Annotated in this window: 107 protein-coding genes, 1 tRNA gene, 1 pseudogene and 1 riboswitch (1 of these 110 cut by a window edge); of the genes and pseudogenes, 46 read left to right on the top strand and 63 right to left on the bottom strand. The window is 64.6% G+C overall.

All coding sequences use genetic code 11. From position 1 onward, the window contains the following. The 3 genes from AC0L20_RS24555 to AC0L20_RS24545 form a co-directional block, all read right to left on the bottom strand. On the bottom strand, positions 1-423 hold the beginning of the coding sequence (locus tag AC0L20_RS24555) for a phosphoenolpyruvate carboxykinase (protein ID WP_473293132.1). The gene continues 1,194 nt to the left of window position 1, outside the view; the window shows 423 of its 1,617 coding nt (coding positions 1-423); the start codon lies at positions 421-423; the stop codon falls past the left edge of the window. Positions 424-720: 297 nt separating this feature from the next. Next, the gene (locus AC0L20_RS24550; RefSeq protein ID WP_473293128.1) at positions 721-3,330 is read right to left on the bottom strand and encodes a CHAT domain-containing protein; all 2,610 of its coding nucleotides are present in this window, start codon (positions 3,328-3,330) and stop codon (positions 721-723) included. A gap of 63 nt (positions 3,331-3,393) precedes the next feature. Then, positions 3,394-4,143, bottom strand: a complete 750-nt coding sequence (locus AC0L20_RS24545; protein WP_473293126.1) for a HugZ family pyridoxamine 5'-phosphate oxidase — start codon at positions 4,141-4,143, stop codon at positions 3,394-3,396. Positions 4,144-4,385: 242 nt separating this feature from the next. Here AC0L20_RS24545 and AC0L20_RS24540 point away from each other — a divergent pair, with 242 nt between their 5' ends. The 5 genes from AC0L20_RS24540 to AC0L20_RS24520 all read left to right on the top strand — a co-directional run bounded on the left by AC0L20_RS24540 (position 4,386) and on the right by AC0L20_RS24520 (position 8,394). Next, on the top strand, positions 4,386-5,087 hold the full coding sequence (locus AC0L20_RS24540) for a response regulator transcription factor (protein WP_007597749.1): 702 nt from the start codon (positions 4,386-4,388) through the stop codon (positions 5,085-5,087). 116 nt (positions 5,088-5,203) lie between these two features. Next, positions 5,204-7,009 (top strand): stimulus-sensing domain-containing protein, encoded by a 1,806-nt coding sequence (locus AC0L20_RS24535; protein WP_456767286.1) that lies wholly within the window; start codon positions 5,204-5,206, stop codon positions 7,007-7,009. After that, a complete protein-coding gene (locus tag AC0L20_RS24530) occupies positions 7,006-7,545 on the top strand; it encodes an HPr kinase/phosphorylase (RefSeq protein ID WP_473293123.1) in 540 nt (179 codons plus the stop codon). Before AC0L20_RS24535 ends, AC0L20_RS24530 begins: the two co-directional genes overlap by 4 nt. 133 nt (positions 7,546-7,678) lie before the next feature. Further along, positions 7,679-8,080 (top strand): PTS sugar transporter subunit IIA, encoded by a 402-nt coding sequence (locus AC0L20_RS24525; protein WP_007597752.1) that lies wholly within the window; start codon positions 7,679-7,681, stop codon positions 8,078-8,080. After that, a complete protein-coding gene (locus tag AC0L20_RS24520) occupies positions 8,077-8,394 on the top strand; it encodes an HPr family phosphocarrier protein (RefSeq protein WP_018460059.1) in 318 nt (105 codons plus the stop codon). Before AC0L20_RS24525 ends, AC0L20_RS24520 begins: the two co-directional genes overlap by 4 nt. Positions 8,395-8,409: 15 nt before the next feature. On the opposite strand, the gene AC0L20_RS24515 is transcribed toward AC0L20_RS24520, so the two are convergent. Next, complete coding sequence (locus AC0L20_RS24515) at positions 8,410-10,035, bottom strand: glycosyltransferase family 39 protein (protein ID WP_473293279.1); 1,626 nt, start codon at positions 10,033-10,035, stop codon at positions 8,410-8,412. A gap of 126 nt (positions 10,036-10,161) precedes the next feature. Between AC0L20_RS24515 and lepA the strand changes: the two genes are divergently transcribed. Both lepA and AC0L20_RS24505 read left to right on the top strand, forming a co-directional pair. Then, complete coding sequence (gene lepA, locus AC0L20_RS24510; protein ID WP_473293121.1) at positions 10,162-11,973, top strand: translation elongation factor 4; 1,812 nt, start codon at positions 10,162-10,164, stop codon at positions 11,971-11,973. 219 nt (positions 11,974-12,192) lie between these two features. Next, positions 12,193-12,486: a hypothetical protein gene (locus AC0L20_RS24505; protein WP_473293119.1), complete on the top strand. Its 294-nt coding sequence runs from the start codon at positions 12,193-12,195 to the stop codon at positions 12,484-12,486. Between the two features lie 129 nt (positions 12,487-12,615). Here the strand turns inward: AC0L20_RS24505 and AC0L20_RS24500 are convergent, their stop codons facing one another. Next, positions 12,616-13,389: an SDR family NAD(P)-dependent oxidoreductase gene (locus AC0L20_RS24500; RefSeq protein WP_473293117.1), complete on the bottom strand. Its 774-nt coding sequence runs from the start codon at positions 13,387-13,389 to the stop codon at positions 12,616-12,618. A gap of 166 nt (positions 13,390-13,555) precedes the next feature. Here AC0L20_RS24500 and AC0L20_RS24495 point away from each other — a divergent pair, with 166 nt between their 5' ends. After that, positions 13,556-13,894 carry a response regulator gene (locus AC0L20_RS24495; protein ID WP_473293114.1) on the top strand — a complete coding sequence of 113 codons (339 nt, stop codon included), beginning with the start codon at positions 13,556-13,558 and terminating at the stop codon, positions 13,892-13,894. Between the two features lie 20 nt (positions 13,895-13,914). Here the strand turns inward: AC0L20_RS24495 and AC0L20_RS24490 are convergent, their stop codons facing one another. Further along, positions 13,915-14,124 carry a hypothetical protein gene (locus AC0L20_RS24490; protein WP_027514367.1) on the bottom strand — a complete coding sequence of 70 codons (210 nt, stop codon included), beginning with the start codon at positions 14,122-14,124 and terminating at the stop codon, positions 13,915-13,917. Between the two features lie 14 nt (positions 14,125-14,138). Next, a complete protein-coding gene (locus AC0L20_RS24485) occupies positions 14,139-14,312 on the bottom strand; it encodes a hypothetical protein (RefSeq protein ID WP_007604975.1) in 174 nt (57 codons plus the stop codon). 123 nt (positions 14,313-14,435) lie between these two features. On the opposite strand from AC0L20_RS24485, the gene AC0L20_RS24480 reads away from it, so the two are divergent. Next, the gene (locus AC0L20_RS24480; RefSeq protein WP_473293110.1) at positions 14,436-14,897 is read left to right on the top strand and encodes a GNAT family N-acetyltransferase; all 462 of its coding nucleotides are present in this window, start codon (positions 14,436-14,438) and stop codon (positions 14,895-14,897) included. Positions 14,898-14,951: 54 nt separating this feature from the next. On the opposite strand, the gene AC0L20_RS24475 is transcribed toward AC0L20_RS24480, so the two are convergent. After that, complete coding sequence (locus AC0L20_RS24475) at positions 14,952-16,331, bottom strand: TAXI family TRAP transporter solute-binding subunit (protein WP_473293107.1); 1,380 nt, start codon at positions 16,329-16,331, stop codon at positions 14,952-14,954. 278 nt (positions 16,332-16,609) lie between these two features. Between AC0L20_RS24475 and AC0L20_RS24470 the strand changes: the two genes are divergently transcribed. From AC0L20_RS24470 to AC0L20_RS24460, 3 genes are all read left to right on the top strand, one after another. Further along, the gene (locus AC0L20_RS24470) at positions 16,610-18,235 is read left to right on the top strand and encodes an amidase family protein (protein ID WP_473293103.1); all 1,626 of its coding nucleotides are present in this window, start codon (positions 16,610-16,612) and stop codon (positions 18,233-18,235) included. 161 nt (positions 18,236-18,396) lie between these two features. Beyond that, the gene (locus AC0L20_RS24465; protein WP_473293098.1) at positions 18,397-19,551 is read left to right on the top strand and encodes an acyl-CoA dehydrogenase family protein; all 1,155 of its coding nucleotides are present in this window, start codon (positions 18,397-18,399) and stop codon (positions 19,549-19,551) included. Between the two features lie 207 nt (positions 19,552-19,758). Then, positions 19,759-20,502, top strand: coding sequence for a hypothetical protein (locus AC0L20_RS24460; RefSeq protein ID WP_473293096.1), 744 nt, complete (start codon positions 19,759-19,761; stop codon positions 20,500-20,502). 45 nt (positions 20,503-20,547) lie between these two features. Here the strand turns inward: AC0L20_RS24460 and AC0L20_RS24455 are convergent, their stop codons facing one another. Beyond that, a complete protein-coding gene (locus AC0L20_RS24455; protein ID WP_473293092.1) occupies positions 20,548-22,710 on the bottom strand; it encodes an EAL domain-containing protein in 2,163 nt (720 codons plus the stop codon). A gap of 468 nt (positions 22,711-23,178) precedes the next feature. On the opposite strand from AC0L20_RS24455, the gene mepA reads away from it, so the two are divergent. The 6 genes from mepA (at position 23,179) to modC (ending at position 27,353) form a co-directional block, all read left to right on the top strand. Continuing rightward, on the top strand, positions 23,179-24,123 hold the full coding sequence (gene mepA, locus AC0L20_RS24450) for a penicillin-insensitive murein endopeptidase (RefSeq protein WP_473265096.1): 945 nt from the start codon (positions 23,179-23,181) through the stop codon (positions 24,121-24,123). 178 nt (positions 24,124-24,301) lie between these two features. Then, positions 24,302-24,511 (top strand): TOBE domain-containing protein, encoded by a 210-nt coding sequence (locus tag AC0L20_RS24445; protein ID WP_254109980.1) that lies wholly within the window; start codon positions 24,302-24,304, stop codon positions 24,509-24,511. A gap of 1 nt (position 24,512) precedes the next feature. Beyond that, a complete protein-coding gene (locus tag AC0L20_RS24440; RefSeq protein WP_473293085.1) occupies positions 24,513-25,016 on the top strand; it encodes a hypothetical protein in 504 nt (167 codons plus the stop codon). 179 nt (positions 25,017-25,195) lie between these two features. After that, the gene (modA, locus tag AC0L20_RS24435) at positions 25,196-25,981 is read left to right on the top strand and encodes a molybdate ABC transporter substrate-binding protein (protein WP_473293080.1); all 786 of its coding nucleotides are present in this window, start codon (positions 25,196-25,198) and stop codon (positions 25,979-25,981) included. 11 nt (positions 25,982-25,992) lie between these two features. After that, entirely contained in the window at positions 25,993-26,688 is a 696-nt protein-coding gene (gene modB / locus AC0L20_RS24430; RefSeq protein ID WP_473293078.1) for a molybdate ABC transporter permease subunit, read from the top strand. 2 nt (positions 26,689-26,690) lie between these two features. Continuing rightward, positions 26,691-27,353, top strand: a complete 663-nt coding sequence (modC, locus tag AC0L20_RS24425; RefSeq protein WP_473293076.1) for a molybdenum ABC transporter ATP-binding protein — start codon at positions 26,691-26,693, stop codon at positions 27,351-27,353. A gap of 183 nt (positions 27,354-27,536) precedes the next feature. On the opposite strand, the gene AC0L20_RS24420 is transcribed toward modC, so the two are convergent. Further along, the gene (locus AC0L20_RS24420; RefSeq protein WP_473293074.1) at positions 27,537-29,330 is read right to left on the bottom strand and encodes a potassium/proton antiporter; all 1,794 of its coding nucleotides are present in this window, start codon (positions 29,328-29,330) and stop codon (positions 27,537-27,539) included. A gap of 211 nt (positions 29,331-29,541) precedes the next feature. Between AC0L20_RS24420 and AC0L20_RS24415 the strand changes: the two genes are divergently transcribed. Together AC0L20_RS24415 and map are read left to right on the top strand one after the other, a co-directional pair. Continuing rightward, on the top strand, positions 29,542-30,858 hold the full coding sequence (locus AC0L20_RS24415) for a mechanosensitive ion channel family protein (protein WP_473293277.1): 1,317 nt from the start codon (positions 29,542-29,544) through the stop codon (positions 30,856-30,858). 128 nt (positions 30,859-30,986) lie between these two features. Beyond that, the gene (gene map, locus AC0L20_RS24410; RefSeq protein ID WP_018460078.1) at positions 30,987-31,805 is read left to right on the top strand and encodes a type I methionyl aminopeptidase; all 819 of its coding nucleotides are present in this window, start codon (positions 30,987-30,989) and stop codon (positions 31,803-31,805) included. 13 nt (positions 31,806-31,818) lie between these two features. Here the strand turns inward: map and AC0L20_RS24405 are convergent, their stop codons facing one another. Further along, complete coding sequence (locus AC0L20_RS24405) at positions 31,819-32,415, bottom strand: bifunctional transcriptional activator/DNA repair enzyme AdaA (RefSeq protein ID WP_473293068.1); 597 nt, start codon at positions 32,413-32,415, stop codon at positions 31,819-31,821. Between the two features lie 131 nt (positions 32,416-32,546). Here AC0L20_RS24405 and AC0L20_RS24400 point away from each other — a divergent pair, with 131 nt between their 5' ends. After that, the gene (locus AC0L20_RS24400) at positions 32,547-33,488 is read left to right on the top strand and encodes a DMT family transporter (RefSeq protein ID WP_473293065.1); all 942 of its coding nucleotides are present in this window, start codon (positions 32,547-32,549) and stop codon (positions 33,486-33,488) included. A 92-nt stretch (positions 33,489-33,580) separates the two neighbouring features. After that, positions 33,581-34,294, top strand: coding sequence for a RadC family protein (gene radC / locus AC0L20_RS24395; protein WP_473293061.1), 714 nt, complete (start codon positions 33,581-33,583; stop codon positions 34,292-34,294). Positions 34,295-34,344: 50 nt separating this feature from the next. Here radC and AC0L20_RS24390 read toward each other — a convergent pair whose 3' ends face one another. The 3 genes from AC0L20_RS24390 to AC0L20_RS24380 all read right to left on the bottom strand — a co-directional run bounded on the left by AC0L20_RS24390 (position 34,345) and on the right by AC0L20_RS24380 (position 36,213). Next, on the bottom strand, positions 34,345-35,034 hold the full coding sequence (locus AC0L20_RS24390) for a TetR family transcriptional regulator C-terminal domain-containing protein (protein ID WP_473293056.1): 690 nt from the start codon (positions 35,032-35,034) through the stop codon (positions 34,345-34,347). Between the two features lie 232 nt (positions 35,035-35,266). Then, positions 35,267-35,782, bottom strand: a complete 516-nt coding sequence (locus tag AC0L20_RS24385; protein WP_473293052.1) for a DUF3237 domain-containing protein — start codon at positions 35,780-35,782, stop codon at positions 35,267-35,269. Positions 35,783-35,793: 11 nt separating this feature from the next. Then, positions 35,794-36,213 carry a nuclear transport factor 2 family protein gene (locus AC0L20_RS24380; protein ID WP_473293048.1) on the bottom strand — a complete coding sequence of 140 codons (420 nt, stop codon included), beginning with the start codon at positions 36,211-36,213 and terminating at the stop codon, positions 35,794-35,796. Positions 36,214-36,379: 166 nt separating this feature from the next. Between AC0L20_RS24380 and AC0L20_RS24375 the strand changes: the two genes are divergently transcribed. Then, positions 36,380-37,291: a DMT family transporter gene (locus AC0L20_RS24375; protein ID WP_473293043.1), complete on the top strand. Its 912-nt coding sequence runs from the start codon at positions 36,380-36,382 to the stop codon at positions 37,289-37,291. 32 nt (positions 37,292-37,323) lie between these two features. Here the strand turns inward: AC0L20_RS24375 and AC0L20_RS24370 are convergent, their stop codons facing one another. Continuing rightward, the gene (locus tag AC0L20_RS24370) at positions 37,324-37,644 is read right to left on the bottom strand and encodes a glycine zipper domain-containing protein (RefSeq protein ID WP_473293039.1); all 321 of its coding nucleotides are present in this window, start codon (positions 37,642-37,644) and stop codon (positions 37,324-37,326) included. Positions 37,645-37,805: 161 nt separating this feature from the next. Next, positions 37,806-38,180 (bottom strand): hypothetical protein, encoded by a 375-nt coding sequence (locus AC0L20_RS24365; RefSeq protein WP_204513176.1) that lies wholly within the window; start codon positions 38,178-38,180, stop codon positions 37,806-37,808. 252 nt (positions 38,181-38,432) lie between these two features. On the opposite strand from AC0L20_RS24365, the gene AC0L20_RS24360 reads away from it, so the two are divergent. After that, complete coding sequence (locus AC0L20_RS24360) at positions 38,433-39,821, top strand: peptidoglycan-binding protein (protein ID WP_473293034.1); 1,389 nt, start codon at positions 38,433-38,435, stop codon at positions 39,819-39,821. A 65-nt stretch (positions 39,822-39,886) separates the two neighbouring features. Here AC0L20_RS24360 and AC0L20_RS24355 read toward each other — a convergent pair whose 3' ends face one another. Genes AC0L20_RS24355 through AC0L20_RS24335 form a run of 5 tightly spaced genes read right to left on the bottom strand, consistent with a single transcriptional unit; the run spans position 39,887 to position 44,246 of the window. Beyond that, positions 39,887-40,579, bottom strand: a complete 693-nt coding sequence (locus AC0L20_RS24355) for an AprI/Inh family metalloprotease inhibitor (protein WP_473293032.1) — start codon at positions 40,577-40,579, stop codon at positions 39,887-39,889. Further along, positions 40,579-41,568, bottom strand: coding sequence for a 2-hydroxyacid dehydrogenase (locus tag AC0L20_RS24350; protein ID WP_473293029.1), 990 nt, complete (start codon positions 41,566-41,568; stop codon positions 40,579-40,581). Before AC0L20_RS24350 ends, AC0L20_RS24355 begins: the two co-directional genes overlap by 1 nt. After that, positions 41,568-42,386: an ABC transporter permease gene (locus tag AC0L20_RS24345; RefSeq protein WP_473293026.1), complete on the bottom strand. Its 819-nt coding sequence runs from the start codon at positions 42,384-42,386 to the stop codon at positions 41,568-41,570. The genes AC0L20_RS24350 and AC0L20_RS24345 overlap by 1 nt, the downstream gene beginning before the upstream one ends. Then, positions 42,383-43,213, bottom strand: a complete 831-nt coding sequence (locus tag AC0L20_RS24340; RefSeq protein ID WP_473293022.1) for an ABC transporter ATP-binding protein — start codon at positions 43,211-43,213, stop codon at positions 42,383-42,385. The genes AC0L20_RS24345 and AC0L20_RS24340 overlap by 4 nt, the downstream gene beginning before the upstream one ends. 10 nt (positions 43,214-43,223) lie before the next feature. Continuing rightward, positions 43,224-44,246, bottom strand: coding sequence for an ABC transporter substrate-binding protein (locus AC0L20_RS24335; protein ID WP_027565862.1), 1,023 nt, complete (start codon positions 44,244-44,246; stop codon positions 43,224-43,226). Between the two features lie 138 nt (positions 44,247-44,384). Here AC0L20_RS24335 and AC0L20_RS24330 point away from each other — a divergent pair, with 138 nt between their 5' ends. From AC0L20_RS24330 to AC0L20_RS24320, 3 genes are all read left to right on the top strand, one after another. Beyond that, the gene (locus AC0L20_RS24330; RefSeq protein WP_473293016.1) at positions 44,385-45,191 is read left to right on the top strand and encodes a creatininase family protein; all 807 of its coding nucleotides are present in this window, start codon (positions 44,385-44,387) and stop codon (positions 45,189-45,191) included. A gap of 139 nt (positions 45,192-45,330) precedes the next feature. After that, entirely contained in the window at positions 45,331-45,594 is a 264-nt protein-coding gene (locus tag AC0L20_RS24325; RefSeq protein ID WP_007597808.1) for a hypothetical protein, read from the top strand. Between the two features lie 394 nt (positions 45,595-45,988). Next, positions 45,989-47,971, top strand: coding sequence for a carbohydrate porin (locus tag AC0L20_RS24320; RefSeq protein WP_473293273.1), 1,983 nt, complete (start codon positions 45,989-45,991; stop codon positions 47,969-47,971). A 7-nt stretch (positions 47,972-47,978) separates the two neighbouring features. Here the strand turns inward: AC0L20_RS24320 and AC0L20_RS24315 are convergent, their stop codons facing one another. Continuing rightward, positions 47,979-48,710 (bottom strand): sulfite exporter TauE/SafE family protein, encoded by a 732-nt coding sequence (locus AC0L20_RS24315; RefSeq protein ID WP_473293012.1) that lies wholly within the window; start codon positions 48,708-48,710, stop codon positions 47,979-47,981. Positions 48,711-48,827: 117 nt separating this feature from the next. Further along, entirely contained in the window at positions 48,828-50,903 is a 2,076-nt protein-coding gene (locus AC0L20_RS24310; protein WP_473293008.1) for a methyl-accepting chemotaxis protein, read from the bottom strand. A 238-nt stretch (positions 50,904-51,141) separates the two neighbouring features. On the opposite strand from AC0L20_RS24310, the gene AC0L20_RS24305 reads away from it, so the two are divergent. Then, on the top strand, positions 51,142-52,437 hold the full coding sequence (locus AC0L20_RS24305) for a hemolysin family protein (RefSeq protein ID WP_473293005.1): 1,296 nt from the start codon (positions 51,142-51,144) through the stop codon (positions 52,435-52,437). A 94-nt stretch (positions 52,438-52,531) separates the two neighbouring features. On the opposite strand, the gene AC0L20_RS24300 is transcribed toward AC0L20_RS24305, so the two are convergent. The 3 genes from AC0L20_RS24300 to AC0L20_RS24290 all read right to left on the bottom strand — a co-directional run bounded on the left by AC0L20_RS24300 (position 52,532) and on the right by AC0L20_RS24290 (position 55,583). Further along, positions 52,532-52,774, bottom strand: coding sequence for a PilZ domain-containing protein (locus tag AC0L20_RS24300; RefSeq protein WP_007597823.1), 243 nt, complete (start codon positions 52,772-52,774; stop codon positions 52,532-52,534). A gap of 99 nt (positions 52,775-52,873) precedes the next feature. Further along, on the bottom strand, positions 52,874-54,586 hold the full coding sequence (locus AC0L20_RS24295; RefSeq protein WP_473293002.1) for an FMN-binding glutamate synthase family protein: 1,713 nt from the start codon (positions 54,584-54,586) through the stop codon (positions 52,874-52,876). Positions 54,587-54,809: 223 nt separating this feature from the next. Continuing rightward, complete coding sequence (locus AC0L20_RS24290) at positions 54,810-55,583, bottom strand: ferredoxin--NADP reductase (RefSeq protein ID WP_007597827.1); 774 nt, start codon at positions 55,581-55,583, stop codon at positions 54,810-54,812. Positions 55,584-55,983: 400 nt separating this feature from the next. Between AC0L20_RS24290 and AC0L20_RS24285 the strand changes: the two genes are divergently transcribed. After that, positions 55,984-56,784: an ATP-grasp domain-containing protein gene (locus tag AC0L20_RS24285; protein WP_473292998.1), complete on the top strand. Its 801-nt coding sequence runs from the start codon at positions 55,984-55,986 to the stop codon at positions 56,782-56,784. Between the two features lie 21 nt (positions 56,785-56,805). Here the strand turns inward: AC0L20_RS24285 and AC0L20_RS24280 are convergent, their stop codons facing one another. The 8 genes from AC0L20_RS24280 to AC0L20_RS24245 form a co-directional block, all read right to left on the bottom strand. After that, a complete protein-coding gene (locus tag AC0L20_RS24280) occupies positions 56,806-57,654 on the bottom strand; it encodes an amidohydrolase family protein (RefSeq protein WP_473292994.1) in 849 nt (282 codons plus the stop codon). A gap of 3 nt (positions 57,655-57,657) precedes the next feature. After that, a complete protein-coding gene (locus tag AC0L20_RS24275; protein WP_473292990.1) occupies positions 57,658-58,635 on the bottom strand; it encodes an aldo/keto reductase in 978 nt (325 codons plus the stop codon). Positions 58,636-58,738: 103 nt separating this feature from the next. Beyond that, positions 58,739-59,671, bottom strand: a complete 933-nt coding sequence (locus AC0L20_RS24270; protein ID WP_247426944.1) for a sugar-binding protein — start codon at positions 59,669-59,671, stop codon at positions 58,739-58,741. Between the two features lie 94 nt (positions 59,672-59,765). After that, positions 59,766-60,848, bottom strand: a complete 1,083-nt coding sequence (locus tag AC0L20_RS24265; protein WP_473292985.1) for an ABC transporter permease — start codon at positions 60,846-60,848, stop codon at positions 59,766-59,768. Further along, entirely contained in the window at positions 60,848-61,606 is a 759-nt protein-coding gene (locus AC0L20_RS24260; protein ID WP_473292983.1) for an ATP-binding cassette domain-containing protein, read from the bottom strand. Before AC0L20_RS24260 ends, AC0L20_RS24265 begins: the two co-directional genes overlap by 1 nt. Before the next feature lie 12 nt (positions 61,607-61,618). Continuing rightward, entirely contained in the window at positions 61,619-62,941 is a 1,323-nt protein-coding gene (gene xylA / locus AC0L20_RS24255) for a xylose isomerase (RefSeq protein WP_473292979.1), read from the bottom strand. Next, a complete protein-coding gene (gene xylB / locus AC0L20_RS24250) occupies positions 62,942-64,396 on the bottom strand; it encodes a xylulokinase (RefSeq protein ID WP_473292974.1) in 1,455 nt (484 codons plus the stop codon). An 82-nt stretch (positions 64,397-64,478) separates the two neighbouring features. Then, a complete protein-coding gene (locus AC0L20_RS24245; protein WP_473292970.1) occupies positions 64,479-65,537 on the bottom strand; it encodes a LacI family DNA-binding transcriptional regulator in 1,059 nt (352 codons plus the stop codon). Between the two features lie 112 nt (positions 65,538-65,649). On the opposite strand from AC0L20_RS24245, the gene AC0L20_RS24240 reads away from it, so the two are divergent. Next, positions 65,650-66,177 carry a DUF1003 domain-containing protein gene (locus tag AC0L20_RS24240; RefSeq protein ID WP_473255897.1) on the top strand — a complete coding sequence of 176 codons (528 nt, stop codon included), beginning with the start codon at positions 65,650-65,652 and terminating at the stop codon, positions 66,175-66,177. 1 nt (position 66,178) lies between these two features. On the opposite strand, the gene AC0L20_RS24235 is transcribed toward AC0L20_RS24240, so the two are convergent. From AC0L20_RS24235 to AC0L20_RS24220, 4 genes are all read right to left on the bottom strand, one after another. Further along, positions 66,179-66,646, bottom strand: a complete 468-nt coding sequence (locus tag AC0L20_RS24235; RefSeq protein WP_473292966.1) for a GNAT family N-acetyltransferase — start codon at positions 66,644-66,646, stop codon at positions 66,179-66,181. 10 nt (positions 66,647-66,656) lie between these two features. Then, positions 66,657-67,238, bottom strand: coding sequence for a helix-turn-helix domain-containing protein (locus tag AC0L20_RS24230; RefSeq protein ID WP_473292963.1), 582 nt, complete (start codon positions 67,236-67,238; stop codon positions 66,657-66,659). A gap of 190 nt (positions 67,239-67,428) precedes the next feature. Next, on the bottom strand, positions 67,429-68,544 hold the full coding sequence (locus tag AC0L20_RS24225; RefSeq protein ID WP_473292960.1) for a hypothetical protein: 1,116 nt from the start codon (positions 68,542-68,544) through the stop codon (positions 67,429-67,431). A gap of 144 nt (positions 68,545-68,688) precedes the next feature. Further along, a tRNA-Gly gene (locus tag AC0L20_RS24220) sits at positions 68,689-68,762 on the bottom strand. Between the two features lie 171 nt (positions 68,763-68,933). On the opposite strand from AC0L20_RS24220, the gene AC0L20_RS24215 reads away from it, so the two are divergent. The 5 genes from AC0L20_RS24215 (at position 68,934) to AC0L20_RS24195 (ending at position 71,926) form a co-directional block, all read left to right on the top strand. Continuing rightward, the gene (locus tag AC0L20_RS24215) at positions 68,934-69,512 is read left to right on the top strand and encodes a methylated-DNA--[protein]-cysteine S-methyltransferase (protein WP_473292956.1); all 579 of its coding nucleotides are present in this window, start codon (positions 68,934-68,936) and stop codon (positions 69,510-69,512) included. A gap of 9 nt (positions 69,513-69,521) precedes the next feature. Further along, positions 69,522-70,361, top strand: a complete 840-nt coding sequence (locus tag AC0L20_RS24210) for an AraC family transcriptional regulator (RefSeq protein WP_473292953.1) — start codon at positions 69,522-69,524, stop codon at positions 70,359-70,361. A 57-nt stretch (positions 70,362-70,418) separates the two neighbouring features. Beyond that, a complete protein-coding gene (locus AC0L20_RS24205; RefSeq protein ID WP_473292948.1) occupies positions 70,419-70,778 on the top strand; it encodes a VOC family protein in 360 nt (119 codons plus the stop codon). Between the two features lie 136 nt (positions 70,779-70,914). After that, positions 70,915-71,316, top strand: a complete 402-nt coding sequence (locus AC0L20_RS24200) for an SRPBCC family protein (RefSeq protein ID WP_473292944.1) — start codon at positions 70,915-70,917, stop codon at positions 71,314-71,316. Positions 71,317-71,416: 100 nt separating this feature from the next. Further along, positions 71,417-71,926, top strand: a complete 510-nt coding sequence (locus tag AC0L20_RS24195) for a hypothetical protein (protein WP_473292940.1) — start codon at positions 71,417-71,419, stop codon at positions 71,924-71,926. Here AC0L20_RS24195 and AC0L20_RS24190 read toward each other — a convergent pair. The 4 genes from AC0L20_RS24190 to AC0L20_RS24175 all read right to left on the bottom strand — a co-directional run bounded on the left by AC0L20_RS24190 (position 71,923) and on the right by AC0L20_RS24175 (position 76,380). Next, positions 71,923-73,368 (bottom strand): MATE family efflux transporter, encoded by a 1,446-nt coding sequence (locus AC0L20_RS24190; protein WP_473292937.1) that lies wholly within the window; start codon positions 73,366-73,368, stop codon positions 71,923-71,925. The two genes, AC0L20_RS24195 and AC0L20_RS24190, sit on opposite strands and share 4 nt — an antisense overlap. A 167-nt stretch (positions 73,369-73,535) precedes the next feature. Next, the gene (locus AC0L20_RS24185) at positions 73,536-74,588 is read right to left on the bottom strand and encodes a hypothetical protein (protein WP_473292931.1); all 1,053 of its coding nucleotides are present in this window, start codon (positions 74,586-74,588) and stop codon (positions 73,536-73,538) included. Between the two features lie 139 nt (positions 74,589-74,727). Next, positions 74,728-75,138, bottom strand: a complete 411-nt coding sequence (locus tag AC0L20_RS24180) for a PAS domain-containing protein (RefSeq protein WP_473292925.1) — start codon at positions 75,136-75,138, stop codon at positions 74,728-74,730. A gap of 105 nt (positions 75,139-75,243) precedes the next feature. Beyond that, a complete protein-coding gene (locus AC0L20_RS24175; protein WP_473292921.1) occupies positions 75,244-76,380 on the bottom strand; it encodes a 2'-deoxycytidine 5'-triphosphate deaminase in 1,137 nt (378 codons plus the stop codon). Positions 76,381-76,460: 80 nt separating this feature from the next. Next, positions 76,461-76,540: riboswitch (SAM riboswitch) on the top strand. A 70-nt stretch (positions 76,541-76,610) separates the two neighbouring features. Between AC0L20_RS24175 and AC0L20_RS24170 the strand changes: the two genes are divergently transcribed. Next, positions 76,611-77,807: an O-succinylhomoserine sulfhydrylase gene (locus AC0L20_RS24170; RefSeq protein ID WP_473292918.1), complete on the top strand. Its 1,197-nt coding sequence runs from the start codon at positions 76,611-76,613 to the stop codon at positions 77,805-77,807. Positions 77,808-77,930: 123 nt separating this feature from the next. On the opposite strand, the gene AC0L20_RS24165 is transcribed toward AC0L20_RS24170, so the two are convergent. The 3 genes from AC0L20_RS24165 to AC0L20_RS24155 are packed head-to-tail and all read right to left on the bottom strand — an operon-like array spanning position 77,931 to position 80,998. After that, entirely contained in the window at positions 77,931-78,923 is a 993-nt protein-coding gene (locus AC0L20_RS24165; protein ID WP_456767230.1) for an SGNH/GDSL hydrolase family protein, read from the bottom strand. A 12-nt stretch (positions 78,924-78,935) separates the two neighbouring features. Beyond that, on the bottom strand, positions 78,936-79,733 hold the full coding sequence (locus AC0L20_RS24160; protein ID WP_473292913.1) for an SGNH/GDSL hydrolase family protein: 798 nt from the start codon (positions 79,731-79,733) through the stop codon (positions 78,936-78,938). Next, a complete protein-coding gene (locus AC0L20_RS24155) occupies positions 79,733-80,998 on the bottom strand; it encodes an OpgC domain-containing protein (RefSeq protein WP_085349686.1) in 1,266 nt (421 codons plus the stop codon). Before AC0L20_RS24155 ends, AC0L20_RS24160 begins: the two co-directional genes overlap by 1 nt. 205 nt (positions 80,999-81,203) lie before the next feature. On the opposite strand from AC0L20_RS24155, the gene apaG reads away from it, so the two are divergent. Then, complete coding sequence (gene apaG / locus AC0L20_RS24150; RefSeq protein ID WP_027514422.1) at positions 81,204-81,596, top strand: Co2+/Mg2+ efflux protein ApaG; 393 nt, start codon at positions 81,204-81,206, stop codon at positions 81,594-81,596. A 49-nt stretch (positions 81,597-81,645) separates the two neighbouring features. On the opposite strand, the gene AC0L20_RS24145 is transcribed toward apaG, so the two are convergent. The 3 genes from AC0L20_RS24145 to AC0L20_RS24135 form a co-directional block, all read right to left on the bottom strand. After that, positions 81,646-82,653, bottom strand: a complete 1,008-nt coding sequence (locus AC0L20_RS24145) for an Hsp33 family molecular chaperone (RefSeq protein WP_473292910.1) — start codon at positions 82,651-82,653, stop codon at positions 81,646-81,648. A 221-nt stretch (positions 82,654-82,874) separates the two neighbouring features. Next, positions 82,875-83,810: an ornithine carbamoyltransferase gene (gene argF, locus AC0L20_RS24140; protein ID WP_473292908.1), complete on the bottom strand. Its 936-nt coding sequence runs from the start codon at positions 83,808-83,810 to the stop codon at positions 82,875-82,877. Next, the gene (locus AC0L20_RS24135) at positions 83,810-85,012 is read right to left on the bottom strand and encodes an acetylornithine transaminase (protein ID WP_473292906.1); all 1,203 of its coding nucleotides are present in this window, start codon (positions 85,010-85,012) and stop codon (positions 83,810-83,812) included. Before AC0L20_RS24135 ends, argF begins: the two co-directional genes overlap by 1 nt. 455 nt (positions 85,013-85,467) lie before the next feature. Between AC0L20_RS24135 and AC0L20_RS24130 the strand changes: the two genes are divergently transcribed. Further along, positions 85,468-85,980: a GcrA family cell cycle regulator gene (locus AC0L20_RS24130; protein ID WP_007597869.1), complete on the top strand. Its 513-nt coding sequence runs from the start codon at positions 85,468-85,470 to the stop codon at positions 85,978-85,980. Between the two features lie 209 nt (positions 85,981-86,189). Here AC0L20_RS24130 and phoB read toward each other — a convergent pair whose 3' ends face one another. From phoB to AC0L20_RS24080, 10 genes are all read right to left on the bottom strand, one after another. Continuing rightward, complete coding sequence (gene phoB, locus AC0L20_RS24125; RefSeq protein ID WP_007597871.1) at positions 86,190-86,897, bottom strand: phosphate regulon transcriptional regulator PhoB; 708 nt, start codon at positions 86,895-86,897, stop codon at positions 86,190-86,192. 22 nt (positions 86,898-86,919) lie between these two features. Next, entirely contained in the window at positions 86,920-87,636 is a 717-nt protein-coding gene (phoU, locus tag AC0L20_RS24120; protein ID WP_018456067.1) for a phosphate signaling complex protein PhoU, read from the bottom strand. Positions 87,637-87,646: 10 nt separating this feature from the next. After that, positions 87,647-88,468: a phosphate ABC transporter ATP-binding protein PstB gene (gene pstB / locus AC0L20_RS24115; RefSeq protein ID WP_456767225.1), complete on the bottom strand. Its 822-nt coding sequence runs from the start codon at positions 88,466-88,468 to the stop codon at positions 87,647-87,649. After that, positions 88,465-89,310: a phosphate ABC transporter permease PstA gene (gene pstA / locus AC0L20_RS24110; protein ID WP_106941291.1), complete on the bottom strand. Its 846-nt coding sequence runs from the start codon at positions 89,308-89,310 to the stop codon at positions 88,465-88,467. The genes pstB and pstA overlap by 4 nt, the downstream gene beginning before the upstream one ends. Before the next feature lie 4 nt (positions 89,311-89,314). Beyond that, positions 89,315-90,304 carry a phosphate ABC transporter permease subunit PstC gene (pstC, locus tag AC0L20_RS24105; RefSeq protein WP_007615692.1) on the bottom strand — a complete coding sequence of 330 codons (990 nt, stop codon included), beginning with the start codon at positions 90,302-90,304 and terminating at the stop codon, positions 89,315-89,317. Between the two features lie 99 nt (positions 90,305-90,403). Then, positions 90,404-91,417, bottom strand: coding sequence for a phosphate ABC transporter substrate-binding protein PstS (gene pstS, locus AC0L20_RS24100; protein ID WP_456767224.1), 1,014 nt, complete (start codon positions 91,415-91,417; stop codon positions 90,404-90,406). A gap of 143 nt (positions 91,418-91,560) precedes the next feature. Next, on the bottom strand, positions 91,561-92,859 hold the full coding sequence (locus AC0L20_RS24095) for an ATP-binding protein (RefSeq protein ID WP_473292903.1): 1,299 nt from the start codon (positions 92,857-92,859) through the stop codon (positions 91,561-91,563). Positions 92,860-92,892: 33 nt separating this feature from the next. Beyond that, entirely contained in the window at positions 92,893-93,948 is a 1,056-nt protein-coding gene (locus AC0L20_RS24090) for a putative bifunctional lysylphosphatidylglycerol flippase/synthetase (RefSeq protein ID WP_456767223.1), read from the bottom strand. A 451-nt stretch (positions 93,949-94,399) separates the two neighbouring features. After that, entirely contained in the window at positions 94,400-94,702 is a 303-nt protein-coding gene (locus tag AC0L20_RS24085; protein ID WP_473292900.1) for a hypothetical protein, read from the bottom strand. A 2-nt stretch (positions 94,703-94,704) separates the two neighbouring features. Further along, entirely contained in the window at positions 94,705-96,099 is a 1,395-nt protein-coding gene (locus tag AC0L20_RS24080; RefSeq protein WP_473292898.1) for an OmpA family protein, read from the bottom strand. Between the two features lie 163 nt (positions 96,100-96,262). Here AC0L20_RS24080 and AC0L20_RS24075 point away from each other — a divergent pair, with 163 nt between their 5' ends. Together AC0L20_RS24075 and AC0L20_RS24070 are read left to right on the top strand one after the other, a co-directional pair. Beyond that, positions 96,263-97,321 (top strand): polysaccharide deacetylase family protein, encoded by a 1,059-nt coding sequence (locus AC0L20_RS24075; RefSeq protein ID WP_473292896.1) that lies wholly within the window; start codon positions 96,263-96,265, stop codon positions 97,319-97,321. A 126-nt stretch (positions 97,322-97,447) separates the two neighbouring features. After that, positions 97,448-98,257 (top strand): SDR family oxidoreductase, encoded by an 810-nt coding sequence (locus AC0L20_RS24070; protein ID WP_473292894.1) that lies wholly within the window; start codon positions 97,448-97,450, stop codon positions 98,255-98,257. Positions 98,258-98,431: 174 nt separating this feature from the next. Here AC0L20_RS24070 and boxB read toward each other — a convergent pair whose 3' ends face one another. The 4 genes from boxB to AC0L20_RS24050 form a co-directional block, all read right to left on the bottom strand. Further along, the gene (boxB, locus tag AC0L20_RS24065; protein WP_473293270.1) at positions 98,432-99,868 is read right to left on the bottom strand and encodes a benzoyl-CoA 2,3-epoxidase subunit BoxB; all 1,437 of its coding nucleotides are present in this window, start codon (positions 99,866-99,868) and stop codon (positions 98,432-98,434) included. Positions 99,869-99,986: 118 nt separating this feature from the next. After that, a complete protein-coding gene (gene boxC / locus AC0L20_RS24060; RefSeq protein ID WP_473292891.1) occupies positions 99,987-101,675 on the bottom strand; it encodes a 2,3-epoxybenzoyl-CoA dihydrolase in 1,689 nt (562 codons plus the stop codon). A 73-nt stretch (positions 101,676-101,748) separates the two neighbouring features. Further along, a complete protein-coding gene (locus AC0L20_RS24055) occupies positions 101,749-102,570 on the bottom strand; it encodes an alpha/beta fold hydrolase (RefSeq protein ID WP_473292889.1) in 822 nt (273 codons plus the stop codon). A gap of 141 nt (positions 102,571-102,711) precedes the next feature. Continuing rightward, a complete protein-coding gene (locus AC0L20_RS24050; RefSeq protein WP_473292885.1) occupies positions 102,712-104,253 on the bottom strand; it encodes a benzoate-CoA ligase family protein in 1,542 nt (513 codons plus the stop codon). A 140-nt stretch (positions 104,254-104,393) separates the two neighbouring features. Here AC0L20_RS24050 and AC0L20_RS24045 point away from each other — a divergent pair. Continuing rightward, positions 104,394-105,314 (top strand): annotated as a pseudogene (locus AC0L20_RS24045) (helix-turn-helix transcriptional regulator); the annotation flags it as partial. Positions 105,315-105,326: 12 nt separating this feature from the next. Beyond that, entirely contained in the window at positions 105,327-105,722 is a 396-nt protein-coding gene (locus tag AC0L20_RS24040) for a group II truncated hemoglobin (RefSeq protein ID WP_473292882.1), read from the top strand. Positions 105,723-105,809: 87 nt separating this feature from the next. On the opposite strand, the gene AC0L20_RS24035 is transcribed toward AC0L20_RS24040, so the two are convergent. After that, a complete protein-coding gene (locus tag AC0L20_RS24035) occupies positions 105,810-106,595 on the bottom strand; it encodes an IclR family transcriptional regulator domain-containing protein (protein WP_473292880.1) in 786 nt (261 codons plus the stop codon). Positions 106,596-106,707: 112 nt separating this feature from the next. On the opposite strand from AC0L20_RS24035, the gene AC0L20_RS24030 reads away from it, so the two are divergent. The 4 genes from AC0L20_RS24030 to AC0L20_RS24015 all read left to right on the top strand — a co-directional run bounded on the left by AC0L20_RS24030 (position 106,708) and on the right by AC0L20_RS24015 (position 111,394). Then, positions 106,708-108,066: an aromatic ring-hydroxylating dioxygenase subunit alpha gene (locus AC0L20_RS24030; protein ID WP_473292875.1), complete on the top strand. Its 1,359-nt coding sequence runs from the start codon at positions 106,708-106,710 to the stop codon at positions 108,064-108,066. A gap of 149 nt (positions 108,067-108,215) precedes the next feature. Further along, positions 108,216-109,652 (top strand): glutamine synthetase family protein, encoded by a 1,437-nt coding sequence (locus AC0L20_RS24025; RefSeq protein WP_473292872.1) that lies wholly within the window; start codon positions 108,216-108,218, stop codon positions 109,650-109,652. Between the two features lie 65 nt (positions 109,653-109,717). Continuing rightward, positions 109,718-110,707 carry an FG-GAP repeat domain-containing protein gene (locus AC0L20_RS24020; protein ID WP_473292870.1) on the top strand — a complete coding sequence of 330 codons (990 nt, stop codon included), beginning with the start codon at positions 109,718-109,720 and terminating at the stop codon, positions 110,705-110,707. A gap of 321 nt (positions 110,708-111,028) precedes the next feature. Next, on the top strand, positions 111,029-111,394 hold the full coding sequence (locus AC0L20_RS24015; protein WP_473292868.1) for a hypothetical protein: 366 nt from the start codon (positions 111,029-111,031) through the stop codon (positions 111,392-111,394). Positions 111,395-111,508 lie beyond the last annotated feature (114 nt).

Raw genomic sequence — 111,508 nt, 5'->3', positions numbered from 1 at the left:
CAGCAGCGTGCGGATGAATAGCGAGTGCCACGCGAGCTCGGTGAAGACGCGGGTCTTGATGCGATATGCCGGATCGGCGCCGCCATAGAGGTCCTGCGCGAACAGCGACTTGCCTTCGGCGTGCTTGAGGAAGTCCTGGTAGAGCGTCTCGAACTGCTCTGCGGTGATCGACTGGTTGCCGGCCCACCACATCTTCTTGTCGGTGGTGGCGTCACGCACCGTGAATTTGTCCTTGGGGCTGCGGCCGGTGAACTCGCCGGTGTCGGCGCAGAGCGCGCCATCAGCCGACAGCACCGCCTCGCCGGCGGAGAGCGAGTATTGATAGAGTTGCGGCGCACCGAGGTTCCAGTGAACCTGCTTGAGATTCTTTAAGCCGAATTTGTCGGCGCCGAAGGCACCGTTGCGCACGCCCGTCTCTTGCACGAAAAATCCTCCTAGAACCCACTCAGCGCGATCATGCTTGGCGCCGCCGCGGTCACCGTGATTACAGGCCGTCCGGCCTCGGTTGGAACGACCTAATACTGATGAACGCTGGCGTTGCCAAGCTGATCCCTTAGGATTTGGTTTATTCAAGGACCGCGCCAAACGTCGCGCATGTCAGCTCTGAGCAGGCGCATCAAAAAATCAACAATGATCGCGCAACCAAATAGGCGTTTCGGCGTTTCCCGAGGTTATTGCGACGCACAACGCCGCAGTCTCGATGAAATTTCCAAGCCCACCCTATCTTACCGCGCCTTCGCCGATGAGCGCGAACGGCCCCCACATTGCAGGATAGGCGTTGCGCGGTGACGAGGTGTCGTCAACATAGGTTAACATTGCGCGGCGCAAGGCTTCGGCACGCCCTATTTTTGGTTCGTTTTTGAGCAGCTCGAAAGTCATCGTGGTCAGACGGGTGGCAGCTTCCGAATCCACGGCCCAGTGCGAGACCAGCAGCGCGCGCGCGCCGGCGTAGAAGAACGAGCGCGCCAGTCCGGACAGGGCCTCGGCGCCCGGCTTGTCACCCGCGATGGTGTTGCAGGCCGACAGCACAACCCAATCCGCATTGAGCTTGAGCTGAGCGACTTCACTCGCGGTGAGCAGACCGTCGTCGAGCTCCGTGGGCTGATCGGGAATGGAGAGTGCGAGCGAGGGCTCACCCAGTCCCTTGATGTCGCCGGCAACGAGGCCGTGGGTCGCAAAGTAGATGATGCCGTATTGAGCAAGCGCTGCACGCTTGAGTGTCGTCTCGCTGGCGTCGCGGCCCAGATGAATATCGGCCTCGGCAGCCCCGACATCCCTGGCCACCGCGTTCAACTCATCGGCGGTATCGGGCAGTTGCGGCAGCGCCTGCGCAAGCCGCGCGCGATCGACGCCGGCACCGCGCCAGAAATCACTATAGGCGATGGTCGCGATGCTGCGCGCGGCGACCTTACCGTTCGCGGCGCGCCGCTCGGCGGGCGCTTCCAGTGCAGGATTGAACACGGGATCGCCGAAGCCGGTCATCGGCTTCACGCTTTGATCCCGACGCGCGAAGGCGCGCAGCGATTTCAGACTGACCACCGACGGCAGCACCGAGACAGCCTGGCGCCGCAGCAGCCAGGCGGCGCCGCGGTAGCCATCGAGCGTGTCCGGGATCGCAGCCTGCGGCTTCTCGGTGACGAGCAGATGAAACGGCAATGCGGTCAGCGCAGCCGACGGCACCACCAGCAGGCTGCGCTTGTCCTTTGTCAACGCCTCGACCGGACCGAGCAGCGCGACATGGAGCTCGTTGGCGAGCGCGAGATCGAACAATCCGGATTTGCCGGAGGCATCTCGCGCTTTGCCGACGTCGAGTCCCTTGCGGAATGCCGTCACCTTCTGCGTCAGCGCATCCGCGCCGAGTGGAATCGCCTTCCAGTCGACGCCCTCGCGCGCGATCGCGACGACATAGCTCTGCCTGTCGACGACGGAGTAGAGCACCATCGCCTCGTCGGCCGACAGCAGCGACTGGATGTCCTTTGCCGTCAACGGCAGGGGATTCGAGAGCGACGCGTAGTCGGGAAACTCGACCGTGAGCGTCTTCTGCAAGCCCGTACGCTCGTTGGCAATCGCTGCAATCCGCGCGCGGCTGCGCTGCTCGGTCGCGAGATCGCGCTGCGCGGATTGCTTCGACACCGCGGTGACGATCGCCTTGTCGAGTGCCTCGGACTCAGCCGCGAGATCCTGGTCCCGGCGCACCAGCTCGGCGAGGCGGTCGCTGCCGGCGGCAAGCCGGACCGCGAGCTTGTTCACGGCGGACGCGGCGGAGGATTGCGTGCCGCGTTGGATCGCGGCGAGGGCCTCATCCAGCGCCTTGTCGCCGGGCAGCAGATCTTGCTGGCGCGCAGCGAACAAGACCGGCAACACGACGCGCAACTGGGCGCGATCGCCCCGAAGCGTCTTTTCCGCGAACGGCAATGCGTCCGCGGTGCGCCCGGCCACGTAGAGGAAATAAGCCAGATTGCTGGTCGAGGTCATGACGTCAGGATGATCAGGCCCAAGCGCGCGTTCGCGGATGAGCAGCGCGCGGCGATAGAGCGGCTCGGCGTCGCCGTAGCGCTGCTGGTGCTCGTAGAGGCCGGCGAGATTGTTCAGCGAGCGGGCAACGTCGGGATGATCCGGTCCCAGCACCTTCTGGCGGATCGCGAGCGAGCGCTTGATCGGCGCTTCCGCGTCGGCATCGCGGTTGAGATCGCGATAGACCTGGCCGAGATTGTTCAGGACCGTGGCCACCGCCGGATGCTCGGAGCCGCCAGCCTTCTGATAGATCGCGAGCGCCCGCTGAAACAACGGTTCGGCGTCGGCATAGTGCTGCTGCTTCACATAGAGCGTGGCGAGATTATTGAGCGACTGGCCGACATCGGGATGCTCGCGCGACAATCCCTTCTCGCGAACGGCGAGCGCGCGCCTGAATAGAGGTTCGGCCTCGGCAAAGCGGCTCTGCCGTTGGTAGAGCGCGGCGAGATTACTCAGTTCGGCTCCAAGCAGCGGGGTTTCGAGACCGAGCGACTTTTCCATCAGCATGATGGCGCGCTTGTAGAGCGGCTCCGCCAGATCGTCGTGGCCCTGACCGGCATGAACCTGGCCGAGGTTGTTCAGCGCGGCGGCGAGTTCGCGACCTGTGTCGCTCTTCTCCAGGTTCGCGACCATGCCTTGCGCCAAAGGCAGTGCTTCCGAATATCTGCCGGCGCTCATGAGGGTGTTGATTCGCGCGCTCTCCGCGGCGAGACCTTTTTGGGCAGGGCTTGTCTGGCCAAGGCTGGGCGCGACAAGCGATGCGGTGATCGCGAGCGTCAAACCTGCAACCAGCGTCAGTTTATTCCATTCTGCCATGACGCTCTCGCCGCCGCCTTCAGACCGATAACGAACTTGGGTCGCGGCGATGGGCAGCAGCGTTCAATCTGTTGCGCTCTCGTCCATCCTGGTGCGCGCTTCGCCGGCGAGGCGAACCAGCATCTTGCGCAGCGCGGTGCCATCAGTAACCCGCTCCGGGAAGTCCAGCCGGAAGGCGGTCTGGCCGTCCTGCATGTCCAAGCCCTCCGGATCGCAGCCGGTGCAGCGCCAGTCGCCCGCGGCAGCGCCCAGCAGTTTTGTTGCATAGAGGCTCATGGCCTCGCGGTGGTCGGCATTCATGTGCTCCACCGCCCCCTCCTCCGCCGCCAGCAAGTCCTCGGCCCCCGTGAGGTCCGTGAGGAATTGCTCCGGCTCGAGGTCGACGATCCGACCGAAGCCGGCGACCAGATGAGTTCCCGTGGGCCGAATCCGGAAGAAGGAGAAATCCTTAAAGGAAACAAAGGCCTCCGCTGAGGGATGGGCATTGAGATACCGTCGCCGGAGCAGGTCCTTGTCCGCGTCGGCCGGCTCAGCATGGCCGGACAGCATGATCCGGGCGCCTTCCAACGGATCGCCCGCCGCCCGCTCGTCCAGCATCAGGGACACCCGGCTGTCGGCCAGGATGTTCCTGGTGTGCACGGCCAATCCCGAGATCAGCAGGATCGGAGAGCCATCCGGATGGCTGGCCAGATTGACCAGGGAGCAATAGGGATCGCCGCTGCCGGTCATCAGTGTCGCCAGAGCCCCCTGCCGTGACCGCCGCAGCAGCGATTTGGCGAGCTTTCCGGGGTCGAAATCGGGGGTCGGTTGCATCGGCTTTCTCGGGTCAGGTGGTTGCATGGAGGGCCTTTTTTCGGGTAAACCGGGGCCCGGTTATGGGTCGAGATGCGGCGAATCTGCCGTGTTTCGTGGAACTTGGTCACACTTCAGCCTAGCTTGCATTGCTCGGTGACAAGGTTCGAATGCCAACATCGGCACCCATGTATGCGGCGCATCAGTGGATTGCTCGCCGTTTTCAAGCCACGACCCAAACGGAAAGCAGAAAGCAGAGGCTCATGCCCACAATCGCTTTGGTCGACGACGACCGCAACATTCTCACATCCGTCTCGATCGCGCTGGAGGCCGAAGGCTATCGCATCATGACCTACACCGACGGCGCCTCCGCGCTCGACGGTTTCCGCACCACCCAGCCCGATCTTGCCATCCTCGACATCAAGATGCCGCGCATGGACGGCATGGAGACGTTGCGCCGGCTGCGGCAGAAATCCGACCTGCCGGTGATCTTCCTGACCTCCAAGGACGAAGAGATCGACGAGCTGTTCGGCCTCAAGATGGGCGCCGACGACTTCATCCGCAAACCGTTCTCGCAGCGCCTGCTGGTCGAGCGCGTCAAGGCGGTGCTGCGCCGTTCGGCGCCGAAGGACCCGACCGTCACGCCGAAGGAGAACGACGCCAAGGCGCTCGACCGCGGCCTGCTGCGTATGGATCCTGAACGGCACACCTGCACCTGGAAGAACGAGCCGGTGACCCTGACCGTCACCGAATTCCTGATCCTGCAGGCGCTCGCGACCCGGCCCGGCGTGGTGAAGAGCCGCAACGCGCTGATGGACGCCGCCTATGACGACCAAGTCTATGTCGACGACCGCACCATCGACAGCCACATCAAGCGGCTGCGCAAGAAGTTCAAGGTGGTCGACAACGAGTTCGAGATGATCGAGACGCTCTACGGCGTCGGCTACCGCTTCAAGGAAGCCTGAGGCGCACGCGCCTCCACGAAAGACCGAGAGCATCGCCGGTTCTGATTCCATCGGCACCGGGATGGCTCTAGGATGCGGGGACCTTCGCACGAGCTGTCCTAACGCGGGCGTGAGCATTGCTTGACCGAACGCAGCCTGACGAGAACCAGAACGCCGAGGACCTCACCGCCCACGGCGCTCCGGATCAATTGGCCGAGGACAAGCCGGCCGTGCGGGGCTGGCGTCCGCTGAACTGGCTGAAGCGCGCCGGGCAATTCTTCTTCGCGCTGTCTTTCTCGAGCCTGACCCGCCGTATCGTCTCGCTCAACCTCGCCGGCCTCGTCGCGCTGGTCGCGAGCATCCTCTATCTCTCGCAATTCCGCGCTGGCCTGATCGACGCGCGCGCGCAGAGCCTGCTGGTGCAGGCGGAGATCATCGCCGGCGCCATCGCAGCCTCCGCGACGGTGCAGACCAACGCCATCACCATCGACCCCGACCGGTTGCTCGACCTCAAGCCGGGGGAGACCTATGGCGGCTCGGACGAGTATTCCCCGCTGGATTTTCCGATCAATCCGGAGCGCGTGGCGCCGGTGCTGCGCACGCTGATCTCGCCGACCAAGACGCGCGCCCGCATCTACGACCCGAACGGCAGCCTGCTGGTCGACAGCCGCAGCCTCGATACCGTGGTGCGCTTCCCCCTGCCGTCCGTCGCCGCCGAGAAGCCGGGCATGGTCGAACGCGGTATGGTCGCGGTCCGCACCTGGCTCAATCGCGGCGACCTGCCGCTCTATCGCGAGCTCGGACCCGAGAACGGCAATGGCTATGCGGAGGTCGGCGACGCGCTCCAGGGCCAGAAGCGCTCGATGGTGCGGGTCAATGCGCGCGGCGAGGTGATCGTCTCGGTCGCGGTCCCCGTGCTGCGCTCGCGCGCCATCCACGGCGCGCTGATGCTGTCGACGCAGGGCGACGACATCGACCAGATGGTTACCGCCGAACGCCTCGCCATCCTCAAGGTGGGCGGCGTCGCCGCCGCGGTCATGATCATGCTGTCGCTGCTGCTTGCCAGCACGATCGCAGGTCCGGTCCGCCGGCTCGCAGACAGCGCCGAGCTGATCCGCCGCCGCATCAGGACCCGGGTCGAGATTCCCGACTTCACCCGTCGTCGCGACGAGATCGGCCATCTCTCCGGTGCGCTGCGCGACATGACCAGTGCACTCTACAGCCGCATCGAAGCGATCGAGATGTTCGCCGCCGACGTCGCCCACGAATTGAAGAACCCGTTGACCTCTTTGCGCTCCGCGGTCGAAACGTTGCCGCTGGCGCGCAACGAGAACAGCCGCGCGCGGCTGCTCGAGGTGATCGAGCATGACGTCAAGCGGCTCGACCGGCTGATCTCCGACATCTCCGACGCCAGCCGCCTCGATGCCGAACTGCAGCGCCAGGATGCGATCCCGGTCGATCTGCGCCGCCTGCTGACGACGCTCGTCTCCGTTGCCAATGAAACCAAGCTCGGCCATGACGTCGCGGTCGAAATGCGTTTCGAGGGCCGCGGCCCGACCGACAATTTCGCCGTGACGGGCCACGATTCGCGGCTCGGACAGATCGTCTCCAACCTGCTCTCGAACGCACAGTCCTTCTCCGAGCCCGGCAACAAGGTGCGCCTCACCTGCCGCCGCGTGCGCGGCGAGATCGAGATCGTGGTCGACGACGACGGCCCCGGAATCCGCGACGACGCGCTGGAGCGCATCTTCGAGCGCTTCTACACCGACCGCCCTCATCAGGGCTTTGGTCAGAACTCCGGCCTCGGCCTGTCGATCTCCAAGCAGATCGTCGACGCGCATGGCGGACGCATCTGGGCGGAGAACCGTCCCGGCCCGGCGGACGAGGACGGAGCGCCTGTTGTTGTCGGCGCGCGCTTCGTGGTGAGGCTGCCGGCGCTATGAGCCAAGGCAGCTCGGACGAAGGCGGCCCCAGCATTCACGCCTCGGCGGTCAAGGTTGGAGATCTGGCGGTGCTGATCCGCGGGCCCTCGGGCTCCGGCAAGTCGCGCCTTGCCTTCGATTTGATCATGGCGGGGCGTAGCGGCGTGCTCGAAAGGGCCGTTCTGGTCGGTGATGACCGTGTCCATCTGGCGACACTCGGCTGCGAAATTGAGGTCCGCCCCGCCCCGGTCCTGGCCGGCCTGATCGAGATCCGGGGGCTCGGAATCCGCCGCTGCGACTTTGTGGAGCATGCGACCGTCGGCCTCGTGGTCGATCTGGACGCCGCGGATGCGGAGCGGCTGCCGCCGGCCGAATCCCTGAAAACAGTCATTTTAGGTGTCGAAATACCGCGAATCCCCATAGGCCGCGACTATTCGCCCCTCTCTCTGGTTGTTGCGGCCTTGACCACTACCAAGAGTTCATCTTCGGTTAACCCTTCAGGCGATTGTTTGAAGGGAAATGGTAACCATATGAACCCCACACTCGCGACCGAATAGACCGGCGCAGCTCCCCTTATCCATCCGTCTAGATTCAGGGAGATACGCAACATCCCCTCTTGCGCGGGGGCTCTGGATGGTCAAAGTGGCGCGTTCGTGCGGTGCACCAAAAGCGCCCGCGAGGAGTTTTCCGATGATTGGTCTAGTACTTGTGACCCACGGGCGCCTTGCCGACGAATTCAAGGCAGCGCTTGAACATGTCATGGGCCCACAAAAGCAAATCGAAGCAATCACGATCGGCGCCGAAGATGATTCCGATCTCTGTCGAAGCGACATCATCGAGGCGGTTAACCGCGTCGATTCCGGCGACGGGGTCGCGATCCTCACCGACATGTTCGGCGGCACGCCATCCAACCTGGCAATATCCTGCATGAGCCGGCCGAAAGTCGAGGTGCTCGCGGGGATCAACCTTCCCATGCTGGTGAAGCTCGCCAAGGTGCGCGAGGAGCGTCCGCTCCCGGACGCGATCGCGATGGCTCAGGAAGCCGGCCGCAAATACGTCACCATCGCCAGCCGCGTCCTCGCCGGCAAATGAGCGACGAGGCGCCGCAAGCCGGGACGGGCGTGCCCGCGGGCGCGATCTCCAAGGACCTCCTGATCATCAACAAGCGCGGCCTGCACGCGCGGGCCTCCGCCAAGTTCGTCCAGGCCGTCGAGCGCTTCAGCGCGCAGGTCTGGGTGACGCGCGGCGGCGAAACCGTCGGCGGCACCTCGATCATGGGCCTGATGATGCTCGCCGCCGGTCCCGGCACCACCATCACGGTCGCCGCGTCCGGCGACGATGCCGAAGCCGCGCTGGCGGCGATCACCGAACTCGTTGAAAGCAAATTCAACGAGGAAGGGATTTAGGCGGCTTCGCCTCGATCAATTCCCCGGCGGCGCGATGTAGATGTTCCAGCTCATCGACGGACCGGCCTTGCCGTGAGTGAAACGGCGCGTCGTCATCACGATGCGCTCGGCGTTCGGCGCAACCTCGGACACCCATTTCTCGAACGCCGGCAGGCGGCCGTCGGCCGGATCGAACACGCCGATGAAGCCGAATCTCTTGACGTCATCGGACGAAATCAATCCGGACCCCCAGGCTTCGAGCGGCGTGAACGCGGCCGGATGATCCGGGCTGTAGAACACCATCGGCTGGATCGACTCCATGGTGCCGGCGACGACCGCCCAGCGCGAGGCGAAGCGCGCGTGCCAGGCTTGCGTCAGCTCGCGCGCGAGATCCGAGCGCGCGCCGTAAGTCGCCGTGTTGCCGGCATTGGCCGCCATCTCGCGCGCGGCGATCCACGGCGAGGCAGCGAGCGTGGCGACGCTGAGCACGAGCCAGATCGCGACAATGTTGAACAGCGCAGCACTCTGCACCCGCAACGCGGGGATCGCGACCAGAGCGAGCGGCACCAGGAAGAACAGCGAGATGCCCCAATCGGTCTTCATGTAGATGCTGAAGGCGAGCGCGCCGAGCGCGGGGCCGACCGCGACGATGATCTGGATAATCCAGACGTTGCGCGCCTGCGAAAGGTTCACGCTCGCATTCGCGCCGCGCGCCCAGGCCCGCGTGACGATGCGCAACGGCGCACGCAACAGCAGCCTGAACCAAGGCGGCACCAGCGCCATCGCCAGCGCGGCCAGCGCCACCGGCAATGCCAGCAGCGCGACATTATGCAGGGCATAGCCGGCCACGAGCTGATGCACCTGGCCGCTGTCCTCGAGGCTGTAGGTGTCGCCGGCATAGGTCAGCGGCACGAAATGCGCGTCCGCCAGCCAGACGATGTGCGGAATCATCGCCACCACTAGCGTCGCGATCGCAACCCACGGCGCCGGCGACGCCAGGAATCTCATTCGCTCCGGATGGATCAGAGCGGCAAGCCCAATGGCGCCGATCATGGTCAGCACCCAGTATTTGGTCATCAGCGCCAGCGCGCCGGCAAGGCCGAGCAGGACTCCGGATTGCCAGCTCCGCTTCTCGAACGCATTGAGATAAGCGAGCACGAGGAGCGGCAAAGTGACGAGCTGGAGCAGGTCGGGATTGTACTTGAAACCCTTGAAATTGAAGATCGGGTAGAGCGCGACCATCACCACGACCAGAAACGCGCGCCGCGCATCCACGACGCGCAGCGCGATGAGCCAGCAGATCACCATACCGGTGCCGACGGTCGCCATCGCGAGCGCATAGGTCGCCCAGTCCGTCGGCGGGAACATCGTGAACCAGAGGCCGGCGACCCAACCCGACAGCGGCGGGTGCTTGCCATAACCCCAGAGGAATTTCTGCCCCCAGCCCCAGGCTTCCGCGACGTCCATGTGAACGTCCTGCGCGGCCTTGAGATTGATCAGGATGAAGGTCCAGAGCACCGCATGCAGGATCGCGAGCTGGATCACCAGCCAGAGGCGCGCCTCGGGGCGGGTCGCGCTGGCAACCAGCCAGGCCCGAAAGCGGGCATAGCTCACGCGGGTCTTCGCGCGGGCTCGGGCAGACGGGATCGAGGTCGTGGACATGGGCCTGGACATCAGGCGTTGCGTAGCGCGTTTCGGGCCTTCGTGGAATCAGCTTGGCGTGAACAAAGGCCCTGAAATTACAGCAATATGGTTGCCGCACGGGGGTGTGAGTGGTATCCCGCGCCCATGACGACCGTCCCCATTTCCAACATCCGCAATTTCTCCATCGTCGCCCATATCGACCATGGCAAATCGACGCTGGCCGACCGCCTGATCCAGATGACCGGCGGCCTCACCGACCGTGAAATGGCTGGCAAGGAGCAGGTGCTCGATTCCATGGATATCGAGCGCGAGCGCGGCATCACCATCAAGGCGCAGACGGTACGTCTCGCCTACCGCGCCAAGGACGGCAAGGATTACATCTTCAACCTGATGGACACGCCCGGCCATGTCGACTTCGCCTACGAAGTCTCGCGGTCGCTGGCGGCCTGCGAGGGTTCCCTGCTGGTGGTCGACGCCAGCCAGGGCGTCGAGGCACAGACGCTCGCCAACGTCTACCACGCGCTCGATGCGGGGCATGAGATCGTTCCGGTCCTGAACAAGGTCGACCTTCCCGCCGCAGAGCCGGAGAAGGTCAAGCAGCAGATCGAGGACGTCATCGGCATCGACGCCTCCGACTCCGTGATGATCTCGGCCAAGACCGGCCTCGGCGTGCCCGATGTGCTGGAAGCGATCGTCACCCGCCTGCCGCCGCCGAAGGGTGACCGCGAAGCGACGCTGAAGGCGTTGCTGGTCGATAGCTGGTACGACGTCTATCTCGGCGTCGTCGTGCTGATCCGCGTCGTCGACGGCGTCATGAAGAAGGGCAGCCGGGTCCGCATGATGGGCACGGGTGCTGCCTATGACATCGAGCGCGTCGGCTTCTTCACCCCGAAGATGACGCAGGTCGACGAGCTTGGCCCGGGCGAGATCGGCTTCATCACCGCCGCGATCAAGGAAGTGGCCGACACCCGCGTCGGCGACACCATCACCGACGACAAGAAGCCTGTCACCGAGATGCTGGCGGGCTTCAAGCCCGCCATTCCCGTGGTGTTCTGCGGCCTGTTCCCCGCCGACGCCGACGACTTCGAGACCTTGCGCGCGGCGATGGGCAAGCTGCGCCTCAACGATGCCAGCTTCTCCTACGAGATGGAGACCTCGGCCGCACTCGGCTTCGGCTTCCGCTGCGGCTTCCTCGGGCTGTTGCATCTGGAGATCATCCAGGAGCGTCTGTCGCGCGAATTCGATCTCAACCTGATCGCGACCGCGCCGAGCGTGATCTACAAGATGAGCCTGACCGACGGACAGGAAATCTCGATTCACAATCCCGTCGACATGCCTGATGTGGTCAAGATCGCGGAGATCCAGGAGCCCTGGATCGAGGCCACGATCCTCACGCCCGACGAATATCTCGGCAGCGTGCTCAAGCTGTGCCAGGACCGCCGCGGCGTGCAGAAGGAGCTGACCTATGTCGGCTCCCGCGCCATGGTGAAATACGATCTGCCGCTCAACGAGGTCGTGTTCGACTTCTACGACCGCCTCAAGTCGGTCTCCAAGGGCTACGCCTCGTTCGACTATCATCTCACCGACTACAAACCGGCCGATCTGGTGAAGATGCAGATTCTCGTCAACAACGAGCCGGTCGACGCGCTCTCGATGCTGGTGCATCGCACCCGCGCCGAAGGGCGCGGCCGCGCCATGGTCGAGAAGATGAAGGATTTGATCCCGCCGCACATGTTCCAGATCCCGATCCAGGCAGCGATCGGCGGCAAGGTGATCGCGCGCGAGACGGTGCGCGCGCTGCGCAAGGACGTCACCGCAAAGTGCTACGGCGGCGACATCACGCGTAAGCGCAAACTTCTGGAGAAGCAGAAGGAAGGCAAGAAGAAGATGCGGCAGTTCGGCAAGGTCGACATCCCGCAGGAAGCCTTCATCGCCGCGCTGAAGGTGGATAGCTGAGGCGAGCGCCTCGCCCGGCTTGAGCGAGACGACACAGGTCCGGTTCGGGACCTTTAGGGCCGGACAATAAAAAAACGCGAAAACAACCCCATGCACAGTAGCCGGCCCTTTGTCGGCATTGAGTTTTTTCAAACTTCCGATTTTACGAAACCTGTTTGACTCGTCGGGCAAAACAGGGGCATGATGGCATCATGGCAGCGGTGCGGTCGGCAGGCGGCGATGTCCCATCAGAGCAAACCAGTCACGCTCGTGCTCGTGGCCCGAATACCGGCAGTGGGTATCGCGGACTTTCGAGCCTACGAGGGCGCGGTTCTACCGCTATTGCCCGAGTTCAACGGACGTCTGGAGCGCCGGCTTCGAACTCCGGATGGCACCATCGAGATGCACATCGTCAGCTTCGCATCCGATGAGGACTTTCAAAACTATCGGAATGACCCTCGGCGGACGGGTCAAGCCTCGTTGCTGGAAAAATCAGCAGCCAAGCTGGAAGTGTTTCCGATGGCGGACGTCTGACGGACCTCACGCGAGGTCTTCGGTGCGATCGGAGGAAACACCCGCTCGACAAGGCATCGATGCACATTCCGGTCATTTGGACCAACGCACGATCAGCTCGTAGCTCGTAGGCCTTCAGGCGAACTGCTTCTACGCCGGAGGCAGTGTCACCCCCGTCAACTCGCCCAGTCTGTCCAGAAGCCGCTCCTGAAAATCGGGATCGGTCGCTTCGTGCGCCGGCTCTTGCTGCCGGAGGTCATGCCAGTAACGACCGCTGACCAGGGCGGCGGGATCATCGCTGACCGCGAGCCAGGTCTGCGTCCGTTGTCCGGTGGCTACGCCGACCGGCGCTCCGGCACCGCCCATTTTGGTGCGTGCCCAGCCGGGATCGACGGCGTTGCTCAGCACCTGCGGCCAACGCCGCGCCAAGGCAAAGGCCAGTGCGACCACGTGCAGCTTGCTCTCCGCATACGCCTTGGCCGGATCCCAGGTTCGCCTGGTCCAGTCGAGATCGCCTAGCGATCCCTCTCCGCCGCGATGGAGTCCGCTGCTGAGATACACCAGCCGATCGGGGCGTTTCATCAGGGCGGTGAGCAAATAGGGCGCGAGCGTGTTGACCGCCAGGGTGGTGGCGTGGCCTTCGGGGGTCGGGCCGCGGCTGCGCTCGGTATAGACCCCGGCGTTGTGGATGACCGCGTCCATTCGTCCGATTGCGTTGACCTGGTCTGCCACGTGCCTCGTCTGGGCGGCGCTCTTGAGGTCGCCGATCACGACCCGTGCGGAATGCGATTCAAGCCCGGCGATTGCCGCCGCACGTTCCGCCGATCGTGCGTGCAGGACGACTTGGTGGCCCTGTTCGAGGAGAGACTGGGCAGCTGCGCGGCCCAGACCGTCCGTGCTGCCCGTGATGAAAACGATTGCCATGGCCACTCCTGTTCGATCCCCGCTTCGGCGCCTGCCTCGAAACCTCAAGGAGAATGCAACATGTTCGACGGATCATGCCGTGGCGCAAGGAGCGCCGAACGAAGACATCACAACCGAACAATCTTCCAGGATGCGCATTAACATTCGATAAGTTGGGAATGACCGCATGTCGAATTACGTCATGCTGCTGGTCGAGGACGACTCGCTCCAGCGCGAAGTTCTATCCGACCTTCTCAAGGACGAAGGGTTCGAAGTCGTCGAATGTGCCACCGCAGAAGCGGCGGAGCTTATCGTGGCGTCGACGGGCACGGAGCTACGGGCGCTCATCACCGATCACAACCTCGCGGGGAGAATGACCGGGCTCGAGCTCGCAGAGTACGCGCGCAGCGCTCATCCCGGGCTCAACATCGTGCTGATGTCCGGGACGGTGATGGCGCCGCTGCCGCCCAACACGATTTTTTTGCGCAAGCCGTTTGCGCCCGCCCACTTGCTGGCGGCCGTGTAGAACCAGGATGCTCTCGAGGGTCATCCGCCCGAATTTTCCGCGCCGACGGCGTTCTCGCTCTCCGGCACCGTCAGCCGGACCGAGTGACCCTGCCGCATGGCGAGCGATGCCGCGGCCACAGCCGCCTCGAAAGCGGCTTCCTTGGTCTGGTACGTGTTCCGGATTTCGCCATCGTGATCGACGTGCCAGGCACCGTCCCTGCCAACAATATCATAGGCTGCGAGGCCCATGGTCTATCCCTCCTTCATGCGTCCGGGGTTGCCTTGGAGGCCTGGGTGCTGCTCACCGGGTCAGACGCCGGGAAACTGTCCTTCAAGCCCTTGTCCAGCTCGTCGTCCCTGGCCTTGTCGCGTCGGATGCCCCGTTTGAGATCCTCCGCGTTCTTGTCCGGCGGTGCCGGATCGAATTTCTCGGTCATGCAAGTGTCCTTTCGCTACCTCAAACGCCTGGAGCTCCTGACCGTTCCTTTTCATGGAACCAATGCTGTCGCGGTTTGGTGTAGAATGGATAATTCAGAAAGCGCGCGCAGCTGGAGCGACCCATGGAATGCGCAATCCGACCCGCACTTCGAGATGACGCCGCCCATATCAGTGCTGTCATCGCGCGTGCACTGCGGGAAACGAACGCGAAGGATTATACGAACGAGATCATCGAAAGGATCGTGCGCAGCTTCAGCCCGGAGGCCGTGCGGCAGTTAATCGGACAACGCACCGTGTTCGTCGCCACCATCCGCGGCCGCGTCGTTGGAACTGCGAGCCTCGACGGGTGCGTAGTCCGCACGGTGTTCGTCGCTCCACACGTTCAAGCACGCGGCATCGGCAAGCTGCTGATGGCCGAGATCGAGCGCACGGCGCGCGTACGAAACGTCGCTTCGTTGACCGTCCCTTCTTCCGTCACCGCCGAGACTTTCTACGCGCGGCTCGGGTTCAAGGCGGTGCACGACAGCTATCATGGCGACGAACGCACGATCATCATGGAGCGCCTGCTAAAGGATCCGATCTAGATCCGGTTTGGACTATTCTCTGGGATTCAGCAGCCTGAGGGCTTATCGTATCGCCTAGCGCCGCGCGGCGAGCACGTTCAACGGAGCCGGCTGCAACGCCGCGCGCCTCTCGACGACGGCATGATTAAACAGTTCGAGCACCAGGCCGAAGGCTGCCAGCTCCTCCTCCTCGATGGCGCCGTCATCGTAGCAGCCGAGCGTTTCCTCGATGATGCTGTCGACCTCCTGCTGCATGGCCAGCAGTTCATGGTCGAACTCCGCAGTGCGCACCTTGGAAACCAGCGCCAGAATTCTGTTCCGATGGCCAGTGTTCTCGTCCCTTTCATCCCGATTTAGGTATTGACGCAGCCAGGCGCCGGCCGAACCAATGCCGGAGAGAAGCAGGAGCGCAAACCAGAAATAGTCGCCGTATCTGTCGAGGAAGGTGCGCTCAGTGCCGTCGATCACGGCCGCCGCTCCCCGGTGTACCGGCAGCTCGGCTTCTTTCTCGGTGTCCGGCTTGGTGATTTGCGCAGCGCCAGGCACTTGCCTCGCAATCGCCTGGCGGAGGGCGAATTGCTGGCGGTAAAACGCCGCCACTGTCGTTTCGGACAAGGCATTCCGTGCGACAATCAAATGGCTGACGCTGACGGTCTCCACCTTGTCATCGGGCCAGGCTGGATTCGCATTGAAAATGCTTGGCGGAATTTCCTCCGATTCATAACGCGGATGCTTCAAGGCGATGGCTTCCGATGCGTCGATCGCGAGAAATTTCGGCGCGCCACGCGCCCGGGCGGTCGCGGCGACCGCGTCGGCGGTTATCTTGCTGTCGAGCGGACCGACAGCCATGAAGGCGTCGAGGCTCGGGTCGCGCGCCAGCTCCTCGAGCTGGCCCGTGCCGAATTGAGTGACCGTGACCTTGTCCGGCGCCACACCGGCGGCGCTCAGGATGACTCTCAGCAACGCGGCGTTCGCCGCCGTCGCGCCGATCACCCCCACCTTGTGCCCTGCGAGATCGGCGACCTCCTTGATTTTCGGCGCCGGCTTTCGCTTGGAGCCCTTGCCCGCAACTCCCGAAGAAGACCACAGCACGACGAAATTCTTGCGCAAGATGACGACCGTTTGCGCGTCGGCCGGCATTTCCAGATCGCCGCGCCCCACCGCAAGGTCAGCCTTGCCGGCACCGAGCAGAGCGAGAGCTTCGGCCGCTCCGGCGGTCGTGATCGGAGACAGCCTCACGGTCCTGCTTTCATTGGCAAAGGCCTCGGTCATCGCCTCGATCACCTTGTGATCGTTGCTTCCCGGCGGTCCGACGGCAATCCGAAGCGTTATCGGACGCAGCGCGTAATACAATGTACCCGCAGCGGCTCCAAAAACGAGAAATCCGATGGCTAAAATCAGCAGCAGGGTCTTCGTCTGTCTCCGCCCTCGGCGAGCCGCGTCACTGCGTTTCATGGGAGCATCAGACGAGGACATTTGGCGCTGCCGGTTGGAGGTCAAATTCGCTGCCTGTTTCGGAAGAGTATCATGCCCTTCTGGGAAACGATAATGTCCGAGCAGCACCAATAGTTTCTTGGGGACTGCGTGAGCTCTTCGAGCTTGCGCCATCATCTCTGATTCCGCACTTCACGTAGCGATTGCCGGATTGACGCCACTCCACCTTGATCGTCTTCGCCAAATAGATCACCATCGCGCGATTGACCGCTCACGGCAGTATGGGCGAGGAAACGCGCATGTCCGAGCTTCCTGGATCTTGCCTGACTGAACGGACGCCGTCGGCGCCGACCATACAGACGCTCGCGCACGCGCCGATGAGCGACGTCATCGATGCCTTGGCCGGCGGACGGATCACCGCGAGGGCGCTGGCCGAATTCTATCTTGGCCGGATCGCGGTCTATGACCGCGACGGGCCTAAACTCAACTCGGTCCGCGCACTCAATCCCGATGCGCTCGCGGGCACGCTCGACGGCACGAGGCCGTCGGCCCAGCGGCCGCTGGCGGGCGTGCCGATCCTGCTGAAGGACAATATCGCGACCGGCGACGAACAGCCGACCACGGCGGGCTCGCTGGCGCTGGAGGGCGCGCGCGCCAGGGATGACGCCACCATTGTCAAGCTGCTGCGGGGCGCCGGCGCGGTGATCCTGGGCAAGGCGAACCTGATGGAGTTCGCCAACATGCTCGCGATCGACATGCCCGCGGGCTATTCATCGCTGGGCGGCCAGGTGAAGAACCCCTATGCGCCGGCGCTGATGGACGATCGTGGGATTCCGGTGGTGTCTCCAGGGGGATCGAGCTCGGGTTCGGCGGTCGCCGTGACAGCCGGCCTCTGCGCAGCCTCAATTGGCACCGAGACCTCAGGCTCGCTGCTGCACCCCGCCAGCCTGAACGGCCTCGTCACCGTGAAACCGACCGTCGGGCTGATCAGCCGCGCCGGCATCCTGCCGATTGCGCACAGCCAGGACACCGCCGGTCCGATGACGCGCACGGTGCGCGATGCCGCGATGCTGCTGAATGTGCTGGCTGCCAAGGACCCGCTCGACCCAGCGACGCGAGAGCAGCGGCGGCCGGCCGACTACACCGCCGGCCTCGTCACCGACGCGATGAAGGGCGCGCGCATCGGCGTGCCGAGCGACCCCGCTGACCCGCTGAACGATTGCTATTACGGCAAGCTGCCGCCGAAGTCGGCCAAGCTGATGGCCGAGGTGATCAAGGTGCTGGAGGATCTCGGCGCCGTCATCGTGCGCGCCAGCATGCCGACACTTGGCTGGATCGGTGGGCCGGGCACGACCATGGCCGTGCTCAACCGCAATCCGCTGAGCGCCCACAAAGGTACGGTCGCAAGACCGCCGGTCGTCTTTCTGTATGAGATGAAGCACGGTCTCAATCTCTACCTGAGGGATTGGGCGACCAACACTGACATCAAGACCATGGCCGACATCGTGGCCTTCAACGCAGCGAACGCCGACAAAGCGCTCCGTTTCGGACAGGACCACTTTCTCGCCGCTGACTTGACCAGGGGCGATCTGAGCGAGCCCGAGTACAAGTCCGCACGTAACATGGACCTGCTCTCCGCCAGGACGCACGGAATGGACGCCTATATGAACCAGCACGAGCTCGATGCGGTGCTATTCCCCGGCGCCTATGGCGCCGCAATTGCCGCCAAAGCAGGTTATCCCGGCGTCATGGTGCCTGGCGGCTTCGTCTCGGGCACAGACGACGGCAAAGACACGCCCGACTATCCGCTCGGCGTCACTTTCGCAGGGCGCCCTTGGAGCGAGCACAAGCTGCTGCGTCTGGCGTATGCCTTCGAGCAAGCAACCAACGCACGCAAGCCGCCGCCGGGTTTGTCCGAGCTGTGATATCGCCCGCGTCAGCGCGAGCTCGAAGATCGAACCGTCATTCCACGGCGCGCCAAATGGCGCGGGCGCGGAATGACGGTGGGACCAGCTTGATCCTCCCCGCCAGATGGACCACCATTGCCTCCTTACCGCTCACAGCAAGAATGGGCGAGGAAACGCGCATGAACGCAACTCCCGGATTTGGCCTCGTCGAGCGGGCACGGGCCATCGCACCGCTGATCGCGCGCGAAGCCGACGAGATCGAGCGGACGCGGCGGCTGACGCCGGCCGTCGTCTCAGCACTGATCGAGAACGGGCTCTACCGCGCGCTGCTGCCGCAAAGCCTTGGCGGCACTGAAGCTGCGCCGGAAGCCTTCATGCAGATGCTGGAGGAGATCGCGAAAGCGGATGCCTCCACCGCCTGGTGCCTCGGCCAATGCAGCGTCTGCGCGATGATCGCAGCGTCGCTCGACCACGACACCGCGCAGGAGATCTTCAACACGGCGCCGGGCATCCTCGCCTGGGGTGCAATCGCGCATGAGGCGCGCATCGTCGAGGGCGGCTATCGCGTCACCGCCCGCTGGGATTTTGCCTCGGGCTCGCGGCAGGCGAGCTGGCTCGGGGCGCATGTCCGCATCGTCGGGGCCGACGGCGCGCCGCGGAAAAATGCCGACGGCTCGGCGGAGGTGCGCACTATCCTGTTTCCGGTCGCGAGCGCCGTGCTGCACGACGTCTGGCAGGCGATCGGGCTCGCCGGCACCGGCACCGATTCCTACGAGGTCGCCGACCTGTTCGTCCCCGAGCGCTTCACCGCGTTTCGTGACGTGCCGTCCGCGCTGCGCGAGCAGGGTCCACTTTACAGGGTCGGCACCGGCTCGACATTCAGCCTCGGCTTTGCCGCGGTGTCGCTCGGCGTGGCGCGCGCCACGCTGGATGCCGCAATCGCGCTGGCGCGCGGCAAGCATCAGTCGCTGGCGGCCAGCGCCATGCGCGACAACGGGGCGGTCCAGGGCCTGATCGGCCGCACCGAGGGCGACCTGCGGGCCGCGCGCGCCTATCTCTATGCGACGGCAAGCGCGATGTGGCGCGATCTCTGCGCGACCGGCGAATTCAGCGCGGCGCATCGGAGCTCGGTTCGCCTCGCCGCGACCTGGACCATTCACCAGTCGGCCAGGGTGGTCGACACCGCCTACCACATGGCCGGCGCGACCGCCGTATTCCGCAGCAATCCGTTCGAGCGACGGTTTCGCGACATGCACGCCATCGCCCAGCAGATCCAGGCGCGTGACACGCATTACGAGGATGTCGGTAAGATGATCCTTTCCGGAGACCGCTGACGTCGACCAGTTGCGACAGTGCACGCACGCTGACCTATATTGAGTTCGTCATCCGGCGTCTTTGTCGCTGAACCTTTGTAGATTTTGCCGGACCAATTTCTATAGCTACAGGAACGACAGCTTTTCCGCTGTAACCGCGCCGAGCATATGGAAGTGATAATTCCGACTTGTTTTTAGCGCGCTGCCTTTGCGCAAGAGAGGTCCGTTATGGGCCGAACAGCTGGCAGGAAAGTCAGTTGCCATGCCATACGGCGTCATTCGCCGGGATGGCACCAACCTAGCATTCTCATTGTTGCCATCCTCTGCAGCGCATGCACTCTCCTGTTTGCGAGCGAAGCCGTGGCTCAATGCTCGGCGCGAGACGTGCTGCGGAATCAGCTGAAGCTCAAGCAAACGCGCTCTGATGGGCCGCAGATCCCGATCAGATCCGCCGTCGATCACCCCGTGTGGAAGACGATCAGGATCGGGGCGTTTGCAAATGTCTTCGCTCTCAGTAACGCGTTGGATGCGGCAGGTTGTGGCATCGGAAACTCGGCCGGCGAAATTCTCGCGCGGCCGACGTTTACCGTCAGCGCCACGACAACGAGCGTAGAGCTTTTCACGGTGTCGGCAGCCGAACTGGGCTTTCGGACCGACACTGCGTTGCTGGCGGACATCTATGCGCGCGCCAAACAATTGGGTTTCGGCCTCGCGGCTGCAGAAGTCGGACCACAATTGAGGGTTCAATATTTCGACCAGCCGATCGGTGAGTTTCTCATCATCGGAATGGAGCCAATCAGGACCTGGCAGGGCGCGCCCGTCATCTTGAATGTAGCCAATGGCGGCGCGGGACTCATTCTCATCGGCCAGGATGGCAGTGCCGATGCTCAGATCCCCACGGCATCCCGCTTCGTATTCGTGCGGTCCCATGAAACCGCTCCTGCCGAGGCAGTAACACTTGTCGGCCACTGAATTTGAACTGTGCCCAACTCAAGACGCAAGCCGGCATCCCGCAGCCTAGGCCACCAGCGCGGCATCCTCGCCTGCACCGTCGATGCCGCGCTGTGCCGCCAGCAGGCTAACGATCTCCGCATTCGGCCGGGCCTTGCTGAACAGAAAGCCCTGGCCTTCGTCGCAGCCCTCAGTGCGCAGACAGCTCAACTCGGCTTCGGTCTCGACGCCTTCAGCGGTGATGGTGACGCCGAGGCCTTTGCCGAGGCTGACGATGGAGCGAATGATCGCCTGGGCCTCGCGATTGGCGCCGAGATCGCGCACGAAAGACTGGTCGATCTTGATCTTGTCGAACGGGAAGCTGCGCAGATAGCTCAGGCTGGAATAGCCGGTGCCGAAATCGTCCATCGAGATGCGCACGCCGAGCGCGCGCAGCGCGTGCAGCGTCGCCAGCACCTGGGCGCTTTTCTCCAGCAGCAGCGTCTCCGTGATCTCGAGCTCGAGCCGCCGCGGCGGCAGGCCGGAATGCTTCAGCGCATCCGTCACCACCGAGAGCAGATTGCCGCTGCGGAACTGGAGCGGCGACAGGTTGACGGCGACGCGGACGTCGTCCGGCCAGGTCGCGGCATCGTGGCAGGCCCGGCGCAGCATCAGGCCGCCGAGCGGATTGATCAGCCCGGTTTCTTCCGCGACCGGAATGAACTCGGCCGGCGAGACCATGCCGCGCTCGGCATGCGGCCAGCGCACCAGCGCCTCGAAGCCGGTGATGCGGCCGCTCTGGAGGTCGATCAGCGGCTGGTAGTACGGCCGCAGCACGTCGTTCTGGATGGCGTCGCGCAGCTCGACCTCGATCTTGCGGCGGGTCTGCGCTTTCGCATCGAGCGCCGCCTCGAAGAACGCGAACGAGCCGCGCGCATCCAGCTTGGCGCGCGACAGCGCCATGTCGGCGCTCTTGAGCAGCTTTTCGGAATCGTCGCCGTCGCCCGGCGCCATTGCGATGCCGATGGAGGCGCCGATCACCACGGAATGGCCGTCGAGCAGATAGGGATCGCCGATGGCTTCGAGCAGGCGCTTGGCCAGCAGCACCGCATCCTCGGGACGCGTCAGGCCGCTCTGCACGATTGCGAACTCGTCCGAGTTCAAACGCGCCAGCGCGTCGTCCTCGCGCAAGGTCGAACGCAGCCGCTTGGCGACGCCGCGCAGCAGCTTGTCGCCGACCGCGTGCCCCAGCGTGTCGTTGACCGCCTTGAAATTGTCGAGCCCCAGCATCAGCAGGGCGACCTTGTCGGTACTGCGCCTCGTATGCAGCAGCATCTCGTCGACCTGCTGGCGCAGCAGATTGCGGTTTGGCAGACCGGTCAGCCCGTCATGCTGGGCCATGAAGGCGAGCCGTGCCTCGGCGCGCTTGCGCTCGGTGATGTCCATCAGCGCGAGCAGCACCGCGGGCCGCTCGGCATAGGTCAGTTCGCGCGAATAGATCGCAAGGTCGATCAGGGCGCCGTCGGCCTTGACGTGCTTCCAAGTGCGTCCAGCCTGCTCCTCGCCGGCCGAATCGGCGGTCCAGGGCGGCTCGCTGTCGAAAGCCTGAAGGGAACGGATCGTCAGCCGCTCGAACTCGGCGCGGCTGTAGCCGTAATGGGCGACCGCGGCATCGTTGACGCCGAGGATGCGCTCGTCGTCCAGCGCGCAGACGATCATGGGGACTGGATTGCCGTCGAACAGCAGGCGGAACGAGGCCTCGCGCTGCTTCAACTCGGTGATGTCGACGCGCAGGCCGACGACGCCGCCGTCCTCGGTCAGCCGCTCGTCGATCAGGATGACGCGGCCGTCCGCCAGCTTCTGCTCGTGGCGCGCGCCGGGCTGATAGAGCTTTTGCAGCCGCTCGGCGATCCATTCTTCCTCGTGGCCGGCAGCCTCTGGATAGTCGCCGCGGGCGACGCCGATGCGCAGCGTGTCCTCGAGGCGCGCGCCTTCCTCGAACAGATCGGCGGTCTTGCTGTAGATCTCCGCGTATTGCTTGTTCCAGAGCACGTAGCGGCCCTCGGCATCGAGAAACACGATGCCTTGCGGCAGGATCTCGATGGCCTGGCGCAGGCGCTCATGGGATTTGCGCGCTTCCGCGATCGCGGCCTCGGCACGGCCGCGCAGACCTTCGTCGCGTTCGGACGGAGGATGAGGGGCGCGCGCAAAGCGCGGCTTGCGCCGGTGCAGGCCGGACCTGCCAAGCACGCTGCCCTTTCGCTTTTTCGGCTTTCGAAACCCCAAACTCAACTTCACTCGTCCCAGTCGCGCCCAGTGATCGCAACTCTTGGGGCAAGTGTCTGAAAAAAAGGTAATCTTGGGTGGCATGGCGATGGGACGCACGGTCTGGCAGTCTCGAAAAAAAAGCCCTCATTGCCCGTTTGCAAGGCGCGGCAGTGCCGATGGGCGCTCCAGGCGCATCGCACCGTCGTCATCGGAGAACGAGATGACGCAAAATTGCGCGCCGCCTTTGAATCATTTCCGGGATCGCACGCGATTGCATGCAGAAGGGCGTGAGCACGCGTCCCGCGCACGAATTTTGGTCAATGCATGAGAGGGTTATCGCGTCGTTAAAAAACGGCCGGCCGACGCCGCGGAACTGCGACTTTTGAACGAATTTCAGCCGAGGGACTGTTTCTTAACCCTGGCGCGGTGTTGGGCTATAAGAATGTCAACATGAGTCCCCGCCGCCTCGCCCCTCTCCTGCTCGTCATGACGCTCCTGGCCGCCGGCGACGCGCTGGCCCAGGACAAGGGCAGCGTCAACCCAAAGCCGCTGCCGCCGCTCGCCAATCCGAACGATCCCAATATTGGCGCCAAGGAGTTGTTTGCGCGAAAGCTGCTGCCGTCGAAGGGACCGGCGCATGTCATCGGCTCCTATGTGAAGGGCTGCATCGGCGGCGCCGAGCAGATGCCGCTCAACGGCGACAATTGGCAGGTGATGCGGCTGTCGCGCAATCGCAGCTATGGTCATCCCGCGATGATCGCGCTGATCAAGCGGCTTGCCGCCAGGGCGCACAAGGACGCGGGATGGCCCGGCATCCTGGTCGGCGACATCGCCCAGCCGCGCGGCGGGCCGGCGCTGTCCGGCCATGCCAGCCACCAGATCGGCCTCGATGCCGACATCTGGCTGACGCCGATGCCTGACCATCGCTTATCGCGCGAGGAGCGCGAGGACATGTCGGCGGTGATGATGGTGCGCCCGGACCGGCTCGACATCGATCCGAAGGTGTTCACGCCGGGCCATGTGCTGGTGCTGCGCGACGCGGCGCAGGAGCCGGCGGTGCAGCGCATCTTCGTCAATGCCGCGATCAAGAAAGCGCTGTGCCGCGAGGCCAAGGGCGACCGTTCCTGGCTGTCGAAGATCCGGCCGTGGTGGGGCCACGACTATCACTTCCACATCCGCATGCACTGCCCGGCGGGCGCGAGCGACTGCGAGGGCCAGCCGTCGCAATCCGAGGACGAAGGCTGCAAGCCCTCCGATCTCGCCTATTGGTTCAGCGACGGCGTGCTGCACCCCAAACCCCCGCCGGAGCCCCCGAAGCCCAAACCGCCGATGACGCTGGCGCAGATGCCGGCGGCATGCAAGGCCGTGCTGCACGCGGGCAATGCGAAGCCGTAGCCGGTCAGGCTGTAACAACTTCGTCAGCGGCTAGTCCTCGGACCTCCAAATGCGTTAGAGTGCGGCGCTGCCCTGCCGTAAGCGGGTCGGCCCTGCCGGGATGCAATCCCGCCCTCATCAACCAAATCCCTCCTCACGCGTGCGGCTTCGTCGCGCGCGCCTGCCATTGTGAGAGCCCATGCGCATCAGTGCACGCAACCAGATCAAGGGAACGGTCGTCGAAGTCACGAAGGGCGCCACGACGTCCCACGTCCGTGTCGACATCGGCAACGGTACGATCGTGACCTCCTCGATCACCAACGAGGCGGTCGACGACCTCGGCATCAAGGCGAAGGGGCAGGTCACGGTGGTGATCAAGGCCTCCGATGTGATGATCGCGGTGGACTGAGATGCGCATCCCTTTGCTGCTCGGATTGCTGTTGCTCGGTATCGTGCCCGCCTTCGCCGCCGAAGAACCCAGCGGCTGCGACAAGTTCAAATGGCCGATCGAGCGCGACCGCGCCGCGCTGACTGCGCCCGACCGTGCCAAGATGACATCGGGAAGCGAGCAGGCCGCGTTGCCGTCGTCGGCCATCACGCTGGGACTGGTCGAGCCCGCGGAGGCAAAACTGCCGACGCCTCCGGAGCGCGCGCCAAAGGACGGCACGTTTGCCGGCTTCACTGGCATCAAGGCCCCGAAGGCCGGGCTCTACACGGTCAGCCTGTCCTCGGGCGCGTGGGTCGATTTGGTCCAGGACGGGCATGCCCTCAAGCCCGTCGCGTTCAGTGGCGCGACCGATTGCGACGGCATCCGCAAGACCATGAAATACGAGCTGTCGGGCCAGCCCGTCGTGCTCCAGGTCAGCGGCGCCAAGAACAATTCGCTCTCAATCGCCATCCTGCCGGCGCAATAAGCCAAACGGTCGCCTTTGACCTGAGGCCCCGGCCTGCTATCTTCGAGACCAGCGATATCCCTGCCGGCCGTAAGCCGCCGCCGGGACCCGTGGAACAGCGCTTCCGCCCGTCGCCCAGACCCACCAACGCCGGATCTGCGCGCGCTTCTTGCGCGCGCGATCTCGCACGGAGCGCATCCATGATTCGTATTGCCGGACTTTTCACCGCCTTCGTGATCCTCGCGGCCGCGGCGCTTTCGCCTGCTAGAGCTGAGGACAAGACCATCACCGTGTTCGCGGCAGCCTCGATGAAGAACGCGCTCGACGAAGTCGACGCCGCCTACACCGCCAGGACCGGCGTCAAGTTCAGCGTCAGCTATGCCGCAAGCTCCGTGCTCGCCAGGCAGATCGAGCAGGGCGCGCCGGCCGATGTGTTCGTCTCCGCCGACACCGACTGGATGGACTACGCGATCTCCAAGAAGACCATCAACGAGGCGACCCGGGTCAATCTGCTCGGCAACAGCATCGTGCTGATCGCGCCGAAGGAGTCCAAGCTCGACAACGTCGCGATCGCGCAAGGCTTTGACCTCGCAAAACTCGTCGGCGACGGCAGGATCGCGACCGGCGACGTCAAATCGGTGCCGGTTGGTAAATATGCCAAGGCGGCGCTGACGAGCCTGGGTGCCTGGCAGGCCGCGGAGCCGAAATTCGCCATGGCCGAGAGCGTGCGTGCCGCGCTGACGCTGGTCGCGCGTGGCGAGGCCAATCTCGGCATCGTCTATTCCACCGATGCCAAGGTCGAGCCCGGCGTGAAGATCATCGGCACATTCCCGGCGGATTCGCATCCCGCGATCATCTATCCCGTCGCTGCAACCACGACAGCAAAGGGCGAGACCAGCGACTATCTCACCTTCCTGCGCTCGACCGCCGCCAAGACCATTCTGGAAAAATACGGTTTCAAGTTCCTGATCAGCCCCTCGACTTAATTTGCGATTTAATGCTCGACATCTCTCCCGCCGAATGGACGGCAATCCTGCTCTCGCTCAGGGTTGCCGTGACCGCGACACTGGTGGCAACGCCGTTCGGCATTGCGCTGGCGTGGCTGCTCGCGCGGCGTGATTTCTGGGGCAAGTCGGTGCTCGATGCGCTGGTGCATCTGCCGCTGGTGCTGCCGCCTGTCGTCACCGGCTATCTGCTGCTGCTGACCTTTGGCCGCCGCGGCCTCGTCGGCGGTTTCCTGGCGGACCATCTCGGCATCGTCTTCGCCTTCCGCTGGACCGGTGCTGCGCTTGCCTGCGGCCTGATGGCGTTTCCGCTGCTGGTGCGCCCGATGCGGTTGTCGATCGAGGCGATCGACCGCCGGCTCGAACAGGCCGCCGAGACGCTCGGCGCCACTCCTTTCAAAGTGTTCTTCACGGTGACGTTGCCGTTGGCGCTGCCCGGCGTGCTCGCCGGCATGGTGCTTGGCTTTGCCAAGGCGATCGGCGAATTCGGCGCCACCATCACCTTCGTCTCCAACATTCCCGGCGAGACCCAGACGATTTCGTCCGCGATCTATTCGCTGATCCAGACCCCGGACGGCGACGCCGCCGCGGGACGGCTCGTGGTCGTCTCGATCGTGCTGGCGCTCGGTGCGCTGATCGCCGCCGAATGGTTCGCCCGCCGCGCCACCGCGCGCCTGCACGGGAATTGACCATGCTGCGCGTCGACATCGAAAAGCAGCTCGGCGAGTTCTCGCTGTCCGCGTCCTTCGCGAGCGAAGGCCGCGTCATCGGACTGTTCGGAGCGTCGGGCGCCGGCAAGACCTCACTGGTCAACATGATCGCGGGGCTGCTGCGGCCCGACCGCGGCACCATCGTGATCGACGGCGAGACCGTCGACGACAGCGCGGCCGGCATTCATGTGCCGACCTGGCGCCGCCGCATCGGCTATGTGTTCCAGGATGCGCGGCTGTTTCCGCATCTCAACGTCGCGCAAAATCTCGACTATGGCAGACGGATGAACGGCCTCGCGCCCGACCCGGCGCAGCACAAGCGCGTCATCGAGCTGCTCGACATCGGCGCGCTGCAGGGGCGCCGCCCCGGAAAGCTCTCCGGCGGCGAGCGCCAGCGCGTCGCGCTCGGTCGCGCGCTGCTGTCGCGGCCGCGCCTGCTGCTGCTCGACGAGCCGCTCGGCGCGCTCGACGAGGGCCGCAAGCTGGAGATCCTGCCCTATCTGGTGCGGCTGCGCGACGAGGCCAACGTCCCCATGGTCTATGTCAGCCACGACGTCGCCGAGCTGCGCCAGCTCGCGACGCAGATCGTGATGCTGAAGCAGGGCCGCGTGACGTCGTTCGGCGCGGTGAAGGTGCTGACGTGAGGGGGAGTGAGGCACACCGCTTGCCCACCCACCACTGTCGTCCCGGCGAAGGCCGGGACCCATACCGCGTGATCCATCGGTCGACGGCAGTGTGAGTACCGGCGAACGAAGCGCAACTGCAAATCATCGCCAAGCTCCTCCCTGGGGTTATGGGTCCCGGCCTTCGCCGGGACGACACAGCAATCAAACCCCAGCCACCGAGCTCCACAAATCCGCGAGCTTGCGCCGCAGGACCTGCCTGCGCGTCAATGGCGCGGGGGTTTCCTCGTCTTCCGGCAGGCGCAGGCCGACGACGTTGACTCGGCCACCGGAGATCGAGCGCGCCACGAGCACGATCGGATCCAGCACGAGCTCCGCGCCCTCTTTCGGCGCGCGGTCGAGATGGACGTCGAAATAATCGGCCAAAGTCAGCTTGCTCTCGTCTTCGCCGGCCTTCACGCCGTAGATCTCCGCGAGCTCGGCCAGCGTGTGCTCGCCGGAGACCATGAAGTCGCCGAGCAGATGCGGGTCCGGCGCCGAGCTCGGCTGCATGTCGACGAAGAAGCGGTCGAGCGATTCGGCCTTTTCCGGCGGCGCCAGCAGATAGATGTAATCGCCGGGCGCGATCGGCTCGGCTTCCGCCGGCGTCAAAATGTTCTCCTTGCGGATCACGAGCGTCGGCTTCGACCAGGACGGGATCAGGCCGCGGCGAAAATACAGGCTCTTGGACCGCACCGGATAGCCGACGAGCTGCTGCTCGAGCTGCCCAGGCAGATCCAGTTCGACGCGGCGCGGGCCGCGCTCGGCGCGCGGGAGCGCCACATGCAGCTTGCGCGCGGCCGGCCCCAGGGTCCATCCCTGCAGCAGGAGCGAGATGATGACGACGACGAAGGCGACGTCGAAATAGAGATAGGCCTTCGACAGCCCGACCAGCATCGGGATCGAGGCCAGAAAGATCGCGACCGCGCCGCGCAGGCCGGTCCAGGCGATGAATATCTTTTCGCGCCAGTTGAAGCGGAACGGCGCCAGGCACACGAACACCGCGATCGGCCGCGCCACCAGCATCAGGACGAATGCGATCCCCACCGCCGGCAGCACGCTGCCGCCGAGCCGGCTCGGCGAGACCAGCAGGCCCAGCAGCACGAACATCACGATCTGCGCCAGCCAGGTCGCGGCGTCCAGGAAGGCCACCACCGAATTATGCGCGCGGGTCGGGCGGTTGCCGATGATGATGCCGGCGAGATAGACCGCGAGGAAGCCCGAGGCGTGCATGATCTGCGAGCCGCCGAAGATGACGAGCGCGGCGGTGGTGACAAACGGCGCATGGAGGCCCTGCGGCAGCGCGACCTTGTTGAGCGCGATGACGACCAGACGCCCGCCGATCACCCCGACGACGGCGCCCAGCACGGCCTCCTGGGCGAACTCCATCACCACGTGCGCGGCCGTGCCCGTTCCCAGCGAGATGTATTCGACCAGCATCAGGGTGAGGAAGATCGCGAAGGGATCGTTGGTGCCGGATTCCACCTCCAGCGTCGCGCCGACGCGCGGGCGCAGGCGCAGGCCCTGGGTATGCACCAGCAGGAACACTGCCGCCGCGTCAGTCGAGGCCACCACGGCGCCGACCAGCAGCGACTCCGTCCAGTTGAGGTCGAGCGCATATTTCGCGAATGGCGCCGTGATAAGCGCGGTCAGCAGCACGCCGACGGTCGCGAGCACCATGGAAGGCGCAAGCACGGTGCGGATGCTGGCAAAGCGGGTCCGCAAGCCGCCGTCGAACAGGATCAGTGCGAGCGCGACCGAGCCGACCAGATAGGTGGTTCGGACGTCGTCGAATTGCAGCTGTCCGGGACCGGAATCGCCCGCGAGCATGCCAATCGCGAGGAAGACGAGCAGAAGGGGCGCGCCGAAGCGCAGCGCAAGCAGGCTTGACAGGATCCCGGCCAACACCAGGACGGCGCCGAGCAATATGGCGAGGCTGACAGTGTCGAGGGAAGCCATCCACCTTCCGGGTACGAAATCGCTGGAATTGCATCCTTATCGTCGGCGGACTCCTACGCCAACCCATTTTCTCCCGCTCGCGGCAATCTGCCCGCATTTTGCGGCCTTAACGCACTTCACTTAGCGGTGTATCGGTGGTCCGGCCGCGCCCTTTGTGGGATTCTCCGGCGCGCTCGAATCAATGCCTCCCGCCCGCTCCCCGACGAGACCGATAGACATGGACCTCAAAGACTTCATGGAGTTCGTGCAGACCACCGCGCGCAGCGTCGGGGCCGAAATCTCCTCGCCCTGGTTCTATCTGCAATTCGGGCTCATTCTGGCCGCGGCCGGCATCGCCTATGCCGCGGAAGCCGCCGTTCGCAGCCGGGTCGACATGACCTCGCTGGCGATGCGCTGGCCGCTGCCGCTCCGGCACTTCGCCCGGGTGATGGTCTCCAGCGCCTCGACGGCCGTGTTCACCCTGCTCGTGATCGTCTCGCGCGTGGTGATGTACCACGCGACCTGGCCGAGCCGCAGCTATCTCCTGATGGTCGCCGCCAAGCTGGGCCTGGCCTGGCTCGCGATCCGGCTCTTGACCTCGGTGCTGCGCAACGCCTTCATCGTCAAGCTGGTGTCGATCACGGCCTGGTTCGTCGCGGCGCTCTCCATCCTCGGCCAGCTCGATGCGACGGTCGACCTGCTCGACTCCTTCGCCATCGTGCTCGGCGGTCTGCGGCTGACGCCGCTGCTCGTGATCAAGGCCGGCGCGCTGCTGCTCATCGCGCTCTGGCTCACCAACATCGCCAGCAATTTCGCCGAGAGCCGGATCAACTCGACCACCGATCTGACGCCATCGGTGCAGGTGCTGCTGGTCAAGATCATCCGCATCGGCCTGCTTGCGGTCGCGATCGTGATCGCGCTCGGCACGGTCGGCATCGATCTCTCGGCGCTCGCGGTGTTCTCCGGCGCGGTCGGCGTCGGCATCGGTATCGGCCTGCAGAAGATCGTCGCCAATTTCATCTCTGGGATCATCCTGCTCGCCGACAAATCGGTGAAGCCCGGCGATCTCGTCACCATCGGCGACAACACCGGGCGGATCAGCGCGATGAAGACGCGCTATATTTCCGTCGCCGCTGGCGATGGCCGCGAATTCCTGGTGCCGAACGAGGATCTGGTGACGCAGAAGGTCGTCAACTGGACCTACACCGACAAGAACACGCTGGTGAAGATTGCCTTCGGCACCAATTACGATGCGGACCCGCGGCTGGTCTGCAAGCTCGCCGCCGAGACCGCGGCCGCTCATGCGCGCGCACAGAAGGGCAAGCCGCCGAATTGCATCCTGACCGAGTTCGCCGAAGCCGGGATGAAGTTCTCGCTGACCTTCTGGATCGCCGACCCCGACGGCATGGACAACGTCAAGAGCGACGTGATGCTGGCGCTGTGGGAGGCCTTCAAGCGCGAGGGCATCCGGGTTCCCTACCCGGTCCGCGAAATCCGCATCCGCGGCGGTGCCCTGCCGGTGGAAACCACCGTAGAAGTCCCGAATTAGGCCCGCTTTCAGGCGCAAGGCAGGGAGGCTCGGCTTGCATGCAGGCCCGCAATCATTAAATTAGGGCCTTAAATCAGACCCTTGCGCCCACCTCGATACCGGCCGCGTGCCGAGAAGACCGCATCCGCATGAGCTACGTCGAAGCTACCGATACCTCGCTCCGCAAGACCGGACAGATCAAGCTGCATGGACCGAGCGCCTTTGCCGGCATGCGCAAGGCGGGCGCGCTGGTGGCGAAGTGCCTCGACGAGCTCACCGACATCGTCGGGCCCGGCGTTCCGACCGACCGCATCGACCAGTTCGTCCGCGACTTCGCCTTCAGCAACAATGCCTATCCGGCGACGCTGATGTATCGCGGCTACCGCTATTCGACCTGCACCTCGCTCAACCACGTGGTCTGCCACGGCATGCCCGGCGACCGTCCGCTGAAAGAGGGCGACATCGTCAACATCGACGTCACCTTCATCGTCGACGGCTGGTACGGCGATTCCAGCCGGATGTATGCGGTCGGCCCGATCGCACGCAAGGCCGAGCGGCTGATCGAGGTGACCTATGAGGCCATGATGCGCGGCATCGCCGCGGTGAAGCCCGGCGCCACCACCGGCGACATCGGCCACGCCATCCAGAGTTTCGTCGAACCGCAAGCCATGAGCGTTGTGCGCGATTTCTGCGGCCATGGCCTCGGGCGCATGTTCCACGACGAGCCGAACATCATCCATATCGGCCGGCCCGGCGAAGGCGTGCAGCTCAAGCCCGGCATGTTCTTCACCATCGAGCCGATGATCAATCTCGGCAAGCCGCATGTGAAGATCCTCTCCGACGGCTGGACCGCCGTGACCCGCGACCGCTCGCTGTCGGCGCAGTTCGAGCATTCCGTCGGCGTCACCGCCACCGGCGTCGAGATTTTTACGCTGTCGGAGCGGCACGGCGAGAAGCAGATCGGGTGATCCCACCGCGCGCCTATCGCGGCCGTCGGAACGACGACGGTCGCCGCTTGTAGGTCGCGGCAAAGGCATCGTTGAATCTGCGAACGCTGCCGAAGCCTGCGGCGAAGGCGATCTCCGCCAATGTCATGCTGGTCTGGTCGATCAGGCGCTTGGCTTCCTGCACCCGCCGCGTCGCTGCGATCTCGCTCGGGCTCGCCCCGGCATGGCGCATGAACAGGCGGAGCAGATGGCGCGGGCCGACGCCAAGGGCTTCTGCAAGCTCCGCCATGGATGCACGATCCAGGAAACCTTCATTGATCAGGCGCATCCCGCGCGCAACGGTGCTCGCCGTTCCCATCCAGGCCGGCGACCCCGGCGCGGCTTCCGGCCGGCAGCGCAGACACGGGCGAAAGCCGGCACGCTCGGCGGCGGCTGCCGTCGGATAGAAGGTGACGTTTTCCGAGCGCGCGGGGCGAACCGGGCAGACCGGCCGGCAATAGATGCGCGTCGAGCGGACACCGGAGAAGAACAGTCCGTCGAAAGCGCGCGCACGCGCCAGCCGAGCCCGATCGCAGGTTTCCCAGTCGAGATGGGGTGGCAGTGTTTGCCGATACGTCAAGCCTGTCGCCATTGCGCGACAATAGTATCCGCGCGGCACGTCGAGTAGCCGAAATCGGACCCGGTCGGGCGATGAGGTCCGAATTCAGCCAGCCTGCACCGCCGCGCCGGATCATGGTCCCGCTCCATCCCGGAGCAAATCGCATGAGCACGCAAACGCAATACACGACAGAACAAACCACTCTCGTGCTCGAGATCGGGCTCCTGCTGCTGCTCTCGCTGATCTGGGGCAGCTCGTTCACGCTGATCAAGGTCGCGGTCCCGACGATCCCGCCCTTCACGATGGTTGCCGCGCGTGTGACGATCGCGGCCATTCTCCTGATTGCGGTCGCCCGCGCGCAGGGACACGCCCTTCCCGACCGGGGATCGATATGGACGGCTTTCCTCGTGCAAGGGCTGCTGCAAAGCGCGCTGCCGTTTACCCTGATCAGCTGGGGCGAGATGCATATCGCAAGCGGTCTCGCCGGCGTGCTCAATGCGACCCCGCCGATGTTCGTACTCGCAATCGCGCTGGGGACCGGGCGCGGGCGGCAGACCATGAGCGGCCGAAAGATCATCGGCGTCGCGCTCGGACTTGCGGGTGTTGCCGTGACGATGGGAGCCGACCCGCTCTCGCGGATCGGCACGGCGGCCCCGCTGGCGCAGGCGGCCGTGCTGTGCGCGAGCCTCTGCTACGCGCTCGCACCGATATGGGGACAGCGATTCTCGGGCCTGCCCGCAATCGTCACCGCGGCGGGAGCCATGAGCTGCGCAGCCGCGCTGATGCTTCCTGCCGCAGCCACTCTCGAACAGCCCTGGACACTGGCGCCGCCGCCGGCGCAGGCGATCGCAGCAGTGATCGCGCTCGCGGTGATCTGCACGGCGCTCGCCATGGTGATCTATTTCCGGCTCATTCGCACGCTCGGCCCGCTCGGCACGACCATCGGGAGCTATTTGCGTGCGGGCTTTGCCGTGGCGCTCGGCACCGTATGGTTCGGCGAGCACTTCACCTGGTCCAGCCTTGCCGGCATGGCGCTCATTCTCGTCGGCGTGGTGGCGGTTACGGTGCCCGCTCAGGCGCACGGCGCCAAGCGGCCGACAGGCTAAGCCTCCATTTTCTGGGCCAGCTGCCGGACCCGCGCGCCGCGGCCGCAATTGGCGGTTGCAAAAGCGAAAGTCCGCGGCAATGCTGGCAGCCGATGCCCGCAAAGCCCGACCACGACAAGAGCAAGCCCGAAGAAGCGCCGCACTATCTCGGCCATCGCGAACGGCTGCGCGAGCGCTTCTACAGCGCGGGTGCGGAGGCGCTCAGCGACTACGAGCTTTTGGAGATGGCGCTGTTTCCGGCGCTGCCGCGGCGTGACACCAAGCCGCTGGCGAAGTCGCTGATCAAGATTTTCGGCTCGTTTGCCGAGGTCGTGCATGCGCCGGTGGCGCGCCTGCGCGAGGTGGACGGCATCGGCGAATCCGCGATCCACCAGCTCAAGCTGCTCGCGGCGGCGTCGCATCGCGTGGCCAAGGGCGGGGTCAACAGCCGCAACGCGCTGTCGTCCTGGAACGAGGTGATCGACTATTGCCGCACCAGCATGGCGTTCGCCGACAAGGAGCAGTTTCGCCTGCTGTTCCTCGACAAGCGCAACCAGCTGATCGCCGACGAGGTGCAGCAGACCGGCACTGTCGATCACACCCCGGTCTATCCGCGCGAGGTGATCAAGCGCGCGCTGGAATTGTCCGCGACCGCGCTGATCCTGGTGCACAACCACCCCTCAGGCGATCCCTCCCCTTCACAGGCCGACATCCAGATGACCAAGGCGATCATCGACATCGCAAAGCCGCTCGGGATTGCGGTGCACGACCACATCATTGTCGGCAAGAGCGGGCATGCGAGTTTGCGCGGGATGCGGCTGATCTAGCGATGTCGAAAGACCGGCGGCCCGGCGGCCAGCGCACCGCAGAATAACCGTTACTTGTCGGCGGCGGTCAAGAAGCTGTCCACGACGCGCCATACCTTGCGCGTAACGGTCGGCTCGCCGAGCCGGAACGCGGTGTTCGCCGAACGGAGGACGGCTTCGATCTGGAACGCGGAGAGCTCGGGATCCGAGTTGACGATGTCCTTTTGCTTGACCGCATGTTTCAACTCGGCGGAAAGTCGAGCGACCCATGCCCTTTGAGCGCCCGCCACCAGGTCGCGCAGCGGCCCTGGGTGGGAGTCAAGTTGAGTGAGGTTGGCCGCGAAGAAACAGCCGCCGGCGAAAAGCGGCCGTTCGGCATATTGCAGCCATCGGTCAATCAACTCCCGAAATCTGTGGACGCCTTGCGGTTCTGCTTCGGCGGGACGAACGACGAAGTCGCGGAACATATCGAGGGCATAAGCGAAGGTATCCTTCTGAAGGGTCTGCTTGGTTTCGAACAAGGCTTGAATGCCGGCCTTGCTCATTCCGGTTCCGGTCGCAAGCCGCCCGAAACTCAGGCCCTCCAGGCTTTCCAGGGACGCGATATCGACGGCCCGGGCCAACACCAATTTTCGCGAGCGCAGGCCGCGAAGCAGTCGCTTGTCCGTGGTCTCGTCGACAGCGCGTCGGTCCGACGAGGCCACGCTCGCGGTCAATGGACCGCGCGCGGGCTTGACTTTTGGTGACCTTGGCGCCCGCATTTGCACAATCCTAACGAAATCCTCAGAGACTTAACACATCCGATGGTCGATGTGGCCAGACCCGAATGAGTTGCGGCCGAGCGCCATGCGCACGATCAAATCCGTGTGGACAATCGTCTGTCGGCTGCTCCTCGCCGCGAAGCAGGCAATGATCCGGGAGCAAGGTCGATGGATCGCCATTGACCTTGCCATGGTGACCTCAACATCTGCACCTGCTGCTTCGCCGCAAGGCTCAGAGGATGATAAACATCCGATGATCGATGCGGCCCGGACCGTACTCACCGTAGCCAACGGTCACGTTTCCACAAAGCCACGCGTAGCGCTCGTCTGACGTCTCGAACCTGGGCGTCGGCCGCACATAGCTCTCGTCGAAGGACAACCGTTCGCCTTTCGCCAGACGCTGACGGCCATCTGGCGGGTACCTGAGGACGCCATGCGACTCATAATGGATGAGAACACCATCATGGGTGCGCATGGTTGCGCGAACGTCCATGCGACTGGTGCCGTCGGCGCCGAGGGAGACCCAGTCGCCGCCGCCCGGCAGCATTTCACCCCGGAAGCGTGGACCTTCGAAGCGACCGCCCTTGACCACAAAGGTCAAACGAGTGCCGAGGGGAGTCGAGATCACCTGGCCCAATTCCAGATCGATGCTGAGATCGCACAGATGCTCGACCGGCAGCGCGTCGATCAACGCCCGATCGAACAACGGCTTCTTCTGGTCTGCGGCGAGAGTTCTTGGGTTGGTCATGCTCGCCTCCGTCATGCCACTTCGAACGCTGCCTTGACCTGCGCAAAATCGAAGAACGTGTCCTTCCGTGTGACAAGTCCGTCGTCGTCCACCTCAACAACGTCCAGCGCGCGAAATCCACGGCGCGTCTTGCCGGCTGGCTCGAATGTCAGTGTCCAGTCGAGCGTCCAGTGCCGCTCGCCGAACAAGAGGCGATGCGTCTCGGCGGCAAAACCGGGGTAGCGCTCGAAGACCTGGGTGAACTCTGTATGCAACGCGTCGATACCACGAATCACGTTGGTCCGGCCGTGCGCCTGAAACGTTGATTGCGGCGCATGCAGCGCGAGGATGGAAGCCGGGTCATGAGCTATCCAGGCAGCCAAATAGCGCTCCGCGACCGCCGCGATGTCAAACTTGGTGGCTGCGGTTTTCAACACAGTCGTTGCCGTCATGGTCGACCCTCCAAAGGATTGTTGAACTCGTACGCAAGCCTATGATCTACAAAACGCGATGTCAATACGGTCGACCGTATTGTTTTATTCGAGGCCTCAGGTAAGTTACCGTTACCGGCGTTCGTCTGAAGACACAGACGCGAGACAGTCCGGCCTGGAAACCGATTTGGTCCTTTCCCTGAACATTCGTGGAAGCCTGCTGATGGCCTCGGCCATGGCCGCATTCACCATCAACGACGCGATCACCAAGGCGGTGTCCGGCGAGATGAACTTCGGTCAGATCATGCTGGTGCGCGGCCTGTTCGCGGTGGTGCTGATCGCAGCCCTCGCAAAGCATCAGCGGGCGCTGCGGCCGCTACGCGTGCTGATCATGAAGGCGGTCATGCTACGGGTGGCCGGCGAAATCGGTGGAACGATATTGTTGCTGGCGGCGATCGCGAACTTACCTCTGGCGAATGCCACGGCGATCCTTCAGGTGCTGCCACTCGCCATCACGCTTGGTGCGGCCCTGACGTTCGACGAACCCGTCGGCTGGCGGCGTTGGCTGGCGATCACGGCCGGCTTTATCGGCGTTCTCATCATCGTTCGCCCCGGGGGCGAGGGGTTCAACCAATTTTCCCTGCTCGTGCTGATCTCGGTCGTTTTCTGCGCGATCCGCGACCTCGCGACCAAGCGAATACCCGCGCCAATTCCATCGCTGTTCGTCACCCTGTTGACCGCGGTTAGCGTTACCATCGCCGGAGCCGGCATCGTTGTTCCGCTCGGCGGTTGGACGCCGCCATCCGGCCGGGCGCTCGCACTGTTGGCGTTCGCCGCGGTTCTGATCCTGATCGGCTATCAGTGCATCATCCTGGCGCTGCGAACAGGTGATATCTCGGCGGTCGCACCGTTCCGCTATTCCGCGCTGCTATGGGCCATGCTGTTCGGCTATCTGGTGTTCGGGGACAGGCCCGACGCCATGATGGTGACCGGGGCGACGATCATCGTGCTGTCCGGTCTCTACGCGTTCTATCGCGAGCGCGCGCAGGCGCGTCCGGTGGCGCCAAGCACGACCGGCCTGCCGCCCGATGGATTGTGATCGCCAACGTCAAACGCGATCGGGCCGATCGCTCAGTAGCAATAGCGCGGATCGACCGGAACGTAGGAGCCGTCCCGGCGCTGCATGTAGCAGCCGCGCTGATAGGCGTAGTAGCCGGAGCGGCGGCGTTCGCCCTCTGAGGCGATCGCAGCGCCCGTGCCGGCACCGACGACGGCGCCGATGGCGGCGCCGCGGCCTCCGCCGATGGCGCCACCCACGATCGCTCCACCGACGCCGCCGAGGATGGCACCGCCAATTGCGTCCTGCGCCGCGGCCTCATGAGCCGGCACCCCCATCACAACTGTCAGACATGCCGCGATAGCGAAACTTCCAATGCGAAGACCTCGAAGCATGCTCGCCCTCCCCTGTGGTCAGACGAGTCATAGCGCCGCAACCGGATTCGGACCAGAAGAATCACCACGCCGGGACCCGGCACTTCTCGCGGTGGCGTCGGAGGCTCGGCTGGAAGGCGGCTCAGGCCATGCCGCGCGCGCCGCGGGCCAGCCGATTCATCTCAAGCATCGACCCAGCGCTGCACCGCCTCGGCGGTGTCGGCCGGCGTGGTGTTGAAGCAGATCGCGGCGTCGGGCGCCAGGCGGTGGACGAGGTTGAGCACCTTCTCGAACAGCAGCAGGCGCTCCCTGGGCTCGCGCAGGCCCGCGCCGATCACGATGCAGTCGAAATTCTCCTCGCGCAACGCCGCCGTGACGGCGGCTTCCGCCGCGGCATCGAGATCGATCAGGCAACTCGTGACCTCGTAACCGAGATCGCGCAGGCGCAGCAGCTGCGCATCGATATAGTTGCGCACGAGCTCCGGCGTGAGCTGCGGGAATGCGCTGTAGTCCGCGTTGCCGGGTTCGATGCCGATCGCGAGGACGCGCGTGGTCATGCTGGACTCCTTGGCCGGACTGCCTCGTCTCGCTAACGGAGCCGCGGCCCTGCCGGTTCCCTCGCGGGCGGCCGCCCTCATCCCAATCGCGCCGCTCATTTTCCCAGCGAGGCTGTAACCCACTTCACACGCACCGCGCCGGCGGCCTGCCAGACTTGCGGGAGATCACGCTGGGCTCACGCCCTGTCACGGCACCTGGTTCACCTCATCTGACGCGGAGTTGCGATAATCCATTTATTGCGGGAGCGGAAAATGATTTCATTCGAGAGTCTGAAAAGCGAATACGAGCGAAATTGGGCCAATCTCGAGATCCGGCCTTCGCGCCTCTCCGACGCGAATGCGATCGCGCGCAAGGCCATTAACGGCAAGGCGACCTATCAGCAGATCGAGCGATTGACCGGCGTCCCCTGGTATTTCGCTGCCCTCTGCCATTACCGCGAGTCCAATTTCGATTTCGACACTTATCTCGGCAACGGCGAAACGCTTCATCGCGCGACGACGCTCGTTCCGAAAGGGCGCGGCCCGTTTGCCACGTTCGTGGACGGCGCCGTGGACGCCTTCAGGATTGAGAATTTCGTCGGCGCTCACGATTGGGGGATTGCGCGGATTCTGTTCCGGCTCGAAGCGTTCAACGGCTTCGGCTATCACGCCAAGGGCTGCAATTCGCCCTATCTCTATGGCGGTTCGACGCTGTATGGCCCGCCCGAGGCAAGGGCCGGCAAATTCGTCCGCGATCATGAGTTTGATTCGAACCATGTCGATTCCCAGCTCGGCACCGCGGTGATCCTGCATGCGATGATGTCGCTGGATTCCTCGATCAGCCTCGACGGCAGCCCGCAATTCGCGAGCCGCGCCGAACCGGAGGACGACGCGGCGTCGACGATCGTTCTCATGCAGCAGGCGCTCAACAAGCTCGGCGCCAATCCGCCGCTCGCCGAGGACGGCATCAGCGGACCGAAGACCAGAACCGCGGTCTCGCAGTTTCAGCAGCAGAACGGCCTGAGGGATACCGGACTTCTCGACGGCGCCACGGTCGCCGCCCTCACGCGCGCTGTGCAGTCGGGTCCCACCGGATCTGCCGGCGATGTCTCCCGGATCATGAAGCGGCTGGAGGATCTCGCGCAATTGCTGCGGCCACCGGTCGGCGCCGTGATCCCGGCAACGACGACATCGGGCAATACGCTGCCCGCCACCAATGATCCGATCAGCCTGTTCGAACGGCTCTTTTCCCTCGTCAACAAGACAGCCCCCATGCCAGGCCCCCTCACCCCGACCAGCCCCGCCCCCGTCGATCAGTTGAAGCAGGTCGTCGACCTGCTCGGCACCTTGCTCAATAGGGACAGCAAGCCCGTCCTCGGCCAGGTCAATGGCGCGCTCGGCGATACCATCGGCAAGATGCTCGACGGCAAGAAGACTGCGCTCGGCATCGGCGGCTCGCTGATCACGGCGCTGCTGTCGTCGGTGACGGCGAGCCCCAACGCTGGCGGTCTTGCCGGGTTGCTGGGGACGCTGGTGTCGGCGGTGCCGGGCCTCGGCCAGTTCGCGATGCCGATCTCGCTGGCGCTCACGGCCTGGGGCGTGCTCGGCAAGATGGAGAAGTGGGCCCAGGGCACCGCGCCGCCGCCCAAGCCGACGACGTAGTCTGCGGCCATCCTTCGAGACGCCCGCCATGGCGGGCCCTCAGGATGAGGTCGCGTTTCGCGGCGCTACTGACGCAGCATGATCAGGGGATCGGCGGTGTCGGGGACGCGCCGCCATTGCGCGTTGTCGTCGGCCTCGAACTGCCAGGCCTCGCCGGCCTTGGACAGCAGGATGATCTGTCCGCGCTCGAGCCGCCATTGCGTCGGGTTGAACTGCGCGATGGCCGCATCGCATTTCGGCTTGAGGAAGACCTGGAAATTGTCCGGGCCGGCTTCCGTGTTGGTCAGCGTCAGCCCGCAGACCGGCTGGCCGTTGCCGCGCACGATCGACCAGTCGCCGATCATCTGGTCCATCGACTTCGCCATCGAGCGGGCGGCGGCGAGATCTTGCAGGATGTAGACGCCCTCGCCCTGCCGCAGACCCTCGAAGATGCCGGCCTCGACCTCGGTAAAGTCGATCACCGCTTCACCGCTCGCATCCTGCAAGCGGACGATGTCGAGACCCCTGACGCTCCAGGCGACGATGTCCTTGGTGAAAGGCAGCGCGGCCTTGCAGGCCGGCTCGAGCTCGAGCTTGAAACCTTGCGCCGCAGCGTCGGCCTTGAGCGTGACGACGCAGGTCTTGCTGCGCTCGGTGGTCGAGAGCTCCCACTGCCCGGGCATCTCCTTCTTCAGGGTCGTCGTATCCTGCGCCAATGCGATGCCGATCGCGGCCAAGGAGGCCGCGACGGCGAATGCAACGACCCGAAGAGCTCCCATCAGCGTCCCTTGAATGGCGTTTCCGCAACCGGGGTCAACGGCGCCTTGCCTGAGAACCAGGACTTGAGATTGTCGACCACGAGCTGGTCCATCGCGTTGCGCGTCACCACTGAGGCCGAGCCGATATGCGGCAGCAGCACGACGTTCTGCATGGCCTTGAGCTCGTCCGGCACGTTCGGCTCGGCCGCGAACACGTCGAGGCCCGCGGCGAGGATGGTGCCGGACTTGAGCGCCTGGACCAGCGCCGGCTCATCGATCACCGAGCCGCGCGCGACATTGACCAGCACACCGCGTGGGCCGAGCGCCTTCAGCACCTCGGCATTGATCATCTTGTTGGTGCTGGCGCCACCGGGCACGATCACCATCAGCGTGTCCACCGCCTTCGCCATCTCGATCAGGTCGGGGTAGTGCTTGTAGGCGACGTCCTTGGACGGATTGCGGGTGTGATAGACCACCGGCACCAGCGAGGCATCGAGCCGGCGCGCGATCGCCTGTCCGATCCGGCCCATGCCGACGATGCCGACCTTGCGATCGCGCAGCGAGCCGACGCTCAGCGGATAGTTCTGGGTCTGCCAGAGACCGGAGCGCACATAACGATCGGCCTTGATGAACTCACGCACCGTGGAGATCAGAAGGCCCATTGCGACGTCGGCGACCTCCTCGGTCAGCACATCGGGCGTATTGGTGACGATGATGTTGTGCTCGGCGGCGTATTTGGCATCGACGTGGTCGTAGCCGACGCCGAAGCTCGCCACCATCTCGATTTTGGGCAATTGCGACAACGAATCCCGGTCGGCGCGCACGGTGTGATAGGTCACCGCCACGCCGCGGATCTTTTCGCGGATTGCCGGCGTCAGCCGCTCGAGATCGCCTCGCGTCTCCGCCTTGTGCACGACGAAATGATCGGAAAACCCGTTCTCGAGGATCGGCCGGACCGGCCCATAAATCAGAAGGTCGATCTTTTCGGACGAAATCGAACCGGTGGTCATCAGTTGTCCTTTCCAAGCGCGCTCTCGTGCCAGCGCCGTAAAACGAGGTGGGAAACTAGCGCCAGCACCCCATAGATGACAATCCCGGCCAGCGACAACAGCAGCAGCGCTGCGAACATGCGGGGTATGTTCAATCGGTAGCCGGATTCCGCGATCCTGTAGGCGAGCCCGGATCCAGCGCCGGCCGTTCCCGCCGCGATCTCGGCCACGACCGCGCCGATCAGCGACAGGCCGCCGGCAATGCGCAGGCCGCCGAGAATGTAAGGCAGCGCCGCCGGCAGCTTGAGAAAGCGCAGGATCTGCTGCGGCGAGGCGCCATAGAGCTGGAACAGGCCGGCGAGGTTGCGATCGACCGAATTGAGCCCGAGCGTGGTGTTGGACAGCACCGGGAAAAAGGCGACGATGAAGGCGCAGACCACGACCGCGGTCTGTTGCTCCAGATAGATCAGCAGCAGCGGCGCGATCGCGATGACGGGCGTGACCTGAAGCACCACGGCATAGGGGAATAGCGATGCTTCCACCCATTTGGACTGGTTGAACAGCAGCGCCAGCGCGATGCCGCCGACGCTGGCCGCGACAAACCCTTCGAGCGTGGTCAGCAGCGTCGCGGCGAGCGACTGTGACAGCACCGACCAATCCTTGATCAGCGTCAGGAAAATGACGGAGGGCGCCGGCAGCACGTAAGGCGGGATGTCCTTGATGCGGACCACGAGCTCCCAGGCGAGCAGTCCCGCCGCGAACACGATGGCCGGCAGCACGAAGCGCACCGCGCGTTGCGCGCCGGACGGCTTCGCAGTGACGGAAGCTTGCGCGTTCATAGCGTGGATTGCCCTGCATAGGACGGCGCCAGCGCCGCCGACACCTTCCGGCAATAATCGGAATAGGCGACTGAAGTGCGAAACTCCTCGCCGCGCGGCTCGACCGTCTCGATGCGGAAGTCGGCCTGGATGCGGCCCGGCCGCGCCGTCATCACCACCACGCGCTGCGACAGATAGACGGATTCGAACACCGAATGCGTGACGAAGATGACGGTCTTGCCGAGCCTGCGCCACAGCGCGAGCAAATCGTCGTTGAGACGGAAGCGCGTGATTTCGTCGAGCGCCGCGAACGGCTCATCCATCAGGAGGATATCAGGGTCGGTGACGAGCGCGCGCGCCAGCGACACCCGCATCTTCATGCCGCCAGAGAGCTCGCGCGGAAAGGCGTCGGCGAAATCGCCAAGCCCGACGCTCGCCAGCGCCTCATCGGCACGCGTGCGCGCTTCCGCCTTCGGAACGCCTGCGAGCTTCAGCGGCAGCCGGACGTTCTCGCGCGCGCTGGTCCAGGGCATCAGGGTCGGCTCCTGAAACACGAAGCCGATGCCGTGACCTGGTTGAACAAGACCTAGCTGCGCCTTATCCTCGCGACGCGCCAGCCGCACGATTCCGGACGATGGCGCGCTGAGCTCGGCGATCAGCCGCAGCGCGGTGGATTTGCCGCAACCTGACGGTCCCAGCAGCGAAATGAACTCGCCCTTGCGCACCGCAAGATCGAGCGGGCCGAGCGCCATCACGCCGTTGTCATAGGTCTTCGTCACGCCGCGCAGGCTGACAGCCAGGGCCGTCAGGCCGGCCTCGCCCCCCGCCGACGTCTGGGCTGATGACATCGGCCTTGCGCTACGGCTTGCTCGGGCGCAGCTCGGCGCCGACGCCCTTGTTGACGAAGCGCAGCGTATAGGATTTGCGGAAATCGAGGTCCGCCTTGACCACGCCCGCCTTCACCATCTTGTTGAAGAAGGAGGTGTAGCGCTCGTCGCTCATCGCGCCGATGCCGTTCTTCAGCGAATCGCCGGAATCGACGATGCCGTACTCCTTCATCTTGGCGACGGAATAGGCGAGCAGCTCGTCGGTCATCTCCGGATTGAGCTTCTTGATCATGGCGTTGCCCGCGGAATTGTCGCGGTAGATGTAATTGTACCAGCCGACCATGGAGGCATCGACGAAGCGCTGCACCAGGTCGGGCTTCTTCTCGACCACGTCGCGGCGGCTCTCGATCAGGGTCGAATAGGTGTTGAAGCCGTAATCGGCGAGCAGCAACACGTTGGGCTTGAAGCCGGCGGCCTTCTCGACCGCGAAGGGCTCGGAGGTGACGTAACCCTGCATCGCGCTCTTGGGATTGGCGATAAAGGGCTGCGGATTGAAATTATAAGGGCGAACGTTCTTCTCGCTGAAACCGTATTCGGATTTGAGCCACTGGAAATAGCTGGTCATGCCCTCCTTGGAGACGAACAGCGTGAGCGGCTTGAGGTCCTCGATCTTGGCGACCTTGGCATCGGGCTGCGTCAGCATCACCTGCGGATCCTTCTGGAACACCGCGGCGATCGTGACGACCGGGACGTTGTTGGCGACCGCGTCGAACGACATCAGCGTGTTCGCGGCCATGAAGAAATCGATCTTGCCGGCGATCAGCAGCATCCGGTTGTTCTCGTTGGGCCCGCCGGGGACGATGGTGACGTCCAGCCCATATTTTTTGTAGGTGCCGTCGGCGACGGCCTGGAAGAAGCCGCCATGCTCGGCCTCGGCGACCCAGTTGGTGCCGAACATGACCTTGTCCAGGGTTTCGGCGCGCGCCGGAACGACCGAGACCAAAGCGGCCATCAGGCCCGCCGTTAAGGCTCGCCGCAGATGAGAAGGGCTCATGATGGGACTCCGTCGATCGCTTCTAGCCGATGTCCAAGCAACGCGATAAAACCGCAAGACATTCAGGGACGCGAGCCGGCCTGGCCCGCGTCCCCTGATAACCCAAATTACGTGACAAATTCGGGCAAAGAAACCTTGATGACGCCTTCCCGCGACTGGACCGAGATCCGCTGGGCCGATGCCAGCCCCGCCGAGGTGTCGCGCTGGATCGCAGTGCTGCCGCTGGCGGCGACCGAGCAGCACGGCCCGCATCTGCCGCTCGAGACTGACGTGCTGATCGCCGACGCCTATCTGGCGCGGGTGCGCGAGCTCCTGCCCGAGAGCGCTCCGGCCAGTTTCCTGCCCGTTGAACCGATCGGGATTTCCACCGAGCATATCGACTATCCGGGCACGCAGACGCTGCCGACCGACATCGCGTTGCAAAAATGGACCGCGATCGGCGAAGACATCGCGCGGCGCGGATTGAAGAAGCTCGTCATCGTCACCAGCCATGGCGGCAACAGCGCGGCCATGATGCTGATCGCGCAAGATCTGCGCGCGCATCAAAAGCTGTTCGTGGTGACGACGTCGTGGTCGCGGCTGTCGGGCGCGGACCGGCTGTTCCCCGCGGACGAAGTCCGCCACGGCATCCACGGCGGCGCGGTCGAGACCTCGATCATGCTGGCGCGCTATCCCGATCAGGTGCGCGGTGATGCGATCGCGGATTTTCCCGCGAGCAGCATCGCGATGGAGCAGCAATATCGCTGGCTGTCGACGCAGCGACCCGCACCATTCGCCTGGCAGGCGCAGGATCTCAACCCAAGCGGCGCTATCGGCAATGCGACGTTGGCCGTGGCCGCGAAAGGCGAGCGGCTGATTGACCAGGGCGCCCGCGCTTTTTGCGAGCTGCTTGCCGAGGTTGATAACTTCGACGTGAACAGGCTCGCCAAAGGCCCTCTCGGTTAGCGCCTATCCTACTGGAAACATTCGGGAAAGAGCCAGACTCGACCTCCGCTTTTGCCGGTTTCGAACCGGACGCGCGGAGCCTCCGTCCAACTCGGTACGCGGGCCACAACGGACCGCCTCAACCCGGATGGAGTTTCACATGTCGATCAAGACCAAGATTTTTGCAGTTGCCCTCACCGCGCTCACCCTGACTGGCAGCGTCGTCGCCACCACCTCGCAGGCGCAAGCCAAGCCGCTCGGCTGGGGCGTCGGCGTCGGCCTGGGTATCGCCACCGCCGCCGTCGTCGGCTCCGCGATCGCCGCCAGCAACGACCCCTATTACAACGGCTATCACCGCTGCGGCTGGGCCGCCCAGTACAACGCCTTTGGCCAGTACGTCGGCCGCGTTCGCACCTGCTTCTGATTTGAGGCCCTGAGGCCGATCTCACGTGGATCCTGCGTCCGACACGGGCGCCTCATCCACCCCGTGTCGTGCCCCCGACCCCGCCCGGATGTCCCCCCGGGCGGGGTCAACTGTTTTGGACCTGGAAATTTGTTGCGGTCCCGTCACACCGAGGTGCGAATCATCCCCTGCGGCAATCTGCACTAGTTGCTCTTGCGAATTAATCGCAATAAGGTCCGCAACGGGCTCAGGAGCTTGGGAAGAAGTCGCGCCGAATCGAGATCATCTGGTCCGATCGCGGAGCGCCTAAGCCTGATGACAGGGTCGCCGCGAATCGGCAGGGATAGTGCGGCGAGTGGACACACTCGCTTTGGGGGCGTGCGTTTTGACGTTGAGGGGTCACCGTTACAGGTATTTGCGGACGGCCGCGGCGATTGCCACGGGCGTCTTGGCTTTGCCCGCCACCAGCCGCGCGGCCGATCTGCCGCTGAAGGCACCTGCGCTGAAAGCGATCTACGACTGGACCGGGCTCTATATCGGCGCGCACGCCGGCTACAGCCTCGGCTCGTCGCGCTTCGCGCTGAACGACGGCACCGGGATCAACGACAGCGGCGTCTTCAGCGGCATGATCGGCGGCGTGCAGGCCGGCTACAATTACCGGCTCAATTCCGGTTGGCTTGTTGGCGTTGAAGGCGATTTCTCGTTTCCGAACTACATCACCTCCAACTCGATCGTGTCCTTTCTGGCGACACCCGCCAACACCGTCACGCAGCAATGGGACTACACCGCGAGCCTGCGCGGCCGCCTCGGCTACACCAGCGGTCCATGGCTGGTCTATGCCACCGGCGGCTTTGCTTGGATGGGTGAGCGCTATTTCGACACGCCTGCCGGAGGGGAAGCAGTCCCGAAAATCCTGAACACGCGGCCCGGCTGGATCGCGGGCGGCGGCATCGAATACGGTTTCGCACCGCATTGGAGCGCACGGGTCGAATATCTCTACAGCCGCTTCCACGGCGCCAATGTCGTCTTCTCCACCGGCGCCCAGTACAATTCGTCGTCGCTCGACTTCCAGTCGGTCCGGCTCGGCCTCAACCGCAAGGTCGATTGGCCGGGCATGCCGAGCTACGATCCCAAAGGTTCGGGGATCGGCTCGCTAATCGACACGGAATCGGACCGCTGGGAGATCCACGGCCAGAGCACGTATCTGCCGCAAGGCTATCCGTCGTTCCCCGCCCTCTACACCGGCCCGAATTCGCTCTCACCATCAAGGCAGGCCAAGGCGACCTGGAGCAACAGCCTGTTCCTGAACGCAAAGCTGTGGGACGGCGGCGAGGTCTATTATAATCCCGAACTGCTGCAGGGATTTGGACTGAACGACACCGTCGGCGCCGCCGGTTTCCCCAACGGCGAGGCGCAGAAGTCGAACTTCCCCTATCCGCACTACAACACCTCGCGCCTGTTCGTGCGCCAGACGTTCGGCTTTGGCGGCGAGCAGGAAGAGCTCGCGAGCGGCCAGTTGCAGCTCGGGCAGAAGGTCGATGTTTCCAGGCTCACGGTGCAGGCCGGCAAATTCCCGGTGATCGACGTGTTCGACGGCAACGCCTACGCCAAGGACACCCGCAAGGACTTCATGAACTGGTCGCTGTGGGCGCCAGGCGCGTTCGACTATTCCGCCGACAAGGTTGGCCTCACCTACGGCGTCACCGCCGAGCTGAACCAGAAGCAGTGGGCGTTGCGCGGCGGCTACTTCCTGATGGTCGCCGAATCCAATTCGAATCATTTCGACACCAGGGTCGGCGAGCGCGGCCAGTACGTGCTCGAGCTCGAAACGCGCTTCTCGCTGCTCGGCCAGCCCGGCAAGCTCAGGACCATAGGCTGGCTCGACAGCGCCAACATGGGCAGCTTCCGCGAGACGCTGAACAATCCCACGCTCAACCTCGACATTGCGCAGACCCGGCGCGGCCGTCTGAAGTATGGCTACGTGCTCAACCTCGAGCAGGCGATCACCGACGATGTCGGGCTGTTCGGCCGCTGGAGCTGGAATGACGGCAAGACCGAGACGCTGGCCTTCACCGACATTCACCGCAGCCTGTCCGGTGGTCTTTCGATCAAGGGCACGAAATGGGGCCGGCCCGATGACGTGATCGGCGTCGGTGGCGCCATCAATGCCATCTCGCAGGATTATCGCGACTTCCTGGCCGCCGGCGGCCTCGGTGTTCTCATCGGCGATGGCGCGCTCAACTACCGCCGCGAGCGCATCCTCGAAACCTATTACGCCTACGCGCTGAACAAGAGTCTCACCCTCACCGCCGACTACCAGCTGATCGTCAACCCTGCCTACAACGCTGATCGCGGCCCGGTGTCGGTATTCTCGGGACGGCTGCACGGCGAGTTCTGAGCGCGGCTCAGAACAGCAGCGCGACGCCCGAGACCAACAGCAGCGCGAGCACGATCTTGCGGAACGTGGCCTCATCGATGCGGCCGAACAGTTTCAGCCCGAGCCACGTTCCCGCGAAGAGAAACGGCAGGCCGAGCGCGAACAGCTTTGCGGTCTCGAACGTCAGCGCTCCCTTGGCGCCCAGGAAGAGTGCCGCCGTGGCGAACACCACGACTGCGACGGGCTGGAACGTGGCGCGCTGGACCTCCTTGGGCAGGCCGCGCAGATTGCACCAGATGGTGACGATGATGCCGGCAAGGCCAGTCAGCCCGCCGAGCAGGCCGTTGACGAAACCAATGGTCATGTCGGCGGCCGGCGGCACGATGGTCGCGACCTTGAGCTTTGGCCTGAAGAACGCATAGAGGCTGTAGACGATCAGGATCGCTCCAACTGCGATGCGGACGCTCTTGGGATCGGCCGAAGTCAGGAGTGACACGCCGACCGGCACGCCCACGACGGCACCGATCATGAAGGGCCATAGCCGGCGCCAGTCGAGCGCGCTGCGCAGCTTCCAGACCGAGTAGCCCTGCACCAGGAGGCCGAAGCCGACGATCAGGCTGGCGCTCTGAAGCGGCGTCAGCACATAAAGCCACAGCGATGCCGCGACGAGGCCGAAGGCAAAGCCGGATAGGCCGGCGACGAATGCACCGGCAAAGGTGGCCAACAGGAAAAGCGGTAGTTCGATTGTGATCCCATCCATTGCTCGCTCCAAACGTCAGCGAGCAGCGCTTGCGTGGGATCACCACTTCACGGGGAGGCTGCAACATCCCCGGTGGTGCGAGTCTAGGTGAAGCCGCTTCCCTTCACAATGACCTTCTTAGGCGGCCCGGATCGCATCCAGGAACTTCCCGACCTCGACCTTGAGGCGGCTGCTCTCGCCGGACAGCGACTTCGCTGACGCGAGCACGGTGGAGGAGGCCGATCCGGTCTGGCTCGCGCCGCGCTGCACGTCGACGATGCTGGCGGAGACCTGTTGGGTGCCGCGTGCCGCCTGCTGCACGTTGCGGGAAATCTCCCGCGTCGCCGCGCCCTGCTCCTCGACCGCGGAGGCGATCGCCGATGCGATCTCGGACATGCGGGTGATGGTGTCGCTGATCGACTTGATGGCGCCGACGGAATCCTCTGTCGCGCTCTGGATTCCCGTGATCTGCTGGCTGATCTCGCCGGTGGCCTTGGCGGTCTGCTCGGCCAGCGCCTTGACCTCTGAGGCGACCACGGCGAAGCCGCGCCCGGCCTCGCCGGCGCGCGCCGCCTCGATCGTGGCATTGAGCGCCAGAAGATTGGTCTGGCCCGCGATCTGACTGATGAGCTCGACCACGTCGCCGATCCGGCCCGCAGCCTTGGCGAGCTCGCCGACATAGTCGTTGGTCCGCGCTGCCTGCTGCACCGCTTCGCTGGCCACGCGCGCGGAGTCCTGGACCTGCCGGCCGATCTCGTCGACCGAGGACGCCATTTCCTCCGCGGCCGCGGCAACGGTCTGCACGTTGCTGGAGGCCTGCTCGGAGGCGGCCGCGACGGTCGCGGTGACCTTTTCCGATTGATCGGCGGTGCTCGTCAGCGTTCCCGCCGACACTTCCAACTCCGACGATGCCGACGACACCGTGTTGATGACGTCGCCGATCAACGCTTCGAAATCGCGCGCGATCTGGTCCATGCGCTGGCTGCGCCGGAGTTTTGCCTCGGCTTCGACCGCAGCGGCCTCGTCGGCGGCCTTCTTGGCGGAGAGCGAGTCCTTGAAGTGCTGGAGCGAGCCCGCCACCTGGCTGATCTCGTCATTGCGGCCCGTCACGGGAATCTCGACCTCGTGCTGTCCGGCGGCAAGCGTTGCGATCACGTCCGCGAGCCGGCTGAGCGGCGTCACCACGCGCCGGCGCAGCATCATGGTCACGCCACCAAGTGTCCCCAGCAACGCCAGCACCGCCACGCCCGCGAGCGCGAACATCGCCAACGCGCCGTCGCGCGCGGCCGAGGCGCGCTCGGCAGCTTCGGCCAGCGCGGCATCGCGCACGCCGTAGAACATCTGGATGGCGGGTACGATGACGTTGGCCAGCTCTTCGGCGTTGATGCCGTACTTGCCGTCACCACGGGCCGTGGGCATCTCCTTGTCCACGGCAGCGGCTGCTTTCCCGAAGTAAGAGTCGGTCGCCGCCCTCAGCGCCGTGGCGATGCGGGGCGGGCTTCCGAGTTCGTCGATGCCGGCCTCGATGCGCTCGCGGTCGGCCTCGACACGCCCCTGCATACGATCCATCAGCGAGAATTCGGGAGCCGTGAGCGGTCGGCGTGCGCTCAGCGCAGGGGACAGCGTGGCGGCGCGGCTGCCGGCCGAGACGCGCAGATCCTGCGCCGTTCGCGCCAGGCTCAGCAGCGCCGCAAGCGAGGAATCAGCATTGATGACCTTCGCTTCGAGCCGGTTCATGATCGGCTCGATATTGCCGATGACCTCGGCAACGCCCGGAAGGAAGCCCTTGACCACAGCGCTGTCGCGTGCCGCCAGGGGAAGGCTCATCGCGCGGTCTGCCGCCGTGGTGATGTCCTTGAGCCGCCGCGCGGTACGGTCCAGGTTTTCGATCATCGGTCCGGAATCATCCAGCACCATGATGGCACGCCTGGCCCCCTCGAATGCGGCATCGACCGCTTTCGCGGCCTTCGCGGCGGCTTCGATCTGGACCTGCGTCGCAGAATTCTCCTGGAAGATCGGGGAAATGTAGGGAGCACGAAGGCCGGCAACGTGCTGACTGACCATCAGGGTCGCGCCAAAGGCGTCGACCGTCTTGATCGCGTCGGAGCGGTTCGTGAAGATGCGCGCCTGGGGTATGAGCACCTCGGCGCCAAGGATGACTGCAAACACCGTCACCGTCAGCATCGACAGCGCAAAGAGCTTCCCGATCCGCATCTGATCCCCCGAATACATTCCTGCAAATGCCGAAAACTTAGCCGGCTGCCGCTAAGAGCCCGTTAAGCAACGCCATGCCCGTAGTTCCGCGGGGTATCGGGGATTGCCTTCCGGGACGGGGTCGCCGAAGTTCCTTCGCGATGCCCAATGCGACAGAATCGTCGGCATTTCTTCCTCGAATACCTATATCAAGGCCTGTGCCGCCATCCGGGCCACACTCCCTTACCTCGGAACATCAATGCTCTCGGCCGAACTCGCCATCGTCGTCGTCCTGATCGTCATCAACGGCTTGCTGTCCATGTCCGAGCTGGCCGTGGTCTCGTCGCGCCCGGCCCGGCTGTCGATGCTCGCCGCAAAGGGCGTCCGCGGCGCCGAGCGGGCGCTGACGCTCGCGGCCGATCCCGGCAAATTCCTCTCGACGGTGCAGATCGGGATCACGCTGGTCGGCGTCCTCTCCGGCGCGTTCTCGGGCGCGACGCTCGGACAGCGGCTGACGCAATGGCTGCTCGAGCTCGGCCTGTCCGCAGGAATTGCCGACATCGTCGGAGTGGGCCTGGTTGTCACGCTCATCACCTACGCCACCCTGATCGTGGGCGAGCTGGTGCCGAAGCAGGTGGCGCTGCGCGACCCCGAGAGCATCGCGGTCAGGGTTGCACCCGCGATGCACGTGCTTGCGAAGGTCTCGCTGCCGCTGGTCTTCCTGCTCGATCTCTCCGGCAAGCTGATCCTCACGCTGCTCGGCCACGGCGGCAAATCCGAAGAGAAGGTGTCGGAAGACGAGATCCATCATCTCGTCAGCGAGGCCGAAAGCGCGGGCGTGCTCGAGTCAGGTGAAAAGGAGATGATCGCGGGCGTGATGCGGCTCGGCGACCGGCCGGTCGGCGCGATCATGACGCCGCGCACCGAGGTCAACGAGATCGACCTCAACGATACGCCGGAGATCATTCAAGCGATCATCGCCAAGAGTCCGCATTCGCGCTTTCCTGTCTCCGACGGCGACCGCGACAAGCCGATTGGCGTGCTCCAGGCCAAGGACCTGCTGGTCGCCTTCATGAACGAGCGCACGCCGGATTTGCGCGTGCTGGTTCGCGAGGCGCCCGGCATTCCGGCGTCTGCCGATGCCCGCGACGTGCTGGCGATCCTCAAGGCTGCGCCGGTGCATGTCGGCCTCGTCTACGACGAATACGGCGCCTTCGAAGGCATCGTGACGACGGCTGACATTCTGGAATCCATCGTCGGCGCCTTCCATTCCGAGGAAGGCCCGCCGGAACCGGCCTATGTCAAGCGCGCGGACGATTCGCTGCTGGTCTCAGGCTGGATGCCGGTCGACGAATTCGGCGAGCTGCTCGGCATCGAACTGCCGCCGCACCGCTACAACACCGTCGCCGGCCTCGTGCTGCAACAGTTCAACGTGCTGCCTGATGTCGGCGACGCCTTCGACTTCGGCGGCTGGCACATCGAGGTGGTCGATCTCGACGGACGGAGGATCGACAAGATTCTCGCGAGCCGACGGAGCGAAGTAGAGACGGGGTGAGCGCGCGCTCGCGATACTCTCAACACGTCGTCCCGGCCTAGTGCGCAATTTGCGCACGGGGCCGGAACGACAGTGGAATTTGTTGCGCTGGCCCTCACCCGAATCTCACCCCGATCCGCTTTTCCTTGCGCCAGATCACGGTGCAGGCGAGATGTGTTCCGTCGGCCTGGACGAACAGGCTGAAATGGTCGGGGATGCCGACGGGACTGCTGACGTCGAGCGCGGCGCCGGTATCTGACAGGTTGCGGATTGTGCAGTCGATCGCGCCGCCGCCGCCGAACTCGATCGTTCCGGCCTTCAGCACGCGATGCCTTGCCTTGTCGCGCCGCTCGTCCATGGCGACAATCTACACCCAAAGTTGAACCAAGCGTTAAACGCAGCCCTCATCGCGATGCTTTTGCGCGCGGGGCCTGCGGCCTTGCCAGTGGACCGGCGCCTACAGCGCCGGCTGGAACGTCTCCGTCCGCGCCATCCGCCAGGCGTCGCGGAAGCGCGGATCTTCGGTGCCTTCGAGCAGCTCGCCCGGACGCAGCGACGGATAAAGCTGCGCGAAGGATCTCACGTCCGTCGTCGAGGTGCGCTGCGAGAAGTGGATCGGGCGCAGCTGCTGCGGATGTTCGAGACCGGCCGCGGCGATCAGCTCGGTCAGCGAGTGCAGCGTCGCGAGGTGATAATTGTGCACGCGGTCGATCTTGAGCGGCACATAGAGCGCGCGCGCCCGCGTCGGGTCCTGGGTCGCGACGCCGGTCGGGCATCGGTCGGTGTGGCAGCTCAGCGACTGGATGCAGCCGAGCGAGAACATGAAGCCGCGCGCCGAATTGCAGTAGTCCGCACCGATCGCCATGGCGCGTGCCATGTCGAAGGCGGTGGCGATCTTGCCGGAGGCGCCGATCTTGATACGGTCGCGCGCGTTGATGCCGATCAGGGCGTTGTGGACGAAACTGACGCCCTCCCGCATGGGCATGCCCAGATGGTCCATGAACTCCAGCGGCGCGGCGCCGGTGCCGCCCTCGTTGCCGTCGACGACGATGAAGTCGGGATAGATGCCGGTCTCGATCATCGCCTTGCAGATCGCCAAGAATTCCCAGGGGTGGCCGATGCACAGCTTGAAGCCGGTCGGCTTGCCGCCGGAGAGCTTTCGCATCTCGCCGATGAACTGCATCATGCCAACAGGCGTCGAGAAGGCGCGATGCGAGGCCGGCGAGATGCAATCCTCGCCCATCGCGACCCCGCGGATCTTGGAAATCTCCTCCGAGACTTTCGCCGCCGGCAGCACGCCGCCATGACCGGGCTTGGCACCCTGGCTGATCTTGAGCTCGACCATCTTGATCTGGTCCTGGCTCGCGACGCGCGCGAAGGCTTCGGGATCGAAGGCGCCGTCGAGATGACGGCAGCCGAAATAGCCCGAGCCGATCTCCCAGATGATGTCGCCGCCCATCTCCGCGTGATAGGGGCTGAAGCCGCCCTCGCCGGTGTCGTGCGCGAAGCCGCCCTTCCTGGCGCCGGCATTCAGCGCGCGCACGGCGTTCGGGCTGAGCGCGCCAAAACTCATGGCGGAAATGTTGAACACCGAAGCCGAATACGGCTTGGCGCAATCCGGCCCCCCGATGGTGACGCGGAATTTCTCCTCGGCATGCGTCTTCGGCGAGACCGAGTGATGCATCCACTCATAGCCCTCGCGATAGACGTCCTCCTGGGTGCCGAACGGACGCTTGTCGAGCTGCATCTTGGCGCGCTGATAGACCACCGCACGGATGTCGCGCGAGAACGGCATGCCGTCCTTCTCGCTCTCGAAGAAATACTGCCGCATCTCCGGGCGTATCTCTTCGAGCAAAAAACGGATATGCGCCGAGATCGGGTAGTTGCGCAGAACGGCGTGGCCTTTCTGCATGAGGTCGCGGACGCCCAGCAGCGTCAAGGCGCCGAAGATCAGGATCGGGATCAGCAGGATGTCGAAGATCTTGCGGTCAGCGATGCCGATGCCGATCAGCAGCGCGGTGACCACCGCGCAGATCGTCAGGACGATGAACCGTGGGGAGAATGGCAGCAGCAGGGTTTCCATGATCCCCTCTTCCGCCAGCGGCAGCCGTTTGGGCGATAGGTTGGATGATAAGTTGGGCGATTCCTGCGTCTTATTCTCGTCGGCCACGATTCCCACCCTCTCGCCAGCATGAGGCGGTACGATACGCCCGCGCCTGTCATACGGATATGACGCGGCGGTTGTTTCAGGCTAGCGAATTCGGCGGGGACAAATCAATCAGCCCGATGGGCGGGCTGCTGCGGTGCAGCAGGGCTCGGAATGGGCACTAACCGGTCAAAGCGCTTTACCCAGGCAAGCGTCCTGGCTTTCGCCAGGACGACGTCGAGAGGGCCTACCGCTCGACGAACGCCTTTTCGATCACGAAATGGCCGGGCTTGTTGCCGGAGCCCTCGACGAAGTCGCGGCCCTCGAACATCAATTTCAGCTCCTCGAGCATCGCCGGGCTGCCGCACATCATGATGCGGTCGGTCGCGATGTCGAGCGGACCCTGGCCGATGTCGTTGAAGATCTGCTCGGAGCTGATGAGGTCGGTGATGCGACCGCGGTTCTTGAACGGCTCGCGGGTCACGGTCGGGTAGTAGATGAGCTTGTCCGCGAGCAACTCCCCGAACAGTTCGTCCTCGCGAAGACCGGCGACGAGCTTCTCGCCATAGGCGAGCTCGGAGACCTGACGGCAGCCATGCACCAGCACGATGCTGTCGAACTGGTCGTAAACCTCGGGGTCCTTGATCAGGCTGGCGAAGGGCGCCAGGCCCGTGCCGGTGGAGAGCAGCATCAGCCGCTTGCCGGGGATGAGGTTGTCGGTGATCAGCGTGCCGGTCGCCTTGCGGCCGACCAGGATGGTGTCGCCTTCCTTGATCTTCTGGAGACGCGACGTCAGCGGGCCGTCCTGAACCTTGATCGAGAAGAACTCGAGCTCTTCCTCGTGATTGGCGCTCGCCATGCTGTAGGCGCGGAGCAGCGGGCGTCCCTCAACCTCGAGGCCGATCATGGCGAACTGGCCGTTCTGGAAGCGGAAGCCGGAATCGCGGGTTGCGCGAAAGCTGAACAGGGTGTCGGTCCAGTGCTGGACGGAAAGAACCTTCTCTCGGTAAAACGCGCTCATGATTTTCGATATTCCGAATAGTTGCGGTTTTAGGGCAAAAGCGTTGCCCGGCCCCTGAAAGCGGAGCGGACACCATTGCCATGGCGGAGGATTTCGCGTGTGTGATCTACGCCATTGAGACCAATAATCAACCTCGTTCCGGATGCAATTGATGCCGGTCAAACCGGCATTTGCGGCGGAAATGGTCGCATCATTAATGGATCTGCTGTCCGGCGCGGGCGGAGGGCAATTTCTTTTCCCTCCGAGGCTCGAATACAGCACTTAATTTCCGTGGCGCTCGCGAGAATTTCATTAAGAATAGCTCTGATTTCACCCCGGTTCGGCGCCGTTTCCCGCATTTTTGCGGCTTTTGGCGCCAACAGCGACTGGAACTGACGACCGCAACAGGCGACTGAGGCACATGGCGAACGGCGAGCGGATTTTCGTCCAGGCGATCAAGCGCTATTGCGCCACCCATGGTGTCGCGCTCGAGGTCCGCGCCGATGGCTGGCTGCTCGCGATGCGCCGTGGCGAGCAGCGCCGCTTCGCGTTCGGCTACGACATCGGCCTCAACAGCGCCATCGCGCACCGCCTGGCCAACGACAAATCGGCCACCACCGAGGTGCTCACGCTCGAGGGCGTGCCCTGCATTCCCCATCGCCTGTTCCTCAATCCGAAGTTGGGCGAGAAGGTTGTCGGCGTCGCCTGGCGAGAGGCAATGCTGGCGCTGCTTCACGACAATCCGCAAGGCGTGGTGGTGAAGCCGAACGAGGGGACGTCGGGACGATCCGTCTTCAGGGTCAAGACGGAAACAGAGCTCGATCATGCGGTTGGCGAAGCCTTTTCGATGAGCGCCGGACTCGTGATCTCGCCCTATGTCGTGATCGAGGACGAAGTTCGCGTGGTCCTGCTCGATGATGTGCCACTCGTCGTCTACAGCAAGCAGCGTGGCTCGGATTGGCGGCACAATCTCGATGCGGGTGCAAAGCCCGTGCTGATGCAGGACGGCGATCTTCGCGCAGCCTGCGCAAAGCTCGCCATCGACGCCGCCAGGGCCATCGGCATCACCTTCGCCTCGATCGACCTCGTGCACGTCGACGGCGTCTGGCGCGTGCTCGAGATCAATTCCGGCGTGATGATGGAGACGCTGGCGAAGCTGCATCCGGAGCTGGTGCAGAGGACGTACGGTGCAGCGCTGGATCGGGTGTTTGGGGAACGCTGAGCGACACGCGCGCTGTCGGCTTCAACCGACCGCCAACCGATACGCGGCCTTCGCATTCACGCCGAACGCCTTCGCCCGCACCTGCGGTCCGAGTTTCATCAGGCAGGACTCCAGCGCGCCCTTGATCTCACCATAGCTTCCCGCGAGCAAACATACCGGCCAGTCCGAGCCGAAGATCAGGCGATCTTCGCCAAAGCATGTCGCGGCGTGCGCGACGAACGGAAACAGGCGCTCCGCATTCCAGTCGTTCCACACCGCTTCCGTCGCCAGCCCCGAGACCTTGCACCAGACATTGCCGCACGCCGCGAGTGCCGCGATGCCATTGGACCATTCAGTACTTCCGCCGTCGGCAATCGGCGGCTTGGCTGCGTGGTCGAGCACGAAGCGCGCCTGCGGGAAGGCCTGTGCGGTTGCGATCGCGGCCGGCAGCTCGCGGGTGCGGACCAGGAAATCGTAGGCGAGATCGTGCGCGAACACGGCCGTGAGGCCGCGCTGGACGTCCTCGCGCAACAACCAATCCGGGTCGGCCTCGTCATGGACCTGGTGGCGGATGCCGACCAGCTTGTCGCCGCCAGGCAAAGCGCGCAGCCGGTCCAGCGTCTCGCCAAGTGCAGCGTCGGTCAGATCAGCCCAGCCGACGACGCCGATCACCGAGGGCGTCGCATGCGCGATCCGTAGGAATTCCTCGGTCTCCGCCAGCGCGGAACGGCACTGCACCAGGATGCTCGCGTCGATGCCGTCGGCTTTCAGAAGCGGCGCGAGATCGGCCGGACCGAAGGCACGCCGGATCGGCGTGAGCTCGGGCGCGCCCATCCAGGGATAGTCTGCGCGCGAGGGATCCCAGAAATGCTGGTGAGCGTCGATGATCATGCCTTACGCTCCGCCCGGCAATGGCGCGCGGGCATCGACGAGTTTTCGCGCACGCAGCTCCTGCCAGAACGCCGCCGGCACCGCCATCTCCGACATCGCGATGTTGTCGGCAATCTCCGCGGCGTTGCGCGCACCCATCACGGCGACCGTGACCGCCGGATGGGCCATGCAGAACTGCAGCGCGGCGGCTTTCAGGTCGGTGCCATGCTTTCGGCAGAGCTCGTCGAGCGCGAGCGCGCGGGCGACGAGTGCCGCATCGGCGTCCTGATAGTTGAACTTCGCGCCCGTGCGCGGATTGGCCAGGATGCCGCTGTTGTAGATGCCGCCGAGCAGGATGCCGATGTGCTTCGACGCGCAGAGCGGGAACAGCGCATCCAGCGCGCCCTGGTCGAGCAGCGTGTAGCGGCCGGCGAGCAGGAAGCAGTCGACCGGAACGGCCTCTGCAAACCGGACCAGCATGTCCGACTGGTTCATGCCCGCACCAATCGCCTTGACGGTGCCCTCAGTGCGCAGGCGCTGGAGCGCGCGGAAAGCGCCGGCGACGGCGTCGTCGTAATGGTCGTCGGGATCATGCACGAGCAGGACATCGACGCGGTCGAGCCCAAGCCGTGCCAGGCTTTCCTCCACCGACCGCATCACGCCGTCATAACTGAAATCGAACACCGGCCGCTCGCGCGACGTGCCCTTGTAATGCTCGTCCTCGGCGGCCGCGCCATCGGGCACACGCAGCAGGCGACCGACCTTGGTCGAGATGGCGTAGGAATCACGGGGCTGTTGCCGCAGGAACGCGCCAAGGCGTCGCTCCGCGAGACCAAAGCCGTAGAGCGGCGCGGTGTCGAAGAAGCGGATTCCGAGCGACCAGGCGCGGGCGATCGTCGCTTCCGCATCGGCATCGCTGACCGGGGTGAACAATCCGCCGAGCGGGGCGGAACCGAGGCCGAGTGAGGTGACATCGAGAGAGCCGAGCCGCGACCTTTTCATTCCCATTGCCTCAACAGTCTTCCCCAACAACCAAAATCATCTCTCCCGCTTGCGAAAACCGCAAGCGGGAGAGGCACGCAGGAGCGCGGGGCTGGCGACGCTCCTACTTCAACATCTGCGCAACGTTGTCCTTGGTCACGAGATCGAGGCCGGTATAGACGATCTCCGGCACCTTCTCGCCCTTCTTGATGGCGAGCAGCGTGTCCATCGCCTTCTCGCCCATCTCGAACGGACGCTGGCCGACCAGCGCATTGGCGTAGCCATCGCGCAACAGCTCCAGCTGCATTTTCAGCGTATCGGCGACGACAAGGGTGAACTTGCCGGAATCGATGTCCTTCTTGTACCTGGACGCGAAGGCCTTGAAGCCTTCGGGGGCGAACATCGGCCAGCCGCCGATGGGAACGATCGCGGCGAGGTCGGGCGTCGCGGTACGCATGTCAGTCATCTGCTGAACCGCCAGCGCGGGATCGTCGTTGCAGAACGTCGGCGAGCCCGCGACCTCGGTCCATTTCGAGCCCTTCAGCGCCTCGCGGACGCCGTCGACGCGTTCGGCGAGGTTCTTGGCGCCCGGACCACCCGAGACCATGGCGTATTTGCCGCCGTCAGGCCGCAGCTTCAGGAGCTGCTTGCCGAGGGCCACGCCGAACTCCTTGTTGTTGGTGCCGATATAAGCGATGCGCTTGGCGCCGGGCGCATCGGCGTCGAAGGTGATGACGGGGATACCGGCCGCGGTCGCCGCGTCGATCGACTTGGTCATCGCCGCGACGTCGGCCACCGAGATGGCGAGACCGTCGACCTTCTGGGTGACGAAGTCCTGGATGATCTGGGCCTGCGTCGCCGGCTCGTGCTCGACCGGCCCCTTGTAGATGCACTCGATATTGCCGAGCTCCTTCGCACGTTTCAGGCAGCCGTCGCGCGCGAAGTCGAAGAACGGATTGTTCATCGCCTTGGGCACGATCACGAACCGGTAGTTTGCGGCAAACGCCGGCGTAGCCATCATCGCGACCGCGATGCCGGCAAGTAGAAATTTCCTCATCGTCTCCTCCACCCTTCTTTGGCGCCTGTCCTCTTGAGATCGTCCGGGAAGCGGACAGGCGGCATTTTCGTTGCCGTCCCGGAACGATTTCGTTTCAGATCATCCGCGAGCGGATGCGGTCGACCAATACGGCCAGGATGATGATCACGCCTACCAGCGTCTGCTGCCAGTAGGAGCTGACCTGGGCGAGCACGAGGCCGTTGCGGATCACCTCGAGCAGCACGCAGCCGACGATGGCGCCGAGCGGACCGCCGATGCCGCCGGCGAGATTGGCACCGCCGATGACGGCCGCAGCGATCACGTTGAGCTCGTAGGACGTCGCCATGTTGGCTGGCGCCGACCCAAGCCAGCCCGAGATGATGATGCCCTGGAGGCCTGCGGCGAGCGCGCAGATCACATAGACCTCGATCTTCACCCGCACGACCGGGATGCCGGTGAGTTCGGCCGCCTTCTCGTTACCGCCGAGCGCGAACACGTGACGGCCGAACGAGCTGTGGTGCAGCACCACGGCCATCGCCAGCGCGAGGACGATCAGATAAATGAATGGCACGGGCACGCCGAGCACATCGCCCGAGGTGAGCGCGTAGAAATAATTGGCATCCGGCCCACCCGGAAAGCTGCCGCGTCCGTTGGAGACGACATAGCCGAGCCCGCGCACGATCGAGAGCATGCCGAGCGTGGTGACGAACGGCGACAGGCCGAGCACCGCGATACAGAAGCCGTTGACGAGGCCGGCGAGCAGCGCGACGCCGAGGCCAGCGAGGAGCGAGACCACCAGGATCAGGCCGGGGACATTGGCGAGCACGGTCTTGCCGTCGGCCGCCATGTGCACGAACAGGGAGCCCGCCGGCGAGCCGGGCGCCGACAGCTCGGTCATCACCATCGAGGTGACCATGGCGGAGAAGCACATCATCGAGCCGACCGACAGATCGATGCCGCCGGTGATGATCACGAAGGTGACGCCGAGGGTGGCAATGGCGATGAAGGAGAAATTCTTCGCCACGTTCTGCATGTTGCCTTCGGTGAAGAAGTACGGGCTGGCGAAATGCATGACCACCAGCAACACTGCCAGCGCGAGCAGGACATAGCCGGTCTGGGACGCGAAGATGCCGCGCTGCCACCATCTGATCTTGCCGATGTTCGAGAAGGTGATCGTGGATTCCAAGGGCATGGCCATCACGCCGCCTCCTTCGCGCCGGTGATCAGGGCGGTGACTTCCTCGGGGGAGGTCTGGTGGATGGGCTTGTCGGCCCGCTTTTCGCCGCGGCGCATGACGATCACGCGATCGCAGACCGCAAACACGTCGGGCATGCGGTGCGAGATCAGCATCACGGCGACGCCCTGCTCCTTCAGCCGGTGGATCAGGCCGAGCACCTGCTCGACCTGGCGGACCGAGATCGCGGCCGTGGGCTCGTCCATCATGACCAGCTTCGCGTTGGAGAGCCGCGTCCGCGCGATCGCAACCGCCTGGCGCTGGCCGCCCGACATCTGCTTGACGAGATCGTCGGGGCGCGTCTCCGAGCGCAGCTCGCCGAACAGCTCCAGCGCACGCGCCGCCATCGCCTTGTGGTCGAGCAACGCGAACGGCCCCATCCTGCGCTTCAGCTCGCGGCCGAGAAAGACGTTGGCCGCCGCGGTGAGATTGTCGGCGAGCGCAAGGTCCTGATAGACTACCTCGATGCCGACGCCGCGGGCATCGACGGGCCGGTTGAAATGAACCGCGCTGCCGGCGAAGCGGATTTCGCCGTGGCTGGGGCGGAAATTGCCGGCGATGATCTTGACCAGCGTCGACTTGCCCGCGCCGTTGTCGCCCATCAGGCCGACGACCTCGCCGGGAAGGACCTGCATGTCGACATCATGCAGCGCGCGGATCGCGCCGAACTCCTTGCCGATGCCGGTCAACTCGAGGACCGGTGTCGCTTGTGCATTTGTCATCGGCGGCCTTCCTCAGACGTAGCGGTTGACGAGGGATTCGAGATATTCCTGCCGGCCCGAGCGCGGCTGCGGGTCAAAGCCCGGGCCGTGCGCGCGGTCGGCAAGTTCGGCGAGCGAGCGCTGGCCGCCGAGAATGGCGCGGCCCTCGGGCCCGGCCCATCCCTCATAGCGTTTCGCAAGCGGCGCAGTGAGCACGCCGGCGTCGAGCATGTCCGCGGCGGCGAGCAACGCACGCGCGCAGGCATCCATCGAGCCGACATGGGCATGGATCAGATCGTCGGGATCGATCGACTGGCGGCGGATCTTGGCGTCGAAATTGAGCCCGCCGGAGCTGAAGCCGCCGCGGCTCAGGAGCTCGTGGAACACCAAAGCGAGCTCGGGCACGTTCATCGCGAACTGGTCGGTGTCCCAGCCGAGCAAATCGTCGCCGCGGTTGATGTCGAGCGAGCCGAACACACCCAGCGCCTCCGCGAGCGCGACCTCGTGATGGAAGGAGTGGCCGGCGAGGATGGCGTGGTTCTGCTCGATGTTGAGCTTGACGTCCTTCAGCAGGTCGTAACGCGCGAGGAAGCCGTAGCAGGTGGCGACGTCGAAATCATATTGATGCTTGGTCGGCTCCTTCGGCTTCGGCTCGATCAGGATCGGTCCCTTGAAGCCGATCTTGTGCTTGTGCTCGACGACGAGCGAGACGAAGCGGCCGAGCTGGTCGAGCTCGCGCTTGAGATCGGTATTGAGCAGCGTCTCATAGCCCTCGCGCCCGCCCCACAGCACGTAGTTCTGGCCGCCGAGACGGTGCGTCACCTCCAGCGCGGCGCGGACCTGGCCGGCGGCATAAGTGAATATCTCGGGATCCGGATTGGTGGCCGCGCCCGCCATGTAGCGGCGATGCGTGAACAGATTGGCGGTGCCCCAGAGCAGGCGCACCTTGCTTGCCGCCATCTTCGCTTCGAACAGATCGGCGATGGCATTGAGGTTGGCGACGGATTCGCCAAGCGAGTTGCCTTCCGGCACCGCATCGACGTCGTGGAAGGTGAAGAAGGGCACGTCGAGCAGGCGAAACAGCTCGAAAGCGACGTCGGCCTTGGCGCGCGCCTGCGCCATTGCATCGGCGCCGTGGTGCCAAGGCCGCAGGAACGTCTCGCCGCCAAAGGGATCGCCGCCGGGCCAGCACAAGGAGTGCCAATAGCAGACCGCAAAGCGCAGATGGTCCTCCATCCTGCGACCATGGACGAGGCGGTCCTTGTCGTACCAGCGGAAGGCAGGCGTGTTGCCCGCATCCTTCCCGGCTAAGCCGACAGGTACGGTTGTATCGAAGAATTTCGCTGACGCATTCACTCAGGCACACTCCTTCAACGCAGGATAAAGCTCGCGCCATCGACGATAGGCCTCGTCATAGGCCGCAGTGACGGATGGGCGAGGCGTAAAACTCGCGAGCCGCCGCGGACGGGTGCAAACCGCAGCTGCGTCTTCGCCGGTGGCGGCGAGCCGCCCGAGCCTGGCGGCGCCGAGCGCCGCCCCGACCTCGCCCTCCTCGACACGGTGGACGGGGATGCCGAGCACATCGGCGCAGATCTGCGCCCACAGCGGCGAGCGCGAGCCGCCGCCGACGAGATCGACCTCGGCAAGCGGTCCGCCGGCCGCGCTCAGTGCCGCCAGATTGTCGCGCGCGGCGAAGGCGACGCCTTCGAGCACGGCCTGAACGATCTGGGAGCGCCCGGTCGCGCCGCGCAGGCCGACGAAGGCGCCGCTGGCGGCGGCATCGTTGTGCGGCGTGCGCTCGCCGTCGAGATAGGGCAGGAATTTGACCGGACTCGGTCCATCGACACGCTCGCCGAGCGGCGCCAGCAGCGCTGCGGCAGGTATCTCCATCACGCCCGCGAGCCAGGCCAGCGAAGCCGCAGCCGACAGCATCACGCCCATCTGGTGCCAGCGGCCGGGCAGCGCGTGACAGAACGCATGGACCGCCGAGGCCGGCGCCGGCGCAAACCGATCCGTGACGCGGAACACCACACCGGATGTGCCAAGCGACAGGAAAGCATCGCCCGGCGCGATGGCGCCGAGGCCGATCGCGCTCGCGGCATTGTCGCCGGCGCCGCCGGCGACCACGACATTCCTAGCCATGCCCCAGCGTTGCGCGTAGTCCGGCGCGAGCGTCGCGCTGGCTTCGCTGCCCTCGACGAGGCGCGGCATGTGGTGGAGATCGAGCCCGGTGGCATGCAGCAGCAGGGGCGACCAGCGGCGCAGACCGACGTCGAGCCACAGCGTGCCGGCCGCGTCCGACATGTCCTCGACCATCTCGCCGGTCAGGCGATAGCGGACATAGGCCTTCGGCAGCAGCACCTTTGCGACGCGCGCGAAGATTTTCGGCTCGTGCCTGGCGACCCAGAGCAGCTTCGGCGCGGTGAAGCCGGGCATGGCCAGATTGCCGGCGATCGTGTGCAGCGACGGGCAGCGCCGCTCCAGCGCGACGCATTCGGCGTGCGAGCGGCCGTCGTTCCAGAGGATCGCGGGACGCAGCGGCGCTCCGTCCTCGTCCAGCAGCGTCGCGCCATGCATCTGGCCCGATAGTCCGATGCCGCGCACCCGCGCGACCTCGCGCGGATGGCGGGCGGCCAGATCGTCGACCGCGCCGACCGCCGCATCGACCCAGGCATTGGGATCCTGCTCGGACCACAGCGGCGCGGGATGCGACAGCGCAAGCTCGCGCGCCGCCGTCGCGAGAACCGCGCCGGCTTCGCTCACGAGCACCGCTTTCACACCTGATGTGCCGATGTCGATTCCGAGATACACGCCATCCTCCCTTTCGCGTGTTGCGGTGCGCGAACTCAAAGTCGCCTTATCCGCAATGGGTCGTTTTGAATTCCACCTGCCGCTAAGGCAGATTGTCCCGCATCACGATGTCGATCCTGATCTTCTCCTGTTCGCGCAAGATCGGCTCGCCACGGGCGAGCGCGAGCAGCACGCGCACGGCGGCGCGCGCTTCGTGTCCGGGGTTCTGCGAGATCGCGGCATGCATCACGCCCTGCAGCAGCAACCGGCGCGTCAGCGCGGTGAGGTCGTGTCCGACGAACACCACCTGCTTGTCGCGACCGGCATCGCTCGACGCCTTTTCATTCAACGCGTTGGCGACGCCTTGCGTGCCGGCGCCGACATTATAAAGACCCACAATGTCGGCGTGCCTGCCCAACAGCCGCGCCAACAATTGTTCCGAACGCGCGTCCTCGTCGCGTCCTTCGAGCACCGGCAGCACGCTGAGGCCGGGGAATTCAGAGGCCATCACCTGGTTGAAGCCAAAAATGCGCTCGGCATGGTCGCGCAGGCCCTGCGAGCCCGCGACGATCGCGACCTTGCCGGACTTTTGGCCGACCAGCCGCCCGACCAGCGCGCCGGCGGTGCGCCCCGCGGCAATGTTGTCGATGCCGACATAATGGTGCCGGCGCGACGACGGCACGTCCGAGACCAGCGTCACGACCTTGGCGCCGGCATCGACGAGATCGTCGATGGCGGCGCGGACGCCGGGATGATCCAGCGCCACCACGGCGATGCCGTCGTAATCATCCGAGAGCCCTTCCAGGGATGCCGCGAGCACGGACGGATCGAATACGTCGGTCGCGACCGTCTCGACGCCAAGGCGGCGGGACGACAACCAGCCCGACATCTCGCCGAGATAGTCTTGGATCTGCTGCATGAACGGGTTCGGTCCCGATGGCATGACGAAGGCGAAACGGCGGGCGCGGCCGCGGGCGAGCTCGGCGGCGGCCACATGCGGCTGGAACGAATTGCGCTCGATCGCCTCTTTGACGCGCCGGACCGTATCCGGCCGCACGCCCGGACGATTGTGCAGGACGCGGTCCACCGTCGCGAGGCTGACGCCGGCCTGGCGGGCGATGTCCTTCAGCGTCAGCGCGGTCTTGGTGAGCGTCTCGGCCATGGTTGAAGGCTAGCAGAGGTGTTTTGAGGTACGCAACTCATTTTGAGGGGCGACAGGCATTTTCCGGCAGCTGAGTCCAGGAACAGCCGCTTCCGTCCGCCGTTGCTGCCCCGTGCGTAACGATATCACCCATGATCCCGGCGAGGGATTGAGCCCGACGCTCGAGCGCAACATCCAGGCCCTGGTCGAGCGCCGCCGCCGCGAGCAGCGCGGTGCCAGGGGTCAGGAAAAACTTGCCGATGCGATCACGGCGTTCACCGGCAGCATGGCGTTCGTCTATCTCCATGTCGCGGTGTTCGGCTTCTGGATCATCGCCAATCTGCATTGGCTGCCGGGAATCCCGGCCTGGGACGAGAGCTTCGTGGTGCTGGCGATGATTGCTTCGGTCGAGGCGATCTTCCTGTCGACCTTCGTGCTGATCTCGCAGAACCGCATGAGTGCAGCAGCGGACAAGCGCGCCGATCTCGATCTCCAGATCAGCCTTCTCGCCGAGCACGAATTGACCAAGGTTGCTCGCCTCCTCACGCAGATCGCCGAGCGGCTCGACGTCCAGCCCGATTCGAAGCGCGATCTGGAGGAGGCAAGCCGCGACATCGCCCCCGAGCGCGTGCTCGACAGGATCGAGGAGACGCGCTCCTGAGCTATCGGCTCGCCGACAGATCCAGGGTCAGGAACAGGCTGTTGGGATCGTCGACATAGCCTTGGAACGGGCCGCAGAGGACAAAGCCATGCGCCCGGTAGAGCGCGTGCGCCGGCTTGAAATAATCCCACGAGCCGGTCTCGAGGCTGAGCCGCGCCATGCCGCGCGCGCGGGCTGCCGTGATGATGTGGCGCAGCATCTCACCGCCAAAGCCGCGCCGCCGCGTGGTCTGGAGCGTATGCATCGACTTCACCTCGCCCTGCTCGGCTGACAGCGATTTCAGCGCACCGGTGGCGACCAGCGTGTCGCCGTCCCAGCCAGTCCAGAACGCGATGCCAGGCGCCCGCAGCCCGGAGAGATCGAGTGCATGGGCGCTGCCCGGCGCGGTCTGCGCCCGCGCCGCCGTGACGTGATGGTCGAGCAGCGCGACGACGCGCGGGTCAAAGGTGTCGCCGGTGCGGATCTGCATCGTCAGGGCCTCACATCTTGCCGTAGGACGCGCCGCGGCGCGTGATGATGACGTAGCGCGCGTCCTGTCCGGTCTCGTTCTCGAAGATCACCGCGCGCATCACGTCGAAATCGAGACAGTCGCCTTCGCGCAGGCGAACCGCCTTGGCGTCGATGTGCACCGCGATCGCGCCCTCCAGCATCAGCAGCTGCTGGGTGAAGGCGTTGCGCCCCCAGGGGCTGTACGGCACCCGCGCGCCCGCCGGCAAATCGACGACGATGATCTCGATGCCGCTCGCCGCGTCCGTCGGCGAAGCGTGGCGGCGGCGATAGCCGCTATCGGGATCGCGCCAGTGCGGCTGGTCGGCGAGCCGCACCAACCGCTCCGGCGGCTTTTCGGCCAGCGCGACGACGTCGCTGAGCGACACGTCGAGCGCGGCGCAGAGCTTGTTGAGCAGCGCAGCCGTCGCACTGCTCTGCGCCCGCTCCACCCGCCCGATCATCGCCCGGCTGACGCTGGAGCGCGTTGCGAGTTCGTTCAACGTCATGCCGGCCTGCGTCCGCAGCGTCTTCAAGCGACGACCGATCGCGCGATCGAGCTTTTGCTGGTCCATTGTCTTCATCCGAAGCGCTGCCCGGCAACCGGACCGCTTCCGCAGGGCGGAAGCAGCTTCGCTGGGGGAACGGTGAATGCTGGAATCGAAGGGATAATATACTAGAACTTTCGTCAGCAATGCACTCGACCACGCCGGCAGCCAAGTCCCATACGGCGGGTAAGTGGCCATAAGTTAGCGGAGGTGATCTCTAGCTGTCGGATCGAGAGACTGGCGCACTAGACGTTGAGGCGTCGTAGAGGAAGCGAGTGGCCGGGTCCCCTGCAATTTGGCTCAGCGCGTACTCGAAGCCTTGAAGGGGAACATTTGCGGCGGTTGCGGCTAGAGGTAGCACAGCCTCAGCCTTGGCCTTTGTGCCTGCAACATTACTAACTAGGTCGTCAGCCAAGACCTTCATCTCAAACGCCCCACGCAGCCCGAGGGGTCTCAGCGGGGGCAGCTTATCTGTGAGATAAACCCACGCCAATGCTTGGCTAACAATGTCAACGACGAAGTCAAACCCCAAATTCGCCCGTACCGAAAGCTGTATAGGATCGCACCAGGCCAATTGCGGAATCGTAGTAATGTCCGCGTCTTCAATTCGATCTGCAATCGATCGATCCACTCCCGATAGAGCTGTAACTTGATCAGGCGCGGTATCAGCGCCTAGCCCGAGCCCAAGCTTGTCGTTGGCCAGCCGCCGTAAGATTGTCCCGATTGTGCTGATTGGAAAAACACCCATCGCAAAGGCTATGAACGGAACAAGCCCCTTTTGCAGCAACGAGCCGAAAGCATAGCCTACCGGGACAGCCACCGCCAATCTGAGCGCATTTCGAAGGATGTCCGCTCTTGCAAGGTTTCGCTGCTGCACGCGGCTGAACAAATCCCACGTCACAAAGGTATAGGCCCCTGCAATTGCAGCGGTGGCACCACCGAGCTCTTCGCCATCCCACACTAAAGCTACGAGTTTCATACCTAGATAGAAATTCTGCAGTGCAGCGATGACAACAAGAATTATGATCGGAGCAACAAATCGTCTTCGCCCGTACCAGCGCTGATAGAGTTCATCGAACTCGATATCTACAGCTGACTTGGTGTCTATGACCGTATCAACCGTGGCGACCTCAGGCGCTCGATTCCAAAAGATGGCGAGATATGTGCGCTTAGCTTGAGTGTCCAAGCTATTGTTTACCTCCTCCTGCTTTCGCCTCCACTCGTGAACGACGAAATGATTGAGGGGTTGAAGAAGAAGCGCCGTCAATAAGATGTCGATAAGAAGCGGAATTACGACATCATGTGAAGGTATGAGCTGCCCGAATAAGATCATTTTGAAGCCTCTCAGCCCCTGAAATCAATAAAAACGCGCGGGCAAAATTCTGCTTTGCAAAACAAGCGGCGATAACAATCTGAGGCTTTATATCAAAAATACGCTACCGATGGTAGGGATAAGTGCGTTCGACCATTATGCGCTTGGAGCGGGCGAAGGGAATCGAACCCTCGTATGCAGCTTGGGAAGCTGCCGTTCTACCATTGAACTACGCCCGCGGATGCGCAGCCTGCGCCCGCTCTGATTAGCCGAGACGGCGCATCTCGCCAAGCGCTTTGGCGCAGCACGCCCGCCCCTTCTTAAGTTTCCGCCAAGATTTTGGGTGCGCCCGATTGTGGCGGTGTTATGATTATCTGTCTGGGGAGACGTGCACTGAGTGGGGCGTGTGCATGGTGGGGCGTGGCTACGCGATATTCGACACGACCATAGGGTGCTGCGGCATCATCTGGAGCAGCACCGGCATCGTCGCCGTGCAATTGCCGGGGGCGCGGGAGATCGACACCCGCCGCCGGATCTTCCAGGTCCATCCCGAGGCGCGCGAGCAGCGGCCGTCCGCGAACGCCGAGTTCGCGATCGAGGGCATCGTGGGCTTGCTGCAAGGCAGCGATGCTGATTTTTCCGAGGTCAGCCTGGACGCGAGCGGGGTGCCCGGTTTCAACCGGCGGGTCTATGAAGCCGCCTGCGCCATCCCGCGCGGGGAGACGCGGACCTATCACGAGATCGCCAAGGCGCTGGGCGCCTCCGGCGCCGCGCATTCGGTGGCACAGGCGATCGCGAGAAATCCCTACATGCTGATCGTTCCCTGCCACCGGGTGCTGGAGGCCGGCAATTACACCGACCGGCTCTCGCCCTATGGCGGGGTGATCTCCAAGCGGCGGCTGCTGTCGCTCGAGGGCGCCCATCCGATCGCCAGCAAGACGCTGTTCGACGTCCTGCTGCCCGTTGCCCCGCCCCGAGCGCCCACCTAGATAGGCGGGATGGATGCAACCACGCTGCTGACCACGCCCTCGATGACCGTCTCCGAGTTTCGCTGCGACGCGGGACCGGACGACAGCCCGTTTGCGGAGTGCCGCACCGGCCATTCCATTGCCTATGTCCGCGCGGGCAGCTTTGGCTGTCATTGCCGCGCCGGCTTCTTCGATCTGGTCGCGGGCTCGATGCTGGTCGGCGCGCCGGGCGAGGAGTACACCTGCACGCATGAGCATGTCGCCGGCGACGTCTGCCTGTCCTTTTTCCTCAGCGAGGATCTGGTCGAGGCGCTCGGCGGCCGGCAAGACGTCTGGCAGGTCGGCGCGACGCCACCGCTGCCCGAGCTGATGGTGCTGGGCGAACTCGCCCAGACGGCGGCAGATGGCAACAGCGACCTCGGTCTCGACGAGGTCGGGCAGATCCTCGCCGGCCGCTTCGTCGATGTCGTCTCGGGCAAGGCGCGCAAGCCAACGACACCGACCGCACGCGACCGCCGCCGCGCGGTGAAAGCCGCGCTGTGGATCGACGCCAATTCGCATGCCGAGCTCGACCTCGAACAGGCGGCGCGGCAGGCTGGCCTCAGCCCGTTCCATTTCCTGCGGCTGTTCTCCGCCGTGCTCGGCGTCACCCCGCATCAATATCTGGTGCGCTCGCGGCTGCGGCATGCAGCGCGGCTGCTGACCGACGACGACATCGCAGTCACCGACATCGCCTATGACGTCGGCTTCGGCGACCTCTCCAACTTCGTCCGCACCTTCCACCGGGCCGCCGGCGTATCGCCGACCAAGTTCCGTCAGGCCTCGAAGGGAGAGCGCAAGATTCTCCAAGAGCAGCTTGCCCTCAACTGACTAGGTTCGTCTCCGGGCGCGCGCCGATTGCGGCGCGCTTTGGCAATGGAGACGACCATGTACGACCATATCGGATTGCGCGTTGCCGACCTCGACGCCGCCACGCGCTTCTACACCGCGGTGCTGGCGCCGCTCGGCTATGTCCTGTGCTCGAGCGGCGATGGTTATGCCGGCTTCGGGCCGAAGGGCGAGCCGGCGCTGTGGCTGCACCTGAACAAGGGGCGCAAGGCCGACGGCGCGCATATCGCGTTTCGCGCTGGGGATCATGATTCGGTCAAGGCGTTCCATAGCGAGGGCTTGAAGAGCGGCGGCCGCGACAATGGCGGCGCCGGCCCGCGCAAGGATTACGGCCCGACTTACTATGCGGCGTTCTTGATCGATCCCGATGGCAACAATGTCGAGGCGGTTTGTGTGTGAGTACGCTCCGTCATTGCGAGGAGCCCTTGCGACGAAGCAATCCAGACTCCAACCGCGGAAACATCTCTGGATTGCTTCGCTGCGCTCGCAATGACGGAGTCCTCGACCAAAATCTAACGCAATCAAGGACACCGTCATGGCCTCCATCCACAACGACATTCCCCTCCCCGCCCCGGCGCACGACGTCTGGGATGCGGTGCGCGATTTCGGCGCGCTGCATCGGCGGCTGGCGCCGGGCTTCGTCACGGCCTGCACGCTCGATGGCGATGCGCGCGTCGTCACCTTCGCCAATGGCTCGGTGGCGCGCGAGGTGCTGGTCGATTGCGACGATGCGCGCCAGCGGCTGGTCTACGCGATCAACAACGAGCGCCTGAAGCATTACAGCGCCTCGGTGCGGGTGATCGCCGAGGGTGAGGCGAGATGCCGCCTGGTCTGGATCATCGACATGCTGCCGAACGAGCTCGCGCCCTATGTGCAGGGACAGACCAAGGACGCCGTCGCCGCCATACACCGAGCGTTTCCGGCCGCGGCTGCGTGACCTTTCTCACGGAGTTCAGCCCTCGTCCGCACTAACGATGGCGGCGTGCGTCCGGTTGGCTCCGCTCTCCCGGCGGCGCCCCGCACGCGAGGAGCAGGCCATGAGAGGTGCGGACAAGGTGATCTGCCAGGCGGCCGCCGTGCTGCTGATGTTTTCGATTTCGAGCGGACCGGCAAAGGCGCAGTTCCTCGGCGGCGGAGGTGCCGGCGGCGAAGACATGATGACCCAGATGGCGCCGATGCTGGAGATGATGAAGGCCAAGATGGGCAAGCGCCGCTTCGGCATGATGATGCAGACCATGGGCCCGATGATGAGCCGCATGATGGAGAATGGCGGTGGTGGTCTTGGCGGCATGATGGGCGGCGGCGGAATTGGCGGCCTCGGCGGCGGCAATCTCGGCGGCGGTTTCGGTGCGCCCAATTACGGCGGCTACGCGCCGATGGCCGGAGGCGGCACCATGCCGACCGGCATGGGCGGCATTGGCGGCGGCGATATCATGGGCATGCTCGGCGGTGCCGGTGGCGGCGACATGATGGCGATGATTCCGCAACTGATGCGGCTCGCCAATGTCGGCGGCAGTGGCGGCCATCGCCGCCACAGGCATCGCTAGTCCGCAGCTGCCGACAGAGCGGGCCTGATCGCAGGTTTGGCTTGGCGCGGTCCCCAGCGCGTCAGCACCACGCTGGAGCACGAGAGCAGGCCAAGCACGACCATCGAGCTCGCCGCCAGCCAGAAGAAGTTTTGCGCGGTGGCATCATGCGTCGACAGCCACCAGCCGACCGCCGAGATGTAGATCAGCCGCGCGGTCTGCGCCAGCACCGGTCCGATCACCTTCGCAGCGCCCTGCGACGAGAAATACATCGTCGAGGCGAGGCCGATGAAGGCGTAGAACGGCGCCACCGTCGACAGATATTGATGGCTGGTGGCGCGCACGATCGCGCTGTCGGTGAAGATGTTGACCCAGAGATCGGGGAAGATCGCAACCAGACACGCCGGTGCACCGACGGCAACGAAGGCGCTCGCCGCCGCGATCCAGGCGATGCGCCGCGCGCGGGCGATGCGGCCGGCACCGACCGCCATGCCGATCATCGGCACCGAGGCGATGCCGAACGAGAACGCGATCGAGGTCAGCAGGAATTCCAGCCGCGCACCGATGCCGTAGCCGGCGAGGATCGCGGTGCCGAATTTCGCAAGCATGTGGGTGAAAATCGAGATCGTCAGCACTGATTGCAGCGGCGAGAAGCAGGCGATGGCGCCCACTTTGAGGATGTCGAAAAACATCGCCCATTGAATGCGAAGTCCGCGCAGCTTCGGCGTCACGCGGGCGCGGCCGGAGAACAGGTACCAGCCCATCACGCCGATGTTCATGCAATAGGCGATCAGCGCGCCGGCGGCGACGCCGCGCATGCCGAATTGCGGCACCGGACCGAGGCCGAGGCCGAGCGTGCCGCCGAGCACGATCTGCCAGGCCGCAGAATTGAGGATCAACAGCGACGGCAGCTTCATGTTGCCGGTGCCGCGCAGGACGCCGGCCATGGTGTTGAGCAGCCAGGGCAGCACGGCGCCGCCGAAAAACACCTGGGTGTACGCGATCGCATGCGTCAGCACGTCGCCGCGGCCGCCGAGCATCTCAAGCACCTTGGGTCCGAAGATCAGCATGCCCAGCATGAAGACGAGGCCGAAGCTGATGCCGATCAGCAGCGCATGCGCGGCAAGCGTCCCGGCACGCTCGCGATCGCCGGCGCCGAGCGCGCGCGCGATCGCGGAGGCCACCGCGCCGCCCATCGCACCGCCCGACATGGTCATGGTCAGGATCACTGTCGGAAACACCAGCGCCATCGCGGCCAGCGCTTCCACGCCGAGCCGTCCGATATAGGAGGTCTCCGCAATCACGGTGCAGGTGCCGGCCGAGAGCGCGACCACGTTGGGCCAGGCGAGCCCGAGCAGCGTGCGCAGGATCGGCCCGTCCATCAGCACGCTCCTCACGGGGCGTGGAGGCGGCGGCAGCGGACGCTCCTGTTCATCGACCGGGATTTCGGCGATGTCTGACATGTCCTCTCCCGGGCGCGAGCACCAGTTGCGGCGCGGCAATGACTGGATGTGCCAATGAATTTGTTCGCGCAAAAGGCGCGAGGTTCAGCTTGTTAGCACGGCAATTGCCGATTCCTCCTGCGCCTGATGCAGGCGTGCCCTGCGGCAGCGCATTCCGGTCGGTAACGTCAGTCGATCGTCCAGACCAGCGGAGGCCGGCCACCCGCGGCCGGGCGCATGTGCACGCCGATATGCCGGCCACAGCCCGCCGCAAGCCCTTCGAACAACCCTGCCAGCACTTTGGCGCACGCAGGATGGTCATCGGCGACGCCGTCCATCAATTTCCAGCTCTGCTGACGGATTTCGAACGTGCCTTCGGATCGCGTCGTCTCAGCCACATCGTCCTGCGCGACAAACATCGCGTTGAGGAAGGTCGCGAATTCGCTCGCACCGCCGCGGCCCATCGACAGCGCGGCGGCGACCTCATCGAAATATTGCATCCCGATCAGCTTGCCGGTGAGGTGCAGGAGATAGCCGGCATCCTCCGGACCGAACAGTTGCACCATCACGGGCGCGGCGGTTCGCACATATTCCATGGCGTAGTTGCGATAGGCTTTTTCCAGTCGCGGTCTTGGCCAGCTTGCGACCGGCAAGGCCGGAGCCGCGGCTGCATCGAACAGCGGCGCTTCGAGATGCCGCGCGAACACGAGGCGCTGGTCGAGCTCGAGGGGCTGGTCATATTGGTAATAGTAGCCTTCGAGCCCATCCTGGCCGTCGACGCTCTGCTTGGTGCAGACGAACCCCAATCTGGTATCGCCGAGCGCCACGCCGTTGTTGGCGTGCCAGCCGCGCAGCATCGCGCGCGAGACTTCGCCGGGCACGCCGCAGATCGCAGTGCCTTTCCAGATCCAGCGCGGCGGCGGATAGCGGATCCAGGCTTTGCGGTCGCTCTCATACATGTATTCGACGTGCACGCCGCCGATCCAGTTCGAGAGGTAGTGATATTGCGCGGCGGCGACTGCCGGCGGCAGATGGCTCAGCCCGAGCTTCTCGAGCCCCGGCAGGAAGCGCTCCTGCTGCTGGCGGCGGAACACGCGAAAGACGAACTCGGCGGCATCCGCCGTGCCGCGACGCGTGACCACGGTGAGGATCAGACCGGTGAAATAGGCGTGATAGAGATCGGCAACCGCGCGCCAGCGTTTCCATTGAGCTTCCTGCGCGGGGTCAGATGCGGCGGTCATGTTCGCTCCCGATCGTTGTTTTGATCGAGTGTGTCACTGCAGCCGGCCACGGACAAGCTGAGCCGCGCGCAGGGCGCCCTGCACGCCGGCTCGCCAATTCCGCATCACGAAGTTTGCGCAGGCTTAGTTTTGCGCAGGCTTAGTTTTGCGAAGCCTTGGCGGCCCGCTCGCGCTCGACGCGCTCGGTGACGTCGCGCGCCATCGCCACCGATCCCTGCACCACTCCAGCGGCATCCCGCACCAGGGCAAAGGTCATCTCGATGTAGAGCTTGCGTCCGTCCTTGTGCAGCGCGCGGGTCAGTGTCGGCTTGCCCGCAAGCTTCATCGCGCCGCTGGCAAGCGCGGCCTCGAAACCCTTCCAGTGCGCGGCGCGCAGATGTTCGGGAATGATCAGGTCGAGATTCTGGCCCAGCGCTTCGTCCGCGGAGAAGCCGAACAGTGCGAACGATGCGCGATTCCAGCGCATGATGGTGCCGGAGCGATCCGAATAGATCAGCGCATCGGCGACGTCGTCGAGGATGTTTGCGTCGAGTTGGGATGGATTGGTCATGTCAGCACCTGGTGGCCCGGATGGAGCACAGCGTAAGCCGGGATCGTGCCACAAGTGAGACTTTCCCGGGTGACGCTTGCGCTCCATCCGGGCGACGGATGATCGCTACACCCGGAAATGCTTGCTCAGCTTCAGCCCCTGGGCCTGATAGTTCGAGCCGATGCGCTGGCCGTACATGGCGTCGGGGCGGGCCAGCATCTTCTCGTAGACGAGGCGGCCGACGATCTGACCGTGCTCGAGGATGAACGGCACCTCGCGCGAGCGCACTTCGAGCACGGCGCGCGACCCCAGCCCGCCGGCGCCGGCATAGCCGAAGCCGGGATCGAAGAATCCGGCGTAGTGCACGCGGAACTCGCCGACCAGCGGATCGAACGGTACCATCTCCGCGGCGTAATCGGGCGGCACCTGCACCGCCTCTTTCGACGCGAGGATATAGAACTCGCCGGGATCGAGGATCAGGCTGCCGTCGGGACGGGCCGAGATCGGCTCCCAGAACTCCTCGACGGAATAGCCGGCGCGGCGATCGACGTCGATGACGCCGGTGTGGCGCTTGGCGCGGTAGCCGACGAAGCCGCCGCTCTTTTCGCCGGAGAGATCAACAGAGAGGGCGACGCCGCCGGTGAGATCGGCATCGTCGACATCGACGAGACGCTCGGTCGCGTGCAGCGCCTCGAGGTCGTCGATGTTGAGGATGGCATCGCCGGTGCGGAAGCGCACCTGGCTCAGGCGTGAGCCCTCGCTGACCAGCACCGGGAACGTCTTCGGGCTGATCTCGGCATAGAGCGGGCCGTGATAGCCGGCACCGATCATGTCGAAGCGGCGGGTGCCGTCGGCGATCACGCGGGTGAAGACGTCGAGCCGGCCGGTCGAGCTCTTGGGGTTGGCGGCCGCGACGATCTCCGGCGGCAGCGCGAGGCTTTCGAGCAACGGCACGATGTAGACGCAGTTGGTCTCCAGCACCGCGCCGTCGGCGAGGCTGAACTCGTGCAGCTTCAACTCGTCGATGCGCTCGGCGACGGTGGCGCCGGGACCGGGCAGGAAGCTGGCGCGAACGCGATAGGCGATGTCGCCGAGGCGCAAATCGAGGCTCGCCGGCTGGATCTGGCTTTCGACGAAATCGTAAGCGGGCAGGATGAGACCGCCCTCCGCCATCGCCGCGATCATGCGGTCGGGCAGGATACCATTGGCGTCGGCGGCGACCGTGAACGTCAACCCGGGGTCCTCATCAGGGATCAAACACATCCCGACATGCGGGAAATATGAGCGTTTTACGGCTATCCGATGGACGTCTTGACGGAAAGGGCATTGCGGAATATGAGCATGACTTATCCCGTGGTGATTTGAGCCGGCCGGCTTGCAGCCACGTTAAATAAGTCGCTAAACAGGCCGGGGACCTCTGTGATCCCGGCCCGTGGAGATATTCCAGGCCGGTTTTTTTGTGACCATTTTCGATGGTCACTTCAGGAGGTCCTATGTCGAAGTCCCCGGCGCCAACCGCCCACTACCGTCCCGAAACTCGCCTGGTTCATTCCGGCACCTTACGCTCGCAATATGGCGAGACGTCGGAGTCGCTGTTCCTGACCCAGGGCTACGTCTACAACAGCGCCGAGGAGTGCGAGGCGCGGTTCAAGGGCGAGGACCCCGGCTTCATCTATTCACGCTACTCCAATCCGACCATCGCGATGTTCGAGCGCCGCATGATCGAGCTCGAGGGTGCTGAGGCGGCACGTTCGGCGGCGACCGGCATGGCCGCGGTGACGACCGCGATCCTGGCGCCGCTGAAGGCCGGCGATCACGTCGTGGCCTCGCGCGCGCTGTTCGGCTCGTGTCTCTACGTCGTGCAGGATTTGCTGCCGCGCTACGGCATCGAGACCACGCTGGTCGACGGCCTCGATCTCGACCAGTGGCAGCGCGCCATGAAGCCGAACACCAAGACGCTCTTCCTGGAGAGCCCGACCAACCCGACGCTCGACGTGCTCGACATTCCCGGCATCGCCGAGATCGCGCACAGCGGCGGAGCGCGACTCGTCGTCGACAACGTGTTCGCCACCCCGATCTGGCAGAGCCCGCTCGCGCTCGGCGCCGACGTCGTGGTCTATTCCGCGACCAAGCATATCGACGGCCAGGGCCGCTGTCTCGGCGGCATCATCCTGTCCTCGGAAGCGTTCATCGCCGAGCACATCCACAATTTCATGCGCCAGACCGGCCCGTCGATCTCGCCGTTCAACGCCTGGGTCCTGCTCAAGGGCATGGAGACGCTCGCCGTGCGCGTGCGCGCGCAGACCGAGACGGCCGCGCGCATTGCGGACGTTCTGGCGAGCCATCCGAAGATTTCGCGGCTGGTATTTCCCGGCCGCGCCGATCATCCGCAGGCGGCATTGGTGAAGAAGCAGATGCGCGGCGGCTCGACGCTGGTCGGCCTCGAGGTCAAGGGCGGCAAGCAGGCGGCGTTCCGTGTGCTCAACGAGCTCAAGCTTGCCAAGATCTCGAACAATCTCGGCGACGCCAAGAGCCTCGTCACGCATCCGGCCACCACGACGCATCAGCGTTTGAAGCCGGAGGACCGCGCCGCGCTGGGCATCAGCGAGGGCTTCATCCGCTTCTCGGCGGGGCTCGAGCACGCGGACGATCTGATCGAGGATCTGACCGCGGCGCTGGAGAAGGCGTAGCCAGGCATTCGACATCGTAGGGTGGGCAAAGCGAAGCGTGCCCACCATTCACGATGGCGGTGCCGATAGATGGTGGGCACGGCGCGCGAAGAGCGCGCCTTTGCCCACCCTACGCACCGATGCTCACATCGGCCGGTACGTCCGCACGTCCGCGGGCACGTTCACGCCGAGCTTGATCTGGCCGACGGAGCGGATGATGTCGTCGCCGAGGAGCTGGGCGAAGCAGGCATAGCCCCAATCGTTCATGTGCAGGCCGTCGGCGATCACGAAACTCTCGACCGGAAGCGATTGCTTCTCGTGCCAGTCGCGCATCACCTCGAAGCGCGGGAAGATGCCGACGTGACGGAGCTCGGCGACCTTGCCGAGCAGCTTCACCATCTTGCCGGCGCTCTCGGCGCGCTGGTTGACGGCGGGCGAATATTGCGGATCGACCAGCACGACGTCGGTGCCGCCGGCAGCCTGGATGCGGCTGATGCCATCCTCGACCAGCTTGGCGGTATCGCCGGGATCGAGATTGCGCAGCACCGCATTGGTGCCGACCTGCCAGATCACCAGATCCGGATGCACGTCGATCACCTCTTTCTGGAGGCGCTTCATCATCTCGGGCGCGTCCTCGCCGCCGACGCCGGCATTGACGACGGTGATGTCGGCGGTCGGATAGTGCCGGTGCAGCTGCGCGGCAAGGCGATTGGGATAGTTGAACTCCGGCGAGCTCGCGCCGAATCCCGCGGTCGAGGATGAGCCGAATGCGACGATGACGACGGGCTGGCCGGCGACGAGCTTGCCCGCGACATGCGGCAGCGAGCCCATTGCCTTCGCGCCGCCCTTCGGCGACAGGCAGGGCACGCGGCTGAAGACGTCGCCGGCGGACTTCGCGACCTGCTTCACCTTGTCGATGGCGCGCGCCGTGATGCCGCGCTGCTCGGGGGACGTCGCTGCGACGGCGGTCTGGGACGGTGAAGCGGGCGCCGGATTAGCCGACTGCTGCGGGGCCGGCGTTGCCTGCGCGGCCTGCGTCTGCGCGTGCGACTGCGAGGCCGGACTCAGCAACAGCAGCAGCGCTGCTGCGGGCACAGCCAGCCATGCCGTCAGGCAAAAAGGGCGGAGAGAACTCATTAACGCTAGACCTCAATTTTGCTGCTGGGCCGGCTCCAGATGGGCAGCGTCGATCACAAACTGTGCCAACGCCCGGCCAAGGCAATCATGGACTTGTTTCGCCAGCTCAGGCCCGCGCGACGGGCTGAACAGGTCGAACTGCCCCTGGTCATTCCACTGCCGCATGATCGCGAAACGATCGAACAGCGGAATATCGTGCTCCTGCGCCACCACCCGCATATTGTCGAGGTATGGCGGCACCGAGATCATGGTTTCGGTACGCGGACTGTACTGCAAATTCATCAAGACGACGTCAGCCCCTGCCTTTTGCAACGCAACAACCCCTTCGGTCACCGCGCCACGAAAATCGTCGGGATCAATGGCTCGGATAGCATCCACGGTCCCGGTCTGCCAGATGACCAAAGTAGGCGCTTTTGCTTCCATCAGCTTAACGAAGCTGGCGGCCGCCTCCTCGGCCGTTTTCTTGCTCTGTATTTCTACGGAGACGTGCACAGTCTCGGACGGCGGCAGCTTGTCCTTCAGGATGGCCTGCATCCGCGCCGGATAAGAGGCGTCCTCGGAGGCCGGAATCGTGGTCGAGCGGCTGCCGATGACCAGGATTTCGAGCGGTTTGCCGGCCTTGATGGCATCGGCGACCTTGGGAAGCTGGCTTTCGCTGGTGAGCAGATAGGACGGCACTTCGCAGGCTGCGGGCGCGGCCGAAGCAGCAGGCGCCGCCGAAGCAGCAGGCGCAGCATCGTCCGCGCGCGCCGGAGGCGCGGCGAGACCACCGCACAGCAGGATCAGGCTCAGGAAAACCTTCGCCTTCATCAGCCCCCTCCCGCCATATCGGCGCTGCCGACGGCGCTTTTGGTTTTCGAACCGCTCTTGTCAGCCACCCGCTTGTACCACGAAATCAGCCAGGCCATGGCCCACATGATCAGGATTCCGGAGAGACTAATTAGCGCATGCATGACCGGGCCGCCCGAGACTTCGGCCAGGATGAAATGGCCGGCAAAGGCGAGGAAGACGCCGAGACAGAATATCTCCAGGGAATGCGAGCCGCACAGGATCAGCGGCCGCAGCCAGGGCGATTTCAGGCCCGGCCAGTCCCGGGGCAGGACGCGCACGGTGAGCGCGGCCAGCGCCAGGAAATGCGTGAAGCGCAGCACGTCAAGGTCGGCCTTGTCGATCGGATACATCCACTGCTCGAGCCGCTTCGGCATGAAGTGGGAGAGCTGCGGCACATACCAGGTCAGCGTCACGTAGAATGCCGCAACCAGATAAGCGATCGCGATCCACATCGTCACCCGCGAAGCCAGAATGTGCGACATCCGTCGCGCACCCCCGAGCGCGCACCATGCCCCGAACACGAACAGCAATTGCCAGGCGAAGGGATTGAAGGCCCAGAAGCCGTTGGGATAGGCCGACAGGTAGAGATCGTATTCCCAGGTCACCGCGTAGAGCGCGACCGAGAGGCCGAGCGTCACGTCGGGGCGCCATTTCATCAGCCACAGGATCAAGGGCAGCGCCAGCATCAGCACGATGTAGAGCGGCAACACGTCCATGTTGACGGGACGGAAGCGCAGCAGCAGCGCCTGCACGATCGTGACGTCGGGCTGCTTCAGGAAATCCATGATGCCCATCTCTTCGGTGTAGAGCGGGTTCTCGAACCTGGTCGCGACGTAGGAGATCTCGGCAAGGAAGATCGTGAACAGGAAGACGTGGGCGACATAGATCTGCCAGACGCGCCGCAGGATGCGCGCGGTGGCGACGACGATGCCGGATTCCAGCATCGCCCGACCGTAGACGAAGGCGGCGGTATAGCCGGAGATGAAGATGAAGATCTCGGTGGCGTCGCTGAAGCCGTAATTGCGGATCGTGAACCAGGTCAGAAGGCTCGGCGGCAAATGGTCGATGAAGATCAGCCACAGCGCGAGGCCGCGGAACAGGTCGAGCCGGAGCTCGCGCTCGCCGATGGCGGGCAGCGAAATGGCCGGCGCGGCCGCGCGCCGCTTCGCCCCCGCGGACTTGACCTCCACAGGTTTGGCGGTTCCCGCGATCGTCGATCCCGTCACTTGGTCGGCAATGGTCATCGGGGGCCTAAAAACCCTTCCGCAAATCGCGACGTGGCAAGGAGTGTACCGGTCCGGCCGTCATCTCGCAAAGCGACCGGATCACATGCAAGTACGTTTGGACCTACACTTGGACGTGTACTTCCCTGCGAATTCTGGCGGGACGATGTCGCCAGGACCGCCTCCGGCGTTTGGTTCCCGGGCGGTTTTCGGTATGATGGCAATCATGTACCGCGCCGTGACCCGCCAGATCGAAGTGACCGTCGAGCCGAACTTTGTTCCGGAACAGTCGTCGGCCGACCGCTCCCGTTATTTCTGGGCCTACACCATCGTCATCACCAATTCCGGCGACGAGACCGTGCAGCTCAAGACGCGGCACTGGATCATCACCGACGCCACCGGCCGGCAGCAGGAGGTGAAGGGCGAGGGCGTCGTCGGCGAGCAGCCGACGCTCGCCCCCGGCGAACGCTTCGAATACACCTCCGGCGTACCGCTCACGACCGCCTCGGGCTTCATGACCGGCCGCTACCAGATGGTCAGCGCAACCGGCGAACGCTTCGAGATCGACGTGCCGACGTTCTCGCTGGACAGCCCGGATAACAAGAGGGTGTTGAATTAGCGCTGGAAATGGTGGGCACGCTTCGCTTTGCCCACCCTCCGGCACCGCGCTACGCGTCTTCCACGCCCGCCTCATCCGGTGTGAACTCGTACACCGAGCTGCAGAACTCGCAGGTCACGACGATCTTGTCGTCCTTGACCATCGCGGCACGGTCGTCGGACGAAAAGCTCTTCAGCATCGATGCGACCGCATCGCGCGAGCAGGAGCATTGCGCCTTCAAGGGCAGCGGATTGAACACGCGCACGCCGCGCTCATGAAAGAGACGGTAGAGCAGCCGCTCACCGGACAGCTCGGGATCGATCAGCTCGACATCTTCGACGGTCTCGATCAGCGAGCGCGCCTCGACCCAGGCATCGTCTTCGGCGACGGCATGCACCTCGACGCCTTCGGGCGCATCGCCGGGATGCAGATCGGGCTGCCGCGCGCGCTCGGGCGCCTTCGGCAGGAACTGCATCAGCATGCCGCCGGCACGCCAGCGATGCTTGCCGCCGTCGTTCGACCGCCACTCCTCGCCCACGGCGAGGCGCACACGGGTCGGGATCTGCTCGGAGCGCAGGAAATATTCGTGAGCGGCGTCTTCGAGACTGCCGCCGTCGAGCGCGACCAAGCCTTGGTAGCGGCTCATGTCGGGGCCCTGGTCGATGGTCATGGCGAGATGACCGTGGCCCAGCAGCGCGCCGGAATCTTTTGCATCGCCGAGGCGCGCGGCGTCGTAGCGCGCATAGGCGCGCAGACGATCCGGCGCCTGGTAGTCCACGACCAGGAACGACACCGGACCGTCGGTCTGGGCCTGGAGGATGAAGCGGCCCTCGAACTTCAGCGCTGAGCCGAGCAGCGTGGTCAGCACGATGGCCTCGCCGAGCAGCTTGCCGACCGGCGCCGGATAATCGTGCTTGGTCAGGATCTCGTCGAGCGCCGGACCAAGCCGCACCAGCCGACCGCGCACGTCGAGCGCGTCGACCTCGTAGGGCAGCACGGCGTCATCGATCGGAACCGCGGATGGCGCGCGAACCGGGCCCTCGGGCCCGGTTTTCATGTCAGGGGATTGGGAAACCATGGCGCTTTATCTGGGGTCGGAAGGCGGAATTGGAAGGGGGTGAGGGCTGTGGTCCGGAGGCGGTTGTGGGATTGCAGAACGATACCGCAACATAGGTGTCGTCCCGGCGCAGGCCGGGACCCATAACCGCAGGCTTAGTTTGGCGAAGACCTCGGCCTCGGCCCGCCTGCCACAAGAGAGATTCCGCGGTATGGGTCCCGGCCTGCGCCGGGACGACAAGATTACTTCACCGCGTCGAAGCACCAGGCCAGAATGCCCTTCTGCGCGTGCAGGCGGTTTTCGGCCTCGTCGAACACGACGGATTGCGGACCGTCGATCACCTCGTCGGTGACCTCCTCGCCGCGATGGGCGGGCAGACAGTGCATGAACAGCGCATCGGGCTTGGCCAGCGACATCAGCTGGGCATTGACCTGATAGGGCTTGAGCACGTTGTGGCGATGCTCGCCTTCCTTGTCGCCCATCGACACCCAGGTGTCGGTCACGACACAATCGGCGCCCTTCACGGCGGCTTCAGCATCGGTGCCGAGCATGATCGGCGCGCCGGTCGCCTTGATGAAGTCGCGCATCGCTTTTTTCGGCGCGAGCTCCGGAGGCGTCGCGACATTGAGCTGGAACTTGAAGCGCTCGGCGGCGTGCGCCCAGGACGCCAGCACGTTGTTGTCGTCGCCGGTCCAGGCCACGGTCTTGCCCTCGATCGGGCCGCGATGTTCCTCGTAAGTCATGAGGTCGGCCATCACCTGGCAGGGATGCGAGCGCCGCGTCAGGCCGTTGATGACGGGCACGGTGGCGTTTGCCGCAAGCTCCAGCAGGGCATCGTGATTGAGGATGCGGATCATGATGGCGTCGACATAGCGCGACAGCACGCGCGCGGTGTCGGCGATGGTCTCGCCGCGGCCGAGCTGCATCTCGGCGCCGGTGAGCATGATGGGCTCGCCGCCGAGCTGGCGCATGGCGACATCGAACGACACCCGCGTCCGCGTCGAGGGGCGCTCGAAGATCATCGCCAGCGTCTTGCCTTCGAGCGGCCTGACCGGCTGATGCGCCTTCTGCTTCGCCTTCATCGCGGTGGACGCGGCCAGCATGCGCTTGAGCTCCGACAGCGGCAGCTCGTTGATGTCGAGGAAGTGCTTCGGTGCTTTATCGGGCGACTTGCTCATCAGCTTGCCGCCCGCTTGTTGCCGGACAACGCCGTGCAGGCGCGCTCGAGCCGCCCGACGCTGTCCTCGATCTCGGCTTCGGTGACGATCAAAGGCGGCAGGAAACGCACGACATTGTCGCCGGCGCCGACGGTGAGCAGCTTTTCGGCACGCAAGGCGGCAACGAGATCGCCGGAAGGCACCACGGCCTTGATGCCGATCAGGAGGCCCTCGCCGCGCACTTCGCTGACGACATCGCCATGACGGTCGATCACGGAGGCGAGCTTCTGCTTGAGCAGCAGCGACATCCTCTGCACGTGGTCGAAGAAGCCGGGCTTGAGCATCACGTCGAGCACGGCATTCGCAGCCGCGATCGCGAGCGGATTGCCGCCGAAGGTCGAGCCGTGCGAGCCCGGCGTCATGCCGGACGCCGCTTCCGCGGTCGCAAGGCAGGCGCCGATCGGGAAGCCGCCACCGAGCGCCTTGGCCAGCGACATCACGTCGGGTTCGACGCCCAGGCGGCGGTATGCGAACAGATCGCCGGTGCGGCCCATGCCGGTCTGCACCTCGTCGAAGGCGAGCAACAGACCCTTCTCGTCGCAGAGCTGACGCAACGCCCTCAGGAAGGCGGGCGTTGCCGAACGCACACCGCCCTCGCCCTGGATCGGCTCGATCAGGATGCCGGCGGTCTGCGGACCGATCGCCTTTTTCACCGCATCGAGATCGCCATGAGCAACCTGGTCGAAGCCCTCCATCGGGGGTCCGAAACCTTCGAGATATTTTGCCGAACCCGTCGCAGCCAGCGTCGCCAGCGTGCGGCCATGGAAGGCGCCTTCGAAGGTGATCATGCGATAGCGGTCGGGATGGCCCTTCGCGGCGTGATAACGGCGCACGACCTTGATCACGCATTCCAGCGCTTCGGCGCCGGAATTGCAGAAGAACACGAAGTCCGCGAAACTTTCATTGCACAGGCGCGCGGCGAGCTTTTCGCCGTCCGGGCTCTGGAACAGGTTCGACATGTGCCAGAGCTTCGTGGCCTGCTCCTGCAACGCCGCGACCAGTGCCGGATGGGCATGGCCGAGCGCATTCACCGCCACCCCGGAGGTGAAATCGAGATAGCGCTCGCCATTGGTCGCGATCAGCCAGCAGCCTTCGCCACGCTCGAAACCGAGGTCGGACCTGGCGAAAACGGGGAGCAAATGCGGCGCTGCGCTGTTAGTCATGACGGTCACTTGAATGTTGCGGACGGTGTGTGCGTGCATTGCGCAACGCACCATCGACCGGCCCGGAAAACGAAACGTGCCGCCTCTTGAGGGCGGCACGTGCGACTATCTTAGGCCTGGTGAAACGGGTGTCAATGCCGCCCGGAAAGCCTCGCGAAACGCTGAATCCGTAGTCTTGCGGTGCCGATTTTGCGGGATTTAGCCACGGAACATGTGGAAGCGAGTCGGCGGACTCTTGCGCGGGAGTCACGCCATATTGTAGCGTTTGGATTGTCAGATACGACATCTCGTGCAGTGGTTCTGATCTTTAAGTCCTTATGTACCGGCGTAAACGTTCGGGCGTTCAAGACGCGCCCGGCGAGCCTTAAGGGATTCTGACGGCACGGGTTTTTGAAGGCTTAGGCATTCGCTGCGAGGCCCCAGGATGGCTGGCGCGCAGCGAGGGAAAGGGTGCAATGACGGTTTTGACCTGGTCCGATGATCGCGTCGAGCAGCTGAAAAAGCTCTGGGAGGCCGGACTTTCGGCCAGCCAGATCGCGGCGGAGCTCGGCAATGTGACCCGCAATGCCGTGATCGGCAAAGTGCACAGGCTCGGCCTTTCGGGCCGCGCCAAGAGCCCATCGTCGGCAGCGCCCCGGCCGCGCAAGGCGCGCCCCGCGCAGCACATGATGCGGGTGAGCCGCCCGATCTCGCGCGGCAACACCGCGCTGGCGCAGGCCTTCGAGGTCGAGGCTGAGCCGGATCCGGTCACCTACGACAACGTGGTGCCGATGAGCCAGCGGCTGTCGCTGCTGGAATTGAACGAGGCGACCTGCCATTGGCCGGTCGGCGATCCCTCGAGCCCGGACTTCTTCTTCTGCGGTGGACGGGCGTTGTCCGGCCTGCCCTACTGCGCCCAGCACTCGCGCGTTGCGTACCAGCCGGCGTCGGATCGGCGCCGCGCACCGGTGAAGCCGGGTCCGCGGTAAGCTAGCGCACGATCAGTCATCACGCGCGGCGCCTCAACAAATGCAGTGTCGTCCCGGCGAAGGCCGGGACCCATACTCCGAGCACTTAGTTGTTGTGCGAAAGGGTAACTCCGAGTCTTCGCCAAACCGCGCCCTGTGGTTATGGGTCCCGGCCTTCGCCGGGACGACATCGGACATGTCACGGCAGTTAGTAACCTAACCGCAGAAACCTACACCTGCTCCGCCTTCGCAAACCGATCATCCAGCGCGTAACCGGCGCCGCGGACGGTGCGGATCGGGTCCTGCTCGCGGCCGAGATTGAGCAACTTACGCAGGCGGCCGATATGCACGTCGACGGTACGCTCGTCGATATAGATGTCGCGGCCCCAGACGCTGTCGAGCAGCTGCTCGCGCGAGAACACCCGTCCCGGGTGCTCCAGGAAGAACTCCAGCAGGCGATATTCGGTCGGACCGAGATCGATCGGCCGGCCCGAGCGCGCCACGCGGCGCTTGTCGCGGTCGAGCTCGATGTCGCCAAAAGCAAGGACGGTGGCGAGCCGCTCGGGGCTTGCGCGCCGCAGCAGGCCTTTCACGCGCGCCAGCAGCTCCGGCACCGAGAACGGCTTGACGATGTAATCGTCGGCGCCGGTCGCAAGACCCCGCACCCGCTCGCTCTCCTCGCCGCGCGCGGTGAGCATGATGATCGGGAGCTGCTTGGTCTCGGGACGGGTGCGAAGCCGCCGGCACAATTCGATGCCTGACAGGCCCGGCAGCATCCAGTCGAGCACGATCAGATCGGGGATGTGCTCCTTGAGGCGGGTATCGGCGTCGTCGCCGCGCATCACCGTCTCGACGTCATAGCCGTCGCCTTCGAGGTTGTAGCGGAGAAGCTCGGTCAGGGCTTCCTCGTCCTCAACCACCATAATGCGTGCGCCCATCGGGTCGTCGCTCCTTAAGTCTTCAGGTGTTCGGTACCGTGTTGGCAAAGGTCGTCATGTCGCCCTTCGGCCGCTTGTCGGTGATCGCCTGGCCCTCGATCATGTAGAACACGGTCTCGGCGATGTTGGTGGCGTGGTCGCCGATCCGCTCGATGTTCTTGGCGCAGAACATCAAATGAATACAGAACGAGATGTTGCGCGGATCCTCCATCATGTAGGTCAGGAGCTCGCGGAACAGCGAGGTGCAGATGGCGTCGACTTCCTCGTCACCCTTCCACACTGCCATCGCCGCCGGCAAATCATGCGCGGCATAAGCGTCCAGCACCGACTTGACCTGCTGTTGCACGAGGTCGGTCATGTGCTCGAGGCCGCGGAACAGCTTGAGCGGATGGAAGTCCGTCTCCAGCGCCGCGACGCGCTTGCCCATGTTCTTGGCGAGGTCGCCGATGCGCTCGAGATCGGTCGCGACGCGCATGGCGCCGACGATCTCGCGCAGATCGACCGCCATCGGCTGGCGGCGGGCGATGGTGAGCACCGCGCGCTCCTCGATGCGCTTCTGCAGCGCGTCGAGCTCGGTGTCGATGGCGACGACACGCTGGCCGAGGGGGACGTCGCGGCGGATCAATGCGTCGACGGACTCGACGATCATGCGCTCGGCGATGCCGCCCATCTCGGCGACCAGGCGCGTGAGTTCCTGGAGGTCGGTGTCGAAGGCCTTTGCGGTATGTTCAGAACCCATGTCGCGTCTCCTAGCCGAACCGGCCGGTGATGTAATCCTGCGTGCGCCGGTCGGTCGGCGACGTGAAGATTTTGCTGGTGTCGTCGAACTCGATCAGCTCGCCGAGATACATGAAGGCAGTCTTGTCGGAGACGCGCGCCGCCTGCTGCATGTTGTGGGTGACGATCGCGATCGTGTAATCCTCGGACAGCTCCTGGATCAGCTCCTCGACCTTGGCGGTCGAGATCGGGTCGAGCGCCGAACAGGGTTCGTCGAACAGGATCACCTCGGGCCGCACCGCGACGGTGCGGGCGATGCAGAGGCGCTGCTGCTGGCCGCCGGAGAGCGACAGGCCTGAGGCGTTGAGCTTGTCCTTGACCTCGTTCCACAGCGCGCCGCCGCGCAGCGCCTTCTCGACGCGGCCGTCCATCTCGGACTTCGAGATCTTCTCATAGAGACGGATGCCGAACGCGATGTTCTCGTAGATCGTCATCGGGAACGGCGTCGGCTTCTGGAACACCATGCCGACGCGGGCGCGCAGCAGATTGAGGTCCAGCTTGCCGTCGAGAATGTTGGTCTGGTCGAGCATGAGCTGACCGGTGGCGCGCTGGCCGGGATAGAGGTCGTACATCCGGTTGAAGATGCGCAGCAGGGTCGACTTGCCGCAGCCCGACGGGCCGATGAACGCGGTGACACGGTTGGCGCCGAGTGTCAGGTTGATGTTCTTCAGCGCGTGGTGCTCGCCGTAATAGAAGTTCAGGTTGCGTACGGTCACCTTGGGCGGCGCCTCCGGCAGCACCGGCGCGTGCGGCAGGCCACCGGACGCGCTCATCGATACGGAAAGATCACTCATTTTGCGGTCCTCTCGGCGCCAAGGATGCGCGCGCCAATATTAAGGGCAAGAACGGTCAGGGTGATGAGCAGCGCTCCGCTCCAGGCCAACTGCTTCCAGTAGGCATAGGGGCTCTGCACGAAGTTGTTGATGGTGACAGGCAGGTTCGCCATCGTCTTGTTCAGGCCGAGGCTGAAGAACTGGTTCGACAGCGCGGTGAACAGCAGCGGCGCGGTTTCACCGGCGACGCGAGCGGTCGCGAGCAGCACGCCGGTGATGAGACCCGATCGGGCAGCCCGATAAGCGATCCGCTTGATCACCAGCGAGCGCGGCAGGCCGAGCGCCGAGGCCGCCTCGCGCAACGCGTTCGGCACCAGCAGCAGCATGTCCTCGGTCGTGCGCAGCACCACCGGGATCACGATGACCGCGAGCGCGAGCGAGCCTGCGATCGCCGAGAAGCCGCGCATCGGCACCACCACCGCGCCGTAGATAAACAGGCCGATGATGATCGAGGGTGCCGAGAGCAGGATGTCGTTGATGAAGCGGATCACCGAGGTCAGCCGGTCATTGCGGCCGTATTCGGCGAGATAGGTGCCGGCGAACATGCCGAGCGGCGCGCCGATGCCGACGCCGATCACCGTCATGATCAGCGAGCCGACGATGGCGTTGAGCAGGCCGCCCTCGTTCGATCCCGGTGGCGGCGTGTTCTCGGTGAACAGCTGGACATTGAGTCCCGCCACGCCGTTGTAGAGCAGCGTAATCAGGATCAGCGCGAGCCATGTGACGCCGAAGGCGGTTGCGGCGATGCAGAGCCCGCGGACGACGATGTCCTTGCGGCGTCGGCGTGAATAAATCGGGTTCATGGCGCTAGTTCCCCGCCTTCTTTTCCAGCCGCATCAGCATCAGCCGCGCCGCTGCGAGCACGAAGAAGGTCAGCACGAACAGCAGGAGGCCGAGCAGGATCAGGCCGGACTGGTGCAGGCCGTCGCTCTCGGCGAACTCGGATGCGATCGCCGCCGAGATCGTGGTGCCGGGGGCGAAGATCGAGGACGAGATCCGGAACGAGTTGCCGATGATGAAGGTCACCGCCATGGTCTCGCCGAGCGCGCGGCCCAGCGCCAGCATGACGCCGCCGATGACGCCGACGCGGGTGTAGGGGATCACCACGCTGCGGACGACTTCCCAGGTGGTGCAGCCGACGCCGTAGGCGGCTTCCTTCAGGACCGGCGGCACCGTCTTGAACACGTCGACCGAGATCGAGGTGATGAAGGGCAGCACCATGATGGCGAGGATCAGCGCGGCATTGAACAGGCTGAGATAGGACGGCGGACCTGCGAAGATCGCGCCCAGCACGGGCACGCCGTCGAAGATCTTGATCATGAAGGGCTGGAACGTGTTGGCGAGGAACGGACCCAACACGAAGAAGCCCCACATGCCGTAGATGATCGAGGGGATGCCGGCGAGCAGCTCGATCGCCATGCCGATCGGGCGCCGCAGCCATTGCGGGCAGAGCTCGGTGAGGAAGATCGCAATGCCGAGACCCACCGGAATGGCGATCAGCATCGCGATGAAGGAGGTGACGAGCGTGCCGTACATCGGCCCGAGCGCGCCGAGCACCGGCGGATCGGCGGACGGCGCCCAGCGCTGCGTCCACAGGAACGAGACCCCGAATTCCTTCATCGCCGGGAAGGCGCCGACGATCAGCGAAATGATGATGCCGCCGAGGATCAGAAGCACCGAGATCGCGGAGAGCCGCGTGATCCAGTAGAAGGTGACGTCCCCGAGCTTGAACGCGCTCAAGGCCTTGGCGCGATCATACGGTCCGGCGTCGTCGATTACATCGCTCTGAACGGCCATCTCTGCCACGCCGATCCCCTGTACTAAATAGTATACGTTTTTTGTTGGTCCCGCGCCCCGGATGCGGCGCAGCGCATCCGGGGCACGAGCGTCGCGAGCCTAGCTCTTGATTTCGGCAGCCCAGGTCTTCTCGATCAGCTGAACGACCGGGTCCGGCATCGGGATGTAGTCGAGCTCTTCAGCCGCCTTGCCGCCGCTCTTGAAGGCCCAGCGGAAGAACTTGATGGCTTCCTGCGAGGCCGCCTTGTCGGTCGCGTCCTTGTGCATGAGGATGAAGGTCGCCGCCGTGATCGGCCAGGACTTCTCGCCGGGCTGGTCGGTCAGGATGACGTAGTAGCCGGGAGCCTTGGCCCAGTCGGCGTTGGCGGCGGCCGCCTGGAAGGCTTCGACGGTGGGCTGCACCGGCTTGCCGGCCTTGTTGACGAGACCGGTGTAGGTCAGCTTGTTCTGCTTGGCATAGGCGTACTCGACATAGCCGATCGAGTTCTTGGTCTGGCTGATGTTGCCCGAAACGCCTTCATTGCCCTTGGCGCCGACGCCGACCGGCCACTCGACCGCGGTACCTTCACCGACCTTGCTCTTCCAGTCCGCGCTGGCCTTGGCGAGATAGTTGGTGAAGTTGAAGGTGGTGCCCGAACCGTCCGAACGGCGGACCACGGTGATGGCCTCCGAGGGCAGCTTCACGTTCGGGTTCAGCTTCTTGATCGCGGCGTCGTCCCATTTGGTGATCTTGCCGAGATAGATGCTGGCCAGCGTCTCGCCGTCGAACACCATCTCACCGGGCTTCACGCCCTCGATATTGACGACGGGAACGATGGCACCCATCACCATCGGCCACTGGACGAGGCCGTCCTTCTCGAGCTGCTCGGCCTTGAGCGGCGCGTCGCTGGCGCCGAAGGTCACGGTCTTGGCCTGGATCTGCTTGATGCCGCCGCCGGAGCCGATCGACTGGTAGTTCAGACCGTTGCCGGTCTCCTTCTTGTAGGCGTCGGCCCATTTGGAATAGATCGGGAACGGGAACGTGGCGCCGGCTCCGGTGATGTCGGCAGCAAAGGCCGCCGTCGTCGATGCGGCGACGATGCCAGCAGCGACGAGTGTTTTGAGGAAATTCATGCTGGTCTCCATACAGGGGAGCGAAGCGCCATCAGCGCCCGATCGCGCTCCCCGTGCCGCTCCTTTAGGAGTGGACAGCTGAGCTTTTACGAAGGTTTGGTGACAGTCGGATGACAGTCTTAAGCATTTGAAAATGCTGGTGTTTAGCTCAAAGCCGCAGGCTTGCCCTGGGGAAAACAAGCGGTGAAAGTGGCGCCCTGTTTGGGCACGCTTTCGATCAGAAGCCGGCCGCGGTGCCGGTTAACAATATGTTTCACCAGGGATAATCCGAGCCCGGTCCCGCCCTGCGAGCGGCTGTCGCCGACATCGACCCGGTAGAACCGTTCGGTCAGCCGCGGCAGGTGCTCCGGCGCGATGCCGGGACCGAAATCCCGGACCAGGACCCGGATTTCCTGAGTTCCATCAGGGGCGGCGCCTGGCATCAGCGACACCATGACGCGACCGCCCGCGGCGCCGTATTTGAGCGCGTTCTCGATCAAATTCTCGAACAGGCGGAGCAGCTCCTCGCGGTCGCCCGCGATCAGTACCGGGGTCTCAGGGAGCTGGGTCTCGACCTCGACCTGGCGTTCCCGGGCCAGCGGCTCGAGCCCGTCGGCGACCTGCAAGATGATCGGCAGCAAGTCGACCAGGGTGTCGGGCCGCACATGGGCCGACAGCTCCACCCGCGACAGCGACAAGAGATCGTCGATCAGACGCGCCATCCGGGTGGCTTGGTTGTGCATGATGCCGAGGAAGCGCTCGCGCGCCTTGGGATCGTCCTTGGCTTGGCCCTGGAGCGTGTCGATGAAGCCGGACAGCGCGGCCAGCGGCGTGCGCAGCTCGTGACTGGCATTGGCGACGAAATCGGCCCGCATCTCCTCGACCCGGCGCAGCGGCGTCTGGTCGTGGAAGGTCATCAGCATGCATTTGTCGGCGCCGCCGAAGGTGGTCGGCACCGGCACCGGCGTGATGGTCAGCTCCATCCAGCGATCGACCGGGACATGGTCGAGATAGGTCGCGCGCCGCGGCTCGGTGGTCGCGATCGACTCGCGCAGCGCCGTGATGATCTCGGGCGAGCGCAGCGCGAACTGGGCGAGCTCATTCCGGCGCAGCGCCGGCGCGAGCTGGGCGGCCGCGGCGTTGAGATGGATGACGCGGCCGGCGCGGTCGAGCAGCACCGCGGGATCTGGCATGCCGGCGACAACAGCGGCGACCGCCGCGCTCTCGACCGGGTTGACGCGGCGGGTCTCTTCGCGCGAGGCGGCGGTATCGTGCAGGCGCCACGGGATCAGCGCTGCGGCCGCGATGCAGAGCAACACCGCGATCGCATGCAGTGCCGACAATTCGCCCAGCGAGACCACCACCGACAGTGCCAGCGCCGCGGCGATCAGGATGACGGTCGAGTGCCGCAGCCGGTCGGACCACGGCTGGGAGGAGGGAGAAGATGGGGCGTCGATCGCCATCGGGGCGGGCTTCTCCAAAGGACCTTGCGCCGGTCAGGCGCCGCTGTCGCTGCGCTTTCTCACGTAAGCGGCTTCAGGTGCGGGGCCGGGGTCGAGCTTGAGCGCCGCCTGCTGCAGGCGTTTCGATCGCGCGCCGATGATAACTTCGCGAAACGTCAGCAAGATTACAGAAATGACGAATGGGGACAGATAATAGAGGACGCGGAACAGCAGCATCCCACCCAGCAGCTCCTCCCGGTCCATCTGCCAGAGCCCGACCAGCATCGCCGCGTCGAACACACCAAGGCCTCCGGGCGAATGGCTGGCAAAGCCGAGCAGCGTGGCCGAGACAAAGATCACCGCGACCACCACGAAGCCGAGATTGGGCTCGTCCGGGACCAGCACGTACATCGCCAGCGCGCAGAAGCCGAGATCGATGATGCCGATCGCGATCTGGAGCAGCGTCAGCGGGCCGCCCGGCAGCATCACGGTCCAGGGCCCGCGGCCAACCATCCGCGGCTGGGTCCAGACCCAGACCACGTAAGCGACCAGCCCGACGATGATCATCATCGCCAGCGTCCGGTTCAGCCACGGCGGAAGCATGTCGATCGAGGCCGCAGCCTCCGGATGATAGGAGATGCCGAGGCCCAGCACCGCGGCGTTGCCGAGCCAGAAGGTCAGGCCGGCGAGGAAGCAGATTTTTGCGACATCGATCGCGTTCAGCCCATAGGCCGAATAGATGCGGTAGCGCACCGCGCCGCCAGTGAAGACGCTGGCGCCGACATTGTGGCCGATCGAATAGCTGGTGAAGGCGGCGAGCGCGTTGATCCGATAGGGCACGTGGGGATGGCCGATCGCGCGCACGGCGAACAGGTCATAGAAGGTCAGCGTGAAATAGCCCGCGGCGACGAACAGCGCCGCCAGCGCAATCTGGCTCGGCTCGGTGCTCTTGATCGCTTCGAGGACCTCGTTGACATCGATGCCGCGCAGCATGTGGTAAAGCACATAGCAAGCGATGCCGATGACCGCGACGCTGATCACAACTCCAAGCTTATGCAGGATTTGCTTCTGGCGCAGAAACGACATCGCCCTGCGTATGGCTTCCAGCATCTAGACCTCGAACAACGCTTCAGCGGCCAGGGTGGCCGGCGAACAGGCGGACGATACGCAGGCACCCGACGAACCCTCGCTGCCGGTCCCGGCATCGCGCATACCCGCTATCCCTCCACTAGCGCGTTTCAGGGCGGAGTGGAATTCGGCAATTCGAACAAAAACTCGTGCCTTCAATATTTTAGGCAGGGTTGCGGGCTCCTGATGCACGGTTTGGCGCTTTCGGCGGCAAGACTGACGCGAATCTCCATGGCAATCCTGCGCAGTGGCCATGAAGTTTTGATGATTTCGACCGCACAATGTTCCGTCACGACTTAAGCCGAAATCAATCTATGGGTCGCCCCCGCCTGTTGAAAGAGGGGTGGCCGGCGCGTTTGTTTGCGGTTTTCGATGGGCCGGGAAGGCCGCGCAGCCGCGCTCCTGACGTCCGCAGTCAGGGTGCAGGGCAACATCACAGAGCGGCAGGCGGCATGCTGCGCGCGACCACCCGGTCGCGCAGCCAGGCGCCGATGGCGCCGCCGACGAGGTAGCAGGCGAACATGATCAGGCCGAGGTCGAGCCAGTAGCCGAAGCGACCGGGGACCACATGCGCGAGCGAGGCCGCGACCAGGCCGGCAACAAGCACGGCGAGCCAGCGCGCCGTCACCTTCGAGGTGCCGTTGCCGCGTTGGACCACCGAGATCCAGCCCATGCAGAAGCCGAGCAGCAGCGAGCCGATCAGCCAGCCCAGATGGAACGAGACGAGATAGGGCATCGTCACCTCACCAGAAATTCGATGCGGCGGTTCTGCGCCTTGGCGTCTTCGCTGTCGTTGCCGGCGACCGGCTGCGTGCTGCCGTAGCCGACCGCTGTGAAGCGGCTGGCAGGCAGGCCGGCCTTGACCAGATAGTCGATCACCGCCTGCGCGCGCTTCTCCGAGAGTGCCTGGTTGAAGGAATCCTCGCCGTCGGCATCGGTATGCCCGGCGACCTCGATATTGGTGGTGGGACATCGCAATGCCGTCTCGATCAGATGATCGAGAATGCCGGCGGAATCCGGATCGATGTCGGCGCGCTTCGCCCCGAAGCGAATCTTGGCCTTGGCCAAAAGCTCGGAGAACAATTGCTGGCACACGGTGCCGTCGACCGGGCCGGCTGCGGGTTTCACCGTGATTTCCGGCTTGTATTGCCAGTTTTTCGGAAAGTCCTTGCCAAGGCCTGCGCGGATGTCGTTGGCGGCACCTTCATAGAGCGCATCGCCCGACAGCTTCACCTCGCGGTCGGACACCACGAGCGTGCCGGTCGATAGTCGCGACAGCGCGCCGAGCGCTGCGACCACGGCGGGGCTGAAGGCACCGGGCGCGCCGACGCTGGCCTTGAGATTGTCGACGACCTTTTCGTTGAAGAATTTCCGCGACGCGCTGGTGGCGATGGCCGCGTGGACATTGTTGTCGGGAACATAGCCGGTCAGCGTCACCGTCGCGGCCACCGGATCCTTGTAGGCCTGGAAGACGTAAGGCGGCGCCTTGACGTCGTTGGCGGCGATCGAAAAGCCCTCGGGCAGGTTTTTCAGCGCCGCTGCGACGGCTTCGCGGCCGCCGAGATCGCGCGCCATGCCCGACAGCGTGACTTTGGTGTCCGTGATCGTGATCTTGCCGTCCTTGAGCTTGCCGATCTGGTCGAGCAGTAGCATCGCAGCCGCCTCGAACCGCGGCGGTGCGCCGCGGGCCAAACCCATCTGATCGGCCACCTCGGTACCGGCCACCTCCTTGCGGGCTGCCTCGGTCAGGCGGCCCTTCATCGACGGCAGGGGCGCGGAGCCTGACAGCGTCACCCGCACCACGTCGCGTTCGGCGTTCCAGACGAAGGGCTTTGCCTCGGGAACGAGGCGGGTCCGATCGTCGACCAGGCGCACGCCGGGCACGGTCTCGACCGCCACAACAGCGTCGCGGCGACCTTCCTCGGAAAAGGCCTCCGCAGCCAGGCTGACGTCGCGGCCGTCCACCGCGATCCGGGTCTTGTCCAGAACGGTATCCTTTAGCGCCGCCGAGCTGCGGGCGGAAAGGTCCGCCTCGACCGGCAAAGTGTTATTCCAGGCCGCAAATCCCCACATGACGGCCAAGGGGATGAGCCCCGGCCACCATTTGCTGGCCCACCTGAAAAGCTTCTGCATTCGACGACCCGAACTCTGGAACCGGAGACAAAACAAACCCTTGGCGGGCTGTCAAACCGGAAATGACGCCCTTCCGAAGGCCGGGCGTGACAATTGGAATAACTTTTTCTTCAAGGGTTCTTCCGTAAGTTGAAGGCGGAATGCCAAAGTCCGCCAGCGGGTCATGAAACAACTTCGTAACAACGTCATCCGCGCCGGGCTGGAAGCACTCTATTTCAGCGGCGCCCACCACCTGTTGCGCCCGCTTTTGTCGGGCGTCGGCGCCATTTTCATGCTGCATCACGTGCGGCCGGCCCGCGCCGCGGCGTTTCAGCCGAACCGGCATCTCGAAGTCACCCCCGAATTCCTGCGCGCGACACTGTGCCATCTGCGCTCGCGCGAGATCGACATCGTCAGCATGGACGAGTTGCATGAGCGACTGGTGCAGCGCCGGTTCGACCGGCGCTTCGCCGCCTTCACGCTCGACGATGGCTATCGCGACAATCTCGATTTTGCGCTGCCGGTTCTGCGCGAATTTGACGCGCCTCTGGCGGTCTATGTCGCCAGCGACTTCGCGGAGGGCACGGGTCGGCTGTGGTGGGAGGCGCTGGAGGCCGTGATTGCCAAGGCCGAGCAGATCGAGGTGACCATCGGCAAGGCCGCCCTGAGGCTCGATGCCACGACGCCAGCCGCCAAGCAGGCGGCGTTCGACCGCCTGCACGACTGGTTGCGCGCATTGCCCGGCGAGCACGATCTCAAGCGCGAGATCGAGGCGCTCTGCACGAAGTACGGTGTCGACATGGCCGCGCTGTGCCGCAGCCTCTGCCTGTCCTGGGACGAGGTGAAGACATTTGCTGCCGATCCCCTGGTCACCATCGGCGCGCATTCCGTCAGCCATTGCAATCTCGCCAAGCAAAGCGAAGCGATCGCCACGCAGGAGATGGCCGTGAGCCGCGCGCGGATCGAGCAGGCGCTCGGCCGCAATGTCCAGCATCTTGCCTATCCCTATGGTGATCGGGAGGCGGCGGGCGAGCGTGAATTCGTGCTCGCGGCATCCGCCGGCTTCAAGACCGCGGTGACGACGCGGCCCGGCATGCTGTTCGCCGAAAACGCCGGCCACATGACCGCGCTGCCACGGGTCTCGCTCAACGGCAATTACCAGGACACGCGGATTCTGCCGGTGCTGACCTCGGGCGCCGCGACCGCAATGTGGAACGGCTTCCGCAGGATCGCGGCGGCTTAAATCTCTCCGTCTTCGCTGCCCGAACTCAGACGTCGTCCTGGCGAAAGCCAGATGACGATGCGGCGCCTTTCTTGACTCCCCTCCCCACCCGCGCTCAAAACGTCGCCAAACACCAAGGGAGGCACCATGTTCAACGATCTGTTCTCGCTCAAAGGCCGCGTCGCGCTGGTGACCGGCGGTTCGCGCGGCATCGGCAAGATGATCGCGGCGGGATTTCTCAGCGCAGGGGCCGCGAAGGTCTACATCACCGCGCGCAAGGCCGGGCCTTGCGAAGCCACCGCGAACGAGCTCTCCGCGCAATATGACGGCGAATGCATCGCACTGCCGATCGACATCTCGACACTGGCCGGCGCCGAGCTGCTCGCGAGCGAATTCGCCAAGCGCGAGCCCAAACTCGACATCCTCGTCAACAATGCGGGCGCGGCCTGGGGCGCGGAGTTCGACGAGTTTCCGGAGAGCGGCTGGGACAAGGTGATGAATCTCAACGTCAAGGCACCGTTCTTCCTGACCAAGGCGCTGGCGCCCACGCTGCGCGCGGCGGCATCAGCAGAGCGGCCGGCGAAAGTGATCAACATCGCCTCGATCGACGGCATCTTCGTCAATCCGGGCGAGACCTATTCCTACGCGGCGAGCAAGGCGGGGCTGATCCATTTGACGCGGCGCATGGCCGTGAAGCTGATCGGCGACCACGTCGTGGTCACCGCGATCGCGCCGGGCCCGTTCAAATCCGACATGAACCGGGCCGCACGCGATCATGCCGACGAGGTCTCGACCCGCGTGCCCGCGGGCCGCGTCGGCACCGACGAGGACATGGCGGGCGCTGCGATCTATCTCGCCTCGCGCGCGGGAGATTATGTGGTGGGCGCGACCATCGCGGTGGACGGCGGCATTGTCTATGCGAACCCGGGGATCAAGGGGAGCGGGTGGGATAGTTGAGGCATCGCGCTGCTCGCGGCGTCAGCGGAGCGCTCCCTCACCCCGCTCTTGCGGGGAGAGGGTTGGGGTGAGGGGCTTCTCTCCACACGTGAGATTGTCGCCGCACCTGTACCCCCTCACCCGGATCGCAAGGGCGATCCGACCTCTCCCCGGAAGCGGGGAGAGGTAAAGAAGTTACGACTCGATCCTCACATACTCGAAATCGCCGGGCTTGTTGTCGATGCCGACTTTCGGCGGCGAGATCCAGGAGGCGAACTGGCCGGTCTCGGTGACGGGCTGCATCAGCGAGGTGATGAAGTCGCCGTCGGCGGTCGATGGCAGCCATTCGTCCTTGCGCTTCGCCCAGGTGGCGTCGTCGATCAACAGACCATCCGGCGTCGCGTGGATGCCCTTGAACTCGCCGATATGGCGGTGGAAGGCGACGTTGGGCAGCTTGAGCTGAAACTGGTAGCCCGAGGTCGAGATCACCTTGTTCCAGCGCAGCATGCCCTTGACGCAATCCTGGCTGTAATCGTCGCGCAGGCGCATGTTGAGCGCGGTCAGCGCCGGCTCGTCCACCAGCTTGATCTCACCATCGATGAACTTCAGCACCGGATAGGTCGCGTTCTTGAGCTGATGATCGTCGTCGATCTGGGTCTCGTGATAGCGGCCCTTGATGCCGGTGTTGAAGGCGTTCGCCGCGTTGGTCGAGACTTCCGAGCCAAACAGATCGAGCGACAGCGTATAGTGCAGGTTCAGCTTCTTCTGGATGGTCGGCAGGTCGATCACACCGAGCGCGCGGACCTTCGCGATGTCGGTGGGATCGGTGATGCCGGCTTCCCGCATCGCATCGCAGGTGCGCTGCACGACACGCGTGATGCCGGTCTCGCCGACGAACATGTGGTGCGCTTCTTCCGTCAGCATGAAGCGGCAGGTGCGCGACAAGGGATCGAAGCCGGACTGCGCGAGCGAGTGCAGCTGCATCTTGCCGTCGCGGTCGGTGAAATAGGTGAACATGAAGAAGGACAGCCAGTCCGGCGTCGCCTCGTTGAAGGCGCCCAGCATGCGTGGCGAGTCGGCGTCACCCGAGCGGCGGCGCAACAAATCGTCAGCCTCCTCACGTCCGTCGCGGCCAAAGTACTTTTGCAGCAGGTACACCATCGCCCAGAGGTGACGGCCTTCCTCGACATTGACCTGGAACAGATTGCGCATGTCGTACAGCGAGGGCGCGGTCTTGCCGAGGTGACGCTGCTGCTCGACCGAGGCAGGCTCGGTGTCGCCCTGGATCACGATCAGACGGCGCAGCATGGCGCGATATTCGCCCGGGACTTCCTGCCAGGCCGGCTCGCCAAAATGCTCGCCGAACGGCACGACGCGGTTCTCTTCCTGGGGAGCAAGGAGAATGCCCCAGCGATACTCGGGCATCCGCACGTAGTCGAACTTGGCCCAGCCGCGCGGATCGACCGAATAGGCGGTGCGCAAGTACACCAGCGATTCCTGGAAGCCTTCCGGCCCCATGTCTTTCCACCAGTCCATGTAGCCGGGATGCCAGCCTTCCAGCGCCTTGAGCACCTGGCGGTCTTCGGCCAGATTGACGTTGTTCGGAATCTTGGTCGAGTAGTCGACGTTCATGATGTTCATGGAGGACCTCCCGTGTGGGACTAGTTCATTAGATCGCGGGCATCGAATTGTGGGATCGCGAATAGCGAGTGGCGAATGGCGTCTCTATTCGCCACTCCCCATTCGCGCTCTACACTCGCGTCATATCGAATTTCGGCTTCTGGCCGCTGCCGTAGCGGCGCAGCGCGCCTTCCTCGCCGACCGCGTTCGGGCGCTGGAAGATCCAGTTCTGCCACGCGGTGAGGCGCGAGAAGATTTTCGATTCCATCGTCTCGGGGCCGACGAAGCGCAGGTTGGCTTCCATGCCGGTGAGGCTGTCCGGCGAGAAGCTGGCGCGTTCCTCCAGGAACACGCGGACCTCGTCGTCCCAGTCGATGTCGTCGAGCGCGAAGGTGACGAGACCGAGCTCTTCGGCCTGCTCGGCGTCCAGAGCGGTGCCCATCGTGGCTTCCGCGCGTTCCACATCGGCCGGATCGGCCTGGAAGCGCGACTGAAGCCGCGTCAGGCCGTGGCTCATCGGATACGGACCGAAATTCAGCGCTGACAGTTCGATCGACGGCGGCGGGCGGTTGTCACCCTGGCGCGTGCCGATCAGCATATAGGAGCGGTCGGCGGCGAAGACGAGCTCGGCGAGCGTGCCGGCGAAGCAGGAGCCGGGCTCGACCAGCGTCACCAGCGTGCGCGAGGTGACGTCGATGCGCTTCAAGACGCGCTTCCAGTAGTGCCTGATTTCGTTGACCAGCCAGTGCGCCTTGTTGGCTTCGAGGAAGGCGTCGCAGGCGAGCACATGGGCGCGGTCGCCGTGGCTCTTGAACACCAGCATGGCGATCTCGAGCTCGTTGATGCGCAGATGCAGGATGGCGTCGTCGAGTTCGCGCGCAACCTGGAGCGGCCAGAACGCGACACCCTGCGCCATCATGCCGTCGATGTCGGCGGGCGGCGCGGCTTCAGGCGCCTTGATTGAGATCGTGGCGATGCGCGCGGCACGGTCGAGGTCGACGGTGACAAAGCCGTAGCGGATGCTGGTCTCATCGATGATGCGCTTGAGCGGCGTCAGCGCGATGCCCTTGCCGCTGCCCTTGCGCTTGGAGGCGTCGGCGAATTCTCTCGCGCGCTCGGCAACCATGCCTTCGAGCTTGCTGTTCGGCGCGATCTCGTCGACCAGGCGCCATTGCACGGCGCGCTTGCCCTTCACGCCTTCTTCGATGGTGCAGAAGAAATCAGCGTGATCGCGGCGCACCTTGCGCTTGTCGACCACACGCGTGAGGCCGCCGGTGCCCGGCAGCACCGCAAGCAGCGGCACTTCGGGCAAGGCGACGGCGGACGCGCCGTCATCGGCAAGCATGATGTAGTCGGTGGCGAGCGCGAGCTCATAGCCGCCGCCGGCTGCCGAGCCGTTCACGACGGTGATGAAGCGCTGGCCGGAATTCTCCGACGAATCTTCCATGCCGTTGCGGGTCTCGTTGGTGAACTTGCAGAAATTGACCTTGTGGGCATGCGTCGAGCCGGCGAGCATGCGGATATTGGCGCCGGCGCAGAACACGCGGTTCTTGGCCGAGCGCATCACCACGACCTTCACTTCGGGGTGCTCGAAGCGCAGGCGCTGGACCGCGTCGGCAAGCTCGATGTCGACGCCGAGATCGTAGGAATTGAGCTTGAGCAGATAGCCCTCGAACAGGCCGCCATTCTCGTCGACGTCCATGGTCAGGGTGGCGACGTCATCGTCGACCGCGAGCTTCCAGTGCCGGTAGCGGGACGGCTCGGTCTGGAAATCGATGAATGTCGCGCCGCCTGCGAGGCGCCGATCTTCCCCGGCCATGGGCCACCCTTGAGTTCGTCTTGGTTTTACCGTTAGATGCACAATAATGCATATTATTGCGTGCGTCTAGTCCTTAACGGCTCCCACATGCATTTTGTTGCATGCCTTCTCGCAGGGCCGCTGCAGCAAATTGCTCAATCGCGTCAAGCGTCGCTCCCGGCGCCTCGCGATGCGGAGAATGCGCCGCGCCTGACATGACTTTCAAATCGACCGGGCAATAGCATTCTTGCTGCGCGATCTCGGCCTGACGCAGCGTCCCGTATTGGTCGTCCACGCCTTGAAGGATCAGGACAGGAACGCGGATATAGGCGAGATATTCCGAGATATCCCAGTCGCGGAATTTCGGATCGAGCCAGGCGGCGTTCCAGCCGTAGAAGGCGTTGTCGACGTCCTTGTGCCAGCGCGCGAGCTTTGCCTTCAGGTCGGTGGTCTCGAAGGTAGTCTTGATGTCCGCAATCGACTTCACCGAGATGTCCTCGATGATGAAATGCGGCGCGATCAGCATGAGGCCGTTGAGGCGATGATCCTGATGCGCGCCGGCATAGATCGTCGCGATCGACGCGCCATCGGAATGGCCGAGCAGCAGGCCGCGCCTGAAGCCGATCGCATCGAGAATCTTCGGCAGCACGTCCAGTGCCTCGCGCTGCATGTAGTCGAGCGGCCGCGGCAGCGCGACCTTGCTCGATTGGCCATAGCCCGCACGCGAATAGGCAAAGATGCCGGCGGAGGTTGCCTGCTGCACCTTTTCCGGGAAGTCACCCCAGAGCCCGACCGAGCCGAGGCCTTCATGCAGCATGACGATGGTGGGTGCATCGGCACTCTGCGGCGCCAGCCATTTGTACTCGAGACTGGCGCCATCGATGCTGAGAAAGCCGGTGGGGGCGAGATTGGTCATGCTGTCACTCTTCTCTCCGTCGTCATGCCCGGGCTTGACCCGGGCATCCACGTCGTTCCTCAATCGCAGTCGCGCGTGGATGGCCGGGACACTTTGCTCAAGACGCGCTTCGCACTTTTGCCCGGCCATGACGGCTTGTTTCTAGTTCGCCCCGTCCCGCAGCTTGAACCGCTGGATCTTTCCCGTCGCCGTCTTTGGCAGCGAGTCCACCACGTCGATCCAGCGCGGATATTTCCACGGGCCGATCTTCTGCTTGACGTGATCCTTGAGCATCTCCTGCAGGCCCGTCGTCGTCGTGCCCGGGCGCAGCACGACGAAGGCCTTCGGCTTCAGCAGACCTTCCGGATCGGCTTCGGGCACGACGGCAGCTTCCAGCACGGCGGGATGCGTGATCAGCGCGCTCTCAACCTCGAACGGCGAGACCCAGATGCCCGAGACCTTGAACATGTCGTCGGCGCGGCCGCAGAAGGTGTAGCGGCCCTCGGCATCCCTGACATATTTGTCGCCGGTGCGGGTCCACGGCCCCTCGAACGTGCGGCGGCTCTTGTGGCGCTGGTTCCAGTAGCCTTCGCCGGCGGAGGGCGCATCGACAAGGAGCTCGCCGACCTCGCCGTCGGCGACATCCTGTCCGGCCTCGTTGACGAGCCGCACCGCATAGCCCGGCACCGGCTTGCCGGAGCAGCCGTATTTGATATCCCCGGGCGCGTTCGACAGGAAGATGTGCAACAGCTCGGTCGAGCCGACGCCGTCGAGGATGTCGACGTTGAAGCGCGCCTTCCAGCTGTTGCCGACGGACTCCGGCAACGCCTCGCCGGCCGAGGTGCAGATGCGCAAATTCTGGCCGCCACGCTCGCCCTTCATGGTCTCGTCGTTGAGCATCGCCGCGAACAGGGTCGGCACGCCGTAGAAGATCGAGGGATTATAGCGGTTCATCAGGTCGAACATGCGCGCCGGCGTCGGCCGTTCGCTGTTGAGCACCACGCTGGCGCCGACCGACATCGGAAAGGTCAACGCATTGCCGAGGCCATAGGCGAAGAACAGCTTTGCCGCGGAAAGACAAACGTCGTTCTCGCGAATGCCGAGCACCTGCTTCGCATAAGTGTCCGCGGTCGCCTGCATGTTCGAATGGATGTGGCGCACGCCCTTGGGCATGCCGGTCGACCCTGACGAATACAGCCAGAACGCCGGCTCGTCCGGATGCGTCGCAGCGGTCGTGAACCGGTCGCTCTCGTCCGCAATCTCCTCGGCAAGCTGCTTGTGACCGTTCTGTTTCGCGCCGGACACCACGACATGCTCGAGATCCGGCATGCGGCCGACGACGTCCTTGATGACGGGATAGAGCGCTTCCGAGACGAACAGCACGCGTGCGCGGCAATCGGCGAGGATGTAGGCGTATTGATCTGATGTCAGCAGCGTGTTGAGCGGTACCGGCACGATGCCGGCGCGGATCGCGCCCAGAAACAGAAGCGGGAAGTCGACAGTATCCAGCATGATCATCGCCACGCGCTCTTCGCGGCGGACACCGAGCCGGCGCAGCATGTTGGCGGCGCGCCGCGTTTCGCGCTGGAGCTCGCCATAGGTGAGCCGTGAGACGGTGTCGTCGAAGGCGAGCTTGTTGCCGCGTCCCTCCTCGACGTTCCGATCGAGCAGCCAGGTCACCGCGTTATAGGATCCCTCGCTCACGGACTTCTCCCCTGAATTTAGAATTATAATTCATAGAAAGACACCGCATCGGCTTGCTGTCAATGCCAGCAGGCACTATGTTTCATTAATACGCGCCGCAGGACCTCGTTTAAAGAAGGCATCCCCTCAAGCAGGCTCATGATCCGCAGTCCATGACCGACAGTCCCGACGCCGAATCCCGATTTCTCGAACAGCTCGGCCAGCGCGTACGCACCATGCGCGCGCTACGCGGCATGTCGCGCAAGGTGCTCGCCAAGGTATCAGGAATATCGGAGCGCTACATCGCGCAGCTCGAAAGCGGCAAGGGCAATGTCTCGATCGTGCTGCTGCGCCGCGTCTCCGACGCGATGGGCGCGCATCTCGAAGACCTGCTTCCCTCGGCCGATCCGACCCCGGACTGGCAGATGTTTCGCGATCTCTTGCGCAAGGCGACGCCGGCGCAGATCGCGCAAGCCAAGGATCTGCTCGCGGGCGGCAGCGCCTCCGCGCCGCGGCGCGCGCCGTTCTGCGGCATCGCGTTGATCGGCCTGCGCGGCGCCGGCAAATCGACGCTTGGGCGGATGCTAGCGAAGAAGGTCGGCTGGAGTTTCGTCGAACTCAACAAGGAGGTCGAGCAGCAGAACGGCCTCTCGGTCGCCGAGATCATCGCGCTCTACGGCCAGGAAGGTTTTCGCCGCATGGAGCAGGCGGCGCTGCAACAGCTGCTCGCGCGCAACGAGCTGATGGTGCTCGCGACCGGCGGCGGCATCGTCTCGGAGCCCCTGACCTTCGACCAGATCCTGTCGTCGTTCTACACGATCTGGCTGAAGGCCGAGCCCGAGGAGCACATGGCCCGCGTCCGCCGCCAGGGCGATTTGCGCCCGATGGCCGACGACCGCTCAGCTATGGCGGAGCTGCGCAACATCCTCTTGAGCCGCGAGCCGCTATATGCGCGCGCGACTGCGGTGGTGGACACGGCGGGACTGTCCGTCGATGCCGCCGCGGCGCGCCTGGTTGATGCGGTGCGGCCGGTGCTGCAGAACGAAGCGCGCAGCTTCGGGCTGCGCAGCGTGGCGCTGTAGGTCCGAACTCCCATGACCGACGGCGACGTTGCAATCTCCATGTTCGAGCGGATCGGCGGCAGCGCCACGATCGACCTGTTAGTCGATCGCTTCTATGAACGGATGGATACGCTGCCGGAGGCGAAGATCATCCGCGCGATGCATGCGGACGACCTCGGCCTCATCAGGGATGTGCTGAAGCGCTATCTCACCGAGTGGACTGGCGGCCCGAAACTCTACTCGGTCGAGAAGGGCCATCCACGGCTACGCCAGCGCCACATCGGCTTTGCCATCGGCGATGCCGAGCGCGACGCGTGGATGCTCTGCATGCGCGGCGCGCTCGAGGAGACGGTTATGGACGCCGCCGCGCGGCAGGACCTCGACAAGGCGTTGTCCGGCCTCGCCGACTGGATGCGCAACCGGCAGTGATTTTTGCACAGGCGCGTAGCCCGGATGAGCGAAGCGACATCCGGGTCTTCACGATGACTTTCCCGGGTATCGCTTCGCTCACCCGGGCTACAACAGTTGCGACCGCACCGCTTCAGCGCCCTCACGCAACAGCGGCAAAAATCGCTCGATCAATTCCTGCGCCGGCACGCGGTCGACATGGGCGCCCATGTTGATCGCAGCGACGATCACGCCGTCGTAGCGGCGGACCGGGACCGAGATCGAGCGGAAATGCGGCTCGGCCTCGCGATCGACCAGCGAATAACCCTGCGCGCGGTCGGCGACGATGCGCGCAAGCAAGACCTTGGGATCGGTCACCGTCTGCGGCGTCAACGCCTCGCGCTTCATCGCTTTTAGACGCGCAGCCAGTTCGGCATCATCGAGCTGGCCGAGCATGGCGCGCCCCACCGAGGTGCAGAAGGCCGGCAGGCGGTAGCCGATGTCCAGCCCACCTGAAAACATGCGCGCCGGACTACTGCGCGCGATGAACACAACCTCATCGCCGTCGAGGACCGCGAGCGAGGAGATTTCGTTGGCCGCTATCGCAACGCGGTCGAGCACCGGTTGCAGGACGGTGACGAGCTGGCTCGACCGCAGATACGACGCAGCCAGTGTCAGCACATGTGGCGTCAGCGAGAACAGCTTGCCGTCGCCGCTGACGAAGCCGCCGCGCTGGAGCGTGAACAGCATACGCCGCGCGGTGGCGCGTGGCAGCTCCGCGGCACGGGCGAGATCGCTCAGCGTCGTCGGGCCGGCCGTTGCGCCGAAGCATTGCAGCAGGCGCAGGCCGCGATCGAGGCTCTCGACGAAATCCGTCGCGCGTTCGTCGCTCTCGCTTCGCTTCAGCTTGGGCATGGTGTCGGGTTATTCCTGCAAAATAGTGCTTGCTGCCGGATCAAGGCATGGCATAATTCGCCCATTCGTTCAATAGGCGAACAAACGCCACTCCACAAAGGATGCGACTGCCATGATGAGCCAGGAGCAGAACGACCTGATCACCCGCACCGGTCCAAAGGACCCCTGCGGGAAGCTGATGCGAAGCTACTGGCAGCCGGCGGCGCTGGTGGACGAGCTCGACGGCGATCGCCCGATCCGTCCCGTCAAACTGCTCGGCGAAAACCTGGTGCTGTTCCGCGACGAGACCGGGCGTTACGGCCTGATCGATCGCCACTGTGCACATCGCGGCGCCGATCTCGCCTTCGGACGGCTCGAGCATGGCGGCCTGCGCTGCGCCTTCCACGGCTGGCTGTTCGACGCGACCGGCCAATGCATCGAGACGCCGGCGGAGCCGAAGGATTCAAAACTCTGCCAGAACATCCGCCAGCGCTCTTATCCCGTGGTGGAGAAGAGCGGCATCCTCTGGGCTTATCTCGGCGAGGGCGAGCCGCCGGCATTTCCGGAGCTCGACTGTTTCGTCGCGCCCGGCACGCACACTTTCGCGTTCAAAGGCCACATGGCTTGCAATTGGCTCCAGGCGCTCGAAGTCGGCATCGACCCCGCGCACGCCTCCTATCTGCATCGCTTCTTCGAGGACGAGGACACCTCGACGGCCTACGGCAAGCAGTTCCGCGGCGCATCAGCAGGCTCCGACTTGCCGATGACGAAGATTTTGCGCGAATACGACCGCCCGATCATCAATGTCGAGCACACCGAATATGGATTGCGGCTGATCGCGCTACGCGAGATCGACGAGGAGCGCACCCATGTGCGCGTCACCAATCAGCTCTTCCCACACGGCTTCGTCATCCCCATGAGCACGGAGATGACGATCACGCAGTGGCACGTGCCGGTCGACGACGAGAACTGCTACTGGTACGCGATCTTCACCAGCTATTCGAACCCGGTGGACAAGAAGAAGATGCGCGACCAGCGGCTCGAGCTCTATGAGCTGCCGGACTACAAATCGCGCAAGAACAGGACCAACGATTACGGTTTCGATCCGCACGAGCAGCAGACGGCGACCTATACCGGCATGGGCACCGACATCAACGTGCACGACCAATGGGCGGTGGAATCGATGGGCGCGATCCAGGACCGCACCCGGGAGCACCTCGGCACGAGCGACAAGGCGATCGTGCAGTACCGGCGTCTGCTGCGGCAGGAGATCGAGAAGGTCGCAGGCGGCGAGAAGCCGATGCTGCATCTCGACGAGGCCACCGCACGTTCGATCCAGGGCCCGGCGACCATGGACGGCATCGGGCCGACCCGAGGCTGGGAGATCTACTGGATGGAAGTCGACGTCAAGCGCCGCCGCAGCGCGCCATGGACGGCGCCGGTGCCGAAGGAGATTGCGGACAACGTGCATCGGCTGACGGCGGCGGAGTAGCGCAGAATGCAGGTCCCTCCTTCGTCATTGCGAGCGAAGCGAAGCAATCCAGACTGTCTCTGCGGAGGGATCCTGGATTGCTTCGCTGCGCTCGCAATGACGGAGAATGTGGCGCATGCTTCGCCTCTCACGGATAGAGGAGTGAAAAAGTGACTTTCGTCGCGCGTCATGCGCTGTGGTCGGATGAGCAGAAGGACGCTGCATTGCGCATGCGCCGCATCGTCGAGGAGAAGAACCTCGAGGTCATCCGCCTCGCCTTCCCCGACCAGCACGGCATCTTGCGCGGCAAGACCATCATCGCGGCCGAGGCGATCGCCTCGCTCGAGAGCGGCTGCTCCATCACCACCACCATGCTCGCCAAGGACACCTCGCACCGCACGGTGTTTCCGGTGTTCACGTCGGGCGGCGGCTTTGGCATGAAGGAGATGGAGGGCGCGGCCGACGTGCTGATGGTCGCCGATCCCACCACGTTTCGCGTTTTGCCCTGGGCGCCGACCACCGGCTGGGTTCTCTGCGACCTCTATTTCAATGACGGCCGCCCCGTTCCGTTCGCGACACGCGGGCTCTATCGCAAGGTGCTCGGCGAGCTCGCAAGCCGCGGCCACGATTTCGTCGCGGGCCTCGAGGTTGAATTCCACATCTTCAAGCTCGACGATCCGCATATGCGGCCCGAGGACGCTGGCCAGCCCGGCACGCCGCCTTCGGTGAGCCTGCTCAGCCACGGCTATCAATATCTCACCGAGCAGCGCTTCGATCAGATGGAGCCGGTGCTGGAGATTTTGCGCCGTGACATCGTCGCGCTCGGTCTGCCCTTGCGCTCCGTCGAGGTCGAGTTTGGGCCGAGCCAGTGCGAATTCACCTTCGCCCCGAAGAAGGGCCTCGAGCCCGCGGACAACATGGTGCTGTTTCGCTCCGCCGTGAAGCAGATCGCGCACCGCCACGGCTATCACGCCACCTTCATGTGCCGGCCGAAGCTGCCGAATTTGTTTGCGAGCGGCTGGCATCTGCACCAATCGGTGGTCTCACGCGCGAGCGGCGAGAACCAGTTCATGGCGAAAGACGGCGGCGAGCCGCTCAGCGCGTTCGGCCGCGCCTGGCTTGCGGGCCTGCTCGACCACGCCCGCGCATCGACCGTGTTCACCACCCCGACCATCAACGGTTACAAGCGCTACCGCTCCTATTCGCTGGCGCCGGACCGCGCGATCTGGGGCCGCGACAATCGCGGCGTGATGATCCGCGTGCTCGGCGCGGCTGGCGACGCCGCCACGCGCCTGGAAAATCGCATCGGCGAGCCGGCCGCCAATCCCTATCTCTACATGGCCTCGCAGATTCTCTCAGGCCTCGACGGCGTCGACCGCAAGCTCGATCCCGGCCCGTCGGCCGATACGCCCTACGAAACCAAGGCGCCTCTGTTGCCGAAGTCGCTGCGCGATGCGGTCAGCGCGCTGAAGGACGATCCGTTCTTCCGCGAAAAGCTCGGGCCCGAGTTCGTCGATTATTACACCCACATCAAGAACGCCGAGATCGACCGCTTCCTGTCCGAGGTGACCGACTGGGAGCACCGCGAATATTTCGAGGTGTTTTGAGCCGCCGCCAACCGGCCGCTGATCCCCGCAACACGGCCGGATTTTCCAGGAGTACCATGATGCGGTTGCGCCCGGCGGTCCTGCTATTTTCCCTGACCCTGTCCGCGCCAGCCCTGTCCGCGCCAGCCCTGTCCGCGCCAGCCCTGCCCGACTGGCAGGCGAGCACCGTGCGCGCCCCCGGCCGCGTCAGCGAAATTGATTTAGCGGATAGCGACGTCCGAATTGCAATCGGCACGAATTGGTATCAGTTCGACGCGAAAGGGATGCGCATGGTGCCGACCCCGGCGCTCGAACGTCCGGCGCCGCCGCCCGGGGCCCTTGCGGATGGGCGCGTCGCGACAGGCCGCGATACCGTCGCGCGTGCCTGGCTCGCTGAGCCGACCGAACGCTATCACCACGGCGTCCTCGGCGATGCCATCGAGGCCGGCAGCCTGGTGATCGAGCCGCGCGGGGGCGGACAACGCACGCTGCGCCTGGATGGTGACGCCGTGTTCGAAGACCTCGAGCCGCGCGTCGCTGCGATCGGCGGCCGCGAAAGGATTGTGCTGGTCAAATCCTATCTGAAGCGCGGCTCCGCGCTGGCTGTCATCGATCCCGCCTCGGCGGCCATCGTTGCGGAGACGCCTCCGATCGGCCACGCCCATGCTTGGCTCAATCCGGCCGGTATCGCCGATTTCGACGGCGATGGCACCACGGATATTGTGCTTGTCCGCCAGCCTCATGTGGTCGGGATTCTCGAAATGTGGTCGTGGCGACATGATCGTTTGGAAAAATCGTCGGAAATTTCCGACGTATCGAACCATTTCATCGGCTCGCGATCGCTGCACATGAGCTTTACGGCCGATTTTGATGGCGACGGCCATCCAGATCTCGCGGTACCGGACCTCGAACGGCGAACGCTGCGGCTCATCGGGTTCGTCGCTGGCCCGCATGACATCGCGCGCATCAGGCTTCCGGCAAGGATCGCGACGAATATCGGCGGCATGAAATACCGCGATCGTCCCGCACTCGTGTTCGGGCTCGAGGACGGCCGGCTGATGTTGGTCCACGATTAGGATCGCCGCGGGCCGAGCCCACGATCGTTGCCGACGGGCCCTCACGCCGGCGTGAGCCGGTTTCGCGCCGGTGCTTCCTACGAAACCTTTGACCTTGCCGACGAAGTCATTTTTCCGCCCCCGCGAAGATCGCCGGAAACGATGGAGGGTCACAATCCCCTGACTGATCAACAACGGAGTTCGATCATGTGGGGCCATCTGTTCAGCTTGATCTATCGTCTGTCCTGCCGTGCCACCTTGATCGAAATCGGGATGGGCCGTTCGGCGCGATAGAGGCAAGCGAGTTAGGTAAGACGGATTGTCCAGATAACGGAGGGTGTCATGCGAAAGCTGATTCTGATCGCGGCAATGTCGCTGCTGGCAAGCCAGGCCGTTGCCGGCGGACCGCGGAGCCTTAGCCTTGCAGCGACAAATGCGAGCCAGCAGACCGCCGACCCGGCAACGACAGCAGCAACGCCGCCACAAGCTCCGGCGGCAGCGGCCACGAATATCGTGACGGCGACGACCGTCCCAACTTCAACGCCTCCGGCAGCGACTACCACAACAGCCGCGACCGCTCCGGCCGCAACTCAATCCAGCGCCGCGCCGGCTGCCAGCACAAGAGAAACGACCAAGCCGAAACGTCGCCAGCCATCCACCGAGGCACGCGTGATTCGCGAACTGCATCGGCACGGGATTTACCGGTGATTGCCAACGTCGTCCTGGCCTAGTGCGCAATTGCGCACTAGGGTCTGTACTCAATAGGGATTCCCTTCGAAATTGGATTGTGATTCAAGCGTCTCAGTTGAAGGGAGGCTTGAA

The organism is Bradyrhizobium sp. Kon58 (assembly GCF_055807455.1).
This window is presented reverse-complemented; position numbering and strand designations above follow the sequence as displayed.

Bases quoted from the DNA above. Each gene is read 5' to 3' on its own strand.
- AC0L20_RS24550 (WP_473293128.1), bottom strand. From the start codon at position 3,330: ATGGCAGAATGGAATAAACTGACGCTGGTTGCAGGTTTGACGCTCGCG.
- AC0L20_RS24545 (WP_473293126.1), bottom strand. From the start codon at position 4,143: ATGCAACCGACCCCCGATTTCGACCCCGGAAAGCTCGCCAAATCGCTG.
- AC0L20_RS24540 (WP_007597749.1), top strand. From the start codon at position 4,386: ATGCCCACAATCGCTTTGGTCGACGACGACCGCAACATTCTCACATCC.
- AC0L20_RS24530 (WP_473293123.1), top strand. From the start codon at position 7,006: ATGAGCCAAGGCAGCTCGGACGAAGGCGGCCCCAGCATTCACGCCTCG.
- AC0L20_RS24525 (WP_007597752.1), top strand. From the start codon at position 7,679: ATGATTGGTCTAGTACTTGTGACCCACGGGCGCCTTGCCGACGAATTC.
- AC0L20_RS24520 (WP_018460059.1), top strand. From the start codon at position 8,077: ATGAGCGACGAGGCGCCGCAAGCCGGGACGGGCGTGCCCGCGGGCGCG.
- AC0L20_RS24515 (WP_473293279.1), bottom strand. From the start codon at position 10,035: ATGTCCACGACCTCGATCCCGTCTGCCCGAGCCCGCGCGAAGACCCGC.
- lepA (WP_473293121.1), top strand. From the start codon at position 10,162: ATGACGACCGTCCCCATTTCCAACATCCGCAATTTCTCCATCGTCGCC.
- AC0L20_RS24505 (WP_473293119.1), top strand. From the start codon at position 12,193: ATGTCCCATCAGAGCAAACCAGTCACGCTCGTGCTCGTGGCCCGAATA.
- AC0L20_RS24500 (WP_473293117.1), bottom strand. From the start codon at position 13,389: ATGGCAATCGTTTTCATCACGGGCAGCACGGACGGTCTGGGCCGCGCA.
- AC0L20_RS24495 (WP_473293114.1), top strand. From the start codon at position 13,556: ATGTCGAATTACGTCATGCTGCTGGTCGAGGACGACTCGCTCCAGCGC.
- AC0L20_RS24490 (WP_027514367.1), bottom strand. From the start codon at position 14,124: ATGGGCCTCGCAGCCTATGATATTGTTGGCAGGGACGGTGCCTGGCAC.
- AC0L20_RS24485 (WP_007604975.1), bottom strand. From the start codon at position 14,312: ATGACCGAGAAATTCGATCCGGCACCGCCGGACAAGAACGCGGAGGAT.
- AC0L20_RS24480 (WP_473293110.1), top strand. From the start codon at position 14,436: ATGGAATGCGCAATCCGACCCGCACTTCGAGATGACGCCGCCCATATC.
- AC0L20_RS24475 (WP_473293107.1), bottom strand. From the start codon at position 16,331: ATGAAACGCAGTGACGCGGCTCGCCGAGGGCGGAGACAGACGAAGACC.
- AC0L20_RS24470 (WP_473293103.1), top strand. From the start codon at position 16,610: ATGTCCGAGCTTCCTGGATCTTGCCTGACTGAACGGACGCCGTCGGCG.
- AC0L20_RS24465 (WP_473293098.1), top strand. From the start codon at position 18,397: ATGAACGCAACTCCCGGATTTGGCCTCGTCGAGCGGGCACGGGCCATC.
- AC0L20_RS24460 (WP_473293096.1), top strand. From the start codon at position 19,759: ATGGGCCGAACAGCTGGCAGGAAAGTCAGTTGCCATGCCATACGGCGT.
- mepA (WP_473265096.1), top strand. From the start codon at position 23,179: ATGAGTCCCCGCCGCCTCGCCCCTCTCCTGCTCGTCATGACGCTCCTG.
- AC0L20_RS24445 (WP_254109980.1), top strand. From the start codon at position 24,302: ATGCGCATCAGTGCACGCAACCAGATCAAGGGAACGGTCGTCGAAGTC.
- AC0L20_RS24440 (WP_473293085.1), top strand. From the start codon at position 24,513: ATGCGCATCCCTTTGCTGCTCGGATTGCTGTTGCTCGGTATCGTGCCC.
- modA (WP_473293080.1), top strand. From the start codon at position 25,196: ATGATTCGTATTGCCGGACTTTTCACCGCCTTCGTGATCCTCGCGGCC.
- modB (WP_473293078.1), top strand. From the start codon at position 25,993: ATGCTCGACATCTCTCCCGCCGAATGGACGGCAATCCTGCTCTCGCTC.
- modC (WP_473293076.1), top strand. From the start codon at position 26,691: ATGCTGCGCGTCGACATCGAAAAGCAGCTCGGCGAGTTCTCGCTGTCC.
- AC0L20_RS24420 (WP_473293074.1), bottom strand. From the start codon at position 29,330: ATGGCTTCCCTCGACACTGTCAGCCTCGCCATATTGCTCGGCGCCGTC.
- map (WP_018460078.1), top strand. From the start codon at position 30,987: ATGAGCTACGTCGAAGCTACCGATACCTCGCTCCGCAAGACCGGACAG.
- AC0L20_RS24405 (WP_473293068.1), bottom strand. From the start codon at position 32,415: ATGGCGACAGGCTTGACGTATCGGCAAACACTGCCACCCCATCTCGAC.
- AC0L20_RS24400 (WP_473293065.1), top strand. From the start codon at position 32,547: ATGAGCACGCAAACGCAATACACGACAGAACAAACCACTCTCGTGCTC.
- radC (WP_473293061.1), top strand. From the start codon at position 33,581: ATGCCCGCAAAGCCCGACCACGACAAGAGCAAGCCCGAAGAAGCGCCG.
- AC0L20_RS24390 (WP_473293056.1), bottom strand. From the start codon at position 35,034: ATGCGGGCGCCAAGGTCACCAAAAGTCAAGCCCGCGCGCGGTCCATTG.
- AC0L20_RS24385 (WP_473293052.1), bottom strand. From the start codon at position 35,782: ATGACCAACCCAAGAACTCTCGCCGCAGACCAGAAGAAGCCGTTGTTC.
- AC0L20_RS24380 (WP_473293048.1), bottom strand. From the start codon at position 36,213: ATGACGGCAACGACTGTGTTGAAAACCGCAGCCACCAAGTTTGACATC.
- AC0L20_RS24370 (WP_473293039.1), bottom strand. From the start codon at position 37,644: ATGCTTCGAGGTCTTCGCATTGGAAGTTTCGCTATCGCGGCATGTCTG.
- AC0L20_RS24365 (WP_204513176.1), bottom strand. From the start codon at position 38,180: ATGACCACGCGCGTCCTCGCGATCGGCATCGAACCCGGCAACGCGGAC.
- AC0L20_RS24360 (WP_473293034.1), top strand. From the start codon at position 38,433: ATGATTTCATTCGAGAGTCTGAAAAGCGAATACGAGCGAAATTGGGCC.
- AC0L20_RS24355 (WP_473293032.1), bottom strand. From the start codon at position 40,579: ATGGGAGCTCTTCGGGTCGTTGCATTCGCCGTCGCGGCCTCCTTGGCC.
- AC0L20_RS24350 (WP_473293029.1), bottom strand. From the start codon at position 41,568: ATGACCACCGGTTCGATTTCGTCCGAAAAGATCGACCTTCTGATTTAT.
- AC0L20_RS24345 (WP_473293026.1), bottom strand. From the start codon at position 42,386: ATGAACGCGCAAGCTTCCGTCACTGCGAAGCCGTCCGGCGCGCAACGC.
- AC0L20_RS24340 (WP_473293022.1), bottom strand. From the start codon at position 43,213: ATGTCATCAGCCCAGACGTCGGCGGGGGGCGAGGCCGGCCTGACGGCC.
- AC0L20_RS24335 (WP_027565862.1), bottom strand. From the start codon at position 44,246: ATGAGCCCTTCTCATCTGCGGCGAGCCTTAACGGCGGGCCTGATGGCC.
- AC0L20_RS24330 (WP_473293016.1), top strand. From the start codon at position 44,385: ATGACGCCTTCCCGCGACTGGACCGAGATCCGCTGGGCCGATGCCAGC.
- AC0L20_RS24325 (WP_007597808.1), top strand. From the start codon at position 45,331: ATGTCGATCAAGACCAAGATTTTTGCAGTTGCCCTCACCGCGCTCACC.
- AC0L20_RS24315 (WP_473293012.1), bottom strand. From the start codon at position 48,710: ATGGATGGGATCACAATCGAACTACCGCTTTTCCTGTTGGCCACCTTT.
- AC0L20_RS24310 (WP_473293008.1), bottom strand. From the start codon at position 50,903: ATGCGGATCGGGAAGCTCTTTGCGCTGTCGATGCTGACGGTGACGGTG.
- AC0L20_RS24305 (WP_473293005.1), top strand. From the start codon at position 51,142: ATGCTCTCGGCCGAACTCGCCATCGTCGTCGTCCTGATCGTCATCAAC.
- AC0L20_RS24300 (WP_007597823.1), bottom strand. From the start codon at position 52,774: ATGGACGAGCGGCGCGACAAGGCAAGGCATCGCGTGCTGAAGGCCGGA.
- AC0L20_RS24290 (WP_007597827.1), bottom strand. From the start codon at position 55,583: ATGAGCGCGTTTTACCGAGAGAAGGTTCTTTCCGTCCAGCACTGGACC.
- AC0L20_RS24285 (WP_473292998.1), top strand. From the start codon at position 55,984: ATGGCGAACGGCGAGCGGATTTTCGTCCAGGCGATCAAGCGCTATTGC.
- AC0L20_RS24280 (WP_473292994.1), bottom strand. From the start codon at position 57,654: ATGATCATCGACGCTCACCAGCATTTCTGGGATCCCTCGCGCGCAGAC.
- AC0L20_RS24275 (WP_473292990.1), bottom strand. From the start codon at position 58,635: ATGAAAAGGTCGCGGCTCGGCTCTCTCGATGTCACCTCACTCGGCCTC.
- AC0L20_RS24270 (WP_247426944.1), bottom strand. From the start codon at position 59,671: ATGAGGAAATTTCTACTTGCCGGCATCGCGGTCGCGATGATGGCTACG.
- AC0L20_RS24265 (WP_473292985.1), bottom strand. From the start codon at position 60,848: ATGGCCATGCCCTTGGAATCCACGATCACCTTCTCGAACATCGGCAAG.
- AC0L20_RS24260 (WP_473292983.1), bottom strand. From the start codon at position 61,606: ATGACAAATGCACAAGCGACACCGGTCCTCGAGTTGACCGGCATCGGC.
- AC0L20_RS24245 (WP_473292970.1), bottom strand. From the start codon at position 65,537: ATGGCCGAGACGCTCACCAAGACCGCGCTGACGCTGAAGGACATCGCC.
- AC0L20_RS24235 (WP_473292966.1), bottom strand. From the start codon at position 66,646: ATGCAGATCCGCACCGGCGACACCTTTGACCCGCGCGTCGTCGCGCTG.
- AC0L20_RS24230 (WP_473292963.1), bottom strand. From the start codon at position 67,238: ATGGACCAGCAAAAGCTCGATCGCGCGATCGGTCGTCGCTTGAAGACG.
- AC0L20_RS24225 (WP_473292960.1), bottom strand. From the start codon at position 68,544: ATGATCTTATTCGGGCAGCTCATACCTTCACATGATGTCGTAATTCCG.
- AC0L20_RS24215 (WP_473292956.1), top strand. From the start codon at position 68,934: ATGGTGGGGCGTGGCTACGCGATATTCGACACGACCATAGGGTGCTGC.
- AC0L20_RS24210 (WP_473292953.1), top strand. From the start codon at position 69,522: ATGGATGCAACCACGCTGCTGACCACGCCCTCGATGACCGTCTCCGAG.
- AC0L20_RS24205 (WP_473292948.1), top strand. From the start codon at position 70,419: ATGTACGACCATATCGGATTGCGCGTTGCCGACCTCGACGCCGCCACG.
- AC0L20_RS24200 (WP_473292944.1), top strand. From the start codon at position 70,915: ATGGCCTCCATCCACAACGACATTCCCCTCCCCGCCCCGGCGCACGAC.
- AC0L20_RS24195 (WP_473292940.1), top strand. From the start codon at position 71,417: ATGAGAGGTGCGGACAAGGTGATCTGCCAGGCGGCCGCCGTGCTGCTG.
- AC0L20_RS24190 (WP_473292937.1), bottom strand. From the start codon at position 73,368: ATGTCAGACATCGCCGAAATCCCGGTCGATGAACAGGAGCGTCCGCTG.
- AC0L20_RS24185 (WP_473292931.1), bottom strand. From the start codon at position 74,588: ATGACCGCCGCATCTGACCCCGCGCAGGAAGCTCAATGGAAACGCTGG.
- AC0L20_RS24180 (WP_473292925.1), bottom strand. From the start codon at position 75,138: ATGACCAATCCATCCCAACTCGACGCAAACATCCTCGACGACGTCGCC.
- AC0L20_RS24175 (WP_473292921.1), bottom strand. From the start codon at position 76,380: ATGTGTTTGATCCCTGATGAGGACCCCGGGTTGACGTTCACGGTCGCC.
- AC0L20_RS24170 (WP_473292918.1), top strand. From the start codon at position 76,611: ATGTCGAAGTCCCCGGCGCCAACCGCCCACTACCGTCCCGAAACTCGC.
- AC0L20_RS24165 (WP_456767230.1), bottom strand. From the start codon at position 78,923: ATGAGTTCTCTCCGCCCTTTTTGCCTGACGGCATGGCTGGCTGTGCCC.
- AC0L20_RS24160 (WP_473292913.1), bottom strand. From the start codon at position 79,733: ATGAAGGCGAAGGTTTTCCTGAGCCTGATCCTGCTGTGCGGTGGTCTC.
- AC0L20_RS24155 (WP_085349686.1), bottom strand. From the start codon at position 80,998: ATGACCATTGCCGACCAAGTGACGGGATCGACGATCGCGGGAACCGCC.
- apaG (WP_027514422.1), top strand. From the start codon at position 81,204: ATGTACCGCGCCGTGACCCGCCAGATCGAAGTGACCGTCGAGCCGAAC.
- AC0L20_RS24145 (WP_473292910.1), bottom strand. From the start codon at position 82,653: ATGGTTTCCCAATCCCCTGACATGAAAACCGGGCCCGAGGGCCCGGTT.
- argF (WP_473292908.1), bottom strand. From the start codon at position 83,810: ATGAGCAAGTCGCCCGATAAAGCACCGAAGCACTTCCTCGACATCAAC.
- AC0L20_RS24135 (WP_473292906.1), bottom strand. From the start codon at position 85,012: ATGACTAACAGCGCAGCGCCGCATTTGCTCCCCGTTTTCGCCAGGTCC.
- AC0L20_RS24130 (WP_007597869.1), top strand. From the start codon at position 85,468: ATGACGGTTTTGACCTGGTCCGATGATCGCGTCGAGCAGCTGAAAAAG.
- phoB (WP_007597871.1), bottom strand. From the start codon at position 86,897: ATGGGCGCACGCATTATGGTGGTTGAGGACGAGGAAGCCCTGACCGAG.
- phoU (WP_018456067.1), bottom strand. From the start codon at position 87,636: ATGGGTTCTGAACATACCGCAAAGGCCTTCGACACCGACCTCCAGGAA.
- pstB (WP_456767225.1), bottom strand. From the start codon at position 88,468: ATGAGTGATCTTTCCGTATCGATGAGCGCGTCCGGTGGCCTGCCGCAC.
- pstA (WP_106941291.1), bottom strand. From the start codon at position 89,310: ATGAACCCGATTTATTCACGCCGACGCCGCAAGGACATCGTCGTCCGC.
- pstC (WP_007615692.1), bottom strand. From the start codon at position 90,304: ATGGCCGTTCAGAGCGATGTAATCGACGACGCCGGACCGTATGATCGC.
- pstS (WP_456767224.1), bottom strand. From the start codon at position 91,417: ATGAATTTCCTCAAAACACTCGTCGCTGCTGGCATCGTCGCCGCATCG.
- AC0L20_RS24095 (WP_473292903.1), bottom strand. From the start codon at position 92,859: ATGGCGATCGACGCCCCATCTTCTCCCTCCTCCCAGCCGTGGTCCGAC.
- AC0L20_RS24090 (WP_456767223.1), bottom strand. From the start codon at position 93,948: ATGCTGGAAGCCATACGCAGGGCGATGTCGTTTCTGCGCCAGAAGCAA.
- AC0L20_RS24085 (WP_473292900.1), bottom strand. From the start codon at position 94,702: ATGCCCTATCTCGTCTCGTTCCATCTGGGCTGGCTGATCGGCTCGCTG.
- AC0L20_RS24080 (WP_473292898.1), bottom strand. From the start codon at position 96,099: ATGCAGAAGCTTTTCAGGTGGGCCAGCAAATGGTGGCCGGGGCTCATC.
- AC0L20_RS24075 (WP_473292896.1), top strand. From the start codon at position 96,263: ATGAAACAACTTCGTAACAACGTCATCCGCGCCGGGCTGGAAGCACTC.
- AC0L20_RS24070 (WP_473292894.1), top strand. From the start codon at position 97,448: ATGTTCAACGATCTGTTCTCGCTCAAAGGCCGCGTCGCGCTGGTGACC.
- boxB (WP_473293270.1), bottom strand. From the start codon at position 99,868: ATGAACGTCGACTACTCGACCAAGATTCCGAACAACGTCAATCTGGCC.
- boxC (WP_473292891.1), bottom strand. From the start codon at position 101,675: ATGGCCGGGGAAGATCGGCGCCTCGCAGGCGGCGCGACATTCATCGAT.
- AC0L20_RS24055 (WP_473292889.1), bottom strand. From the start codon at position 102,570: ATGACCAATCTCGCCCCCACCGGCTTTCTCAGCATCGATGGCGCCAGT.
- AC0L20_RS24040 (WP_473292882.1), top strand. From the start codon at position 105,327: ATGACCGACGGCGACGTTGCAATCTCCATGTTCGAGCGGATCGGCGGC.
- AC0L20_RS24035 (WP_473292880.1), bottom strand. From the start codon at position 106,595: ATGCCCAAGCTGAAGCGAAGCGAGAGCGACGAACGCGCGACGGATTTC.
- AC0L20_RS24030 (WP_473292875.1), top strand. From the start codon at position 106,708: ATGATGAGCCAGGAGCAGAACGACCTGATCACCCGCACCGGTCCAAAG.
- AC0L20_RS24015 (WP_473292868.1), top strand. From the start codon at position 111,029: ATGCGAAAGCTGATTCTGATCGCGGCAATGTCGCTGCTGGCAAGCCAG.